The sequence below is a fragment of the Methylibium sp. Pch-M genome (genome assembly GCF_004136295.1).
GTDB lineage: Bacteria > Pseudomonadota > Gammaproteobacteria > Burkholderiales > Burkholderiaceae_C > Methylibium > Methylibium petroleiphilum.
In genome coordinates this window covers 3738450-3850475 of sequence record NZ_CP029606.1, presented here as the reverse complement: position 1 = coordinate 3850475, position 112026 = coordinate 3738450, and the positions used below count along the sequence as shown (strand labels likewise).

109 protein-coding genes and 3 tRNA genes (2 of these 112 running past the window's edge) are annotated in these 112026 nt (G+C 68.5%); 59 read left to right on the top strand and 53 right to left on the bottom strand.

Annotated elements, in window-relative coordinates:
- From C1M51_RS18510 to C1M51_RS19030, 10 genes are all read left to right on the top strand, one after another.
- Window positions 1–219, top strand: partial view of a hypothetical protein gene (locus C1M51_RS18510; protein WP_129451967.1) — the 3' portion only. Its footprint begins 150 nt before the window's first position; the window shows 219 of its 369 coding nt (coding positions 151–369); its start codon lies off the left edge, out of view; the stop codon is at window positions 217–219.
- A 127-nt stretch (window positions 220–346) separates the two neighbouring features.
- Window positions 347–583 (top strand): hypothetical protein, encoded by a 237-nt coding sequence (locus C1M51_RS18505; RefSeq protein ID WP_129451966.1) that lies wholly within the window; start codon window positions 347–349, stop codon window positions 581–583.
- A gap of 1 nt (window position 584) precedes the next feature.
- Window positions 585–968 (top strand): hypothetical protein, encoded by a 384-nt coding sequence (locus C1M51_RS18500; protein ID WP_129451965.1) that lies wholly within the window; start codon window positions 585–587, stop codon window positions 966–968.
- Window positions 958–1446 (top strand): hypothetical protein, encoded by a 489-nt coding sequence (locus C1M51_RS18495; protein ID WP_129451964.1) that lies wholly within the window; start codon window positions 958–960, stop codon window positions 1444–1446. Before C1M51_RS18500 ends, C1M51_RS18495 begins: the two co-directional genes overlap by 11 nt.
- A gap of 3 nt (window positions 1447–1449) precedes the next feature.
- Window positions 1450–2205: a hypothetical protein gene (locus C1M51_RS18490; protein ID WP_129451963.1), complete on the top strand. Its 756-nt coding sequence runs from the start codon at window positions 1450–1452 to the stop codon at window positions 2203–2205.
- Window positions 2202–2867 carry a glycoside hydrolase family 104 protein gene (locus C1M51_RS18485; RefSeq protein ID WP_242499823.1) on the top strand — a complete coding sequence of 222 codons (666 nt, stop codon included), beginning with the start codon at window positions 2202–2204 and terminating at the stop codon, window positions 2865–2867. Before C1M51_RS18490 ends, C1M51_RS18485 begins: the two co-directional genes overlap by 4 nt.
- On the top strand, window positions 2864–3382 hold the full coding sequence (locus C1M51_RS18480; protein WP_129451962.1) for a hypothetical protein: 519 nt from the start codon (window positions 2864–2866) through the stop codon (window positions 3380–3382). The genes C1M51_RS18485 and C1M51_RS18480 overlap by 4 nt, the downstream gene beginning before the upstream one ends.
- Window positions 3379–3798: a holin family protein gene (locus tag C1M51_RS18475; RefSeq protein WP_129451961.1), complete on the top strand. Its 420-nt coding sequence runs from the start codon at window positions 3379–3381 to the stop codon at window positions 3796–3798. Before C1M51_RS18480 ends, C1M51_RS18475 begins: the two co-directional genes overlap by 4 nt.
- Window positions 3795–3947, top strand: coding sequence for a hypothetical protein (locus C1M51_RS19035; RefSeq protein ID WP_165349720.1), 153 nt, complete (start codon window positions 3795–3797; stop codon window positions 3945–3947). The genes C1M51_RS18475 and C1M51_RS19035 overlap by 4 nt, the downstream gene beginning before the upstream one ends.
- A gap of 73 nt (window positions 3948–4020) precedes the next feature.
- Window positions 4021–4191, top strand: a complete 171-nt coding sequence (locus tag C1M51_RS19030) for a hypothetical protein (RefSeq protein ID WP_165349719.1) — start codon at window positions 4021–4023, stop codon at window positions 4189–4191.
- Window positions 4192–4265: 74 nt separating this feature from the next.
- Here the strand turns inward: C1M51_RS19030 and C1M51_RS18470 are convergent, their stop codons facing one another.
- The 8 genes from C1M51_RS18470 to mltG all read right to left on the bottom strand — a co-directional run bounded on the left by C1M51_RS18470 (window position 4266) and on the right by mltG (window position 10002).
- Window positions 4266–4757 carry a hypothetical protein gene (locus C1M51_RS18470; RefSeq protein WP_129451960.1) on the bottom strand — a complete coding sequence of 164 codons (492 nt, stop codon included), beginning with the start codon at window positions 4755–4757 and terminating at the stop codon, window positions 4266–4268.
- Window positions 4758–4969: 212 nt separating this feature from the next.
- The gene (locus C1M51_RS18465) at window positions 4970–5218 is read right to left on the bottom strand and encodes a hypothetical protein (RefSeq protein ID WP_129451959.1); all 249 of its coding nucleotides are present in this window, start codon (window positions 5216–5218) and stop codon (window positions 4970–4972) included.
- A gap of 135 nt (window positions 5219–5353) precedes the next feature.
- Entirely contained in the window at window positions 5354–5980 is a 627-nt protein-coding gene (locus tag C1M51_RS18460) for an ankyrin repeat domain-containing protein (RefSeq protein ID WP_129451958.1), read from the bottom strand.
- Between the two features lie 8 nt (window positions 5981–5988).
- Window positions 5989–6801 (bottom strand): TatD family hydrolase, encoded by an 813-nt coding sequence (locus C1M51_RS18455; protein ID WP_129451957.1) that lies wholly within the window; start codon window positions 6799–6801, stop codon window positions 5989–5991.
- Between the two features lie 90 nt (window positions 6802–6891).
- Window positions 6892–7278 (bottom strand): PilZ domain-containing protein, encoded by a 387-nt coding sequence (locus C1M51_RS18450; RefSeq protein ID WP_207207778.1) that lies wholly within the window; start codon window positions 7276–7278, stop codon window positions 6892–6894.
- The gene (gene holB / locus C1M51_RS18445) at window positions 7278–8357 is read right to left on the bottom strand and encodes a DNA polymerase III subunit delta' (protein ID WP_310733936.1); all 1080 of its coding nucleotides are present in this window, start codon (window positions 8355–8357) and stop codon (window positions 7278–7280) included. The genes C1M51_RS18450 and holB overlap by 1 nt, the downstream gene beginning before the upstream one ends.
- The gene (gene tmk, locus C1M51_RS18440; RefSeq protein WP_129451954.1) at window positions 8348–8992 is read right to left on the bottom strand and encodes a dTMP kinase; all 645 of its coding nucleotides are present in this window, start codon (window positions 8990–8992) and stop codon (window positions 8348–8350) included. Before tmk ends, holB begins: the two co-directional genes overlap by 10 nt.
- The gene (gene mltG, locus C1M51_RS18435; RefSeq protein ID WP_207207777.1) at window positions 8989–10002 is read right to left on the bottom strand and encodes an endolytic transglycosylase MltG; all 1014 of its coding nucleotides are present in this window, start codon (window positions 10000–10002) and stop codon (window positions 8989–8991) included. Before mltG ends, tmk begins: the two co-directional genes overlap by 4 nt.
- Window positions 10003–10046: 44 nt before the next feature.
- On the opposite strand from mltG, the gene C1M51_RS18430 reads away from it, so the two are divergent.
- The 3 genes from C1M51_RS18430 to C1M51_RS18420 are packed head-to-tail and all read left to right on the top strand — an operon-like array spanning window position 10047 to window position 12287.
- On the top strand, window positions 10047–11018 hold the full coding sequence (locus C1M51_RS18430) for a folate-binding protein YgfZ (protein WP_129451953.1): 972 nt from the start codon (window positions 10047–10049) through the stop codon (window positions 11016–11018).
- A 7-nt stretch (window positions 11019–11025) separates the two neighbouring features.
- Window positions 11026–11343: a DUF4936 family protein gene (locus C1M51_RS18425; protein WP_242499822.1), complete on the top strand. Its 318-nt coding sequence runs from the start codon at window positions 11026–11028 to the stop codon at window positions 11341–11343.
- The gene (locus C1M51_RS18420) at window positions 11331–12287 is read left to right on the top strand and encodes an NRDE family protein (protein WP_129451952.1); all 957 of its coding nucleotides are present in this window, start codon (window positions 11331–11333) and stop codon (window positions 12285–12287) included. Before C1M51_RS18425 ends, C1M51_RS18420 begins: the two co-directional genes overlap by 13 nt.
- A 12-nt stretch (window positions 12288–12299) precedes the next feature.
- On the opposite strand, the gene C1M51_RS18415 is transcribed toward C1M51_RS18420, so the two are convergent.
- On the bottom strand, window positions 12300–13250 hold the full coding sequence (locus tag C1M51_RS18415) for an asparaginase (RefSeq protein ID WP_129451951.1): 951 nt from the start codon (window positions 13248–13250) through the stop codon (window positions 12300–12302).
- Between the two features lie 95 nt (window positions 13251–13345).
- Between C1M51_RS18415 and lexA the strand changes: the two genes are divergently transcribed.
- Window positions 13346–14023 (top strand): transcriptional repressor LexA, encoded by a 678-nt coding sequence (gene lexA, locus C1M51_RS18410; protein WP_011829461.1) that lies wholly within the window; start codon window positions 13346–13348, stop codon window positions 14021–14023.
- A 123-nt stretch (window positions 14024–14146) separates the two neighbouring features.
- Window positions 14147–14476: a hypothetical protein gene (locus C1M51_RS18405; protein ID WP_129451950.1), complete on the top strand. Its 330-nt coding sequence runs from the start codon at window positions 14147–14149 to the stop codon at window positions 14474–14476.
- A 56-nt stretch (window positions 14477–14532) separates the two neighbouring features.
- Here the strand turns inward: C1M51_RS18405 and phbB are convergent, their stop codons facing one another.
- The 3 genes from phbB to C1M51_RS18390 form a co-directional block, all read right to left on the bottom strand.
- Complete coding sequence (gene phbB / locus C1M51_RS18400; protein ID WP_129451949.1) at window positions 14533–15270, bottom strand: acetoacetyl-CoA reductase; 738 nt, start codon at window positions 15268–15270, stop codon at window positions 14533–14535.
- Window positions 15271–15383: 113 nt separating this feature from the next.
- Window positions 15384–16565 (bottom strand): acetyl-CoA C-acetyltransferase, encoded by a 1182-nt coding sequence (locus C1M51_RS18395; protein WP_129451948.1) that lies wholly within the window; start codon window positions 16563–16565, stop codon window positions 15384–15386.
- 77 nt (window positions 16566–16642) lie between these two features.
- On the bottom strand, window positions 16643–18325 hold the full coding sequence (locus tag C1M51_RS18390; protein WP_129451947.1) for an alpha/beta hydrolase: 1683 nt from the start codon (window positions 18323–18325) through the stop codon (window positions 16643–16645).
- 72 nt (window positions 18326–18397) lie between these two features.
- On the opposite strand from C1M51_RS18390, the gene C1M51_RS18385 reads away from it, so the two are divergent.
- Window positions 18398–18736 carry a hypothetical protein gene (locus C1M51_RS18385; RefSeq protein ID WP_409072615.1) on the top strand — a complete coding sequence of 113 codons (339 nt, stop codon included), beginning with the start codon at window positions 18398–18400 and terminating at the stop codon, window positions 18734–18736.
- Here C1M51_RS18385 and pgeF read toward each other — a convergent pair.
- The 3 genes from pgeF to C1M51_RS18370 are packed head-to-tail and all read right to left on the bottom strand — an operon-like array spanning window position 18650 to window position 20780.
- On the bottom strand, window positions 18650–19360 hold the full coding sequence (gene pgeF / locus C1M51_RS18380) for a peptidoglycan editing factor PgeF (RefSeq protein WP_129452272.1): 711 nt from the start codon (window positions 19358–19360) through the stop codon (window positions 18650–18652). The genes C1M51_RS18385 and pgeF overlap by 87 nt on opposite strands.
- Window positions 19361–19419: 59 nt before the next feature.
- Window positions 19420–20061, bottom strand: coding sequence for a maleylacetoacetate isomerase (maiA, locus tag C1M51_RS18375; RefSeq protein WP_129451946.1), 642 nt, complete (start codon window positions 20059–20061; stop codon window positions 19420–19422).
- 11 nt (window positions 20062–20072) lie between these two features.
- On the bottom strand, window positions 20073–20780 hold the full coding sequence (locus C1M51_RS18370) for a fumarylacetoacetate hydrolase family protein (RefSeq protein ID WP_129452271.1): 708 nt from the start codon (window positions 20778–20780) through the stop codon (window positions 20073–20075).
- 104 nt (window positions 20781–20884) lie between these two features.
- Here C1M51_RS18370 and C1M51_RS18365 point away from each other — a divergent pair, with 104 nt between their 5' ends.
- The 4 genes from C1M51_RS18365 (at window position 20885) to C1M51_RS18350 (ending at window position 31710) form a co-directional block, all read left to right on the top strand.
- A complete protein-coding gene (locus tag C1M51_RS18365; RefSeq protein WP_129451945.1) occupies window positions 20885–21430 on the top strand; it encodes an NUDIX hydrolase in 546 nt (181 codons plus the stop codon).
- 16 nt (window positions 21431–21446) lie between these two features.
- Window positions 21447–23612 (top strand): type I secretion system permease/ATPase, encoded by a 2166-nt coding sequence (locus C1M51_RS18360; protein ID WP_129451944.1) that lies wholly within the window; start codon window positions 21447–21449, stop codon window positions 23610–23612.
- A gap of 1 nt (window position 23613) precedes the next feature.
- Complete coding sequence (locus C1M51_RS18355) at window positions 23614–25041, top strand: HlyD family type I secretion periplasmic adaptor subunit (protein ID WP_129451943.1); 1428 nt, start codon at window positions 23614–23616, stop codon at window positions 25039–25041.
- A 213-nt stretch (window positions 25042–25254) separates the two neighbouring features.
- Entirely contained in the window at window positions 25255–31710 is a 6456-nt protein-coding gene (locus tag C1M51_RS18350) for a tandem-95 repeat protein (RefSeq protein WP_129451942.1), read from the top strand.
- A gap of 60 nt (window positions 31711–31770) precedes the next feature.
- Here C1M51_RS18350 and C1M51_RS18345 read toward each other — a convergent pair whose 3' ends face one another.
- Window positions 31771–33687 (bottom strand): LapD/MoxY N-terminal periplasmic domain-containing protein, encoded by a 1917-nt coding sequence (locus C1M51_RS18345; protein WP_129451941.1) that lies wholly within the window; start codon window positions 33685–33687, stop codon window positions 31771–31773.
- A 31-nt stretch (window positions 33688–33718) separates the two neighbouring features.
- Entirely contained in the window at window positions 33719–34558 is an 840-nt protein-coding gene (locus C1M51_RS18340; RefSeq protein ID WP_242499821.1) for a transglutaminase-like cysteine peptidase, read from the bottom strand.
- A 135-nt stretch (window positions 34559–34693) separates the two neighbouring features.
- Between C1M51_RS18340 and C1M51_RS18335 the strand changes: the two genes are divergently transcribed.
- Together C1M51_RS18335 and C1M51_RS18330 are read left to right on the top strand one after the other, a co-directional pair.
- Entirely contained in the window at window positions 34694–36172 is a 1479-nt protein-coding gene (locus C1M51_RS18335) for a TolC family outer membrane protein (RefSeq protein ID WP_129451940.1), read from the top strand.
- A gap of 56 nt (window positions 36173–36228) precedes the next feature.
- A tRNA-Pro gene (locus C1M51_RS18330) sits at window positions 36229–36305 on the top strand.
- Window positions 36306–36395: 90 nt separating this feature from the next.
- On the opposite strand, the gene C1M51_RS18325 is transcribed toward C1M51_RS18330, so the two are convergent.
- The 9 genes from C1M51_RS18325 to aceA all read right to left on the bottom strand — a co-directional run bounded on the left by C1M51_RS18325 (window position 36396) and on the right by aceA (window position 45657).
- On the bottom strand, window positions 36396–36869 hold the full coding sequence (locus C1M51_RS18325) for a MerR family transcriptional regulator (protein ID WP_129451939.1): 474 nt from the start codon (window positions 36867–36869) through the stop codon (window positions 36396–36398).
- 36 nt (window positions 36870–36905) lie between these two features.
- Window positions 36906–37247: an integration host factor subunit alpha gene (locus tag C1M51_RS18320; RefSeq protein ID WP_011829477.1), complete on the bottom strand. Its 342-nt coding sequence runs from the start codon at window positions 37245–37247 to the stop codon at window positions 36906–36908.
- A 27-nt stretch (window positions 37248–37274) separates the two neighbouring features.
- The gene (gene pheT, locus C1M51_RS18315) at window positions 37275–39695 is read right to left on the bottom strand and encodes a phenylalanine--tRNA ligase subunit beta (RefSeq protein ID WP_129451938.1); all 2421 of its coding nucleotides are present in this window, start codon (window positions 39693–39695) and stop codon (window positions 37275–37277) included.
- A gap of 27 nt (window positions 39696–39722) precedes the next feature.
- Entirely contained in the window at window positions 39723–40760 is a 1038-nt protein-coding gene (gene pheS, locus C1M51_RS18310) for a phenylalanine--tRNA ligase subunit alpha (protein ID WP_129451937.1), read from the bottom strand.
- Between the two features lie 107 nt (window positions 40761–40867).
- Entirely contained in the window at window positions 40868–41224 is a 357-nt protein-coding gene (rplT, locus tag C1M51_RS18305; RefSeq protein ID WP_011829480.1) for a 50S ribosomal protein L20, read from the bottom strand.
- A 45-nt stretch (window positions 41225–41269) separates the two neighbouring features.
- On the bottom strand, window positions 41270–41473 hold the full coding sequence (gene rpmI / locus C1M51_RS18300) for a 50S ribosomal protein L35 (RefSeq protein ID WP_011829481.1): 204 nt from the start codon (window positions 41471–41473) through the stop codon (window positions 41270–41272).
- A 110-nt stretch (window positions 41474–41583) separates the two neighbouring features.
- Entirely contained in the window at window positions 41584–42141 is a 558-nt protein-coding gene (gene infC / locus C1M51_RS18295) for a translation initiation factor IF-3 (RefSeq protein WP_081771180.1), read from the bottom strand.
- Window positions 42142–42240: 99 nt separating this feature from the next.
- Window positions 42241–44148, bottom strand: coding sequence for a threonine--tRNA ligase (thrS, locus tag C1M51_RS18290; RefSeq protein WP_129451936.1), 1908 nt, complete (start codon window positions 44146–44148; stop codon window positions 42241–42243).
- 192 nt (window positions 44149–44340) lie between these two features.
- Entirely contained in the window at window positions 44341–45657 is a 1317-nt protein-coding gene (gene aceA, locus C1M51_RS18285; protein ID WP_011829484.1) for an isocitrate lyase, read from the bottom strand.
- Between the two features lie 297 nt (window positions 45658–45954).
- On the opposite strand from aceA, the gene speB reads away from it, so the two are divergent.
- The gene (gene speB, locus C1M51_RS18280; protein ID WP_242499820.1) at window positions 45955–46890 is read left to right on the top strand and encodes an agmatinase; all 936 of its coding nucleotides are present in this window, start codon (window positions 45955–45957) and stop codon (window positions 46888–46890) included.
- Here the strand turns inward: speB and C1M51_RS18275 are convergent.
- The 7 genes from C1M51_RS18275 to C1M51_RS18245 all read right to left on the bottom strand — a co-directional run bounded on the left by C1M51_RS18275 (window position 46808) and on the right by C1M51_RS18245 (window position 52925).
- Window positions 46808–47887, bottom strand: coding sequence for a vWA domain-containing protein (locus tag C1M51_RS18275; protein ID WP_129451934.1), 1080 nt, complete (start codon window positions 47885–47887; stop codon window positions 46808–46810). The genes speB and C1M51_RS18275 overlap by 83 nt on opposite strands.
- A complete protein-coding gene (locus C1M51_RS18270; RefSeq protein ID WP_129451933.1) occupies window positions 47884–48423 on the bottom strand; it encodes an MxaK protein in 540 nt (179 codons plus the stop codon). Before C1M51_RS18270 ends, C1M51_RS18275 begins: the two co-directional genes overlap by 4 nt.
- Complete coding sequence (locus C1M51_RS18265; RefSeq protein ID WP_207207776.1) at window positions 48423–49478, bottom strand: vWA domain-containing protein; 1056 nt, start codon at window positions 49476–49478, stop codon at window positions 48423–48425. The genes C1M51_RS18270 and C1M51_RS18265 overlap by 1 nt, the downstream gene beginning before the upstream one ends.
- Before the next feature lie 7 nt (window positions 49479–49485).
- Complete coding sequence (locus C1M51_RS18260; protein WP_129451931.1) at window positions 49486–50391, bottom strand: hypothetical protein; 906 nt, start codon at window positions 50389–50391, stop codon at window positions 49486–49488.
- 62 nt (window positions 50392–50453) lie between these two features.
- Window positions 50454–51308, bottom strand: a complete 855-nt coding sequence (locus C1M51_RS18255; RefSeq protein WP_129451930.1) for a DUF58 domain-containing protein — start codon at window positions 51306–51308, stop codon at window positions 50454–50456.
- Window positions 51305–52327, bottom strand: a complete 1023-nt coding sequence (locus tag C1M51_RS18250) for a MoxR family ATPase (RefSeq protein ID WP_129451929.1) — start codon at window positions 52325–52327, stop codon at window positions 51305–51307. Before C1M51_RS18250 ends, C1M51_RS18255 begins: the two co-directional genes overlap by 4 nt.
- 106 nt (window positions 52328–52433) lie before the next feature.
- Complete coding sequence (locus C1M51_RS18245; RefSeq protein ID WP_129451928.1) at window positions 52434–52925, bottom strand: Lrp/AsnC family transcriptional regulator; 492 nt, start codon at window positions 52923–52925, stop codon at window positions 52434–52436.
- 159 nt (window positions 52926–53084) lie between these two features.
- On the opposite strand from C1M51_RS18245, the gene C1M51_RS18240 reads away from it, so the two are divergent.
- The 15 genes from C1M51_RS18240 to C1M51_RS18170 all read left to right on the top strand — a co-directional run bounded on the left by C1M51_RS18240 (window position 53085) and on the right by C1M51_RS18170 (window position 70876).
- Entirely contained in the window at window positions 53085–54392 is a 1308-nt protein-coding gene (locus tag C1M51_RS18240; protein WP_129451927.1) for an aspartate aminotransferase family protein, read from the top strand.
- A 71-nt stretch (window positions 54393–54463) separates the two neighbouring features.
- Window positions 54464–55813: an FAD-binding oxidoreductase gene (locus tag C1M51_RS18235; RefSeq protein ID WP_129451926.1), complete on the top strand. Its 1350-nt coding sequence runs from the start codon at window positions 54464–54466 to the stop codon at window positions 55811–55813.
- Between the two features lie 124 nt (window positions 55814–55937).
- Entirely contained in the window at window positions 55938–56741 is an 804-nt protein-coding gene (locus C1M51_RS18230) for a gamma-glutamyl-gamma-aminobutyrate hydrolase family protein (RefSeq protein ID WP_129451925.1), read from the top strand.
- A 91-nt stretch (window positions 56742–56832) separates the two neighbouring features.
- Window positions 56833–58200, top strand: coding sequence for a glutamine synthetase family protein (locus tag C1M51_RS18225; protein ID WP_129451924.1), 1368 nt, complete (start codon window positions 56833–56835; stop codon window positions 58198–58200).
- An 18-nt stretch (window positions 58201–58218) separates the two neighbouring features.
- Complete coding sequence (locus C1M51_RS18220) at window positions 58219–59598, top strand: aspartate aminotransferase family protein (RefSeq protein ID WP_129451923.1); 1380 nt, start codon at window positions 58219–58221, stop codon at window positions 59596–59598.
- 91 nt (window positions 59599–59689) lie between these two features.
- Complete coding sequence (locus C1M51_RS18215) at window positions 59690–60820, top strand: polyamine ABC transporter substrate-binding protein (protein ID WP_129451922.1); 1131 nt, start codon at window positions 59690–59692, stop codon at window positions 60818–60820.
- A 28-nt stretch (window positions 60821–60848) separates the two neighbouring features.
- Window positions 60849–61964, top strand: coding sequence for an ABC transporter ATP-binding protein (locus tag C1M51_RS18210; protein WP_129451921.1), 1116 nt, complete (start codon window positions 60849–60851; stop codon window positions 61962–61964).
- Window positions 61965–61981: 17 nt separating this feature from the next.
- A complete protein-coding gene (locus C1M51_RS18205; RefSeq protein ID WP_129452269.1) occupies window positions 61982–62929 on the top strand; it encodes an ABC transporter permease subunit in 948 nt (315 codons plus the stop codon).
- Window positions 62926–63792, top strand: a complete 867-nt coding sequence (locus tag C1M51_RS18200; protein WP_011829501.1) for an ABC transporter permease — start codon at window positions 62926–62928, stop codon at window positions 63790–63792. Before C1M51_RS18205 ends, C1M51_RS18200 begins: the two co-directional genes overlap by 4 nt.
- Before the next feature lie 55 nt (window positions 63793–63847).
- Window positions 63848–65236, top strand: coding sequence for a DUF3138 family protein (locus tag C1M51_RS18195; protein ID WP_129451920.1), 1389 nt, complete (start codon window positions 63848–63850; stop codon window positions 65234–65236).
- Between the two features lie 120 nt (window positions 65237–65356).
- Window positions 65357–65653 carry a cupin domain-containing protein gene (locus C1M51_RS18190; RefSeq protein WP_242499819.1) on the top strand — a complete coding sequence of 99 codons (297 nt, stop codon included), beginning with the start codon at window positions 65357–65359 and terminating at the stop codon, window positions 65651–65653.
- On the top strand, window positions 65650–67149 hold the full coding sequence (locus tag C1M51_RS18185; RefSeq protein WP_129451918.1) for an aldehyde dehydrogenase: 1500 nt from the start codon (window positions 65650–65652) through the stop codon (window positions 67147–67149). Before C1M51_RS18190 ends, C1M51_RS18185 begins: the two co-directional genes overlap by 4 nt.
- 46 nt (window positions 67150–67195) lie before the next feature.
- Window positions 67196–68476, top strand: a complete 1281-nt coding sequence (gene gabT, locus C1M51_RS18180; RefSeq protein ID WP_129451917.1) for a 4-aminobutyrate--2-oxoglutarate transaminase — start codon at window positions 67196–67198, stop codon at window positions 68474–68476.
- The gene (gene glnT / locus C1M51_RS18175) at window positions 68469–69824 is read left to right on the top strand and encodes a type III glutamate--ammonia ligase (protein ID WP_129451916.1); all 1356 of its coding nucleotides are present in this window, start codon (window positions 68469–68471) and stop codon (window positions 69822–69824) included. The genes gabT and glnT overlap by 8 nt, the downstream gene beginning before the upstream one ends.
- A gap of 170 nt (window positions 69825–69994) precedes the next feature.
- Window positions 69995–70876 carry an HDOD domain-containing protein gene (locus tag C1M51_RS18170; RefSeq protein ID WP_165349718.1) on the top strand — a complete coding sequence of 294 codons (882 nt, stop codon included), beginning with the start codon at window positions 69995–69997 and terminating at the stop codon, window positions 70874–70876.
- A gap of 31 nt (window positions 70877–70907) precedes the next feature.
- Here the strand turns inward: C1M51_RS18170 and C1M51_RS18165 are convergent, their stop codons facing one another.
- On the bottom strand, window positions 70908–71999 hold the full coding sequence (locus C1M51_RS18165; protein ID WP_129451914.1) for a type II asparaginase: 1092 nt from the start codon (window positions 71997–71999) through the stop codon (window positions 70908–70910).
- A gap of 184 nt (window positions 72000–72183) precedes the next feature.
- On the opposite strand from C1M51_RS18165, the gene galE reads away from it, so the two are divergent.
- Together galE and C1M51_RS18155 are read left to right on the top strand one after the other, a co-directional pair.
- Window positions 72184–73191, top strand: a complete 1008-nt coding sequence (gene galE / locus C1M51_RS18160; protein WP_129451913.1) for a UDP-glucose 4-epimerase GalE — start codon at window positions 72184–72186, stop codon at window positions 73189–73191.
- Window positions 73192–73297: 106 nt separating this feature from the next.
- Window positions 73298–74152, top strand: a complete 855-nt coding sequence (locus C1M51_RS18155; protein WP_129452268.1) for a DMT family transporter — start codon at window positions 73298–73300, stop codon at window positions 74150–74152.
- A 21-nt stretch (window positions 74153–74173) separates the two neighbouring features.
- Here C1M51_RS18155 and dusA read toward each other — a convergent pair whose 3' ends face one another.
- On the bottom strand, window positions 74174–75130 hold the full coding sequence (gene dusA / locus C1M51_RS18150) for a tRNA dihydrouridine(20/20a) synthase DusA (RefSeq protein ID WP_242500062.1): 957 nt from the start codon (window positions 75128–75130) through the stop codon (window positions 74174–74176).
- Between the two features lie 341 nt (window positions 75131–75471).
- On the opposite strand from dusA, the gene C1M51_RS18145 reads away from it, so the two are divergent.
- On the top strand, window positions 75472–76266 hold the full coding sequence (locus tag C1M51_RS18145) for a cyclopropane-fatty-acyl-phospholipid synthase family protein (protein WP_129451911.1): 795 nt from the start codon (window positions 75472–75474) through the stop codon (window positions 76264–76266).
- A 49-nt stretch (window positions 76267–76315) separates the two neighbouring features.
- Here the strand turns inward: C1M51_RS18145 and C1M51_RS18140 are convergent, their stop codons facing one another.
- The 8 genes from C1M51_RS18140 to rimP all read right to left on the bottom strand — a co-directional run bounded on the left by C1M51_RS18140 (window position 76316) and on the right by rimP (window position 85778).
- Window positions 76316–76552: a hypothetical protein gene (locus tag C1M51_RS18140; RefSeq protein WP_129451910.1), complete on the bottom strand. Its 237-nt coding sequence runs from the start codon at window positions 76550–76552 to the stop codon at window positions 76316–76318.
- Window positions 76553–76625: 73 nt separating this feature from the next.
- Window positions 76626–77519: a DMT family transporter gene (locus C1M51_RS18135; RefSeq protein ID WP_129451909.1), complete on the bottom strand. Its 894-nt coding sequence runs from the start codon at window positions 77517–77519 to the stop codon at window positions 76626–76628.
- Between the two features lie 16 nt (window positions 77520–77535).
- A complete protein-coding gene (gene typA / locus C1M51_RS18130) occupies window positions 77536–79368 on the bottom strand; it encodes a translational GTPase TypA (protein ID WP_129451908.1) in 1833 nt (610 codons plus the stop codon).
- Window positions 79365–80390, bottom strand: a complete 1026-nt coding sequence (truB, locus tag C1M51_RS18125; RefSeq protein WP_409072614.1) for a tRNA pseudouridine(55) synthase TruB — start codon at window positions 80388–80390, stop codon at window positions 79365–79367. Before truB ends, typA begins: the two co-directional genes overlap by 4 nt.
- A gap of 1 nt (window position 80391) precedes the next feature.
- Window positions 80392–80784, bottom strand: a complete 393-nt coding sequence (gene rbfA, locus C1M51_RS18120) for a 30S ribosome-binding factor RbfA (RefSeq protein ID WP_129451907.1) — start codon at window positions 80782–80784, stop codon at window positions 80392–80394.
- Between the two features lie 80 nt (window positions 80785–80864).
- Window positions 80865–83708 (bottom strand): translation initiation factor IF-2, encoded by a 2844-nt coding sequence (gene infB, locus C1M51_RS18115; RefSeq protein ID WP_129451906.1) that lies wholly within the window; start codon window positions 83706–83708, stop codon window positions 80865–80867.
- Between the two features lie 61 nt (window positions 83709–83769).
- Entirely contained in the window at window positions 83770–85248 is a 1479-nt protein-coding gene (gene nusA / locus C1M51_RS18110; protein WP_129451905.1) for a transcription termination factor NusA, read from the bottom strand.
- Complete coding sequence (rimP, locus tag C1M51_RS18105) at window positions 85245–85778, bottom strand: ribosome maturation factor RimP (RefSeq protein WP_129451904.1); 534 nt, start codon at window positions 85776–85778, stop codon at window positions 85245–85247. Before rimP ends, nusA begins: the two co-directional genes overlap by 4 nt.
- A 249-nt stretch (window positions 85779–86027) precedes the next feature.
- On the opposite strand from rimP, the gene fabI reads away from it, so the two are divergent.
- Window positions 86028–86813 carry an enoyl-ACP reductase FabI gene (gene fabI, locus C1M51_RS18100; protein ID WP_129451903.1) on the top strand — a complete coding sequence of 262 codons (786 nt, stop codon included), beginning with the start codon at window positions 86028–86030 and terminating at the stop codon, window positions 86811–86813.
- A gap of 42 nt (window positions 86814–86855) precedes the next feature.
- Here the strand turns inward: fabI and C1M51_RS18095 are convergent, their stop codons facing one another.
- Window positions 86856–89117, bottom strand: a complete 2262-nt coding sequence (locus C1M51_RS18095) for an arginine/lysine/ornithine decarboxylase (RefSeq protein WP_129451902.1) — start codon at window positions 89115–89117, stop codon at window positions 86856–86858.
- Window positions 89118–89280: 163 nt separating this feature from the next.
- Between C1M51_RS18095 and C1M51_RS18090 the strand changes: the two genes are divergently transcribed.
- From C1M51_RS18090 to C1M51_RS18070, 5 genes are all read left to right on the top strand, one after another.
- Complete coding sequence (locus tag C1M51_RS18090; RefSeq protein WP_129451901.1) at window positions 89281–89709, top strand: NfeD family protein; 429 nt, start codon at window positions 89281–89283, stop codon at window positions 89707–89709.
- Between the two features lie 27 nt (window positions 89710–89736).
- On the top strand, window positions 89737–90654 hold the full coding sequence (locus C1M51_RS18085; RefSeq protein WP_036232483.1) for an SPFH domain-containing protein: 918 nt from the start codon (window positions 89737–89739) through the stop codon (window positions 90652–90654).
- 7 nt (window positions 90655–90661) lie between these two features.
- Entirely contained in the window at window positions 90662–91018 is a 357-nt protein-coding gene (locus C1M51_RS18080) for a DUF2237 family protein (protein WP_129451900.1), read from the top strand.
- Window positions 91019–91176: 158 nt separating this feature from the next.
- The gene (locus C1M51_RS18075) at window positions 91177–91578 is read left to right on the top strand and encodes a hypothetical protein (protein ID WP_129451899.1); all 402 of its coding nucleotides are present in this window, start codon (window positions 91177–91179) and stop codon (window positions 91576–91578) included.
- Window positions 91579–91682: 104 nt separating this feature from the next.
- On the top strand, window positions 91683–91973 hold the full coding sequence (locus C1M51_RS18070) for a hypothetical protein (RefSeq protein ID WP_129451898.1): 291 nt from the start codon (window positions 91683–91685) through the stop codon (window positions 91971–91973).
- 46 nt (window positions 91974–92019) lie between these two features.
- On the opposite strand, the gene C1M51_RS18065 is transcribed toward C1M51_RS18070, so the two are convergent.
- A complete protein-coding gene (locus C1M51_RS18065) occupies window positions 92020–92250 on the bottom strand; it encodes a hypothetical protein (protein WP_129451897.1) in 231 nt (76 codons plus the stop codon).
- 295 nt (window positions 92251–92545) lie between these two features.
- Here C1M51_RS18065 and C1M51_RS18060 point away from each other — a divergent pair, with 295 nt between their 5' ends.
- Complete coding sequence (locus C1M51_RS18060) at window positions 92546–93529, top strand: MDR family oxidoreductase (protein WP_129451896.1); 984 nt, start codon at window positions 92546–92548, stop codon at window positions 93527–93529.
- 92 nt (window positions 93530–93621) lie between these two features.
- On the opposite strand, the gene C1M51_RS18055 is transcribed toward C1M51_RS18060, so the two are convergent.
- From C1M51_RS18055 to C1M51_RS18040, 4 genes are all read right to left on the bottom strand, one after another.
- Window positions 93622–93712 (bottom strand) — tRNA-Ser (locus tag C1M51_RS18055).
- A gap of 84 nt (window positions 93713–93796) precedes the next feature.
- A complete protein-coding gene (locus tag C1M51_RS18050; RefSeq protein ID WP_011829535.1) occupies window positions 93797–94924 on the bottom strand; it encodes a branched-chain amino acid ABC transporter substrate-binding protein in 1128 nt (375 codons plus the stop codon).
- A gap of 192 nt (window positions 94925–95116) precedes the next feature.
- The gene (locus tag C1M51_RS18045; protein ID WP_129451895.1) at window positions 95117–95551 is read right to left on the bottom strand and encodes a DNA polymerase III subunit chi; all 435 of its coding nucleotides are present in this window, start codon (window positions 95549–95551) and stop codon (window positions 95117–95119) included.
- 22 nt (window positions 95552–95573) lie between these two features.
- Window positions 95574–97028 (bottom strand): leucyl aminopeptidase, encoded by a 1455-nt coding sequence (locus tag C1M51_RS18040; RefSeq protein WP_129451894.1) that lies wholly within the window; start codon window positions 97026–97028, stop codon window positions 95574–95576.
- Between the two features lie 26 nt (window positions 97029–97054).
- Between C1M51_RS18040 and lptF the strand changes: the two genes are divergently transcribed.
- The 5 genes from lptF (at window position 97055) to C1M51_RS18015 (ending at window position 101908) form a co-directional block, all read left to right on the top strand.
- Window positions 97055–98146, top strand: coding sequence for an LPS export ABC transporter permease LptF (lptF, locus tag C1M51_RS18035; protein WP_129451893.1), 1092 nt, complete (start codon window positions 97055–97057; stop codon window positions 98144–98146).
- Window positions 98147–98155: 9 nt separating this feature from the next.
- Window positions 98156–99277 carry an LPS export ABC transporter permease LptG gene (lptG, locus tag C1M51_RS18030; RefSeq protein WP_129451892.1) on the top strand — a complete coding sequence of 374 codons (1122 nt, stop codon included), beginning with the start codon at window positions 98156–98158 and terminating at the stop codon, window positions 99275–99277.
- Window positions 99278–99288: 11 nt separating this feature from the next.
- Window positions 99289–99672, top strand: coding sequence for a sirohydrochlorin chelatase (locus C1M51_RS18025; RefSeq protein ID WP_129452266.1), 384 nt, complete (start codon window positions 99289–99291; stop codon window positions 99670–99672).
- Window positions 99673–99740: 68 nt separating this feature from the next.
- Window positions 99741–100694, top strand: a complete 954-nt coding sequence (locus tag C1M51_RS18020) for a CysB family HTH-type transcriptional regulator (protein WP_129451891.1) — start codon at window positions 99741–99743, stop codon at window positions 100692–100694.
- A gap of 11 nt (window positions 100695–100705) precedes the next feature.
- Window positions 100706–101908 (top strand): pyridoxal phosphate-dependent aminotransferase, encoded by a 1203-nt coding sequence (locus tag C1M51_RS18015; protein ID WP_129451890.1) that lies wholly within the window; start codon window positions 100706–100708, stop codon window positions 101906–101908.
- A gap of 21 nt (window positions 101909–101929) precedes the next feature.
- On the opposite strand, the gene C1M51_RS18010 is transcribed toward C1M51_RS18015, so the two are convergent.
- Window positions 101930–103867 (bottom strand): FimV family protein, encoded by a 1938-nt coding sequence (locus C1M51_RS18010; protein WP_165349717.1) that lies wholly within the window; start codon window positions 103865–103867, stop codon window positions 101930–101932.
- A gap of 160 nt (window positions 103868–104027) precedes the next feature.
- Here C1M51_RS18010 and C1M51_RS18005 point away from each other — a divergent pair, with 160 nt between their 5' ends.
- The 5 genes from C1M51_RS18005 to C1M51_RS17985 all read left to right on the top strand — a co-directional run bounded on the left by C1M51_RS18005 (window position 104028) and on the right by C1M51_RS17985 (window position 108752).
- Complete coding sequence (locus C1M51_RS18005; RefSeq protein WP_129451888.1) at window positions 104028–104801, top strand: enoyl-CoA hydratase-related protein; 774 nt, start codon at window positions 104028–104030, stop codon at window positions 104799–104801.
- 12 nt (window positions 104802–104813) lie between these two features.
- Window positions 104814–105530 (top strand): histidine phosphatase family protein, encoded by a 717-nt coding sequence (locus C1M51_RS18000; protein WP_129451887.1) that lies wholly within the window; start codon window positions 104814–104816, stop codon window positions 105528–105530.
- Window positions 105531–105622: 92 nt separating this feature from the next.
- Window positions 105623–106327, top strand: a complete 705-nt coding sequence (locus C1M51_RS17995; RefSeq protein WP_129451886.1) for a Crp/Fnr family transcriptional regulator — start codon at window positions 105623–105625, stop codon at window positions 106325–106327.
- A 17-nt stretch (window positions 106328–106344) separates the two neighbouring features.
- Window positions 106345–107436: a phosphotransferase gene (locus C1M51_RS17990; RefSeq protein WP_129451885.1), complete on the top strand. Its 1092-nt coding sequence runs from the start codon at window positions 106345–106347 to the stop codon at window positions 107434–107436.
- A 68-nt stretch (window positions 107437–107504) separates the two neighbouring features.
- Window positions 107505–108752, top strand: a complete 1248-nt coding sequence (locus C1M51_RS17985) for an acyl-CoA dehydrogenase family protein (RefSeq protein WP_129451884.1) — start codon at window positions 107505–107507, stop codon at window positions 108750–108752.
- A gap of 24 nt (window positions 108753–108776) precedes the next feature.
- Here the strand turns inward: C1M51_RS17985 and C1M51_RS17980 are convergent, their stop codons facing one another.
- Complete coding sequence (locus C1M51_RS17980; protein ID WP_129451883.1) at window positions 108777–109535, bottom strand: hypothetical protein; 759 nt, start codon at window positions 109533–109535, stop codon at window positions 108777–108779.
- 73 nt (window positions 109536–109608) lie between these two features.
- On the opposite strand from C1M51_RS17980, the gene C1M51_RS17975 reads away from it, so the two are divergent.
- Window positions 109609–110301, top strand: coding sequence for a glutathione binding-like protein (locus tag C1M51_RS17975; RefSeq protein WP_129451882.1), 693 nt, complete (start codon window positions 109609–109611; stop codon window positions 110299–110301).
- A gap of 71 nt (window positions 110302–110372) precedes the next feature.
- On the opposite strand, the gene C1M51_RS17970 is transcribed toward C1M51_RS17975, so the two are convergent.
- Together C1M51_RS17970 and C1M51_RS17965 are read right to left on the bottom strand one after the other, a co-directional pair.
- Window positions 110373–110448 (bottom strand) — tRNA-His (locus C1M51_RS17970).
- A gap of 29 nt (window positions 110449–110477) precedes the next feature.
- Window positions 110478–112026, bottom strand: partial view of a SurA N-terminal domain-containing protein gene (locus C1M51_RS17965; protein ID WP_129451881.1) — the 3' portion only. 374 nt of this gene lie beyond the right edge of the window; 1549 of the gene's 1923 nt are visible here — the last part of the coding sequence; its start codon lies beyond the right edge, outside the window; the stop codon is at window positions 110478–110480.

Sequence of the window (112026 nt, the reverse complement as noted above, 5' to 3'; positions counted from 1 at the left end):
GGGCTGGTGCGCGCGATCGACAACGCGACCGCGCCGCGCACGCTGGCCGGCAACGGCCAGCCGGGCACCTTCGCGGGTGCCAACGGCCGCACCTACGCGCAGGCCCCCAACGCCACCGGACAGACCGTGCTCGGCGCGAGCCCGGGCGGCGGCGGTTGGGGAACCCTGCTGCTGCTGGCCGGCGTCGGCGTCGCGGCCTTCGCGCTGCTGAAGCGCTGACGCCATGGCCGGCGGAAGCGGTATCGCGGCCGGCGCTGCCGCTGGCTCCGCGTTAGGTCCCTGGGGTGCTGCCATCGGTGGCGCCCTGGGTGCCTTCACGGACATCGGCGGCGGCGGTGGTGGACCCATGGGCCCGCTGATCGGCGGCGCCTCGGGCGCCTACGGGAACCGGCTCGACGGCTCGGGCTGGTCCGTCAACTTCAGCGGCACCCAGGTGGCGACGCCGAGCAAGACCGAAGTGACAAGCGACGGTCTGCCGACGCCGGCCGGTCTCGTCACGAGCGGCGGCCTGTCGCCTGTCATGGTCGGCGGCGTCGCGCTGCTGATCGTCGGCGCGCTGCTGCTGCGGCGCCGAAAGGGCTGACGTGCTGATGATCGAAGTGGCACCCACCAGCGACCGCGCCGCGGCGCTGCAGCGGCTCGCGCCGGTCGCGCGTCATGCGGTCGGCGGCGCCTCGGTCGAAGACATGGCCGAGGGCGCCGAGCTGCTAGACGTGATCGAGGCCGGGCACGTCGTTGGCGCGGTCGCGCTCGACTTCACGGGCAACGTCGCCACGATCAAGGCCGCGGCCTCACGGGGCCGCGCAACCGCGGCCGAGCTCGAGCTGATCGAGCGCGCGGCCGAGAAGGCCGGCGCCGTGATGCTGGGCATGTTCACGCGCCGCGGCGCACTGGTGCGCGCGCTCGCCCGGCGCGGCTACCGCATTCGCTCAGTCGAGCTGGAAAAGGACCTGACCCATGGGCGGTAAGTCGAAGAGCAGCAGCGCCAGCAGCAGCACCAGCACCCAACAGGACAACCGCATTGCGGCCGAGGGCTCGCTGATCGCGGGCACGGGCGCGACGCTCACGTCGAGCACCGACAGCAGCACGCGATTCGAGGTGCGCGACAGCAGCACCAAGAACACCACCACCAGCACGACCACGAACTACACCGGCACCGACGCCGCGAAGATCGTGGAGCTGAACGCGCAGCTACAGGGCGCGCTTGCCGAGTCGCAGGCCGACTCCATCAAGTTCATCGCGGGCCTGGGTGCCGACACGATCAAGAGCCTGGGCGAGTCGGTCACCAACCTCTACAGCCAAGCCGGCAGCAACACCACGCGCGCCTATGGCGAGGCCATCGCGGCCAGTGCGCCCAGCGACGGGAAGCTGGCCGACGGCTTCAAGTATTCGGCGATCGCGGCGGCTGCGGTCGCGGCGCTGTTCATCCTCTCTCGGGGCAAGTGACCCATGGACATTGAACTGCTGACCATCACGCTTTCGGCCAACGAATCGAAGCGGTTCGAGCGCGCGGGCCGCCGCATCGACGTGATCGATGCGGCCTACCCAATCGCCGAGCTCGCGCTGACCGACACCAACGGCGGCGCCGCGGGCTTCCTGCGCAACGTCGATGTGGGCATATTCGCGCGCCTGGGCTACGCGTCGTTCAGCATCACGAACGGCGCGACCGCGCAGACTGTGCGCGTGCTCGTCACCGACGGCGACGGCGGTTCGAACAAGCAGCCGGGCGTGGTGCGCGTGGTCGATCAAGGGTCGGAAAAGACCATCGCAGGCGCGCAGTATTTCGGCAGCTCGACGCGGCCGGCGGCCGGCGGCGTTGTCGGCCTTGCGGGCTTGCTGGCCGGCACGCGGCCTCTGGCGCTCAAGCGCGTGCAGCTCGGCAGCGCGACGGCGGGAGAACTGACGCTGTGGGCGGGCACCGCCGCGCCCGCATCGGGCCCGGTGAGTCTGAGCTTGCGAAACAAGCTGCTGGCGGCCGTCGCAACGGTGCCCCAGCGTGCCACCGGCACCGCAACGACGATCACGCCCAGCGGCGCCGAGCTGCCGGGCGGCATCAGCTATGCCGGTCTCTACGTGCCGGCGAACGGCATCGCCGAGCTGCCGCTGACAACGCCGATCGTGATCCCTGCGGGAACGTGGTTCGGTGCCGTCGGGTCGGCCGTGAACACGGACGTGAAGTTCATTTTCGACGTGGAAGAGCTGTGACCCGAATTGCCGTCGCCGCTGCCGCCGCGCTCGCCTTCGTCGGCGCGGCCATCGTCACGCGCCGCGCGGCCGACGTGCAGGCGCAGGACGACGGCGCGACCGCGCTCGACTACATCAACCCGCTGGGCGCGATCGAGCGCCAGGTGGAGCAGTTCCAGACCGAGGCAGCCATGCACGACAACAACACCGCCGCGTTCCTCTCGATGCTTCGCAGTGCCGAGGGCACCGACCGACGCGCCGACCCCTATCGCGTGTGCTACGGCTACGCCCACACCATCGAAGACATGAGCGACCACCCGGCTGTCACGGGCGAGTGGCGCGGCGCGAAGCTGCCGGACGCGATCTGCAGCGGCGCGGGCCTGGGCCCGGGCTGCGTGAGTACCGCGGCCGGCGCCTACCAGCTCATCCGGCCGACGTGGCTGGAGTGCAAGCGCAAGCTCGGCCTCACCGACTTCTCGCCGGCCAGCCAGGACGCCGCGGCGGTCTACCTGATCCGCCGCCGCGGCGCGCTGGAGGATGTGCAGGCGGGCCGCCTGTCCGATGCGATCGCGAAGGTAGCGAAGGAATGGGCCAGCCTGCCGGGCGCCGGCTACGGTCAGCCCGAACGCCGGCTGGCCGGCCTGTCCGATGCATTCGCCCGGGCCGGCGGGGTGATGGCGTGAGCGGCTTCCCGAAGGTCGAAACCGTCGTCATCGGCGGCGTGCTCGGCGCGGGCGTGCTGATCGCCATGTGGGTGCTCAAGCGCGGCGGCGTGCAGAACGCGGCCGAGGTGCTCACCAGCGGCGCGATCCGCGTCGCCGACAGCGCCGCGGCCGGCGTGGTCGGCGGCGTCGGCGCAACCGTCGGCCTGCCGACCCCGGCGCAGACCGTCACCGACCCGAAGCAAGCGCGCTACATGATCGACGTGGCGGGCTACTTCTTCGCATCGCGCTGGGCCAGCGCCTACGCGCTCGCGCGCGGCGCGCTGCTGCCGGCGTGGAGCGGCACGCCACCGCCGACAGGATCGCCCGCGCACACCGCGCTGCTGTCAGTGCAGCAGCCCAGCAGCACGGGAGACTTCGCGCGCCTGGACCGTGAGAGCTACTACGAGACGAGCGGCCGGGCCGGATCGAACGGCGAAGCGGACCTGGGGCAGGGCACCGGCTACTACGATGCCATGGGGAACTACTACCCATGAACCCGCTCCTGATCGCCGGCGTGCTCGACGGCGCCCGCGCCGTGCTCGACCGCATGTTCCCGGACCCGGCCGAGCGTGCGCGCGCCGAGCTGGAGCTGTTGAAAGCCCAGGCAGAAGGAACCTTCGAACAGAAGGCCGCCCAGGCGCTCGCGCTGGCCCAGATCGGCGTCAACAACACCGAGGCGGCATCGGCCGGCGTCTTCAAGGGCGGCTGGCGGCCGGCGGCCGGCTGGGTCTGCGTCAGCGCACTCGCGTGGCAGTTCGTCGCGCGGCCCATGGTCGCCTTCGGCTTCGCTGTGGCCGGGCACCAGGTGCCCGAGCTGCCGACGATCGACGGCGCGCTGTGGGAGCTGCTGTTCGGCCTGCTGGGCCTGGGCACGCTGCGCAGCGTCGAGCGCATCAAGGGCAAGTCATGACGATCGAACAGGCCACGTTCCTGCTGGCCCTCCTCAATTGCACCGCTGTGCCGATGCTGCTGGCGGCCCACAAGTTCATGCGCCGGGTCGAGCGGCGTCTAGACCGGCTGGAGCGGGTTCTCGGCCTCGACCCGCTGCACACCACGTGAGGAAACCCACCATGGCGAAGCGACTCCCCCCGCGCAAGAAGAACGGCCAATTCCGCCGTCGCAAGAAGTGAGCATGGCAAAGCAGGTGCTTGTGGGCATCGCCGCGGCCGTCGGCGCCGCGCTGCTGCTGCGCGCCTTCGATCGCACGCGACAGGCGACGATGCCAGCTCGAGCTGGAACGGGCGCCCAGGTCGGCGGCTACACCGACGAGCGCGGGCAGTTCCGCATGGTCACGATCCTGTGAAGATCGCACCGGACAAGCTCAAGCATGCGGCCGTCGGCGCGGTCGTGTTCCTGCTCGCCTGGGCGCTGCTGGGCTCAGGCCCGGCTGCGCTCGGTGTCGTGCTGGCGATCGCGGCGGGGAAGGAACTCTATGACCTTGCCCACCGCGACCGGCACCGGCCCGAGTGGCTCGACTTCGGCGCCACCGTCGCGCCGGCCGTCGTCCTGTGGTTCCTGCTGGCCCCCATGCTCGATGCTGGGGCTGTTGGCACACCCGAACTCGCCCAGGCTCACCACGCGGGCCAGCTCGCGGCGTAGGGCTGCGATTTCGCGCTGCAGGCAGCCGACCATGCCGGCGTGCATCACGGCGCTGTTGTGCGACTCGCAGGACGCCTCCGATTGACCCCAGCGGGTCACCCAGAACAGCGCCAGCAGCACCGGCCGCGGCGCGTGCCCGTCGGCCAGCCAGCGCCGCACGGTTCGGTCGGTCACGCCCAGGGCGCGGCCAAGCGCGGCCGAGCCTGGGTTGCCCAGGTCGGCCAGCAAGTCAGGGAACGCGGGGAGCTGCCGCGGCAGCCGGTTCAGCATGGCGTGTCATCGTCACGCGAACGCCGGTTCTGTATCCCTAGGACGGGATCGGCGCAGGGCGCGCCGCAGGGCCAGAACGCCCATGACAGTTGACATAATATACATTGGCGCGGTTTATCAGGCCGCCTGAAGGGCTGACTCTCCCATGAAGTTCAGCCCCTTCTTGGACCTCCTCAACGCCGCCCATGCGGCGTTCGAGCGTGCTCGAACGCTCAGATCAACCCGGCCGCGCCCGACGACGTGGCGATGAACGGCTCCGAGTCCGCTTCCGGCTCGGCCTCGACCGCGCGATCGAAGGATGCCGCTTCGGCCTCGCCGGGCGTCAGCGTCTGCTTGTCCAGCGGGCGGCAGATGCGACGCTGCAGGCGGTTCAGGCGATCGGAGTGCTCCATCGCCTGGACCACCGCTTCCGGCTCCATCAGCAAAGCGAACGGGTTCGACGTGATCTGGATCGGAAGCATGCGGTCCCTCTCGAAGGTGGCGTGACGATGATCCCAATGTAGGCAGGCCGTGCGGCCTGCCGTAGTCGTCCCGGCGCCAAACGGCGTGTCGGAATTTGGATGACACGCTGTCGGATCGAGGCCGCGCCGCAGCCCTCAGCGCGCCGGCAAGGCCGCGAGCCGCAGCGCGAGCCGTTCACGCCCGGCGCGCTGCGCCAGGTCGGCCGCGGTGAGTTCGTTGCGCTCGCGCGCCTGCGGGTCCGCGCCGGCGGCCAGCAAGGCCTCGATCAGGTCTTCGCTGGCGTGCAGCACGGCCAGCATCAAGGGGGTGCGCCCGTTCGGCGCCCGGGCGTCGACGACGGCGCCCCGCTTCAGCAGCAGTTCGAGCACGGGCTGCGAATTGCCTGCGGCGGCATAGTGCAGCGGCGTCCACCCCGGCGGGTCGACGATCGCGCCGCGCTCGATGAGTGCCAAGGCCACCTCGGGCTGCCCCTTGAGAGCGGCCACCATCAGCGGCGTCTCGCCCGCGGTGTTGCGCGCGTTGGGGTCGGTGCCGGGCAGGCGCGCGAGCGTCAGCGCGGCACCGGCGGACTCGGCGAACAGCGCACGGGTGATGGCGGGCTGGCCCTTGGGATCGGGCGAATTGGGGTCGAAACCGAGCGCGACGAGCTTGCGGATCGCCGCGCTGTCGTCGCTGACGACGGCCCGGAAGAAGTCGTCGTAGGAGCCGGCGTTGGCTGATGAAAATGACAGGGCGACAAGCAGATAGATCAGCTTTTTCATGTCATTTATCAAGTTTCGGCGGACTCCTGCAGCCGCACGGTCGGGCCGAACAAGTGTTCGAAGTTGCGGCTCGTCGCCGCAGCGACGGCCTCGACCGAGCAGCCCTTGAGCTGCGCCAGTTGTGCGGCAACCAGCGGCACGTAGGAGGGATTGTTGGTCTTGCCGCGGTGCGGGGCCGGCGCGAGGTAGGGGCTGTCAGTCTCGATCAGGCAGCGATCGAGCGGTACCTCGCGTGCCACCTCGCGCAGTTCGGCAGCGTTCTTGAAGGTCAGGATGCCGGAGAACGAGATCATGAACCCAAGGTCCAGCGCCTGACGCGCGACCGCGCGGGTCTCGGTGAAGCAGTGGAAGACGCCGGTCACGCCACCGTCGGTGCCGGCGCCCTCCTCGCGCAGGATCGCCAGCGTGTCGTCGCTGGCGCTGCGGGTGTGGATGATCAGCGGCAGGCGGCTTTCGCGCGCGGCCCGGATGTGCACGCGAAAGCGCTCGCGCTGCCATGCCATGTCATCCACGCTGCGCTCACCGAGGCGGTAATAGTCGAGCCCTGTCTCGCCGATGGCGACGACGCGCGGGCGCGCCGCCAGCGCCAGCAGGTCCGCGACGCTCGGCTCCTGCACGCCCTCGTTGTCGGGGTGCACGCCGGCACTGCACCAGAAGTTGTCGTGGCCGGTGGCGAGTGCGTGCACGGCGTCGAACTCCTCGAGCGTGGTGCAGATGCACAGGGCGCGATCGACCCGCTCACGCGCCATCGCCGCGCGGATGGACGGCAGGTCGGCCTGCAGTTCGGGGAAGCTCAGGTGGCAATGGGAGTCGACGAACATCGCGGGCAGATTCGCCAGAGGGAAGGCAGGGGAACGATCGGCGTTGCGCAGGCAGGCCGCCCTCTTCGGGTCGGCCGATCCAGCCGCGGATCAGATGGTCTGCGTCGGCTTGGCCGAGGAGATCGAGGTGCCGAGGATTTCCTCGATCTTGACCTTCAGCAGACGGGTCTTCTCGTCGGTCGGAAAGCGGACACCGACGCCTTGTGTGCGGCCCCCGGAGGCATTGGCCGGCGTGACCCAGCCGATCTTGCCGGCCACCGGGTAGCGCTGCGGATCGTCGGGCAGCGAGAGCAGCAGGTAGATGTCCTCGCCGAGCCGGTATTCGCGCGTGGTGGGCACGAACAGGCCACCTTCGGCGAACAGCGGGATGTAGGCGGCGTACAGCGCGCCCTTCTCGCGGAACACGAGTTGGATCACGCTCGGGCGCGCGCTGTTTGCAGCAGCGCTCGCAGGGCTCCGGGCGTTCGGTTCGTTCATCACTTCAGTGTAGCCAATGACGGGCCGCGAGGGTGTTGCGCATCGCCCTCGTTGCCTCCCCGCACGGCCCCGCGCACACGCAGCACCAGGGCCTCGGCGCCGAGTCCGGCGTTCCACGGGTGTTCGGCGTGTCGCGCGGCGCGACGCAGGTCCGCGGCACAGTCGGTCAGGCGGGCCAGGTCGCCGCCCGCCGGCAGACCATCGGCCGGGAAATAGCGCGGCAGCGCATCGACCGCGACGGCCAGCAGGTCGTGGCAGAGCTTCTGCAGTGCGTCGATCGCAATCGGCAGCGGCCAGGCCGCCAGGGTAGTGGCCTGGCCGGCCAGCACCTCGCGCGGCAGGCGCAGCCAGGCTGCCGAATCCACGCCGAGCGCGAGCCGCGCCTGGGCCTCCAGCGGCTGGCCGCCGGCCGCGGCCAGCAGCACCTCGGGTTGCGCGATCTGCCGCGTCGCCAGCCAGGCGGCGGCGACATCGGGCGCCGGCAGGGGCAGGCGCAGCGTCTGGCAGCGGCTGCGCACCGTCGGCAGCAGCCGCTGCGGCGCGGCACTGGCCAGCACGAAGCGCGCCCTCCCCGGCGGCTCCTCCAGGGTCTTCAGCAAGGTGTTGGCGCTCGCGGGGTTCATGCGTTCGGCCGGATAGATCACCGTCACCTTGGCGCCACCGCGCGACGAGGTCTGCTGGGCAAAGGCCACCGCCGCGCGGACCGCCTCGACCTTGATCTCGCGGCTGGGCTTGGCCTTGCCCTTGCCACCCTCGCCGTCGGTGGCCTCATCGCCGCCCGACCACCCGAGGGCTTCCTGCAGCGCCTCGGGGATCAGCACCATCAGGTCAGGATGGGTGCGGGCCGCGATCAGCCGGCAGGCCGAACACGACAGACAGGCGCGGCCACCGGGGCGCGCCACCGGGTCATCGCCCTCGCACAGCCAGGCCGCCGCCACCGCGAGTGCCAGCTCGAACTGCCCTACCCCTTGCATGCCGTGCAGCAACAGGGCATGACCGCGCGTGCCGTGCAGCGCCTGCGCGAGCGGGGCCTCGAGCCAGGGCAGCAGTCCGTCGTCGAGACAGGCGCTCACCAGCATCGCTCCGCCAGCACGGCCGCGATCTGCACCGCCACCTGGTCGCGCGATTGAGAGGCATCGATGCGCACGAAGCGCTCCGGCTGGGCCTCGAAACGCGCCCGATAGCCGTCGCGCACGCGATGGAAGAAGGCCTCGTCCTGCCGCTCGAAGCGGTCGGGTGCGCGCGCAGCCGCCACGCGCTGCGCGGCCACGGCCGGATCCAGGTCGAACCACAGCGTCAGGTCGGGTTGGCGCAGCCCGTCGGGGCCGCGCTGCACCCAGCTCTCCAGCGTGGTCAGCACCGCAAGGTCGAAGCCGCGGCCAGCCCCCTGGTAGGCGAAGGTTGCATCGGTGAACCGGTCGCACAGCACCACGGCGCCGCGCTCGAGTGCAGGCGCGATGCACTGCTGCAGATGGTTGCGTCGCGCCGCAAAGATCAGCAGCGCCTCGGTCAGTGCATCCATGCCCTGGTGCAGCACCAGTTCCCTCAGGGTCTCGGCGAGGGGTGTGCCGCCCGGCTCGCGGGTGCGCACGACCTCCAGGCCGCGACGCTGCCAGCGCTCGGCCACGGCATCGAGGTGGCTCGACTTGCCGGCGCCGTCGATGCCCTCGAAGCTGATGAAGCGCCCGGCCGGCGGCGCGAGGGGAGCGCTCATGGCGTGGGGCCGCGACCGCCGCCGCGCTGGTATCGGTTCACCGCCCGATTATGGTCGGCGAGGTTGTCGCTGAACTGGCTGCTGCCGTCGCCGCGGGCGACGAAGTACAGCGCCCGGCTCGTCTCCGGCCGCACGGCCGCGAGCAGCGAGGCTTTCCCCGGCATCGAGATCGGCGTCGGCGTGAGGCCCACGCGCAGGTAGGTGTTGTAGGGCGTGTCGGCCTGCAGGTCGCGCCGCCGCAGATTGCCGTCGAAGGCCTCGCCGAGCCCGTAGATCACCGTGGGGTCGGTCTGCAGCGGCATGCCGATGCGCAGCCGGTTCACGAACACGCTGGCGACCTTGCCGCGGTCGGCCGCCTGGCCGGTCTCCTTCTCGATGATCGACGCCAGCGTCAAGGCCTCCTCGGGGCTCTTCAACGGCGTGTCGGGCACCCGCTCGAGCCAGGCCGCCTCGAGGCGGCGCTGCATCGCGCGGTGGGCGCGCTGCAGCACGGCGAGGTCGCTCGCCCCCTTGCTGTAGGCATAGGTGTCGGGGAAGAACCAGCCTTCCGGCGATCGGCCCGGTGAGCCCAGCGCCGCCATCACTTCGGCATCGTTCATCTGGGCGGTGTCCGGCTTCAGCGCCTCGGCCTTTGCGAGTTCGGCGCGGAACTGCCGGAAGGTCCAGCCTTCGATCAGCCGCACGGTGGCCTGGGCTTCGTCGCCGCGCACCATCTTGTTCAGCAGCGCGAGCGGCGTGGTGCCGGGCCCGATCTCGTAGCTGCCCGCGCGGATCTTGCGCGCCTGGCCGGACCAGCGGAACCACTCGTAGAGCAGCAGCGGCGGCGCACGGACCCCCGCGTCGACCCACCCCTGGGCGATCTCGCGCGGCGACGTGCCCGGCTCCACCGACAGCTCGACGCTGGGCGAGGCCAGTGCCAGCGGCTGCGTCAGCCACCAGGCGCCCAGGCCAACGCCGGCGAACGCCAGCACCAGCAGCAGGAACAGCCCTCGCTTCAGTGCGCGCTTCATCGTCGGGAGAGAACTTTCATGTCGACGCTGATGATAATCAGGCCATGTCGACCCTCCTCCCCTCCAGCGCCTCCGTGGCCGACGGCGCCGTGCGTCTGCTGCACAGCGGCGTGATCCGCGCGGCCGGTGCCGACGCCGCGAGCTTCCTGCACGGCCAGCTCACCAACGACATGACCGGGCTGGGCCTGGGCGAGGCGCGGTTCGCCGCCTACTGCTCGCCGAAGGGCCGCATGCTCGCGAGCTTCGTGGCCTTCAAGCGCAGCCACGACGAGATCTGGCTGGCCTGCCGCAGCGATGTGCTGCCCGCGACCCTCAAGCGCCTGCGCATGTTCGTGCTGCGTGCCAAGGCACAACTGAGCGAAGGGGGCGACGACGCCGTGCTGCTGGGGTTGACCGGCCGCAGCGCCGCGGCCTGGCTGACGCAGGTACTGCCCGCGGCGGTGAGCGGTGCGGTCTGGTCGCGGCATGCGCTGGACGAGGCGCTGCTGGTCCGGCTGCCCGACGGCGCTGGCCAGGCGCGCTGGCTGTGGGCCGGCCCCGCGGCGGACGCCGATGCGGTGCTGAATGCCCTGCCCGCGCTCGCACTGGACCGCTGGGACTGGCTCGAGGTGCACAGCGGCGTCGCGCCCATCGTGGCGAACACCGTCGAGGCCTTCGTGCCCCAGATGCTGAACTACGAGCTGGTGGGGGGCGTGAACTTCCAGAAGGGCTGCTACCCCGGCCAGGAGATCGTGGCCCGCAGCCAGTACCGCGGCACGATCAAGCGCCGCGCCGCGCTGGTTCATGGCGACGATGCGGCCCTGCCCGGCCAGGAGGTCTTCTGGAGCGGCGACGACGCTCAGCCCAGCGGCCAGATCGCGCTGGCGGCACCGGCGCCCGGCGGTGGGTGGGACGCGCTGGTCGAGCTGAAGCTCGCGGCGCTCGACGACGGCAGCCTGCACCTCGGCCGCGTCGGCGGCGCCAGGCTGCAGCCGATGGCGCTGCCCTACGTGGTGCCGCGCGAGAACGCGGCCTGAAGCAGCGATGCAAGCTGTCTCACCGATGGGGCAGCACGCGCTGTTCATCTATTACCGCGTTCGCGACGTGCACGCCGACAAGTTGGTGGCGGCTGCAACGGCGATGCAGATCGCCCTTCAGGCAGCCCATCCGGGGCTGGATGCGCGTCTGCTGCGCCGGCCCGTAGCGCAGGAGGGCCTGCACACCTGGATGGAGACCTACGGCCTGCCGCCCGACTCCGATCCGGCCGCGCTGGCGGCCGATGTCGAACGGGCCGCTCGGGGGCTTGCGCCCTGGCTGGTCGGCGCTCGCCACGTCGAGCATTTCGTCGCATGTGCCTCGTAGCGTTGGCGCTCGACCAGGACCGGCGCTTCCCGCTGGTGCTGGCGTCCAACCGCGACGAGTTCTTCGATCGTCCGACCGCGCGATTGGCCTGGTGGACGCCCCAGGGCGGCGGTCCCGACATCCTGGGCGGTCGCGACCTGCAGGCCGGTGGCACCTGGCTGGGCCTGACCGCCGCCGGTCGCCTGGCGCTGGTCACGAACGTCCGGGCGCCGGGCAGGCAGGACGCCCAGGCGCCCTCGCGCGGCAGCCTGGTGCCGCACTGGCTGCATGGCGAGCAGCCGCTCGACCGCTTCTGGACCCGTGTGGCCGTGTCGGGCTACAACGGCTTCAATCTCGTCGCGGCCGATTTCGCGCGCGGCGAATGCTTCTGGGCCAGCAGTGCGACGGCGCTGCCGCGCCGCATCGAGCGTGGCCTCTACGGGCTGTCGAACGCAGCGCTCGACACACCGTGGCCCAAGGTCGAGCACCTGAAGGCACACGTGAAAGGCGCCCTCGCTGAAACGGCTGCGGAAGAGCCGGTCGATGCGCTCGCCAGTCGATTGTTCGAAGCGCTGGTGGACCGCAGCATGGCGGCCGATGCCGAGCTGCCGTCGACCGGCATTCCGCGCGAGCTGGAGGCGCAACTCTCTGCCGCCTTCATACGCACGGCGGATGGACGCTACGGCACGCGCTGCTCCACGCTGGTGATCACCGAGCGCGTGAAGCGCCAGCTCGTCACGCACGTGTTCGAGCGCAGCTATGCCGTCGGCGCGGGCGTCGCCCTGTTGCGGCGCTCGCGCTTGGTGGACTGGCCGCCGCGCTACAGCGGCGTGGGACAGGTGCCGCACGCGGCGGCCGAATCGGTGTCGGAAAGCACCGTGGAGGAGCCCGGCGCGCTGCCGGCGAAGGCCAGCACGCCTCCGCGGCGCACCCGCGCGCGCGGGGTCCTCAAGCCGGCGCGCTGAGCCGCCGAGGCGTCAGGCGCCGCGCGCCATCAGCGCGAGCATCAGTTCGATGCGGGCCTGGGCCGGCGTTCGGGCTTCGCTGATCGGCAATGCGTCGTGGTGACCGGTCGGCAGCACGGCGCCGTCGGCGACGCGCGTGCAGCGCTGCACCACGACCCCAGCCGCCTGGGCACTCCGCAACGCCGCTTCCAGCGCGTGGTGCAGGCTGCCGTTGCCGGTGCCGGCCACCACCAGGCCATCGACGCCCTGCGCCCGCAAGGCCTCGACCACCGCGCCCGACGCACCGGCGTGGCTGACGACGATCTCGACGCGCGGCTCGGGCCGATCCAGGACACCGATGCCGAGCGGCAGGCCCGCCGGCCAGGCGCGCAGGTGCCGCACCCTGCTCCCTTCGATCAGCGCGATGGCCCCGTCATCGCCAGCGCCGAACGCGTCGAGCCGGTGCGTATGGCGCTTGCGCACATCGAAGGCACCGAACACCGAGCCGGCGAACACGGCGCAGACGCCTGCCGCGCCGGGCTCGCGCGCCAACGCAACCGCATCGAGCAGGTTCTGCGGGCCGTCGGCCTGCACGGCGGTGGCGGGCCGCATGGCACCGGTCAGGATCACCGGCTTGCACGGTGCCAGCACGCGCTGCAGCAGGTAGGCGGTTTCCTCCAGCGTGTCGGTGCCGTGGGTGACCACCAGACCACTCACCTCCGGACGGGCGAGATGGTGTGCGACGCGGCGGGCCAGTGCGCGCCACACCGCCATGCCCATGTCCTTGCTGTCGATCTGGGCCACCTGCTCCGCCTCGATGGGCAGGCCGGCCAAGGCCGGCACGGCGGCCAGCAGCTGCGCGATGCCCAGTTGCGCTGCGGTGTAGCCGAGGCTGTCGGTGGCTGTGGCCGCGGTACCGGCGATGGTGCCGCCGGTGGCCAGAATCACGACGCGCGCCACGGGTTGGGGTTCAGGGCTTTGCATTTTCTGGAAAGCTGGATAAAAATACAGTCACTGGATAAAAATTCAGTGCGCCGGTCTGGTGACAGCCCGACTCCCGACACCGCAGGAGCACCCGCATGGACGACGCCCCCAAGCTCACCGCCAGGCAGCAGCAGATCCTCGATCTGGTGCAGACCTCGATCGAGCGCACCGGATCACCGCCCACGCGCGCCGAAATCGCCGCAGAACTCGGCTTCCGTTCTGCCAACGCGGCGGAGGAGCATCTGCAGGCCCTGGCACGCAAGGGCGTGATCGAACTGGTGGGCGGCACCTCGCGGGGCATCCGTCTGAAGTCTGACACATTGCGTTCGCTGAACCAGTTGCGCAACAAGCAGTTCTCGCTGCCGCTGCCCAGCCTGTCGCAGCTGATGCTGCCGCTGGTCGGGCGTGTGGCCGCGGGCAGCCCCATCCTGGCGCAGGAGCACATCGACCAGAGCTATGCGATCGAGGCCAGCATGTTCCCGCGACGGCCTGACTACCTGCTCAAGGTGCGGGGCATGAGCATGCGCGACGCCGGCATCCTCGATGGCGACCTGCTCGCAGTGCAGAAGGCCCGGGAAGCCAAGAACGGGCAGATCGTCGTCGCCCGCCTGGGCGATGAGGTCACGGTCAAGCGCTTCCGGCGCGTGCGCGGCACGATCGAACTGCTGCCCGAAAACCCGGATTTCGAGCCCATCGTCGTCACGCCGGAGAGCGGTGAGTTCGAGATCGAGGGTCTGGCCGTCGGGCTCATCCGCAACACCCTGCTCATGTAAGACCGGCTGGCGCCTGAATTCATGGCCCCCGCGGGTGGTGGGCATGCGCGCCGAACGGCGTGTTATCCCGCGGACCAGGCCCATCGACATCAATCCTGCTGAACTTCCGATTGGAGATTCACCATGGTCACGGTCTTTTGGAACCCCTTGCGGCGCTGGTGGCAGACCGCCTTCCAGGCCCCCGCGCCTGCTGCGGTACCGGCGCTGGTGTTCAGGTCACCGGCATTTCGCACCCGCCCCGTCGCAGCCACCACGCCGCGACCCCGGCCGGTCACTCCCTTCAGGGCCGCGCTGCCCCGCGTTGCCGGCATCGAGAACGCGCGGCGCGCCGCGAGGCGCTTCTGGATGACCATGGACCCCGAGGACCAGCGGCGCGCTGCGATCGGCGGGTCGTTCGCCGAGGTGTGCGCAGCGCTCGAGAGCCTGGCAGCGATCGAAGACCGGCGGGCCTGAGTTTCCAGGCGCCCGCCGCCGGATACGAGCCGGGCCTTGCGCCCGGCTCTTTGCCGTCAGCCCATGTGCAGGCCGCCGTTCACCGAGAAGTCGGCGCCGGTCGCGAAGCCGGACTCCTCGGAGGCCACCCACGACACCATCGAGGCGATGTCCTCGGGCGTGCCGAGCCGCTTGACGGGGATGGTCGCCACGATCTTGTCGAGCACGTCCTGGCGGATCGCACGGACCATCTCGGTGCCGATGTAGCCCGGGCTCACGGTATTGACCGTCACGCCCTTGCTGGCCACTTCCTGGGCCAGCGCCATCGTGAAGCCGTGCATGCCGGCCTTGGCCGCCGAGTAGTTGGTCTGGCCGAACTGGCCCTTCTCGCCGTTGACCGAGCTGATGTTGATGATGCGGCCCCAGCCGGCATCGGTCATCTCGTCGATCACCTGCTTGGTCACGTTGAACAGGCTGTCGAGGTTGGTGCTGATCACCGCACTCCAGTCGTCGCGGGTCATCTTGCGGAACATGCCGTCGCGCGTGATGCCGGCGTTGTTCACCAGCACGCTCACCGGACCGTGCTGCGCCTTGACTTCCTTGAAGGCCTCGACGGTCGACTCCCATTCGGCCACGTTGCCCACCGAAGCGTGGAAGCCGTAGCCGAGCGCGGCCTGCTCGTCGAGCCACTTCTTGAAGTTGCGGCTCGGGCCGCAGCCGGCCACGACGGTGAATCCGTCCTTGTGCAGACGCTGGCAGATCGCGGTACCGATGCCGCCCATGCCCCCCGTGACGTATGCGACCTTCTTGCTCATTGTTCTGCTCCTCTGTGGTTTGTCATGGCCGCTCTAGCGTCGCGTGCCGATATGCGTGGGTCAAGGGTATTCGCCCGATCCGGGCTCACCCTTAATGAATGCGCCGTTGCTCCTCAGCGCTCCACGGTCAATGCAACACCCATGCCGCCGCCTATGCACAGCGACGCGATGCCCCGCTTGCTGCCGCGGCGCTGCATCTCGTGCAGCAGCGTGACCAGCACGCGGCAGCCCGACGCACCGATCGGGTGGCCGATGGCGATCGCGCCCCCATTGACATTGACCTTGCTGGTGTCCCAGCCCATCTCGTTGTTGACCGCGCAGGCCTGGGCCGCGAAGGCCTCGTTGATCTCCAGCAGGTCCAGGTCGGCCGGCTTCCAGCCTGCCCGCTCCAGGGCACGCTTGCTGGCAGGCACCGGGCCCATGCCCATCAGCGACGGGTCGAGGCCGGCGCTCGCGTAGGAAGCGATGCGTGCGAGCGGCTTCAGGCCGAGCTGATCGGCCTTCTTCGCGCTCATGACCAGCACCGCGGCCGCGCCGTCGTTCAGGCCCGAGGCGTTGCCGGCGGTCACGCCGCCCGCCTTGTCGAAGGCCGGGCGCAGGCCGGCCAGCACGTCGGCGTTGGTCTTGCGGTTGATGAACTCGTCGGCCGCGAACACGATCGGGTCGCCCTTCTTCTGGGCGATGCTGAACGGCACGATCTCGTCCTTGAACTTGCCGGCATCCTGGGCGGCGGCCGCCTTCTGCTGCGAGGCCAGTGCCAGCGCGTCCTGCTGCTCGCGCGTGATACCGTACTTCTTTGCCACGTTCTCGGCGGTGATGCCCATGTGGTACTGGTTGTACACGTCCCACAGGCCGTCGACGATCATCGTGTCGACCAGCTTCCAGTCCCCCATGCGCTGGCCGTCGCGCGAACCCGGCAGCACGTGCGGCGCCAGGCTCATGTTCTCCTGGCCGCCGGCGATCACGATCTCGGCATCGCCGTCGCGGATGGCCTGGGCTGCCAGCATCACGGCCTTCAGGCCGGAGCCGCAGACCTTGTTGATGGTCATGGCCGGCACGCCCTGCGGCAGGCCGGCCTTGATGACCGATTGGCGCGCCGGGTTCTGGCCGCTGCCTGCAGTGAGCACCTGACCGAGGATCACCTCGCTGATCTGCTCGCCGGACAGGCCGCTGCGCGCCAGCAGGGCCTGGATCACGGCGGCGCCGAGTTCCGGCGCCGGAGTCTTGGCGAGCGTGCCGCCGAACTTGCCCACGGCGGTGCGGGCGGCGCTGACGATCACGATGTCGGTGGTCATGGCAATTCTCCTTGCTGAATGAAGTGACCGGGATGGGCGATTCCGCGGTGGAATGAAAAGGGACGGTGCGGGAGGGGTCAGGCCTTGGCCTTGACGAAGCGGCCGGGTGCCGGCTCGATGATCTTGTGGTTGCGGTCCCCGGGGGCCTTCGGTGCCGGCACCAGCTTGCCGCCCAGCGGCTTGAGCCAGTCGGTCCAGGCGGGCCACCAGCTGCCGGGATGCTCGGTGGCGCCTTCGAACCAGGCGTCGGCGGTCTTCGGCAGCCGGCTGTTGATCCAGTGGCTGCGCTTGTTCTTCGTCGGCGGGTTGATGACGCCGGCGATATGGCCCGAGGCGCCCAGCACGAACTGCTTCTTGCCCGGCAGCACCTCGACGGTCGCGTAGGCGCTCTGCCACGGCACGATGTGGTCCTCGCGCGAGGCGTAGATGAAGGTCGGCAGGTTGACCTTGCGCAGGTCGAGCGGCTGGCCGCACACCGTCACCTTGCCGGGCTTGATGAGGTTGTTCTCGAGGTAGGTGTGGCGGAGGTACCAGCAGTACATCGGCCCCGGCAGGTTGGTGCTGTCGGAGTTCCAGTACAGCAGGTCGAAGGGCGGCGGCGTCTCGCCCTTCAGGTAGTTGCCGACCACGTAGTTCCACACCAGGTCGTTGGGGCGCAGGAAGCTGAAGGTCGCCGCCAGTTCCTTGCCCTTGAGCAGGCCGCCCTGCCCGAGCGCCATCTCGCGCATCGCCACCATCTGCTCGTCGACGAACAGATCGAGCACGCCGGTGTCGGAGAAATCGAGGAAGCTGGTCAGCATCGTGAGGCTCGCCGACGGCTGCTCACCGCGAGCGGCCAGCACGGCCAGTGCGGTCGCCAGCAGCGTGCCGCCGATGCAGAAGCCCAGCGTGTTGATCTGTCCCTGCTTCGAGATCGCCTGCACCTCGCGGATCGCGCGGATCACGGCGTGCTCGATGTAGTCGTCCCAGGTCTTGTCGCCGAGGCTCTCGTCGGCGTTCACCCAGCTCAGCATGAACACGCGATGCCCCTGGCTCACGGCATAACGCACCAGCGAGTTCTCGGGCTGCAAGTCCATGATGTAGAACTTGTTGATGCACGGCGGCACGATCAGCAGCGGCCGCTCGTGCACCTTGGCCGTCAGCGGCTTGTACTCGATCAGCTGGAACAGCGCGTTCTCGAACACCACCGAACCTTCGGTCGTCGCCACGTTGCGGCCGACTTCGAACAGGCTCTCGTCGGTTTGCGACAGGTGGCCCTGACGCACGTCGTGCCACAGGTGCTGCAGCCCCTGGGTGATGCTTTCGCCCTGGGTCTCGATTGCCTTGCGCTGGGCCTCGGGGTTGAGCGCCAGGTAATTGGCCGGCGACGACGCGTCGATCCACTGCTGGACCGCGAAGCGGATGCGCTGCCGGGTCTTTTCGTCGGCCTGCACCTGGTCGGCGAGCTGCAGCAAGGTGCGGGCGTTGAGCATGTACATGCCCGCCGTGAAAGCCGCCGCCGGGTTGGACATCCAGTCCTTGGCCGCAAATCGCCGGTCGGCGGGCGGTGGAGCCCCATCGGCACCCTGCGTCGCCTGGTTCCAGAGTGCGGCCGCTTCGCTCAGGTAGGTCGATTGCAGCGCGGGCAATGCGTCGGCCGGAAGCTGCACGCCCGTCATGCCCTTGAGGGCCTCGGTCCAGCCCTGGGCCAACTGCTGCGCGGATTGGGCGAAGTCCATCCCCGGGGCAACGCCACCCCAACCGGTTGCGCCTGTGTTCATGTGTCTCCTCGCCTGTCGGCCACTCGCCTACGATGGTCGGCTGCACACGAAGTTTCGCTGAACCCCTTGCCGTTGCTTGCAGCCCTGATTCATTATGCGACTCACCCTTGCGCAGAACTGAATCCAATGTACTTGGTTGCAATCGCCTGGCTGTACGTGGCACTGCTGATGGCCGCCGCCGAAGCCACCCACAGCCAGGGCAGCGTGCTCGGCGCGTTCTTCACCTTCCTGCTGTACGGCTTGGGCCCGGTGGCGCTGATGATCTATCTGCTGGGGACGCCGGCGCGTCGTGCCGCGCGGCGTCGCGCCGAAGCATCGCAGGCCTCACCGCCGCTCGATCCAGATGGCAGCAGCCATGCGCCCGCTGTTGCCATGGCGCGGACGGTCGCGACGGAACGAAAAGAACCGTGAGGTCTCCTCGACGGTGCACCAGGTTCCGCCCTCGACGCGCCCGAGGCCGAGCGCCGCCAGGCGGTCACGCGCCAGGCCCGCCAGGTCGGCCAGCCACTTCCCCGCCGCGTGGGGCTTGAAACGCGCATGAGGCGTTGCCGGCGACACGCCGAAGCCGGCCAGCACGTCGGCCCCCACCTCGAACTGCCGCGGCCCGATGCAGGGACCCAGCCAGGCCTCCAACTCGGCCGTGGTGCAGCCGACTGCCTGGCACAGGGCCGACGCGGTCGTTTCCAGCACCCCGGCCGATAGACCTCGCCAGCCGGCGTGAGCGGCAGCGACGCCGAGGCCTCCCGGCGCAGCGAACAGCACCGGCAGGCAGTCGGCGACCTGGATCACGCAGGCCACGCCAGGGTCGGTGGTCCAGCAGGCGTCGGCTTCGGGCACGGAGTCCGAGGGTTCGGTCAGCGGCAGACGCAGCGCATGCACGCCGTGAACCTGGCGCAGGAAGACCGGCGTGCCGCCCAGTGCGGCCGCGTAGCGACGCCGGTTCTCCGCCACGGCGAGCGGATCGTCGCCGACCGCACTGCCGAGATTGAGCGACTCGAACACGCCCCTGCTCACGCCGCCGGCGCGCGTGCTCATCAGCGCACCGACCCGGGCCGTCGCGAAGCGAGGCCGGAGCGCCTCGGAGAGAGGGTCGGTCACGGCTCGAAATCCGGGCAGGCCGAAGGCTGCGCGCGCTGGAAGGCCGGCTCGGCCATGCAGGTCTCGAACACCCGCATCACCGTAGGCACGTGATCCAACCGGCAATCGAAGCGCTGCGCATTGAAGATCTGCGGCACCAGCACGCAGTCCGCCAGCGTGGGCGCATCGCCGTGGCAGTACCGCCCGGAGCCGGTCTCCTGCACGAGCCGTCGCTCGACCACGCCCAGGCCCTGCTCCACCCAATGCCGGTACCAGGCGTTCTTGGCGTCCTCGCCCACCTGCAGTTCGCGCACCAGGTAGCGCAGCACCCGGAGGTTGTTCAGCGGGTGGATCTCGCAGGCGATGTCGAGCGCCAGCGAGCGGATGCGCCCCCGATCGAGTGCCGTGCCCGGCAGCAGCGGCGGCTGCGGGTGCACTTCGTCGAGGTATTCGATGATCGCCAGCGACTGGCTGATCGACGCCTCACCGTCGATCAGCTGCGGGACGAGCCGGGCGCTCGACACCGCGCCATAGGCCGCGGCGAGGTGCTCGTTGCGCGCCAGGTGCACCGCACGGTAATCGTGGGCCAGCCCCTTGAGCGCCAGTGCGATCCGCACACGGAAGGCGGCCGAGGAGCGGAAGTAGCTGTACAGCTCCACGGCGCGCCCGCTCAGCCGGTGATGCGCACGCGCAGCGGCTCCAGGCCTTCGACGCGCGCCTCGAGCAGGTCACCGGCCACGACCGCCGCCACGCCCTCGGGCGTTCCGGTGTAGATCAGGTCGCCCGGCGCCAGCGTCCATGCGGCCGACAGGTGCTCGATGATCTCGGCCACGCTCCAGATCATGCGGTCGATGTGGCTGACCTGTCGCACCGTGCCATTGACGTCGAGCACGATCGGCGCCGTGTGGATATCAGGCACTTGCGCAGCCGGCGTCAGCGGTCCGATGGGTGCGGAAGCCTCGAAGCCCTTGCCGATCTCCCAGGGCCGGCCGGCCTTCTTCATGTCGTTCTGCAGGTCGCGCCGGGTCATGTCCAGGCCCACGGCGTAGCCCCACACATGGTCGAGGGCGGCCGCTGCGGGAATGTCGCGCCCGCCCTTGCCGAGGGCCACCACGAGCTCGACCTCGTGATGCAGGTTCTTCGTCAGGCCCGGATAGGGCATCTCGCCGATCGCTCCGGCGTCCACCGCCAGCACCGCGTCGGCCGGCTTCATGAAAAAGAACGGTGCCTCGCGGCCGGTGTGGCCCATCTCGATGGCATGCTCGGCGTAGTTGCGCCCGACGCAGTAGATGCGACGCACCGGAAAGCGCTCGCTGCGGCCTTGCACCGGCACGCCCGGCGCGGCGGGAAGATCGAACACGTGGCGTAAGGTCGGCATGGTCATCGCGAGAACATCGACAGGTCGCCGACGATGATGCCACGCGACCTGAGGCGTGGGGCATCGAGGCGTTCACCGCCAGGGCCCCGGTACACTCGCTCGCCATGTTCTCCGCGCGCAGTTTCCGGCATTGCAAGACCTGCGGAGGTGCTGTCGCTTACCGCATTCCGGCCGACGACAGCCGTGAACGCGCGGTCTGCACGGTCTGCGAGGCGATCCACTACGAGAACCCGCTGAACGTGGTCGGCACGCTGCCGACCTGGGACGACCAGGTGCTGCTGTGCCGGCGGGCCATCGAACCGCGCCACGGTCTGTGGACGCTGCCGGCCGGCTTCATGGAACTCGGCGAGACGCTGGAGCAAGGCGCGCTGCGCGAGACCGACGAGGAGGCCGGCGCGCGCGTGCAGTTGCAGGGGCTGTTCTCGGTCCTGAACGTGGTGCGGGTCGGCCAGGTCCATTTCTTCTACCGCGCCGCGCTGCAGGACCTCGATTTCGCCCCCGGCGTCGAATCGCTGGAGGTGGCGTTGTTCCGCGAAGCGGAGATTCCGTGGGAGCACTTGGCCTTCCGCACGACGGCCGAGACGCTGCGCCGTTACTTCGCCGACCGGGCCGGGGGTCAATTCGGGCTGCACTGTGCCGATATCGCGTGAGCACACCCCAGTCCCGATGACGCTACCGCCCTCTTCCACCGCCACGACCCGCCTGCGCGAAGACCTGATCCACCCCGACCCGCTGCTGGACTGCCTGCTGGAAGTCTGCCGCGTGCACGGCGTGGCCGCATCGCGCGCATCGCTGTCGGCGGGCCTGCCGCTGGTCGACGGCCGCCTGACGCTGGCCTTGGCCGAACGTGCCGCAGACCGGGCGGCGATGACCGCGCGCCTGCAGCGCATGGCGCTCGATGCGGTCGATGCCGCCACGCTCCCCGCCATCGCCGTGCTGCACGACGAGCGCGCCTGCGTGCTCCTTGGCCGCGATGCCTCCGGCGCCTGGCAGGTGCTGATGCCCGAGACCGGCGCCGGTGCCGTGACGCTGGGCGCCGACCAGCTGGCCGAGCGCTACAGCGGCGTGATGCTGTTCGTGCGGCCGCAATTCCGCTTCGACGAACGCGCGCCCGAGGTACGCACCACCCGCGCCGGCCACTGGTTCTGGGGCACCGTGCTGGCGCAGCGGAACGTGTACCGCGACGTGCTGTGGGCGGCGTTGCTGATCAACCTGTTCGCGATCGCCTTCCCGCTGTTCTCGATGAACGTCTACGACCGCGTGGTGCCCAACCATGCGGAGGAGACGCTGTGGGCGCTGGCGATCGGGGTGCTGATCGTCATCAGCGCCGATCTGTTCATGCGCACGCTGCGCAGCCACTTCGTCGACGAGGCCAGCGCCCGCATCGATGTGCAGATCTCGGCCACGCTGATGGAGCGCGTGCTAGGCATGCAGCTGGCGCACCGGCCGGCCGCTGTCGGCTCTTTCGCCTCCAACCTGCGCGGTTTCGAGCAGGTGCGCGATTTCATCGCCTCGAGCACCGTCACGGCGCTGATCGACCTGCCCTTCGCCCTGCTCTTCATCGGCGTGATGTTCTGGCTGTCGCCCTGGCTCGCCGCGCCCGTGGTGATCGCCTTCGTGCTGGTGGTGGTGGTCGGCTACATCCTGCAGCACCGGCTGCACGAGCTGTCGCAGGCCACCTGGCAGGCCGGCGCCCAGCGCAACGCGACGCTGATCGAGAGCCTGACCGCGATCGAGACCGTCAAGACGCAGGGTGCCGAAAGCGTGATCCAGGCCCGCTGGGAGCAGACCAATGCCTACCTGGCCGGCATCAACATGCGCATGCGCGGCCTGTCCTCCACCGCGCTGTCGGCCACGGCCTGGCTGACGCAGCTGGTGAGCGTGTCGCTGATCGTCATCGGCGTCTACCTGATCGGCGACCGGCAGCTGACGATGGGGGCGCTGATCGCCGCCACCATGCTCAGCGGCCGTGCGCTGGCGCCGGCCGGGCAGATCGTCGGCCTGCTGCTGCAATACCAGGGGGCCGTGACGGCGCTCGAATCGCTGGAAAAGATCATGGCCCAGCCTGTCGAGCGGCCGGCCGGCAATGCCTTCATCCACCGCCGCGAGCTGCGCGGCGAGATCGAGTTCCGGGACGTCCATTTCGCCTACCCGGGACGTTCCGACAGTGCGCTCGACGGCGTGAGCTTCAAGATCGCCGCCGGCGAACGGGTGGCCCTGATCGGCAAGGTCGGCTCCGGCAAGAGCACGATCGAGAAGCTGATGCTGGGCCTGTACGCCCCCACCGCGGGCGCCGTGCTGCTCGACGGCATCGATCTGCGCCAGCTCGACCCGGCCGACGTGCGACGCAATCTCGGCTACGTGTCGCAGGACGTGACGCTGTTCTTCGGCAACCTGCGCGAGAACATCGCCTTCGGCCTGCCCTACGCCGACGACGAGGCCATCGTCGCGGCGGCCGAGGTGGCCGGACTCAGCGAGTTCGTCAACCGCCATCCCCGCGGCTTCGACATGCCGGTGGGCGAACGCGGCGAATCGCTGTCGGGCGGCCAGCGCCAGAGCGTCGGACTGGCCCGCGCGGTGCTGCACAACGCGCCGATCCTGTTGCTCGACGAGCCGACCAGCGCCATGGACTTCGCCACCGAAGCCCACGTCACGTCGCGCCTCGCTTCGATCGCCAGCAACAAGACGGTGGTGCTGGTCACGCACCGCACCTCGCTGCTGCCGATGGCCACGCGGCTGATCGTCGTCGACCAGGGGCGTGTCGTCGCCGACGGGCCGCGCGAGCAGATCATGCAGGCGCTCGCCGCCGGCCGCATCACGAGGGCGGCCTAGCATGGCCAGCCCCGCCCTCCGCCTGATGGGCTTCGGCCGCGCGCTGCTGGCCGGGCTGGAACGCATCCGCCTCTGGCTCGAACCGCTGACGAAGCGGGTGTTCGGCCCGCTGGCGCCGTCCGCCCCGGCCGGCAGCACCGGCTACGAAGCAGAGCCCGAGGCCCTGCTGGCCCGCGCCCGCACGCAGCGGGCACAGGTGATCGTGCGTGCCGCGGTCTGCGTGGTCGCGGTGCTGCTGGTCTGGGCTGCGCTCGCCCGGATCGACGAGGTGACACGCGGTGACGGCAAGGTGATCCCGTCGCGGCAGTTGCAGGTGATCCAGTCGCTCGATGGCGGGGTGGTGTCTGAGATCCTGGTCAAGGAGGGCCAGGTGGTCGAGGCCGGCCAGTTGCTGTTGCGCATCGACGAGACGCGTGCCACGTCGGGGGTGCGCGAGAACGCTGCGCAGAGCTTCGCGCTGCTGGCCCGGCAGGCCCGGCTGCGGGCGCTCGCAGAGGGCAACCCGTTCCAGCCGCCTCCGCCGAGCAAGGACCCGGAAGAGCGCCGCATCATCGAAGAGGAACGCCGACTCTACGAATCGCGCCAGTCCGAACTCTCGACCATCGTGTCGATCAGCCGTCAGCAACTGATGCAGCGCGAGCAGGAGCTCAACGAGGCCCGCTCGCGCCGCGCCTCGGCCGAACGGGGTCTGGACCTGTCGCAGCAGGAGCTGGCGAAAACGCGGCCGCTGCTGGCCTCCGGCGCGGTGTCGGAGGTCGACATCCTGCGGCTCGAGCGCGACCTGAGCAAGTACCGCGGCGATGTCGAGCAGGCCGGCGCGCAGATCGCCCGGGTGTCGGCGGCTGTCGGCGAGGCGCAGCGCAAGATCCAGGAGACCGAGATCGCCTTTCGCAACGAGGCGCGCAAGGAACTGGCCGACGTGATGGGGCGGATGAACGCGCTGACCGAGGGGCGCGTCGCGCTGAGCGACAAGGTCGACAAGGCCCAGGTCAAGTCGCCGGTCCGCGGGCGGGTGCAGCGCCTGCTGGCCAACACCGTCGGCGGCGTGGTGCAACCGGGCCGCGACATCGTCGAGGTCGTTCCGCTCGACGACGCGCTGGTGCTGGAGGCCCGGGTGTTCCCGCGCGACATCGGCTTCATCCATCCCGGCCAGCAGGCGACGGTGAAGTTCACCGCCTACGACTTCTCGATCTACGGCGGCCTCGATGCGACCGTCGAGAACATCAGCCCCGACACCGTGATCGACGAGAAGGGCAATGCCTTCTACGTCGTGCGCGTGCGCACGCGCCTCGCTCAGCTCGGCGACAAGCTGCCGATCATTCCCGGCATGACGGCCGAGGTCGACATCCTGACCGGCAAGAAAACGGTGATGTCCTACTTGCTCAAACCGGTGCTGCGGGGCAAGGCCTACGCCCTGTCGGAGCGCTGATCAGCCGGTCGATGGCCCGAACACCCCGACTCGGCGGGTCACACAGACGCGGGCTCCGAGACGACGACCCCTGAAGCACTAAGTCTCGTAACAAAGATGATTTCGTGCGCCGGATCACATTCCAGCGCCAGAAGCGCCACTTAAGGCGTCGCGTTGCCCGATATGCTCCACCTCACGATTCGCGGCCTCGCCGCTCGCCCCTGAAGGATTGCCGTGCCCATCGTCGCCACCGTTCAACTTGGAAAAGTCACTGCCGTCTGGGGCAACGCCCGCATCCGTCTGGCCGACGGCAGCACCCGTGAACTCAAGATCGGTGACCTGGTGAACAAGGGAGATCTGATCCTGACGGCGCAGGACAGCATCGTGGAGATCCGCAATGATCGTGGCCAGACCTGGAGCACCGCGGCCGACGGGCAGTTGCCGACCGACCTGCCGCCCGGCACCGCGGCGGCGGTACCCGAGGACATCGATCGCGTGATCCAGGCCCTCGAAGAGGGTGACCCCGATGCGGCCACGGCGGCCGGCGGCCCCGCCAGCGGCGGTGAAGCCTCGCCCGCGCTGCGGGTCGGCCGCATCGTCGAAGGCGTGGGGAGCGGTTCCCTGACGGTGGAGACCCCCGCCGCCGCCCGCGACGTGCCGCCCTTCTTCGACGCCCAGATCCAGGACGCCGGTCAACGCGGAGCGGCTGCGCCGGCGCCGGCTCCCGCCCCGGCACCCAACCAGGCGCCGGTGCCGGTGATCTCCCCGGCCGGCGGCGCTGAAGACGCGGGGCCGATCCCGCTGAACCTCTCCGGCACCGATGCCGAGGACGGCACGGCACCGATCGTCACCGTGACCACCTTGCCGCCGGCGTCCCAGGGCCAGTTGTTCCTGGCCGACGGCACCACCCCGGTCGTCGCAGGCAGCCCGCTGACCGCGGCGCAGGCCGGCTCGCTGGTGTTCGTTCCCGCGCCGAACTTCAACGGCACCGCCAACGTCGGCTTCACGGTCACCGATTCGGCGGGCGTGACCACCGGCCCGGCGATCGCCAGCATCGTCGTCACGCCTGTCAACGATGCGCCGATCGCCCGCGACGACGCGGCCTCGACGCCGATCAACACCGCCGTCGACGTGGCGGTGCTGGGCAACGACAGCGACCCCGACGGCGACATCCTCACGGTGTCGAACGCCAGCCTGGCGGACCCGACGCAGGGCGTCGTGACCCTCAACCCGGACGGCAGCCTGCGCTTCACGCCGGCCGCCAATTTCACCGGCAGCGCGACGATCAGCTACACCATCACCGACCCCAGCGGGGCCACCGCGATCGCGACCGTGTCGGTGGCCGTCGGCGGCAACACGCCGCCCGACAGCGCCGATCGCCGCATTGCCGGCACCGAGGACCAGCCGGTGGTGCTGGCGACGGGTGACTTCGCCTTCATCGATGCCGACGCCGGACAGAGCCTTGTCGCTGTGCGCATCGACAGCCTGCCGCAGGCCGGTCAATTGCTGCTGAACGGCCAGCCGCTCGCCAGCGGCAGCGTGGTCGCCATCGCCGACATCGCCGCCGGCCGCCTGGTCTTCGTGCCCGGCGCCAACGGCAACGGCATCGGCTACGCCGGGTTCGACTTCAGTGTCCAGGACAGCGCGGGCAGTTTCGACACAACGCCCAACCGGATCAGCTTCGACCTCGCGCCGGTCAACGACGCGCCGGTGGCCACCCCCGCGGCAGTCGGCGGCACAGAAGACACGCCGATCGCATTGAGCCTTGTCGGCACCGACACGGAAGACGGTGCCGCCCCGATCGTCACAGTCACGGCATTGCCGCCGGTCTCGCAGGGCGTCCTCTATCTGGCCGACGGCACGACGCCGGTCGTCGCCGGCACGCCGCTGACCGCGGCCCAGGCGGCCTCGCTGGTCTTCGTGCCCGCGGCCGATTTCAACGGCACGGTGAACCTCCTGTTCACCGTCACCGACTCCGAAGGCCTCAGCTCGGCGCCCGCGAACGCGGTCATCACCGTCGGTGCGGTCAACGACGCGCCCGTCGCGGTGCCTGCGACGAGCAGCGGGCTCGAGGATGCCGCGGCCATCCCGGTCGCACTCGGCGGCACCGACACCGAAGATGGCGTGGCCCCTATCGTCACCGTCACGACACTGCCGCCGGTCTCCCAGGGTGTGCTGTACCTGGCCGACGGCACGACCCCGGTCGTCGCCGGCACGCCGCTGACCGCGGCCCAGGCCGCCTCGCTGGTCTTCGTGCCCGCGGCCGATTTCAATGGCACGGTGAACCTCCCGTTCACCGTCACCGACTCCGAGGGCGCCGTGTCGGCTCCGGCGGCGGCGGTGATCACGATTGCGCCGGTCAACGATACCCCGACGCAGGGACTGCCCGCCGCGCAATCCACGCCCGAGGACACCGCCCATCTGTTCTCCGGAGCGACCGGCAACGCCATCAGCGTGGCCGATGTCGACGGCGGACAACTCACGACCACCCTCTCGGTCGCTCACGGCAGCCTGACGGCCTCGCTGGCCGGGGGCGCGGTCGTCACCGGCAACGGCAGTGGCGTGCTGACGCTGTCGGGCACGGCCGCCGAGATCAATGCCGCACTCGACGGGCTGAGCTACCAGCCCGCCGCGAACTACAGCGGTCCGGACAGCCTGACGGTCAGCACCAGCGACGGCGATGCCGCGCCGACCGTCTCCGTCGTCGGCATCGCCGTGGTGCCGGTGGCCGATGCTCCGTTGATCGAGGTGGGCGCCGCCGGCGGCCCGTTGTTCGACCAGATTCCGGGCGCGGTCGAAGGGGCCACGTTCCGGCGCTATGACAACGTCGCGACCATCGACCCCGACTCCGCGCGGGATCCTGCCTCGCTCGCGGCCTCGCTGGCCGGCGTGACCCCGACGGCCACGACGGTGGAGTCCAGCTACACCGCGGCGACCATCGACCAGGACCAGGCCTACCGCATGACCGGGCTGGTGTTCCTGGAGGCCGGCCACGTCTACACCTTCACCGGCGAGCGCGACGACACCGCCTCCATGGTGCTCGGCGGACAGACCGTCTTCCAGCAGGGCTTCAACGCCTGGGGCGCCTACCAGGCTGCGCCCTTCGCGCCCACGACGTCCGGCTACTACACCGTCGACTTCATCTTTTACAACGGCGACGGTCCCGGCAACGCCCTGCTGTCCGTCAGTACCGATGGCGCGGCACCGGTTCGCTTCGACGCCAGCAACTTCACGCTGGTGCCGAGCATCGAGGCCCTCGACGCCGTGAATGCGCCGCACGGTGCCCTGGTCGGCAGCAACGGCGCGGGCTACTACCCGCTGGCCGGTACCGGCCCGGAAGACGGCCCGATCGGCCTGCCGCCGGTCGGCGTGGCGCTGACCGACACCGACGGCTCGGAACTCATCTCCGTCATCACCATCGGGCAGATCCCGGCCGGCGCCACGCTGTCGGACGGCACGCACAGCTTCACCGCGTCGGCCGGGAGCACGGTTGCGATCGTCACCGATTGGGCGCTTGACCGCCTGGTCTTCACGCCGCCGCCCCAGTTCAGCGGCCAGATCGACCTCAGCGTGACCGCGACCAGCCGCGAAACCGCCAACGGCGACACCGCGTCCAGCAGCGCGACGATTCCAGTCACCGTGCTGCCCGTGAACGATGCCCCGGTGAACACCGTCCCGGCGGCGGCGCAATCGGGCAGCGAGGACACCGCGCTGGTGTTCTCGACCGCCAATGGCAACGCGCTGAGCGTCGCCGATGTCGACAGCCCCTCGCTCACCACGACCATCAGCGTCACCCAAGGCAGCTTCTCGCTGGGATCGACGGCAGGAGTCGTCGTGGTCGGGAACGGCAGCGGAACGGTCAGTGTCACCGGCTCGCCCGCCGCCATCAACGCCGCGCTCGAAGCTGCGAGCTACACCGGCACGGCCGACTACAACGGACCTGCCACGCTGACGCTCAGCAGCAGCGACGGGCAGGCGCCTGCGGCCGTGTCGACGGTGTCGCTCACGCTGGCACCGGTCACCGACATCGCCAACGACACGGCCACCACCAACGAGGACACACCGGTCACGATCACGGTGCTGGGCAACGACAGCTTCGAGAATCCGGCTCGCGCCATCACCGCGGTCGACGGCATCGGCCTCGTCAGCGGTGGACCAGCCGTGGCCGTCACCCACGGCACGGTGGCGCTCAATGCCGCGGGCCAACTGGTCTTCACGCCGACCGCCCAGTACAACGGATCGACGTCGTTCAGCTACACGGTCTCGGTCAATGGCATCACCGAGACGGCAACGGTCAATGTCACCGTCACTTCGGTGAATGACGCACCGGCCGGCGCCGACAGGACCATCGCCACCGGCGAGGACACGGCCTATACGTTCACCGTCGCCGATTTCGGCTTCAGCGATCCGAACGACAGCCCGGCGAACGCCTTCGCGCAGGTGACGGTCGCGGCACCGAACACCGGCAGCCTCGCGCTGAACGGCGTCGCGATCACCACCTCGACGGTGGTTACCGTGGCCCAGTTGTCGGCCGGCCAACTCGTCTACACGCCGCCGGCCAACGCCAGCGGCAACGGCCTCGCGAGCTTCACCTTCCAGGTGCAGGACAGCGGCGGCACTGCCAACGGCGGCGCCAACACGGACCCGACCGCCAACCGCATCACCTTCAACGTGTCCGCGGTCAACGACGCACCGGTCGCCGCGAACGATGCACCGCTGCGGGCCGTGGTCGCGGGTTCAGCCACCGCCAACACGGTGAGCGGCAATGCCGTGACGGGCGACGCCGGACCCACCGGCAACCAGGCCGACAGCGACATCGAGAACGACACGCTGCGCGTGACCGGCCTCGTGGCCGGCACTGGCACGCCATCAGGCAGCACGCCGGGTTCGTTCGCCGCCACCGGCCGCTACGGCAGCCTGTCGATCGCCGCCGATGGCAGCTACACCTACACGCTGAACAACGCGGACCCCGACACCCTCGCGCTGCGCCAGGGCGACGCCGTCAGCGACGTCTTCACCTACCGCATCGCCGACGGCAACGGCGGCTTCAGCACGGCGACGATCACGCTGCAGGTCGGTGGCCCCGGGCAGCTGACCGCGACGACCAGCGCCATCGCGCCCAGCGGCATGGGCCTCAACGGCGAGTACTACGGCTACAACGACGACCGCACCGGATCGAGCAGCGGTCCGGCCTTCTCCGGCACGACCCGACTGCACTCCGACGATGGCCGTGCCACGTCGGCCAACGGCGGGAGCGGTGGCGCGAACATCGAGTCGATTGCCGACGCGACGATGGTCATCAACGGCCGCAACATCGCCGCGGGCGGCAGCGCGGTGGTCGGCACCGGCACTTCGGCACGCACGGCCGCGATCGATGCCCGCTGGATCGCCACCGATCTGGACTACGGCTTCTCGCCGGCAGTCGACGGCAGCCTCGGCAGCAACCCGGTGATCACGGCCGGCAACACGCCGACCAGCGGCGCGCTGCGCGACTTCGTCGGCAACGATGCCGCGACGCTGCGTGCCGCCAGCGGCCTGGGCCGCACGACGGACGCCATCGTGCGCAATGTCGGGCACGTCTATCTACAGGGCGGCAGCTATGACCTGCGCGTGACCGGTGATGACGGCTTCGTCGTCAACATCAACGGCCAGACGGTGGCGCAGTACGACGGCATCCAGTCGCCCACGACACGCGAGTTCATCGGCGTCAGCTTCACAGAAGGCATGAACCAGATCGAACTCCTGTACTGGGAACAAGGCGGGAATGCCCGGCTGCGTTTCGAGGTCAAGCCCTCGGGCAGCAGCGCTTCGGAGTACGCCAACCTGTTCTCGCTCGACAACTACGCCCTCTTCCAGGCAGGCTTGCAGCCGACGCTGACCGCATCGCAGGACATCGTCGAGAGCTCGACCAATCGCGAGTACCTGGTGCGGACAGGCGGCAGCTTCAACGGCAATGGCAGCGACGAGACGGTGCGCGGCAGCGAGGCCCGCGACGTCATCAACGGCGGCGGCGGTGACGACACCCTCTACGGGGGCGGCGGTGCCGACACGATGGCCGGCGGCGCTGGCAACGACCAGCTGCTCGGCGAGGCCGGAGCCGACGTGCTGAACGGCAACGCCGGAAACGATCGACTCGACGGCGGCCTCGGTGCCGACCGGCTCGAAGGCGGCACCGGCAACGATGTGCTGATCGGCGGCAAGGGATGGGATGTGCTGACCGGCGGCGCCGGATCGGACGTGTTCAAGTGGAGCTTCGGCGACGGCGGCGTGGCCGCGGGCCGGGCCGAGAACCCCGCCGCGGGAACCACGGCCCAGTTCAACGGTACGGCGTCGAACGGTTCGCGCGCCCAGGACGTCATCACGGACTTCAACACCGCGCCTGCCGCCTCGGGGGGCGACGTGCTCGACCTGCGCGAGCTGCTGGTCGGTGACCTCCACGGGGCGGGCAACGCGCCGGGCAACCTGCAGAACTACCTGGACTTCAACGTCAGCGGCGGCAACACCGAGATCCGCATCAGCACCTCCGGCCAATTCGCCAGCGGCACCTACAACAGCGCCGTCGAGGACCAGCGCATCGTGCTGCAGGGGGTCGACATCCGGAGCTCGCTCGGCCTGGCGGGGACCGCCACCGACAACCAGATCATCCAGGAGCTTCTGACGCGCGGGAAGCTGATCACCGACGGGCCCTGATCCGGGCCAAGCGGCGCGACGCGCTGCTCCCGCGGAGTGTCGTGCGCCGCGGGTCGGCCCTCAGCGCAGTGGCTGCGCGCTCGCCCAGGGACCGGTGATGCCGTCCAGCCCGCAGGCCCACAGCGAACGCGCGTCGGCCGCGTCGGCCACGCCCTCGGCCAGCACCCGAATCTCCAGGCCGTGCAACGTCCAGACCAGGCCGCGCACGAAGTCCGCACGCGCGCCGTCCAGGGCAACGCCGCTCACCAGGGCGCCATCGAGCTTCACGTAGTCGAGTCCGGCTTCGTACAGCCGCTCGATGCGCGCCAGGCGTTCGCCCGCGTGCTCCAGCCCGAGCTGCACGCCGAGCGGGCGCAGGTGCTGCCCCAGATCGCGCAGCACCGGTAGCTGTTCGATGGCCGCACGCTCACCCACCTCCAGCCACAGCGCGCGAGCCGCCTCGCCGTGGGCGGCGACGAGGCTGCGCAAGCCCACCAGAAAGCCACTGTCCCCGAGGGAATCGGCGGCCAGGTTCACCCCTCGAGGCTGTTCGTCGACTGCGATCTGCTCCAGCGCCAGGCGCACTGCCAAGAGATCGGTGCGGGCACTGAACTGGCTGCGCAGCGCCCAGGGCAGCCAACGTGCGGCAGGCTCGAAGGCTCCGCCCTCGTGCAGCCGCAGCCGCAGCGGGCTCTCCAGATGCAGCAACCGGCCATCGCGCCCGATGACCGGGTAGCTGCCGAGTTGGGCATCGCCGCGCTCCAGCGAGCGCCAGAGCAACTGGCGCCAACCGCTTTCGCCGATGGCCGACTCGGGGCTCGCGGCAGGCGGATCGTCGACTGCCAGGCCATAACCATCCTGTGTCTCTGCCCGCACCAGCGCTGCGTCGGCGGCCAGCATCAGCGCGGCGACGCTCGCCCCGGACCGCCACGGCACGGCGCCGATGGCGACACGAACATCGACCCAAGGCTTCAAGGCCGTCCTGAGGGTCGCCTGCAGCGCCGTTGCGACCCGGGCGGCATCGGCATCGGCCGCCTGCACCGCGAAGTCCGCGCCATTGAGGCGTCCCGCCATCAGGGGAGCGCCCGCTGCAGCGGCGGTGCGCAGGCTCAGGGCCAGTGTCTGCAGCAAGGCATCAGTGGCGGCATGGCCGGCATCGCGGTTGCGGCCGGCAAGATCATGCACTCGCACCAGCAGCAAGGCTCCCGAGCGGGGCGTGTCCTCGCGGGCCAGCATCGAACCCAGCTGCGCCAGGAAGTGGCCGCGATTGGACAGGCCCGTGAGCGGATCGGTCTGCGCCTGCTGGCGAAGGGCCTCCAGCTGTGCGCCCTGCTCGCCCAGCATGGCCTGCAGCCTCTGCACCATGGCATTCATCGCGCGGCTGAGCTGGCTCAGCTCGGGGACGCGGGGCTCGGGCACGGTCACGAAGCGCCGCTCGACGATGGCGCGGGCCTGGTCGACTGTCGCCTGCAGCGGCGCACGGATCCGCCGGAGCACCAGCGAACCGAGCGCACCTGCCAGCAGCCCGATCAGGATCAGCCAGCCGGCCGACCGCAGGCTGCCCCGCCAAAGATCGTCGAGCGCAAAACTCGACGCACTCACCACCTCGAGCGTGCCCAGCGATCGCCAACCGTTGGAGACCTGCGCGACACCGGGGAGCGATTCGATCGGCACCAGCCCCTCGAACCAGGTCGGCACCTGTGTCGACTCGGCCGTGCCACGGCGTTCGAACAGCATCTGCCCGTCCGGTCCTCGCAGGCTGATGCGCTCGTAGAAGCCGGTGTCGAACTGCGCGCTGATGGCGAGCTCGGCCAGCGCGAGATCCCCGTTCTGCTGCGACAGCGTGAGTGCCAGCGCCTGGGCGTTGTCGCTGTTCTTCAGCCGCAGCTGCGTTTCGAGGTAGCCGCGTGCCGAACCCACGGTGACCAGCGCGCTGCCCAGCACGCCGACCATCACGGTCGCGAGCAGCAGCAACCAGAGTTGTCGGATCAGCGACATTGCCCGCCCCCCGATGTGCACAGTGCCATGTTCATACGAAACCTTCCGCTCGTGCCTTGCCGAGCACCTCTCGCCAGCGAGACAGCCTCGCCGCCGGGTCGCCGGCCTTCTGCGCACCGGTGCCCTGCCACAGTCCCTCGGCGTTGAAGCTGAACACCGGGCTCAGGTCGCGCCGCAACGAGGCGGGCCGGATCTCTGCGATCAGGTTGTCGAGGATCAGGGGTTCGGCAGCGGGCTGGGCGTAGTAGGCCAACACCATGTGGGCCCGCACATGGCCGCCCAGATCGGCACGCACGTAGACCATTCTCAGCTTGGCAGGCGGCAGCCCCGCTGCGATCAGCGAAAAGTACTTGGCGATCGCGAAATCCTCGCAGTCGCCGGCCCCGCGCGCCAACAGCTCGAGCGGACTGGCCCACTGATCCACCTGCCCCACGGTGTCGATGTCCTCGGCGAACACGATGTGCTCGTTGAACAGCCGGTTGAATGCCTGGAGACGAGCCTCCTCCGACGTCGACTGGGAAGCCACGATCGTCGATTGCAACAGGCGGACGCCCCGCTCCGCCTCAGGCCCCTGACGCTGCGCAGCGGCGAGCATCCGGTCGCGATCCCAGGCCCGCGGCAGCACCCCCGGCGCGAGCAGCGCCAGCACCAGCAGCCACAGCGTCAGTGCCCACGATCGCGAACAGACGACGCGGGGAAGCGCGGGGATTCGTGGAGCAGGAAGGGACGCGATCGCGCTCGGAGCCATCGGGGTGTCTTCGGCCTTTTTGCCGGCGGACTTGAACCGCCTGTCTCCGATCGTGTGCCCACCGCCCTGTCTACGAGGCCATGCGAAGCGCGGTGTTGCGAATTTCACGGCGTTCGCCGGCATCTCGCGTCATCCGGTCAGCGGCCCCGTGGATCAGGGAACGAGCGCTTCGGGGGTGCATGAGAAACTCGGAGTCCACTCAATAGTGCTTCATGAAGCGCGAGTGCCCGCCTCGTTTCAAACACTGGATCTTCTGCAATGACTGTTTCGCGCGCCCTGACTTTCACCTTGCTGATCGCCACATCGACCGCAGCCCTCACCCAGACCGACGACCCGCTCAAGGCCGCTGCGCAGAAAGCCATCCAGACCAATCCAGAAGTCACGGCCCGTTTCAACGCCTTTCGCGCCGCCAGCAACGAGGTCGATGTCGCGCGCGGCGCCTACTATCCCCGGGTGGACCTGAACGCCGACGTCGGCCGCTCGCGCGACAGCATCGACACGCGAAGCCCGAAAGACCAGAGCCTGTCGCGCACCGGCGTCGGAGTCAGCCTGACCCAGCTACTGTGGGACGGCCAGCTGACCCAAGCCGAAGTCAGCCGCTTCGGCCACGCCCGCAGCAGCCGTTATTTCGAGTTCATCGAGGCCACCGAGCAGACGGCCCTGGAAGCCAGCCGTGCGTACTACGACGTGCTGCGTTTCCGCAGGCTCGTGCTGCTGGCAGAAGACAATTACGTGCAGCACAAGGTCTCGCACGACCAGATCCAGAACCGCTTCAAGGCCGGGGTCGGGCGTGGCGTCGATGTCGAGCAGGCGGCAGCGCGGCTGGCCTTGGCCGAGACGAACCTGTCCACCGAGACTGCCAACCTCCACGACGTGGTGGCGCGCTACCAGCGCGTGGTCGGGGAAGCGCCGCCCGCGCAGCTGACACTGGGCGCCGGACTGACCCAGGGCCTGCCGGCCAGCGCCAGCGAGGTGCAGACCCAGGCCACGCTGCGCAACGCGGGCATCTCGGCGGCCGTGGAAAACCTGCGGGCCCTGCGATCGCAATCCGAGGGGCAGCGCAGCGCCTTCCAGCCACGCATCGAGGCACGCGCCCGCGGCAGCGAGGGACACAATCTCAACGGCCTGCAGGACCAGCGACGCGAGGCTGCCGCCGAGGTGGTGCTGAGTTGGAATCTCTTCAATGGCGGCTCCGATCAGGCGCGCGTGCGCCAGTTCGCCGATCTCGTCACCCAGGCGGCCGACCTGCGCGACCGCACCTGCCGCGACACTCGCCAGACCGCCTCGATCGCCTTCAACGACACGCTCAAGCTCGTCGAGCAGCTGCGTTATCTCGAACGCAACGTCGTCGCGATCGAGCGGGCGCGCGATGCCTACCGTCAGCAGTTCGAGATCGGTCAGCGCAGCCTGCTCGATCTGCTGAATGCGGAGAACGAGGTCTACACCGCGCGGCGCGCCTATGCCAACGCGGAGCACGAACTGCGCATTGCCTACGTGCGCACGCACGCGGCGACCAACACCCTGACCGCTGCGCTCGGCCTGTCGCGGATCGACACCGGCGCTCTGCCGGACGACAACTGGAACGCTGGCGAGGATGCCGCGGCACGCTGCCCGATCACGGCCGCTCCGCTGGCGACCACGTCTCGCGAGGAACTCGACGCTCGCGCGAAGGCGCTGTCCGAGGCACGCCCCGGCGTCGCGCCGACCCCGGCCACCAAGCCCCCGGTGGCACGCTGAGCGACGCCCTTCATGGCCTGGAGGGCCCATTCTCTGGGCTATACTGCGCGGCTTGTCGGGGCGTAGCGCAGCCTGGTAGCGCACTTGCATGGGGTGCAAGGGGTCGCGAGTTCGAATCCCGCCGTCCCGACCAAAGAAAAGACGAGGCCTAGCCGGTGATCACCACGGGCTAGGCCTTTTGTCTTTGCTCCTGCATCGCGCGCCCGGACGCCGCGTTGCGTACCTAGGGCAGCAGCAATTGCCGGATCGACACGAGCTCGTCGCGCATCGTCGCCAGCGTCGGTGGGGCGGCGTTGACGCGGACGCGCGCCACGGCGGCGGTCGGAGCGACTGCCGCTGCCTCCATGGCCTCGGTCTCCGGTAGCACGTCGTCGGCCGACGGCAGGCCTCCATCTTCCTGCGTTGGCACCTGGGTCGCCTCGGCCGCGAGGGCGGCGCGCACACCAGCCTCAGAAAGACGGTTGCGCGCACCACTGATGGTGAAGCCCTGCTCGTACAGCAGTTCCCGGATGCGCCGGATCAGCAAGACCTCGTGGTGCTGGTAGTAGCGACGGTTGCCACGCCGCTTCATGGGCTTGAGTTGCGAGAACTCCTGCTCCCAATACCGCAGCACATAGGGCTTGACGCCGCACAGTTCGCTGACTTCACCGATCGTGAAATACCGCTTGGCGGGGATCGGCGGCAGCGATTTTTCCATTGGAAATCAAGGGCCTGTGGCGTATGACCTCAGACTTTACTCGAACTCCTCCGCGCTCGGTATGTCACCTTGCACGACGCCCTTGAGTTTGTGGCTTGCGTGGAACGTCACCACATTGCGCGCCTTGATCGGTATCGCCTCCCCGGTGCGTGGGTTGCGCCCGGGTCGGGGGGCCTTGCGCCGGATCTGGAAGTTGCCGAAGCCGGACAGCTTGACGTCCTGGCCCTCGACCAGCTGGCCGTGGATCAGCTCGAAGAAGGCCTCGACCATGTCCTTGGACTCGCGCTTGTTCAGGCCAAGCCGCTCGAACAGCAGTTCGGCGAGTTCGGCCTTGGTCAGCGTTGGAGTCTCGAGGGTCGGCAACAGCACTCTGTCCATGGTCGGATTCTTCCGTATCGGAGCCGCTCAGGCACGCAGGCGGGCGCCCAGTTGCACAGAAAGTGTGTCCAGCACGGAGCGAACTGCGGCGTCGATGCGCTCGTCGGTCAGCGTGCCCTGCTCGTCCAACAGTTCAAGCCGTATGGCCAGGCTGCGCTCACCGGCGGCCACCTCGGCACTTGGGTTCTTGGGGCGGTAGACATCGAACAGGCGTGCGCTGCGTACGACGCCGCCGCTGGGCGCTGCGGCGATCGATTGCATCAGCGCATCGTGGGCGACTTGATCGCCGACGATCAGGGCGATGTCCCGAACCGCCGCCTGCTGCTTCGGGATGGCGGCATAGACCGGCACGCCGCCCTCCGACAGCGCCTGCGCGTCGAGTTCGAACACGACCGGCGCCTGCGGCAGTTCGTAGGCCTGTCGCCAGCGCGGGTGCAGTTCGCCGATCCAGCCGACGGCTCGGCCGTCGAGCTCGATCCGGGCACTGCGCCCCGGATGCAGCGCCGGGTGCTCCGCAGCGACGAAGCGCGGCCGACGCGGCACCAGCAGCGCCTCCACGTCGCCCTTCACGTCGAAGAAGTCGACGCCGCGTTCGGCGCTGCCCCATTGCGGTTCATCGCAGCCCCCATAGGCCAGGCCCCCCAGGCGCAGCGGCTGGTCGACCCCGGCCACGCCGACGTCGCTGTCGACGGCGGAGGGATTGCGCAGGAACACGCGGCCGATCTCGAACACGCGCACCCGCGCCGCCTTGCGCGCGAGGTTGAAGCGCAACACGTTGATCAGGCTGCCGATCAGGCTGGATCGCATCACGGCCAGTGGCGCAGCGATCGGATTGAGCAATCGGATCGGGGCCTCGTTGCCGGCAAAGTCGCGCTCCCAGCGTGCCTCGACGAAGCTGAAATTCACGGTTTCCTGGTAATCCAGGCCGGCCATCGCGTGCCGTAGCGTGTGCAGTCCACGACGCGACTCCGACATCACGCGTGGCGTCACGGGGGCCAGCGGCGGCGTGTCAGGCAGCATCGAGTAGCCGAGGACACGGATGATCTCCTCGATCAGGTCTTCCTCGATCTGCAGATCGAAACGCCAGCTCGGTGGCGTGACGACGATGCGTCCGTCCTCCTCGCGGCACACCAATCCCAGCCGCCGGAACACGCCGACGCACTGGGCCTGCGAGACCGGCATGCCGATCACGCGGCTGGCGCGATCGACGCGCATCGCGACCGGCGTGCGCTCGGGCAGCCCGAGCGTTTGGTCGTCCATCGGGCCGGCTTCGCCGCCGCAGACCTCGAGGATCAGTTGCGTGATGCGCTCGATGTGCTCGACCGTCTGCGCCGGATCGACGCCGCGCTCGAAGCGGTGCCCGGCGTCGGTGCTGAAGTTGTAGCGGCGCGAGCGCCCGGCGACCGACTGCGGCCACCAGAATGCGGCCTCGACGTACACGTTGCGGGTGTCGTCGGTCACCGCGGTGGCCTGGCCGCCCATGATCCCGGCCAGCGATTCGACCTGCCGATCGTCGGCGATCACGCCCACGGCAGCGTCGACCTCGATGGTGCTGCCGTTCAGCAGTTCCAGGGACTCACCGGGCCGACCCCAGCGCACTTCAAGCCCGCCATGGATCTTGTCGAGATCGAAGATGTGCGAGGGACGGCCGAACTCGAACATCACGTAGTTCGAGATGTCGACCAGTGCACTCACCGAGCGCTGGCCGCAGCGCGCGAGGCGCTCCACCATCCAGGGCGGCGTCGCCGCCCGCGGGTTCACGCCGCGGACGATGCGCCCCGAGAAGCGGCCGCACAGGTCGGGTGCCGTGACGCGAATCGGCAGCGTGGCGCCGTGCACCGGCGGCACCGGCGCGAAGACCGGCTGCGCGAGCGGCGCGCCCGTCAGCGCCGACACCTCGCGGGCGATGCCATAGACGCTCAGGCAGTGGGCCAGATTGGGCGTGAGCTTCAGCGTGAACAGCGTGTCGTCGAGCTGGAGGTGGCTGCGGATGCTCGCGCCCACCGGAGCATCCTCGGCGAGGATCAACAAGCCGCCATGGTCTTCCGACAGCTTGAGCTCGCGCGCCGAGCACAGCATGCCCTGGCTCTCGACGCCCCGCAGCTTGCCGAGCTTGATCTGGAACGGCGCACCGCCCGCCTCGGCCGGCGGCAGCTCCGCGCCCACCAACGCGCACGGCACCTTGATCCCGGCTCGCACGTTCGGCGCGCCGCAGACGATGGACAGCGGCGCCTCGGCGCCGACATCGACCCGGCAGACATGGAGCCGGTCGGCATTGGGATGCTTCTCGACGGCGATCACTTCGGCCACCACCACCTTGTCGAACGGCGGCGCGACCGGGCGCAGTTCCTCGACCTCGAGGCCGGCCATGGTCAGCGTCTCGGCCAGCGCGGCGGTCGATAGCGGCGGGTTGCAGAACTCGCGCAACCAGGATTCAGGAAATTGCATGTGACCTGTGTCGTTGAGGAGGCCGGATCACTTGAACTGCGACAGGAAGCGCAGGTCGCCATCGAAGAAGAGGCGCAGGTCGCTGACGCCATAGCGAAGCATCGCCAGCCGGTCGATGCCCGAGCCGAAGGCGAAACCGATGTAGCGCTCCGGGTCCAGGCCCATGTTGCGGATCACCTGCGGGTGCACCTGACCCGAGCCCGACACCTCGAGCCAACGACCCTTCAGGGGCCCGCTGCCGAACATCATGTCGATCTCGGCACTCGGCTCGGTGAACGGAAAATAGCTGGGCCGGAAGCGGATCTGCAGGTCGCTGGTCTCGAAGAAGGCTCGAATAAAGCTCACATAGACCGACTTCAAGTCCTTGAAGCTGATGTTCTCTCCCACCCACAGCCCCTCGACCTGGTGGAACATCGGCGAGTGCGTCGCATCGCTGTCGACGCGGTAGGTGCGCCCCGGAGCGATGACGCGGATCTCCGGCATCGGCAGCCCGGCATCGAGCGCGGCGCGGTGCGCCTTCACGTGCCGTACCGCGTGGCGGATCTGCATCGGGCTGGTGTGGGTGCGGAGCACCTGCCCGCCCTCGACATAGAAGGTGTCGTGCATCGAGCGCGCCGGATGGTCGGCCGGCGTGTTCAGTGCAGTGAAATTGAACCAGTCGGTCTCGATCTCCGGGCCGTCGGCCACCTCGAAGCCCATCGAGCCGAAGATCGCCTCGATGCGCTCCATCGCCCGGGTGATCGGATGCAGGCCACCGCTGCCGCGGCGCCGGCCCGGCAGCGTCACATCGAGCGACTCGGCGCGCAACTGCTGCGCCAGTTCGGCATCGGCCATGGCCTGGCGGCGCGCCGTCAACGCCGCCTCGACCTGCTGCTTGGCCGCGTTGATCTCGGCGCCGCGCGCCTTCTTCTCGTCAACCGGCAGGCTCGCCAGCTGCTTCATTCGCGCCGTGAGCTCCCCGCTCTTGCCGAGGAACGTGGCCTTCGCATCCTCGAGCTCGGCCGGGGTGCGGGCCTTCTCGAAGGCCTGCGCCGCCTGTTGCACCAGTTGACTGAAGGCTTCCATCAGATCTGTGTCTTGCGGATGAAGGGAGTGACGCTGAAAAAGCAAGGGGCCGACGCTTGCGCCTCGGCCCCTGCAGTGCACATCGGGCCTGCAAGGCCCGACATCGATCAGGCGAGCTGGGCCTTCACCTTCTCGACGATGCTGCCGAACGCGGCCGGATCGTTGACCGCCAGTTCCGCGAGCATCTTGCGATCGATGTCGATCGCGGCCTTCTTGATGCCGGCGATGAAGCGGCTGTAGGTGATGCCGTGGCTGCGCGAAGCCGCATTGATGCGGGCGATCCACAGGCGACGGAAGACGCGCTTGCGGTTGCGGCGGTCGCGGTAGGCGTACTGGCCTGCCTTCATCACCGCCTGCTTGGCGATGCGATAGACGTTCTTGCGGCGGCCGCGGAAGCCCTTGGCGAGCTCCAGGACCTTCTTGTGACGAGCGCGTGCGGTAACACCGCGTTTGACGCGAGGCATGTTTCTACTCCTTCAAGAATTGATCTGAGACCTGGACGTCGCGGCTCAAAGGCCGGCGAACGGCAGCATCTGGGCCATGTGGCCCATGTTGGTCTCATGCACCGTCGCCGTACCCCGCAGGTGGCGCTTGTTCTTGGTGCTCTTCTTGGTGAGGATGTGGCGCTTGAACGCCTGACCTCGCTTGACGGTGCCGCCCGGGCGGACACGGAAACGCTTGGCAGCGCTCTTCTTGGTCTTCATCTTGGGCATGACTGCTCCTTCTAGTTTGTTCCCGCAGGCGCCGCGAACCACTCGCGGACTTGGGGCCTGTCGGTCACTTGTGCCTTCGTTGCGGCGACCAGACCGCAACGACGGTGAACTCACTTCTTTCGCTTCGGCCCGAGCACCATGATCATCTGGCGCCCTTCGAGCTTGGGCATGTTCTCCACCACCGAAACATCGGCAAGTTCGTCGCGGATGCGCTCGAGCAGCCGCATGCCGATGTCCTGGTGCGTGATCTCGCGGCCGCGGTACCGCAAGGTCACCTTGCCCTTGTCGCCCTCTTCGAGGAAGCGACGCAGGTTGCGCATCTTGATCGCGTAATCGCCTTCGTCGGTACCGGGCCGGAACTTCACTTCCTTGATGTCGATGACGTGCTGCTTGGCCTTGGCTTCCGCGGCCTTCTTCTGCTCCGCGTACTTGAACTTGCCGTAGTCCATCAGCCGGCAGACCGGGGGGTCTGCCGTCGCCGAAATTTCCACCAGATCGACGTCCGCCTCACCTGCCAGGCGCAAGGCCTCCTGGATGCTGACGATGCCCAACGGCTCGTTCTCGGGCCCGTTCAGGCGCACTTCCGGCGCCATGATTTCCCGGTTCAGCCGGTGCTTGCGTTCGTCGTTACGGGTGCGACGGTCAAAGAAATTAGCGATGGTCAGAATCCTTTCGAGCCCTGTGCGTTCCTGCGCTCAGGCTCCACATCGAACACACGCGCGCCTGGACAACCAAGGCGTGAGACGGAAAACGAACTCCCTCCCGCATCACACCTTGTGGGCGATGTCGCTAGCCATCCTCTGGGAAAAGGCATCTAGAGGCATCACGCCGAGGTCCTGGTTGCCTCGGGCGCGCACCGCAACGGCCCCCGCAGCCTTTTCCTTGTCGCCGACGACAAGGATGTACGGAAGCTTTTGCATGGAATGCTCGCGGATTTTATACGTGATTTTCTCGTTGCGCAAATCGACGCCGGCTCTAACTCCTTGTTTTTGCAGCGTTTTCGCAATCTCTGCGGCGTAGTCGGCTTGCCCGTCGGTGATGTTGAGCACCATCACCTGCACCGGGGCGAGCCACGCCGGTAGCGCGCCGGCATGCTGCTCGATGAGGATGCCGATGAAACGCTCGAGGCTGCCAACGATCGCCCGGTGCAGCATCACCGGGAACAGGCGCTCGCCGCTTTCGGCCACATAGACCGCGTCGAGCCGCTCCGGCAGCGAGAAATCGACCTGCATCGTGCCGCACTGCCACTGGCGACCCAGGGCGTCCTTCAGCGTGTATTCGATCTTCGGGCCGTAGAACGCGCCGTCGCCGGGCGACACCACGAATTCGCAGCCCGACGCCCGCAGGCTCTCCATCAGCGCGTGCTCGGCCTTGTCCCAGACCGCATCGGAGCCGATCCGCTTCTCGGGCCGGGTGGCGACCTTGTAGATGATGTCGTTGAAGCCGAAGTCCCTGTAGACCTTCTGCAGCAAGGCCGTGTAGGCCACGCACTCCGCCAGGATGTGCTCCTCGGTGCAGAAGATGTGCCCGTCGTCCTGCGTGAAGCCGCGCACCCGCATGATGCCGTGCAGGCCGCCGGTAGGCTCATTGCGGTGGCACTGGCCGAACTCGCCGTAGCGCAACGGCAGGTCGCGGTAGCTCTTGATGCCCTGCTTGTAGATCAGGATGTGGCCGGGGCAGTTCATCGGCTTGAGCGCGTAATCACGCTTCTCCGACTCCGTGACGAACATGTTCTCGCGGTACTTGTCCCAGTGGCCGGTCTTCTCCCACAGGCCCTGGTCGAGGATCTGCGGCCCCTTGACCTCGAGATAGCCGTTGTCGCGGTAGACCTGCCGCATGTACTGCTCGACCTGCTGCCACACCGTCCAGCCCTTCGGGTGCCAGAACACCAGGCCGGGCGCATGTTCGTCGAGGTGGAACAGGTCGAGTTCGCGGCCGAGCTTGCGGTGGTCGCGCTTCTCGGCCTCCTCGAGCATGTGCAGGTACTGCTGCAACTCGTCCTTGCTGGCCCAGGCCGTGCCGTAGATGCGCTGCAGCATCTCGTTGCGGTGGTCGCCGCGCCAGTAGGCGCCGGCCACCTTCATCAGCTTGAAGTGCCGGAGCTTGCCTGTGCTCGGCACGTGCGGGCCGCGGCACAGGTCCTCGAAACGGCCTTCGCGGTAGAGCGACACCTCCTGGCCGGCCGGGATGCTGGCGATGATCTCGGCCTTGTAGGCCTCGCCGATCGACTTGAAGTGCGCCACCGCCTCGTCGCGCGGCAGCACGCGGCGCTCGACCTTCTCGTCCTTCTTCGCCAGTTCGGTCATCTTGGCCTCGATCGCCGCCAGATCCTCCGGCGTGAACGGGCGCTTGTACGAGAAGTCGTAGTAGAAGCCGTTCTCGATGACCGGACCGATGGTCACCTGCGCATCGGGAAACAACTCCTTGACCGCATAGGCCAGCAGGTGGGCGGTGGAGTGGCGGATCAGTTCCAGCCCGTCGGCGTCCTTGTCGGTCACGATCGCGAGCGGCGTGTCGTGTTCGATGCGGTAGCCGGTGTCGACCAACCTGCCGTCGACCCGCCCGCCCAGTGCCGCCTTCGCGAGCCCGGTGCCGATCGATGCCGCGACCTCGGCCACGGTGACCGGGCCGGGGAACTCGCGTTGCGAGCCGTCGGGAAGCGTGATCACGATCATGGAAGAGCCTCTGGAATGAAAAAAGCGCGGTGGAGACCGCGCTTCGAGACGAAAAGAACAGACGTGCTCAGACTGCGGTCGGACAACCCTGGTGCATGGTGGTCGACGTTCGCGGTGTCATAACCCGGCGTGCCTTTCTCGTCCTTGTTCGTGGTTGCGAGCGCGCATTGTAGGCGCGCCCGCGGTCCCCGATCAGTGGAACTGCTCTTCCTCGGTCGAGCCGGTCAGCGCCTTCACGCTCGACGAACCGCCCTGGATCACGGTGGTCACGTCGTCGAAGTAGCCTGCGCCGACTTCCTGCTGGTGCGACACGAAGGTGTAGCCCTGCTCGCGCGCCTTGAACTCGGGCTCCTGCACCATCTCGACGTAGTGCTTCATGCCCTCGCCCTTCGCGTAGGCCTGGGCGAACTGGAAAGTGTTGTACCAGTTGATGTGGATGCCCGCGAGGGTGATGAACTGGTACTTGTAGCCCAGCTCCGAGAGCTTCTCCTGGAACACGGCGATCGTCTTGTCGTCCAGGTTCTTCTTCCAGTTGAACGATGGCGAGCAGTTGTAGCTCAGCAGCTTGCCCGGGTGCTTGGCGTGCACCGCCTGCGCGAACTCGCGGGCGAAGCCCAGATCCGGCGTGCCGGTCTCGCACCACACGAGGTCGGCGTAGGCGGCGTAGGCCACGCCGCGGCTGATGGCCTGCTCAAGGCCGTTCTTCACGCGGTAGAAGCCTTCCTGGGTGCGCTCACCGGTGAGGAAGGGCTTGTCGTTGGCGTCGTGGTCGCTGGTGATCAGGTTGGCGGCCTCGGCATCGGTGCGGGCCAGCACGATGGTCGACACGCCCATCACGTCGGCGGCGAAGCGCGCGGCGATCAGCTTCTCGCAGGCTTCCTGGGTCGGCACCAGCACCTTGCCACCCATGTGGCCGCACTTCTTCACTGCGGCGAGCTGGTCCTCGAAGTGCACGCCGGCGGCGCCCGCGGCGATCATGTTCTTCATCAGTTCGAAGGCGTTCAGCACGCCACCGAAGCCGGCTTCCGCATCGGCCACGATCGGCAGGAAGTAGTCGATGAAGTCCTTGTCGCCGGGGCCCGTGCCGCGCGACCACTGGATCTCATCGGCGCGCTTGAAGGTGTTGTTGATGCGGCGGACCATGGTCGGCACCGAGTCGTAGGCGTACAGCGACTGGTCGGGATACATGGTCTCGGAGGTGTTGCCGTCGGCGGCCACTTGCCAGCCCGACAGATACACGGCCTCGACGCCGGCCTTGGCCTGCTGCATCGCCTGACCGGCGGTGATCGCGCCGAAAGCGTTGACGTAGCCCTTCTTCGACGCGCCGTTGCACTGTGCCCACAGCTTTTCGGCGCCGCGCTTGGCGATCGTGTACTCGGGCTGCAGGCTGCCGCGCAGGCGCACCACGTCGGCGGCGCTGTAGCCGCGCTTCAGGCCCTTCCAGCGCGGGTTTTCCGCCCAGTCTTTCTCGAGGGCGGCGATCTGTTGTTCACGGGTCGGTTGGCTCATGTCGGGCTCCGGAAGTGGTGAATGAAGTGGTGGGGAAACGGTGACTCAGCGTAAGGCCAAACGCCGCGCCGAAGAAGACTTCTATCTTATATAAGACTTCTCAAGAAATCCAATGAAAACAAAGACTTGAAAAGCAGATTTCCGCATGTGAAATTGATTCTTCCGCCATGAAAAAATCTGCGGCACTGCAGCATCGTAGCGTTTTGCATTGCAGGATGATCATTTCTCATCGTGGGATATCGCGGTGGAGCACGCTTCGCTCACCGCGCCGGGCCGCGACCGACGATGATGGCGGCCATGACGTCCTTCGCTTTCCTCTCCGGCACCAGCTTCCTGAAGCTTCCCCCGCAGGCCGATCGGCCGTATGCCGTCGCCGGCCTCGCGTGGGATGGCTCGGTCACCAACCGGCCGGGCGCGCGCTTCGGCCCGCGCGCCATCCGCGAGGCGAGCCACATGCTGTGCGACGGCATCCATCCGCACTTCGACATCGACCCCGCGCCCTACCTGACCGACCTGGGCGACCTGCCGCTGCCCAACACCAGCCTCGAAGCCATGCGCGCGGCCATGGCGCCGAGCGTGAACGCGATGATCCGTGCCCACCACATGGCCTGGATCGGCGGCGATCACTCGATCACGCTGCCGCTGCTGCGGGCCTACAAGGCCTGGCTGGGCCGACCGCTGGCCGTGATCCATTTCGACGCCCACTGCGACACCTGGGAAGACCATTTCGGCGAGCCCAGCGGCCATGGCACCTGGGTCTACGAGGCTCTCCAGGAGGGCCTGGTGCTGCCCGAGTGCTTCACCCAGATCGGCATCCGCTCGGCGGGCGCGCGCGAGGCGCGCGAGTACGTGCGGACCCAGGGCGGACAGATCTTCGATGCCCGTCAATTGCGCGGCCTCGAGAGTCCGGCGCAACTGGCGCCTGTGACCGCCGCCATCCGGGAGCGGCTCGCCGCCCACGGCCACCCGCCGCTCTACCTCAGCCTCGACATCGACTGCCTGGATCCGGCATTCGCGCCGGGCACCGGCACGCCCGAACCCGGTGGCATGACAACGAACCAGGTGCTGTCGCTGCTGGAGGAACTGGCCGATCTCGACTTCGTCGGCATGGATTGCGTAGAAGTGGCCCCGCCGTACGACCACGCCGAGCTCACGAGCTACGCCGCGGCAAGTTTCGTGTGGACCTACCTGTGCGGGCAGCTGGCGCGCCGCGGCGCCATCCGGGAAGCCTGAATCCGCCAGCGCGCTGGCGCGGCAGGTAGACCGCCAGCAGCGCCAGCAGGCCGAGCACGCCGAACGGCCAGCGCAGATCCACGCGCGACGCGACCGGATGCGCCAGTTGCTCGCTGGTCAGCGCCGCATACAGCGCCTGGGGTGTGGTGAGTCGCTGGTAGGCCAGGCCCGTTTCGCTGGCCAGCAGTTGCAGGTAGGGCTCGCGCAGCGACGACAAGTGCTCGCTGCCCGGCGTGGAACCCAGCATCACGCCGGGGCGGTCGCTGCCGTCCTCGACCATCTGTTCTCCCGCGACGCTGCCGCCCCGGCCGTAGCTGCGCGGGTCGAGCTGCATGACTTCATCGGCTTCCCAATAGCTGTAGGCGCGGCCCTCGAGGTCGTGCTTCGGGATGCGCGCCGGCAACAGGCCGCCCACACCCACCACCAGGCCCGGCGCGACACGCACGGCGCCTTCATCGCTGGGACGGTACTGCGGGTTGACCGGCGGTGCCTCCTGCCCGTCGGTCACGAACACCAGTGCCGGTCGCGACGGCAGGGCCTTGACGATCTTCAACCCGCTGTACAGCCCCTTGGCGACCTCACTGTTGCCGGTCCAGGCCATGCGGCCATCGATGTTCGACAGCAGGGACAGCAACTCCCGCTGGTTCTCGCACACCTCCACCGGATCCATCAGAAGGAAGGAGCGGTATTCGGTGAACAGGCCCCAGCCGATACGGCTTCCGCACGGCAGCTTGCGCAGCGCTTCACCGATCACACGCTTGGCCTGCGCCAGGCGCGTGATCGAACGGCCTTCATGCTGCTGGTCGGCCACCTCCATGCTCTGCGTCACGTCGAGCACGATCACCATGTCGCTCTGGGGCCGTGCCCAGGTGAGGTACGGGGACGCGAAGGTGATGCTCAGCGCCAGCGCGGCGAGCGCCAGGCAGGCGCGTGCCGTCCCCGCGAGCAGCGCTGCCCCGCCCTGCCGCAGCAGTGCCCGCAGGCCGGGGTCCTTCACGGCAGCCCCCGCGACACGCCGCGCATCGTCGTTGCGGCGCGCTCGGCGTTCTCCGGCGGCCCACCAGCATCCGGCTCCGCGTCGTCGGGGTCGGGTTGCAGCCGCTGGGCGCGCTCGAGGTTGTAGCGCGCCTCCCAATGCTCCGGGTCCTGCCGCAGCACTTCGCGGTAGCTCGCCTTCGCCAGCTCGATCAACGGCAGCGCCTGGCCCGGCAGGGCCGAGCCACGCAGCACCAGCGCCTGCAGCAGCAGCTGGTTCGCGGCGTTGTAGCGGGCGGCGCGCCCGAGCGCGCTGTCGTCCTGCAGCACCCGGTAGGCATCGATCGCCGCCTCGTGCTCGCCACGTCGGGCCAGCTCAGTGGCATGCGCGAAGCGCAGTTCGGCGCGCGCCGTCGGGTCGGGCCGCTCGGCGATGCCGGCACGGATCATCGCGTTGTCGCGCTGCTTGTCATGCCAGCGCCAGCCGTCGATGACGGCAGCCAACGCGAGGAGCGCCAGGCCCCCCCAGGCCAGCCTCAACCGGGTCTGCGGCGTCATCAGCGCCACGATCGCCCCTCGGCCCAGCGGCTGGCGAACAGCAGCAGCACCGCCGCCAGCGCCAGCGCATAGGCGTGCGCCGTCAGGTCGCGGCGCGGCACCAGGTCCTGGTAGGTGATGGGCAGGTTCTCCAGCCGGCCCACGTCGGCGATCGCGCGCTTCAGCGCCTCGGGGTTCTCGGCCTCGTAGGCGCGGTAGGGCACGCCGGCCGACTGGAAGAATCGATCGAGGAAGATCTCCGGTACCGTGTCCGCGGTGCCGGGCGCATCGCCCGCGTTCGCGTGCAGCCCCGGACTGCGCGCCGAGCGGATGTAGATCCAGTACAGCGACACGCGTTGCGCCTGCAACCGGTCGACGATGAGCTGACGCACGCCCGGTTCGATGTGGTCTCCGCCGTCCGAGACCAGCAGCACGATGCGCGAGCCGGTGTAGGGCCGGTCGTCGAAGAAGCGCAGGCCCTCGAGCAGGGCCGCGGCGATGTCGGTCTCACCCAGGCCACGCCCGACCTCGCCGGCGGCGATGGCCGCCTGCACCACGTCGGTCTTCTGGGTGAAGTCGAGCACCCGGATCGGCAAGGTGCTGAACACCGCCATCGCGAAGCGGTCCTGCTGCCGGCTGGCCGCGAACTCGCCCAGCAACTGGCGCGCCGCCTGCCCCTTGCTGACGCGCACGCTCTGGTCCTGCTGGTTGTAGGCATACCAGGCGGCCGAGCCGGGGGTCGGGCCATTGACGGACGCCGAGCTGCTGACGAAGCGCTCGTCCATGCTGCGGCTGCGATCGAGCAGCAGCGCGATCTCGGCGCCCTGCCCCACCCGCTCGACCGCGTACTCGGCGCGGTACATCCCGGCCAGCGCCACCACGATGCTCGCAATGGCGAAGGCTCCCAGCACGCGCAACAGCCACTTGAGCAGCACCGAAGGGCGGTCCGCCGGCAGCAGCGCGAGCCACGAATGGCGCTGGGTCGCGCGGCCGTCGCGCCACAACGGCAGCAGTGCCAGCGGCAGCAGGCAGAGCCAGGCCGGGTGCGCCCAGCCGATCGAGTCGAGCAGGTTCATCGCCATCTCACGCCCGTCCCCGCTCGATGTCGAAGCAGCGCCGGCAGAAGTCACGCAACCACAGGCGATCGGCCTCGAGCGGTGCCTGCCCGCCGAAGAAGAAGCGCTCCGAACGCTCGAAGAACTGCAGCAGCTCGCCACGTACCGCCGCGTAGGCCGGCTGCTCGGCCACGAAGCGATCGACCGCGCCGGCATGGAGCACGCGGCGGGCCGTGGCATCGAGCGCGGCATGCAGGGTGCGCCACGCATCCAGCCATTCGTCGGTCGGGGCGGCCAGCGGCACGCCCTGGAGCTGCCGACGCGCCCGCGCGAACGGTCGCTGCCGACGTCGCCACCACGGCCAGCCCAGGTAGACCATCGCCAGATGGGCCAGCGGCAGCAGCGCCAGTGCGGCATACAGGCTCAGGCGTTGCCGCTCCGGCAGGGTGTCGACCCGCAGCGCCGGCGTATCGGGGCGCAGGGTACCCAGGCCGGCCCGCAACGGCGCCTCGACCGGGGCCAGAGGTGCGAGGCCGACAGGCGCGAAATCGATGCGCAGCTCTTCGCCACGCGGTTGGCCGTCGAAGCGCAGCGTGAAGGACGGCAGGTCCAGCACCACCGGTTCGCTGGGCGCGCGGAACACCTGGTAGTCGAACACCAGGGTGTGGCGCCGGCCCCGCAGCGTGGGCCGCCCACCCTGCGTGACCCGTCGCAGCTCGAAGGAGTGCCCGATCCGCCCAGGCGTCGGGATCGACGCCTCGTCCAGTGTCAGGCGGCCCGGCACGTCGAGCACGATGGTTCGCGTGAGCACGTCGCCCACCCGATGACCGTAGGCCCGTGGATCGGTGACCTGCGCGACGATCGGCTCGGTGTCTTCGGCATCGGCCGCAGCGAGGCCGCTCGCCGTCAGCAGGCCGCAGGCGACGGCGAGCACGGCCGCCCGTGCAGCGTGAGCGGGCCGGGACGTGCAGCGCGGAAGGCGCCGGATGGCCACGCTCAGCCCTGCACGAAATGGGCGCTCACCGCATCGGCCCGGTAGCCGTCGTCGAGGACGAGCGGATCGAGGCGATGCCGGTGGAACAACGCCTGCAACGCGGCGCGCCGCCCGGCCTGGACGGCGCGCCAGCGCTCGCGCAGCGCCGGCCGCATCCAGACCAATGTCTGCTCGCCGCTTTCGGGGTCAGCCAGCTGGGTCAGGCCATTGCGGGGCGGGTCGAACTCCTGCCGATCCCACACCATCACCGGCACCACCTCGTGGTGGGCCAGTCCCCCCAGCACGGCCTCGAGATCGGCGATCGGCAGGTGGAAATCGGACACCAGGAAGACCAGCGCACGCCGGTGCGGCAGCGCACGCGCCGCCTCCGCCAGCCCGAGCGCCGAGCCCCGCGGATCGAGCCGGCGCAGGCGTTGCGCCAGCAGGCTGCCGAGGCCGCGCCGGCGCGTCGGCGGCAGCAGCCAGTCGCGTCGCATCTGCCCGTCGCAACCGATGAAGCCGAAGGAGTCGCCGGCGCGCCACGCCGACTCGGCCGCCGCCTGCGTGAAGTCGGCCAGCACGTCGAGCTTGCGGCGCACCCCGCGATAGCCCATCGAGGCAGACAGGTCCGCGATCACGACGACCGCCACCGCCTTGCGTTCGCTGAACACGCGCACCTGCCATTGACCGAAGGCGTCGCGCAGGCTGGCGTGCACGTCGATGCGCCGCGTGTCGGGAGCCTGTGTCAGCGGCACGTGGCCGCGGAACTCGAGGCCCGCCTCGCCGCGCCGGCTGCGGTGCGCACCCGGCACATGGCCGGCGGCGCCGTGCCGCACACGGTAGTGGAACTCGCGCACCGCAGGAGCCGCCGGCTTCACGGCGCGGCCACCTTCGAGACGATGCCCTCCATGAGGGCGGCAATGATCTCGGTGCGCCGCAGTTCGTAGACCGGTTGCAGGCACAGACGGTGGGCGATGGTCTCGTAGAACACCGAGCGCAGGTCCTCCGGCGTGGCGTAGCTGCGGCCGTCCAGCCAGGCCGCAGTACGCGCGGCCCGCAGCATCAGGCTCATGCCGCGCGGGCTGGCGCCGGCGAGCATCAGGTCCGCGGTGTCGGCCTCGTCCAGCACCACGCCGTAGTCGGCCGGCGCGGCGGTCGCGCGCCACAGGTGCAGCGCGTAGTCGCGCAGCACCTCGGACGCCTGCACGCCGCGCTGCACCGCCGCCGCCACGGCCGGCAGCTCGCGGTAGGGCAGCATGCCGGCCGGCAACTCGTCGATCAGCGCATCGGTATCGTGGAAGCGCGGGTCGAACATCAGCGCACGGCGATCCTCGTCGCTGGCCGGCGCGTCGATGCTGATCTCCATCATGAAGCGGTCGCGCGCCGCGGAGGAGATCTCGAAGGTCTCCTCGCGCTCGACACGGTTGCGGTCGGCGAACACCAGCAGGTGCGGGAACCGGAACTCGCGGTTGAACGCCGTCAGGCTGCGTTCGGCCATCACGCGCAGCAGCAGCGCATGCACCTGGGGGCGTGCACGGTTGATCTCGTTGAAGAAAAAGATGGCCAGCTCGTCACCGTGCTGTGTCAACGGCCCTGGGTCGACCTGCGGTCGCCCCTCGCTGCTGATGTGCGTGTGGTAGACGAGGTCGTTGGGCATCAGGTCGATCGTGCCCTCGGTGCGCCCGAAAGCGCCGCCGATCAGGTGTGCCACGCTGCGCAGCAGCGTCGTCTTGCCGACCCCCACATCGCCCTGCAGCAGCACGTGACCGCGGGCGAACACCGCCATCGTGATCAACCGCAGGGCGCGCCGCTGCCCGATCACTGCGCGCGCCGCCAGCGACTCCAACTGCAGCGCCCGCTCGCGCCAGTCGCTCAGCTGCGCGTCATTCAACTCCATGGGGCTCCTTCGCGGGTCTGGACGGACCCGATGAAAACGAGCATGTCAAAGCCGTGAGACGAACACAAGCTGCGGGCTTCCCCGTGGTGCTCCGCAAAGGAGCAAATCAGACCTGCAGAGCTGTCGTCTTCTTGACCGTGCGCAGCACGAGCATCGAGTTCGACCGCAGTACACCCGGCAGGCGCATCAGCACCTGGGTGTGGAAGCGCTCCAGATCGTCCGCATCCTTGTAGGTGAAGCGGATCAGGTAGTCGTTGGTGCCGGCGACGTAGAAGCAGTCGAGGATGCTCGGCACGTCGAGCACGGCCCGCTCGAAGGCCTCGATCGCCACCGTGGTCAGCCGCTCCAGGTTGACGATCGTGTAGCTGGTGCCCGGCTGGCCGACGGCGCGCGGGTTGATCAGCGCCACGTAGCCGGCGATCACCCCGCCGTCCTCGAGCTGCTTGACCCGCCGCAGGCAGGCCGAGGGCGACAGATGGACGCGCTGCGCGAGGTCCTGGTTCGAGACCCGGCCATCGGTCTGGAGCTCGCGCAGGATGCTCCGGTCGACGGCATCGAGTTGCGCATCCGATTGCTTGCCATCCTGCTTGTTTGCCATCGTATTTCGTGGTTCGTCTATCTATTCGAATTTTATGCGAATCACACGGGTTCATCCCGGCCGTTTGCGCAAGCACATTGCGTCACGCGACGACTAGACTGAAGTTCAGTGACACACCGCCGCGGCAGCATGCGTCGCGCGCTTGCAAGGACCGGTTCCATGACCACAGACCTCGATGCCTACTGGATGCCCTTCACCGCCAACCGGCAGTTCAAGAAAGCGCCGCGGCTGTTGTCGAAGGCCTCGGGCATGCATTTCTGGACGCCCGAGGGTCGCGAGGTGCTGGACGGCATCGCCGGGTTGTGGTGCGTCAATGCGGGCCACGCCCGCCCGAAGATCGTCGAGGCCATCCGGGCCCAGGCGCTGGAGCTCGACTTCGCTCCGCCCTTCAACATGGCTCACCCCAAGGCCTTCGAGCTGGCGGAGCGGCTGGTCCAGCTGACGCCGGCCGGACTGAACAAGGTGTTCTACACGAACTCGGGCTCGGAGTCGGTCGAGACCGCGCTGAAGATGGCGATCGCCTACCACCGCGCCCGCGGCGAAGGCTCGCGCACCCGGCTGATCGGTCGCGAGCGCGGCTACCACGGCGTCAACTTCGGCGGTATTTCGGTGGGTGGCATGGTCGCCAACCGCAAGATGTTCGGATCGATGCTGACCGGCGTCGATCACATCCGCCACACCCACGATCCGGCGCGCAACGCCTTCTCGATCGGCCAGCCGCAGCATGGTGCCGAACTGGCCGACGACCTGGAGCGTCTGGTGGCTCTGCACGACGCCAGCACGATCGCCGCGGTGATCGTCGAGCCGGTGGCCGGTTCCACCGGCGTGCTGCTGCCGCCGCAGGGCTACCTGGAGCGCTTGCGCGCGATCTGCGACAAGCACGGCATCCTGCTGATCTTCGACGAGGTGATCACCGGTTTCGGTCGCACCGGCGCGCCGTTCGCGGCACAGCGTTTCGGCGTCACGCCCGATCTGATGACGGTCGCCAAGGGGCTGACCAACGGCTGCGTGCCGATGGGTGCGGTGTTCGCGAAGCAGCACATCCACGACGTGTTCATGAACGGTCCGGAGCACCTGATCGAGTTCTTCCACGGCTACACCTACTCCGGCCATCCACTGGCCTGCGCCGCGGCGCTCGGCACGCTCGACACCTACGCCGAGGAAGGCCTGCTGACGCGCGCAGCGGAGATGGAAGCCTATTTCGCCGACGCACTGCACAGCCTGAAGGGCCTGCCGCACGTGATCGACATCCGCAACATCGGGCTGGTCGGCGGCATCGAGCTGGCGCCGATCGACGGCTCACCGGGCAAGCGCGCGTTCGACATCTTCCTCGAGTGCTGGGAACGCGGCGTGCTGATCCGCACCACAGGCGACACCGTGGCGCTGTCACCGCCGCTGATCATCGCGAAGACGCACGTCGACCAGATCGTCGGCACGCTGGCCGACGCGTTGAAACGCGCCGGCTGAGCCCGTCCCGGCAGACCCTCCCTCGCCTCGCGCAACCCCTTTCACCGAGAGCACTGCCTAGCGCCTACCGTATGAGCCTCCTTCGCGCCGATCAGGACCTCACGCGAGACTCGTATTACGCCGCCACCGCGCCGCGTGAGGCGGACCTGCCGGCGTTGCAGGAGGACCTGACGGCCGATGTCGCGGTGGTCGGCGGCGGCCTGGCCGGCCTGTCGGCGGCCATCGAACTGGCCGATCGCGGCTTCAACGTGGTGCTGCTCGAGGCGCGGCAGATCGGCTGGGGGGCTTCTGGCCGCAACGGCGGTCAGGCGATCCACGGGCTGGCCTGTGACCAGTCGGAGATCGAGGCGCAACTCGGGCTCGCCGAGGCACAGCGCATCTGGAACATGTCGATCGAGGCGCTCGACCTGATCCGCGCGCGCTGCCGCCGCTTCGCCATCGATTGCGACTGGCAGGACGGCTACCTGGGCCTGGCCGTCAATGCCCGCAAGGCGCGCGAACTGCAGACCTGGCACGAGCGCATGGCCAGCGTCTACGGCTACCCAATGCAGTGGATCGCCCATGACGAACTGCCCCGCTGGATCGCCAGCCCGCGTTTCCACAGCGGCTTGCACGATGCCCGCTCCGGTCACCTGCACCCACTGAAGTACAGCCTGGGGCTGGCCCACGCGGCGCGCTCACTCGGGGTGCGCCTCTTCGAGCACTCCGCGGTCACCGCGCTCGAACAGGCCACAGCCCCCGGCACCTCCAGCACCGTGCGCACCGCGCGCGGCAGCGTGCGGGCACGGCAGGTGCTGCTGGCCGGCAATGTCTACCTGCAGGAGCTCGCACCGCAGATCGCACCGTCTCTCAACGCCCGCATCATGCCGGTCGGCACCTACATCGTTTGTTCCGAGCCACTCGATCCGGCTCGCTGCGACGCCCTGATCCCCTCGCGCTCGGCGGTGTGCGACACCAACTTCGTGCTCGACTACTTCCGGCCGACCGCCGATGCCCGCCTGCTGTACGGCGGCCGCGTGAGCTACAGCACGGTGACACCGGCGAACCTCGCGGCCGGCATGCAGCAGCGCATGGTCGCCACCTTCCCTCAACTCGCCGGCACGCGCATCGACCACGCCTGGGGCGGCTTCGTCGACATCTCGATGAATCGAGCACCCGATTTCGGGCGCCTGCCCGCACGCGGTGCGGGCGGCGGCGTGACCACCGCGTCGAACATCTATTACCTGCAAGGCTTCTCCGGTCACGGGCTGGCGCTCACCGGGCTGGCCGGCCAGCTGGTGGCCGAGGCGATGGCCGGCGACGCCTCGCGCTTCGACACCTTCGCGCGCCTGAAGCACCACGCCTTTCCCGGCGGCCGTCTGCTGCGCACGCCCGCGCTGGTGCTCGGCATGGCGTACTACCGACTGAAGGACGCCCTGTGAGGCCCTGCCGCACCCTCCTCCGTCGTGGCGCGCCAGTCTGCTGCTGCCGTGGCATGCTGCTTGCACGCCGTGGCTGCATCCGGCATGCCTCGCACCCCGACTGTGCTCTTGTGCGACTCGCCTCATGAACCGCCCTGACCTCCCTCGCGCTCCGGCCCGCGCCGTCGTGCTGGTGCCGGCCTGCAACCGCGTCATCGGCCTGCACCCCTTCCACGTGGCCGGGCAGAAGTACATCGACGCGGTCCGCCTGGCCGGCTGCCTGCCGCTCGTGGTGCCGTCGGCCCAGGCGCATGAGATCGACGAGTTGCTCGACCTCGCCGACGGCGTGTTCCTGACCGGCTCGCCGAGCAACGTGCACCCGCGCCACTTCGACGAGGTGGTGCACGACCCCAGCCTGCCGCTCGACCCGGTGCGCGACGACTGGACGCTGCCGCTGATCCCGCGTGCGCTCGAGCGCGGCATCCCGCTGTTCGCCATCTGCCGCGGCTTCCAGGAAGCCAACGTGGCCCTGGGCGGCACGCTGCACCAGGCGGTGCAGGAGCGGCCAGGCCTGATGGACCATCGCTCTGACGACACCCAGGCGGTGGACGTGCAGTACGGCCCGGCCCACGCCGTGAGCGTGGTCCCCGGCGGCCTGCTCGACACCCTGCTCGGCGGCGCCGACTTCAAGGTCAACAGCCTGCACGGGCAAGGCGTGAACCGCCTGGCCCCGGGGCTGCGCGCCGAGGCGACAGCCCCGGACGGCATCATCGAGGCCTTCAGCCTGCCCACCGCTCCGGCCTTCAACCTCGGGGTGCAGTGGCACCCCGAATGGCAGGCGCGCGACAACCCGGTGTCGATGAAGCTGCTGCGCGCCTTCGGCGACGCCTGCCGCAGCTTCCGTGAACTCAACCGTGAATCCGTCCGCGAGCGTCCTCGCGTGCCCTAGATCCCTGCCAGGCTCCGCCCAGTGCGCGGAGCTCGATGCGACGGCGCGCCGCTCCCCTCCCAAAGCGCGCAGCGAATGAAACAGGTGACTTATGGTAGTCCGCGACAACTTCACATTCAGCGAACTCGAACAGTGGCTCAACGAACGCCGCGTGACGGAGATCGAGTGCCTCGTGCCCGACCTCACCGGCGTGGCGCGCGGCAAGATCCTGCCGCGCGAGAAATTCACCGAAGACCGCGGCATGCGGCTGCCCGAGGCGGTGGTCGCGATGGGCGTGACCGGCGAATTCCCGGAGGAAGGGCCGTACTACGACGTCATCAGCCCGACCGACCAGGACATGCACCTGCGTCCCGACCCGACCACGGTGCGGATCGTGCCCTGGGCCACCGACCCCACCGCGCAGGTGATCCACGACTGCTTCGACCGCAACGGCAAGCTGGTGCCGTTCGCGCCGCGTTCGGTGCTGCGCCGGGTCTGCGAGCTCTTCGAGGCCGAGGGCTGGAACCCGGTGGTCGCGCCCGAGCTCGAGTTCTACCTGGTCGCGCGCAACACCGACCCCGACGTGCCGCTGAAGGCTCCGGTCGGCCGCAGCGGCCGCTCCGAGACCTCGCGCCAGGCCTACTCGATCGATGCGGTCAACGAGTTCGATCCGCTGTTCGAGGACGTCTACGACTACTGCGAGAAGATGGAGCTCAACGTCGACACGCTGATCCACGAGGTGGGCGCGGGCCAGATGGAGATCAACTTCTTCCACGCCCACCCGCTGGGGCTGGCCGACGAGGTGTTCTTCTTCAAGCGCACGGTGCGCGAGGCGGCGATGCGCCACAACATGTTCGCTACCTTCATGGCCAAGCCGATCGCCGGCGAGCCGGGTAGCGCGATGCACATCCACCAGAGCCTCGTCAGCAAGGCCACCGGCCGCAACATCTTCAGCAATGCCGACGGCACGCCGAGCCAGGAGTTCTACTGGTACATCGGTGGCCTGCAGAAGTACGTGCCGGCGGCGATGGCGCTGTTCGCCCCCTACGTGAACAGCTACCGCCGCCTGGTGCGCTCGAACGCCGCGCCGATCAACATCCAGTGGGGCACCGACAACCGCACCGTCGGCATCCGCTCGCCGGTCGCGACCGCGGCCGCACGGCGCATCGAGAACCGTGTCATCGGCGCCGACGCCAACCCCTACGCCGCGCTGGCCGCCACGCTGGCCTGCGGTTACCTGGGCATCAAGAACCGCATCGAGCCCACGCCGGAATGCAAGGGCGACGCCTACCTGGGCGACTTCCAGCTGCCGCGCAGCCTGGGCGAGGCGCTGGAGCTGCTGCGTGCCGAAAAGGACCTGGCCGAGGTGCTGGGCGAGTCCTTCGTCACCGTCTACACCGAGGTCAAGGAGATCGAGTACGCCGAGTTCATGAAGGTGATCTCACCGTGGGAGCGTGAACACCTCCTCCTGCACGTCTGACCGAGCGGAGCGAACGACATGAGCCGAACCACCCAAGACTGGCAGGCCGCCGACGCGGCGCACTTCCTGCACCCCTTCACCGACTTCGACGCCCTGGCGAAGAAGGGCTCGCGCATCATCGAGCGGGCCGAGAACATCTACCTGTGGGACAGCGAGGGCCACAAGATCCTCGACGCGATGAGCGGGCTGTGGTGCGTCAACGTCGGCTACGGCCGGCAGGAGCTGATCGACGCCGCCACCGCGCAGCTCAAGCAGCTGCCCTTCTACAACGCCTTCTTCCAGACCGCCACCCCGCCGGCGATCGAGCTGGCGGAGCTGCTGAGCGAGGTGACGCCGCCGCAGTTCAGGCACGTGTTCTTCTCGGGCTCCGGCTCCGAGGGGAACGACACCGTGGTGCGCATGGTGCGTCGCTACTGGGACGTGCTCGGGCAGCCCGAGCGCAAGGTGATCATCAGCCGCAACAATGCCTACCACGGCTCGACGATGGCCGGCGCCTCGCTCGGCGGCATGAGCGGCATGCACGCCCAGGGCGGCCTGCCGATCCCCGACATCAGCCACATCGAGCAGCCCTACTGGTACGAGCTGGGCCGCCCGCAGGGCCTGGGCCGCGACGACTTCGGCCGCCTTGCCGCAAGCTGGCTGGAGAAGAAGATCCTCGAGATCGGGCCGGAGCGCGTGGCGGCCTTCATCGGCGAGCCGGTCCAGGGCGCCGGCGGCGTGATCATCCCGCCGGCCACCTACTGGCCTGCCATCCAGGCGATCTGCGACAAGTACGGCATCCTGCTGGTGTCCGACGAGGTGATCTGCGGCTTCGGCCGCACCGGCCGCTGGTGGGGCTGCGAGACCATGGGCACCCGCCCCGACCTGATGACCTTCGCCAAGGGTGTGACCTCGGGCTACATCCCGCTGGGCGGCGTGATGGTCGGCGAGCGCGTCGCCCGGGTGCTGATCGAACAGGGCGGCGAGTTCAACCACGGCTACACCTACAGCGGCCACCCGGTCGCCTGTGCGGTGGCCCTGGCGAACATCCGCCTGATCCAGCGCGAGCGGCTGGTGGACCGGGTGCGCGACGACCTCGGTCCCTACCTGGCCCAGCACTTCGAGGCGCTGAAGGCCCATCCGCTGGTGGGCGACGCCGAGACCTGCGGCCTGATGGGCGCGGTGGTGCTGGCCAGGGACAAGGCCAGCGGCACGCCATTTGCATCCGATCTGGAGGTCGGCATGGTCTGCCGCGGACACTGCTTCGGCAACGGGCTGATCATGCGCGCGGTTGGCGACAGAATGATCATCGCGCCACCGCTGGTGATGACCCGCGACCAGATCGACGAGATGATGGTGCTGATCAAGCGTTGTCTGGACCTGACATGGGCGGACGTCAAGGCCCGGGGCTGGGTCTGACCGAATTGCCTGGGGGTCATCGTCTCGGGGAAGCTGTGCGTTAGCGCGTTGCGTTCTTACTTTGTCTTTGTCTCAACCCGGAGGATTCCATATGAAGCTGTTGTCGTCGCGCCGTGCGGTCGGTGCCCTGGGCCTGGTCGCCAGCGTCGCTGCCGCGTGCGGCCTGCTGAGCAGCCCGGTGCATGCCCAGGAGGAGAAGGTCCTCAACGTCTACAACTGGTCCGACTACATCGCCGAGGACACGCTGGCCAACTTCGAGAAGGAAACCGGCATCAAGGTCCGCTACGACAACTTCGACAACAACGAGATCGTCCATGCCAAGCTGGTGGCCGGCAAGACCGGCTACGACGTGGTGGTGCCCTCCTCCTACTGGGCCAAGCTGCAGGCCGACGGCGGTCTCCTGCAGAAACTGGACAAGGCGCAGCTGCCGAACCTGAAGAACCTCGACCCGGCGCTGCAGGAGCAGCTCGCCAAGCTCGACCCGGGCAACCAGTACCAGGTCAACTGGCTGTGGGGATACACCACCGTCGGCATCAACGTCGACAAGGTCAAGGCCGCCCTGGGCAACCTGCCGATGCCCGACAACGCCTGGGACCTGGTGTTCAAGCCGGAGTACATCTCCAAGCTCAAGAGCTGCGGCGTGAGCATGCTGGACTCCGCCACCGAGGTGGTCCCTGCCGCCCTGCACTACCTGGGCAAGCCCGCGTACAGCAAGAACCAGGCTGACTACGCCGGCGTCGCACCGCTGCTCAAGAGCGTGCGGCCCTACGTGACGCTGTTCAGCTCGTCCGGCTACATCAACGACATGGCCAACGGCTCGATCTGCCTTGCACTGGGTTGGTCGGGCGACATCAACATCGCGAGGCAGCGCGCCATCGACGGCAAGACCGGCCAGAAGATCGAAGCGCTGATCCCCAAGACCGGCGGCGTGCTGTTCTTCGATGTGATGGTGATCCCGGCCGATGCCCCGCACCCCGGCAACGCCCACAAGTTCATCAACTACATCCTGCGGCCCGAGGTGGCGGCCAGCCTGACCAACAAGGTGTTCTACGCCAACCCGAACAAGGAATCGAAGAAGTTCGTCAAGCCCGAGATCGCCGGCAATGCCACCGTGTTCCTGAACGAGGCCGACCTGAAGAAGATGGCCGCGCCCGACAGCATCGGCAGCGACATCCGGCGGACCATGACGAGGCTTTACACGTCGTTCAAGACCGGCATCTGACCGTTCGGCCATAACGAGGGAGGGCGTGATGGCGAACGACAACGGCGGCGCAAAGGCCGCCAGCGGCTACCTGCAGATCCAGGACGTGGTGAAGGACTTCGGCGGCGGTGCCGTCGCGGTCAACCACGTCAGCATCGACATCGCCCAGGGTGAGATCTTCGCGCTGCTGGGCTCGTCGGGCTGCGGCAAGACCACGCTGCTGCGGATGCTGGCGGGCTTCGAGACGCCGACGTCCGGGCGCATCGTGCTCAACGGTCAGGACCTGGCCGGCATGCCGCCCTACGAGCGGCCGATCAACATGATGTTCCAGTCGTACGCGCTGTTCCCGCACCTCACGGTGTGGGACAACATCGCGTTCGGCCTGCGTCGCGACGGCATGCCCAAGGATGAGGTCGCGCAGCGGGTCGACGCGATGCTCAAGCTGGTGCAGCTCGGCAAGTACGGCAAACGCAAGCCGCACCAGCTCTCGGGTGGTCAGCAGCAGCGCGTTGCGCTGGCGCGCAGCCTGGCCAAGCGGCCCAAGCTGCTGCTGCTCGACGAGCCGCTCGGCGCGCTCGACAAGAAGCTGCGCGAGGAAACGCAGATCGAGCTGGTCAACATCATCGAGGAGGTCGGCGTGACCTGCGTGATGGTGACGCACGACCAGGAGGAAGCCATGACCATGGCCTCGCGCATTGCGATCATGAGCGAGGGCAAGGTGCTGCAGGTGGGCGCGCCGGCCGACGTCTACGAGACGCCGGCCACGCGCTTCGTGGCCGACTTCATCGGCAACGTGAACCTGATGGAAGGGACACTGAGCGAGGACCATCCCGATCACGTGGTGATCTCCTGCAAGGACTGCAGCCACTTCGTCGGTCACGGCATCACCGGCACCGAGGGCATGACGGTCAGCGTCGCGGTGCGACCCGAGAAGATCGGCCTCGGCCCCGACGAGCCACCAGGCCCGCACAACCGCGCACGCGGCACGATCAAGGACCTGTCCTACTTCGGCAGCTTCACCGTCTACCACCTGCAGCTCGACAGCGGCGCGGTGCTGAAGATCAGCCAGAGCAACGTCGAGCGGCATCGCGAGGTCGAGCTGACCTGGGGCGACACCGCCTGGGCCTCTTGGTCGCCTTCGTCGCAAGTGGTGCTCACGCAATGAGCGCCGGCCCCGACCTGATGGCGCGGGTGCGGCAGGTGCCGGTGCTGGGGCGGCTGGCCGGCCTGCTGAGCGGCCGGCGCTCCGTCATCGGCATTCCCTACGTCTGGCTGCTGGTGTTCTTCCTGTTCCCGTTCCTGATCGTCATGAAGATCAGCGTCTCCGAGATGGAGAACGTGCACTTCAAGGACCTGATCACGGTCAGCGACGGCGTGATGAACCTGTCGCTGAAGTTCAGCAACTACATCTACATCACGCAGGACGACCTCTATTTCTCCACTTACCTGTCGAGCCTGAAGTACGCCGCCGTCACCACGGTGCTGTGCCTGGCGATCGGCTATCCCTTCGCCTACTTCATGGCGCGCGCCAAGGCGACGCTGCAGCCGGCGCTGCTGATGCTGGTGATGCTGCCGTTCTGGACCTCGTTCCTGCTGCGCGTGTACGCCTGGAAGGGTCTGCTGGGCGAGAACGGCTGGGTCGCCGACGTGCTGATCGCGCTGCGCATCGACCACCTGCTGCTGGCCGGCGGCCTGATTCCCTCGCTCGGCAAGTTCATGAACTCGCCGTTCTCGCTGGTGATCGGCATGGTCTACACCTACCTGCCCTTCATGATCCTGCCGCTGTACGCGAACCTGTCCAAGATGGACCTGCGGCTGCTGGAGGCGGCCACCGACCTGGGCGCCACGCCGGCCACGGCCTTCTGGAAGATCACCGTGCCGCTGTCCAAGGCCGGCATCATCGCCGGCTCGATGCTGGTGTTCATCCCCTGCGTCGGCGAGTTCGTGATTCCCGAACTGCTGGGCGGGCCGCAGACGCTGATGATCGGCCGTGTGCTGTGGGACGAGTTCTTCAGCAACAACGACTGGCCGATGGCATCGACCGTCGCGGTGGTGATGATCCTGCTGATCATCGTGCCGCTGGCGATCTTCAACCGCTACCAGGCCCAGACGCAGGAGGCCCGGCGATGAGCAGCGGACGCCGTACCCTGTTCGGCGCCGGCTTCGCGCGGCTGTTCGCCCGCGGCTGGCTGGGCGCCGGCTACCTGTTCCTGTACCTGCCGATCGTCGCGCTGGTCATCTACTCGTTCAACGATTCGCCGCTGCCCAGCGTCTGGGCCGGCTTCACGCTGAAGTGGTACGCCAAGCTCGCCACCGACAACGAGATGCTCTCGGGCCTGTGGCTGAGCCTGAAGATCGCCTTCTTCACGGCCTGCGGCTCGGTGGTGCTCGGCACGCTGGCGGCCTTCGCGCTGGTGAAGTACACGCGCTTTCGCGGCCGCACGCTGTTCGGCGGCATGGTGAGCGCGCCGCTGGTGATGCCCGAAGTGATCGTCGGCCTGTCGCTGCTGCTGATGCTGGTGTCGGTGCAGCGTGCGCTGGGCTTCCCGGAGCGCGGCACGCTGACCATCTGGCTCGGCCACCTGCTGCTCGGGATGGCCTACGCCACCGTCGTCGTGCAGGCACGGTTGCAGGAACTCAACCCGCAGCTCGAGGAAGCAGCGATGGACCTGGGCGCGCGGCCGGCGCAGGTGTTCACGCTGGTCACGCTGCCGATGATCGCGCAGTCGCTGGTCTCGGCGTGGCTGCTCACCTTCACCATCTCGCTCGACGACGTGGTGCTGTCGGCCTTCCTGTCCGGGCCGGGCTCGACCACGATGCCGCTGGTGATCTTCTCGCGCGCGCGCCTGGGCGTGAACCCCAGCGTCAACGCGATGGCGACCGTGATCATCACCATCGTGTTCATCGGTGTGATCACGGCGAGCTACCTGATCGCACGCGCAGAGCGCGAACGCAGCCGCGCCATGGCGCAGGCGCAACGCGACGGCGGCTGACGAATCCCTGCCACCCCGAAGAAAACCGAACAACCGTCAACAGGAGTCCCGACCGATGAAGAACCTGCAATCCACGGCGCTCGTGCTCGCGCTGGCCGCGGCCTTCCCCGCCGCCCGGGCGCAGAGCAATGCCGACCTCCTCAAGGAACTGCAGTCGCTGAAGGACCGCGTGACCGAACTCGAGAGCAAGCTCAAGTCGGCCGAGAGCAAGACCGCCGCACCGGCAGCGGCGCCTGCCGCGGCGCAATGGGGCATGACGCCGGAGCAGGCGCAGGAATTTGCGCGCGTTCAGGTCAAGACCGAGTCGATCGAGGACAACCTCGAGGCCTGGGGTTTCAAGGGCCTGACGATCACCGGTTACGTGGAGCCGGTCTTCATCTACAACCAGCGTCAGGATCGCGCAGGCTTCCAGTTCCTCAACCAGCAGGGTGATGGCTATTTCTACGACACGTCCTACATGGGCGCGGCGTCGATCGACTTCACCAAGGAAACCGACAGCGGTACGCGCTGGAAGCTCACGTTGACGCCGAACCGCGGCGTCGGTGCCGCGATCGACGGCTCGAGCATCGTGCAGGAAGCGTCCGTCTCGGTACCGCTAGGCGACCTGCAGACGCGGCTGATCGCCGGCCAGATACCCGACTGGTCGGGCTACGAGTACCAGCAGCCCACGCTCAACCCGTTCACGACCCACAACCTGCTCTACGACTTCACGCTGCCACTCGGCTACACCGGTGTCGGCCTCGACGTGACCAGCGGCAAGTGGTGGATGCGCGGGATGATCGCCAACGTCAACGCCACCCAGCGCGGCCCGGGAGAAAAGTCGCCGTCGCTGGTCTACCGTGTCGACTACTCCAAGGGCGAGTTCAACGGCTTCGGCTTCGCCGGCCTGCACGGCAAGTCGCCGAACTTCAACACCGGCTACAACACCATGGCCCACCTGTTCGAGGTGGACGGCTACTTCATCCGCGGCGACTGGACAGTCCAGGGCCAGCTCAGCTACGGTCAGCAGAAGGAAGGCGCGGTCACGCCCGACGCCTCGGGACGCTACCGTGATGCGCGCTGGTACGGCGTCTCGGGCCTCGCGGGCTACGCGATCACGCCGCGACTGCAGGGCTTGGTGCGCGCCGACTATCTCAAGAACGAGAAGAACGGCGGTGGCCTGTACACCTACAACGGCTACTCGTTCGTCGACGAGAACGGCTTGCTGGTCTTCGGCAACGACGGCCGCAACGGCATCGGCCCGGATCTCGCCGGCGACCTGGACCGCGGCGCGAACCGCTACGCGCTGACGGTGGGCCTGAAGTACGCGCTCAACCAGAACACCACGCTGAAGGCGGAGTACCGCTTCGACGGCGCGGATCGCGCCGTGTTCGAGGATGTCGACAGCGGCGGTTTCAAGAAGACCAACCAGTTGCTCGGGGCCTCGATCGTCGTGTTCTTCTGACCCGTGCCCTGCCGCGGCCCCGGCTGCGGCAGGCACCTCCCACCCATGATCCGGCGCCCGCTCCCCTTTCATACCGCCGACACCGTCGCCGAGCCGGGAGGCCCGGCCCCGGAGCGGCGGGTGAGTGGCGATCCGCGCTTCGAGACGCTGAACCACTACACCGATCCGAGCGGGCAGTTCTTCTCGGGCACCTGGTCGGGCGGCGTCGGCGCCTGGCGTGTGGCGTACGCAGACCACGAGGAAGAGTTCTGCCAACTGCTCGAAGGCGAGGTGCTGCTCACCGACGCCGACGGGGCGCAGACCCGCCTGAAGGCCGGCGACGCCTTCGTGGTGCCCGGCGGCTACGAGGGCGTGTGGGAGAACCTCACGCCGGTGAAGAAGCTGTACGCGATCATGATCCTGAAGGAGACCCCATGACCACCGCCACGATCGACTGGCATGCCCGTTCCGCCGCCCTGACGTTGGATGGGCGCGCTGTGATCGGCGGCGAGCGCCATCCGGCACGCGCCGGCGAATCCTTCGACTGCATATCGCCGATCGACGGCCGCGTGCTCGGCCGCGTGGCGCGTGGCCAGTCGGCCGACATCGACGCCGCGGTCGCCTCGGCCCGCGCCGCCTTCGACGACGGCCGCTGGTCGCGGCGCCCGCCCGCCGCGCGCAAGCGCGTGCTGCAGGCCTTCGCCGAGAAGATCCTCGCGGCGAAGGAGGAACTCGCGCTGCTCGAGACGCTGGACATGGGCAAGCCCATCCAGTATTCGCTCGGCGTCGACGTGCCCTCCACCGCGCGCTGCATCGCCTGGTACGCCGAGGCGATCGACAAGGTGTACGACGAGATTGCGCCCACCGGGCCCGACGCGCTGGCGCTGATCCGTCGCGAGGCGATGGGCGTGATCGGCGCCATCGTGCCCTGGAACTACCCGATGATCATGGCCGCCTGGAAGCTCGGCCCCGCGCTGGCGGCCGGCAACTCGGTGGTGCTCAAGCCCAGCGAGAAGAGCCCGCTGACCGCGCTGCGCCTGGCCGAGCTGGCGCTGGCCGCAGGCCTGCCGCCCGGCGTGTTCAACGTGGTGCCCGGCTATGGCCACGAGGCCGGCGAGGCGCTGGCGCTGCACCCGCAGGTCGACGCGATCGGCTTCACCGGCTCCACCCGCGTGGGCCGCAAGATGCTGGAGTACGCAGGGCGCAGCAACCTCAAGCGCGTCTACAACGAGCTCGGCGGCAAGAGCGCCTTCCTGGTCTTCCCCGACTTCGACGACCTGGACCGCTGCGCCGCCACCGTGGCCGGCAGCATGTTCTTCAACCAGGGCGAGAGCTGCAACGCGCCCTCGCGGCTGCTGGTGCACGAGAGCATCGCCGACGACTTCGCGAGGCGCGTCGCCGCCGAGGCGCCGCAGTACCGCCCTGCCGACCCGCTGGACGCGAAGACCGTGATGGGCGCGCTGGTCGACGACGGCCAACTGCGCACGGTCATGGGCTACATCGACGCCGGCCGCTCCGAAGGGGCCACCGTGCTGGCCGGCGGCACGCAGGCACGTGCCGACAGCGGCGGCTACTACGTCGAGCCCACGGTCTTCGACGGCGTGCGCAACGACATGAAGATCGCCCGCGAGGAGATCTTCGGGCCGGTGCTGTCGATCATCCGCTTCAAGGACGAGGCCGAGGCGATCCGCCTCGCCAACGATTCGCCGTACGGCCTGCAGGCCAGCGTGTGGAGCTCGCACATCGATCGTGCGCACCGGGTCGCCGCGGCGCTGCGAGCCGGTACGGTGCACGTGAACCAGTACGACGAGGACGACATCACCGTGCCCTTCGGTGGTTTCAAGCAGAGCGGCAACGGCCGCGACAAGTCGCTGCACGCCTTCGACAAGTACACGGAGCTGAAGACGACCTGGCTGCGCATCAACGCGGCCTGAGGGCCGCGGGGCCGCGCCGTGCGGCGAACAGGCAGAGGAGACAGGCATGAAGATCTCGCGCAACGAACAGCTGATGGCCCGCAAGGCCGCCGCCACGCCGCGCGGCGTGGGCGTGATGGCCGGTTTCTTCGCCGACCGCGCCGAGAACGCGCTGCTGTGGGACGTGCAGGGCCAGCGCTACATCGATTTCGCCGGCGGCATCGCGGTGCTCAACACCGGCCACCGCCACCCGAAGGTGGTGGCCGCCATCGAGGCCCAGCTGCAGCGCTTCACGCACAGCTGCTACCAGGTGGTGCCCTACGAGAGCTACGTCGCGCTGGCCGAGAAGCTCAACGCCATGACGCCTGGCAAGCACGCCAAGAAGACCGCCTTCTTCTCGACCGGCGCCGAGGCGGTGGAGAACGCCGTCAAGATCGCCCGCGCCCACACCCGGCGCGGCGGCGTGATCGCCTTCGGCGGCGCCTTCCACGGCCGCTCGCTGTTCGCGGTGGCGCTGACCGGCAAGGTGCAGCCCTACAAGGCCGGCTTCGGCCCCTTCCCGCCGGAGATCTACCACGCCCCCTTCCCATGTCACGGTGCCTCGCTCGATGCGACGAAGAAGGCGGTCGAGCAACTCTTCAAGGCCGACATCGAGCCCAGCCGCGTCGCGGCCATCGTGTTCGAGCCGGTGCAGGGCGAAGGCGGCTTCAACGTGATCCAGGCCGAAGCCGTGAAGTGGCTGCGCAAGCTGTGCGACGAGCACGGCATCGTGATGATCGCCGACGAGGTGCAGACCGGCTTCGGTCGCACCGGCAAGATGTTCGCGATGCAGCACTTCAACGTCGTGCCCGACCTGCTCGTCAGCGCCAAGAGCCTGGCCGCCGGCCTGCCGCTGTCGGCGGTGACCGGCAGCGCCGAGATCATGGACGCTCCGGCCCCGGGCGGCCTGGGCGGCACCTATGCCGGCAACCCGCTGGCCATCGCCGCGGCCCACGCCGTGATCGAGGTGATGGCCGAGGAGAAGCTGCCCGAGCGCGGGCAACAGCTCGGCAGCGAACTCAAGACCCTGCTCAACGGCCTGCGGGCCGAGGTCCCGCAGATCGCCGACGTGCGGGGGCTGGGTGCGATGGTCGCGGTCGAGTTCCAGCACCCCAAGACCCAGGCGCCCGACGCCGACATGACCAAGCGCGTACAGGCCGAGGCGCTGCGCCGACACCTCATCCTGCTGAGCTGCGGCGTCGACGGCAACGTGCTGCGCTTCCTGTTCCCGCTGACCATCGAGCATGCGGTGTTCGGCGAAGCCCTGGGCATCCTCAGCGATGCGCTGAAGGCAGCCTCGCGTGGCTGACGCGCCCAGTTCGCTCGCCGAGTTCGCACGGTCGGCGGGCGCATCGCTCGCCGCCGAGGGCGTGCACACGCTGCTGGTGCAGTTCACCGACCTGCACGGCGTCGCCAAGGGCAAGCTGGTGCCACTGCACCAGCTGGAGACCGTGCTGACCGAGGGCGCCGGATTCGCCGGCCCGTCGATCTGGGGCACCGGCCTGCCGCGCACCGGCCCCAGGGCGGAGTACTACGCGCGCGGCGACGCCGCCACGCTGCAGACGTTGCCGTGGATGCCCGGCGTCGCACGCCTCGTCGGCGATGGCTACGTCGGCGGCAGCGCCTTCGACGCCTGCCCGCGCCAGGTGCTCAAGCGCGCCACCGCGCGTCTGGCCGCGCGCGGCTGGACGCTGCAGACCGGCATCGAGCCCGAGTTCTTCTTGCTCCGCCGCGAGGGTGCGCGCTACGTGCCGGCCGACGACGCCGACCGGCTCGACAAGCCGAGCTACGACCTCAAGAGCCTGCCGCGCCAGCAGGGCTTCCTTCAAGCGCTGCGCGTTGCACTCGAAGGTGCTGGCTTGCAGGTCCTGCAGATCGACCACGAGGACGCCCACGGCCAGTACGAACTCAACTTCCGCCACGACGAGGCGCTGCGCAGCGCCGACCACGTGATGCTGTTCAAGCTGGCCGCGCACGCCCTCGCCGAGCAGCAGGGCTGCGTGTTCTCGATGATGCCCAAGCCCTTCGCCAACCAGCCGGGCAGCGGCCTGCATTTCCATGTGTCGCTGTGGGACGGCGCGCACTGCCTGTTCGATGCCGCCGATGCGGCCGAGCCCTTGTCGCGGCTCGGCCGCCATTTCGTCGCCGGCGTGCTGGCCCACAGCGCAGCGCTGTGCGCGCTGGCGGCGCCCACGGTCAACAGCTACAAGCGCCTGGTGGTGGGCGAATCGCTGTCGGGCACCAGCTGGGCGCCCGCTTACGTGGCGCATGGCCCGAACAACCGCACGGCGCTGGTGCGCACGCTTGCCGGCCGCTTCGAGTGGCGCGTGCCGGATGCCTCGGCCAATCCTTACCTGGCGACCGCGGCGCTGATTGCGGCCGGGCTGGACGGCATCGACCGCGAGCTCGATCCCGGCCCGGCCTGCACCGACGACCTGTTCGCACTGAGCTTGGCCGAGACCCGGGCGCGCGGCATCGCGTTGCTGCCGCAGAGCCTGGGCGAGGCGGTCGACGCGTTCGAGGCCAGCGAGTTGCTGCACGGCGCGCTCGGCGACACGCTGCATCGCGAGTTCGTGCGGCTCAAGCGCGCCGAGTGGATCGATTACGCCCGCCACGTCAGCGACTGGGAGCACGCGCGCTACGGCGCAACGTTCTGAGCCTCGCCCCGCAGGCCGGGGCTCAAGTCCGGCGCGGCGGGGCCGATGACGCGGGAATACTCCGGACAGGACCCATGGCAGCGTGGTGGCATCGATTCGTGCGAGTTCGCGGCGGCCCGCCCCCGGCCCGCCCTGCTCCGCCGCCCGTCTCGCCGGCCGTCGCCGCCGCCGTGGCGGCTGCCGTGCCGCGGCTGGATCTCGATGACCCGCTCGACGAACTGGCGGCCCCACCGCTGCTGCCCTGGCTGCTGGCGCTCGAGTCGGTCGCGGAGCAGGCCGACCCGACCCTGCAGGAGCGGCGCGCGCTGCGCGTCGTCGACGCGCTGATCCAGCGCCCCGAGGCACCGCTCGAGCTGATCCCGCGCGCCCGCACCGTCATTCCCCACCTGCTGGCCCTGCTGCGCCGGCCCGATTGCGCGCTGCCGGCGCTGGCCGAGCAGGTCGGCCGCGACCTGGTGCTCACCGCCGAGGTGATGCGTGCGGCACGCAGTGCCGCGTTGGGCGCGTCCGGTGGCCCGCCGCCGGACCTGCAGCAGGCGCTGGCGCGGCTCGGCGTGGCCGGGCTAAACGCTGCGATCGCCCGCGTCGTGCTGCGACCGATGTTCGAGTCCGAAGGCGACGGTCTGTTCGCGCGCTCCGGCCCGCGGCTCTGGGAGCACGCCGAGGCCAAGGCCCAGCACTGCCGCGCTCTGGCCGCAGCCGGTGGCGTCGACGCCTTCGACGCCTACCTCGCGGGGCTGATGCACAACAGCGGCTGGACCGTCGCGCTCCGTGCGCTCGACCGCAGCGGTCTGTTCGACGAGCCGCCGCCGGCGGTCTCGCCGCGCCTGAGCGCCGCGTTCTCGCGCGCGCTGCAGCCGCGCTGCGACGCGTTATTCGGCCGCGTCGCCGCGAGCTGGCAAGTCACGCCCTCACTGACCGCGGTGGCCACGTCGGCTGCGGCGCCCGGCGGGCTGGCGGCCAGCGACCTGCCGCTCGCCGCCCTGCTCCGGCGCGCCGACGCTCTGGCCAGCCGCATGGTCGCCGGATCGCCAGCCGCCGGAGCGGCCTGAGCTGCGGTGCCGCAGCCCGTCGGCGGATTCCTCAGTACTCCCAGAAGATCCGCTGCAGCTCCTGCGAGCTCACGCCGCGCGTCAGCGCGACCGCGGCCAGGATCTTGGCCTTCTGCGGGTTCAGGTCGTGCGCGACGACCCAGTCGTACTTGTCGTCGGGCTGCTCGGCATTGCGGATCACGAAGCCGTCGGCCACGCGTGAGGAGCGGATGACCTGCACGCCCTGGGCGCGCACGCTCCTGAGCTTTTCGACCGCGTAGTTGGGCACCGAGCCGTTGCCGGTGCCGGCGTTGACCACCGCCCTGGCGCCCGAGCGCAGCGCCGCGTCGTACAGCTCCGTCGTCATGTTGCCGTAGCCGTAGACGATGGCCACCTCGGGCAGCGTCTCGATGCTTTCGATGTCGAACTCGCTGTTCACGGTGTGGCGCTTGGCCGGCAGGCGAAACCAGAAGGTCTTGCCCTCCACCGACATGCCGAGCGGCCCCCACTGGCTGCCGAAGGCGCTGGTCTTGATGTTGATGCGCTTGGCGACGTCACGGCCCGAATGGATCTCGTCACTCATCGCCACCAGCACACCCTTGCCGCGCGAGGCGGGGTCGGCCGCGACCACCACCGCGTTGTAGAGGTTGAGCATGCCGTCGGCCGACATCGCCGTGCCGGGCCGCATCGAGCCCACTACGACCACCGGCTTGTCGCTGCGGATCACCAGGTTGAGGAAGAAGGCCGTCTCCTCCAGCGTGTCGGTGCCGTGGGTGATGACGATGCCGTTCACCGCCGGGTCGCGCACCAGCTGCGAGACCCGCTTGCCGAGCTGCACCAGCTTCTCGTTGGTGAAGCTTTCCGAGGCGATCTGGAACACCTGCTCGCCGCGCACCTGGGCCACGTCGGCCAGTTCGGGCACGCCGGCGATGAGCTTGTCGACCGGCACCTTGGCCGCCTGGTAGGACGCGCTGTTGGTGGCGGCCGCGCCGGCGCCCGCGATCGTGCCGCCGGTGGCGAGCACCACCACCTGCGGCTTGGCCGCCGCGACCTGCGCGTGGGCGGCCGGCGCACCGAGACCGATCCATGCGACCACGGCCAGCGCGCGTAGCGCCGTGCCGAGCTGGAGGAATTGTTCGTTCATGAGGCTCCCCTGAGGCAACAAGACCACCCGGAATGGGTGTAGGCCGGACCCGGGAGCAAGTGCCATGCCCCAAGGCTGACTTTTGCCACATTGACACAATCGACGGCCCGGCACAATGCCCCGTTGCCTTTCGCAGCGGCGGGTCCGTCGCGATGGGCCCTCGACGTTCGACAGGGAGCAGCAATTGATACTCGTGACCGGCGGCACAGGCTTCATCGGCTCGCACACCAGCGTGGCGCTGGCGAATGCAGGCCATGACTTCGTCATCCTCGACAACCTCGTCAACAGCCAGCGCGACGTGCTCGACCGCCTGGCACCGCTGTGCGGCAAGCGGCCCGCTTTCGTGGAGGGCGACGTGCGCGACGCCGCCACCCTGGACCGCGTGTTCGCGCAGTACCCGATCCGCGCGGTGATCCACTTCGCCGCGCTGAAGGCGGTGGGCGAGTCGGTGCAGAAGCCGCTGGCCTACTACGAGAACAACATCACCGGCACCCTGCAGCTGCTCGAGGCGATGCGCCGCGCCGCAGTGCACACGCTGGTGTTCTCGTCCTCCGCCACCGTCTACGGCGACCCGGCCTCGGTGCCGATCCGCGAAGACTTCCCGCTGTCGGCCACCAACCCCTACGGCTGGACCAAGCTGATGGTCGAGCAGATCCTCGCCGACCTGTCGAAGTCCGAGCCGCACTGGCGCATCGCGCGGCTGCGCTACTTCAACCCGGTCGGCGCCCACGAGAGCGGCCAGATCGGGGAAGACCCGTCGGGCATCCCGAACAACCTGATGCCCTACGTCGCCCAGGTGGCCGTCGGCCAGAGGCCACAACTGCAGGTGTTCGGCGGCGACTACCCGACACCCGACGGCACCGGCGTGCGCGACTACATCCACGTGATGGACCTCGCCGAGGGCCACGTCGCCGCCCTCGACAGCCTGGCCCGCGAACCCGGCCTGCTCACGGTGAACCTGGGCACCGGCCTGGGCGTCTCGGTGCTGGACATGGTGGCCGCCTTCGAGAAGGCCAGCGGCCGCCCGGTGCCCTATCGCATCGTCGACCGCCGGCCCGGCGACGTGGCGGCCTGCTGGGCCGACCCGGCGCTCGCGCTGCAGCGGCTGGGCTGGCGCACCCGCCGCGACCTCGATCAGATGTGCGCCGACGCCTGGCGCTGGCAGAGCAACCGAGCGGCCTGGTCGGCCTGAGGCCGGCCGCGCACGCCTCCTGCTGCGTGTGAGCCTCGGGCTGCCGACCCCCACGAGTGCGGCCCACCGCGCGCCGTGGTGGGCGTACGCCAGCCTCGGCGCCAGCATGGCGTTGGTCGGCAGCTATGTCGGCCTGTCGAAGCTGCTGGTCGCGGTGTTCCCGGTTCTGCTGCTGGCCTGGCTGCGCTTCGGCATCGCGGCCATCGCGATGGTGCACTGGGTGCATCGGACCGCCGACGAGCCGCGGCTGGGCCGACGCGACCGTTGGCTGCTGTTCCTCGAAGCCTTCTTCGGCAACTTCCTGTTTTCGGTGTGCATGCTGTTCGGCGTGGCCCTGAGTTCGGCGCTGGCGGCCGGCGTGATCATGGCCGCGCTGCCGGCCGTGGTGGCCCTGCTGTCGTGGGTCGGACTGCGAGAGCGCATTGCGCCCCGCGTGCTGGGCGGCATCGGCTGCGCAGTGGCCGGGATCGCGCTGGTTTCGCTGGCCCAGGCCGGGCCCGACGGCGGCGGGAGTTCACTGCTCGGCAACGCGCTGCTGCTCGGTGCCGTGTTCTGCGAAGCACTCTACGTGGTGATCGGCAAGCAGCTCACCGGCCAGGTGAGCGCACGCCGCATCAGCGCACTGGTGAACCTGTGGGGCCTGGCACTGGTGACGCCGTTCGGCCTGTGGCAGGCGTGGCAATTCGACTTCTCGGCGGTGCGCGGCGGCGTCTGGGTGCTGCTGTTGTTCTACGCACTCGCAGCCAGCATGGCGACGGTGTGGCTGTGGATGACGGGCCTGAAACACGTGCCGGCGTCGTCGGCTGGGGTGTTCACGGTGCTGCTGCCGATCAGCGCCGCAGCCGTCGGCGTGCTGCTGCTGGGCGAGCACGTCAGCGGCATCCAGTTCGGCGCCTTTGCCCTGGCGCTGGCCGGGGTGGTGCTGGCCACCTGGCCGGCGCAGCGGAACGCCGCGTGCTGAACCGAAAGGCCGGCGGCGCCGTCAGGCCGCCGCCGTGGCCTCGCTCATCGCCGACCTCCGGCGCGCCAGCGCCGACACCACCTCCGGCGGCTCGTTCTTGAGCCGGTGATCCGACCAGACCTGGCGCCAGCGCCGGGCGCCGGGCGTGCCGTTCCACAGCCCCAGCATGTGGCGCGACACGCGCGACCAGGGCTCGCCCTGCAGCCGCTGACGCTCCATGTAGCGCACCATGGCCGCCTCGACGTCGGCGCGATCGCGCTCGAGCGGCGCCTCGCCGAAGTAGCGCGCATCCCAGTCGGCCATCAGCCAGGGGTGGTGGTAGGCCTCGCGCCCGAGCATCACGCCGTCGACCTGCGCCAGGTGCTGGTCGATTTCCTCGTGGCGCTTGACCCCGCCGTTCAGCACGATGGTCAGGGCCGGGAAATCGCGCTTGAGCCGGTAGACCCACTCGTAGCGCAAGGGCGGCAGCTCGCGGTTCTCCTTCGGGCTGAGGCCCTTGAGCCAGGCGTTGCGTGCGTGCACGATGAAGACCTCGCAGCCGGCCGCCGCCACGGTGCCGATGAAATCGCGCACGAACCCGTAGTTCTCGGTCCGGTCGATGCCGATGCGGTGCTTCACCGTCACCGGTATGCCCACCGCGTCACGCATCGCCTTCACGCCGTCGGCCACCAGGTCGGGCTCTGCCATCAGACAGGCGCCGAAGGCGCCGCGTTGCACGCGCTCGCTGGGGCAGCCGCAATTGAGGTTGATCTCGTCGTAACCCCAGCGCTCGCCGAGCTTCGCGCAGGCGGCCAGATCCTCGGGCTCGTTGCCGCCCAGCTGCAGCGCCACCGGATGCTCCTCCGGGCCGAAGTCCAGATGCCTCGGCACATCGCCGTGCAGCAGGGCTCCGGTGGTGACCATCTCGGTGTAGAGCCGGGTGTGGCGCGAGAGCAGGCGATGGAAGTGGCGGCAATGCCGATCGGTCCAGTCCATCATCGGCGCGACCGACAGGCGCCACGGATTCCACTGCTGATCCGAAGTGAGTTCTTGTTCCACTGAACTGCCAGAAGGGTTGGGTGCAGGGCGCTGGACCCACACGGGGCCTGCATTGTCCCAGTTGTGCAGGTGGCTGATGCGCGGCGCACGTGGTCGCCTGAAGGGCCAGGTCACGCCCTCGGCATCGGCATCGGCTGAGTGACAAAGCACTGACGAGCGTCTGACGCGCAACTGCACGTCAGCCGAAAACCCGGGAAGCTCGCTAGTCTGTATACCGTACTGAAACACGTTGCAAATACCGCGACAGGGATAACTGTTGCCCGGTATTTCAAGGAATATTCATGCAGATCATTCAACCATGGGCACTTCCGGCACGGCCGGGCGAAAGCGTCGCCGAATTGCAATCACGCCGCGATCACGCCTATTTTCAGCGGGAGACCGCAGCGAATGGGGCGTGGTTGGAGCGGCTCGGCGTGCAACTGTCGTTCGCCGGCAAGAGAGTGCTCGAAATCGGTTGCGGACATGGCGCGCTGTCGGTGCATGCGGCCCAGGCCGGCGCCTTGTCGGTGCTGGGAATCGACCTGGACGACGATCGCATCGCGTTCGCCGGCGCGAACCTCAAAGCCAATTTCGGAAAACTTCAGGACCGGGTTCGCTTCCAATCGATCGATATTGCCGAGCTGCAAGGCGAATTCGATCTGATCATCAGCAAAGATACTTTCGAGCATGTCGAACAGCTCGATGCGATGGTCGGCCACATATTTCGCCTGCTGGCCCCCGGCGGGGTGCTGGCAGCCGGGTTCTCGCCGTTCTATTTCAGCCCCTGGGGCGACCACGGTCGATTCAAGCTGAGGTTACCGTGGCTGCACGCCATACTGCCGGAAGAATGGCTCTGTCGCCGAATATCTGCGCATTGCGGCAAAACCATCCGATCGGCCATGGATCTAGGCCTCAACAAGCTCCGGCCCGAGCAGTTGCAGCGCTATCTGGGAGCGTACGACTGGGCCGCCACCGAGATTCGCTACAACCGCGGGCGCAGCCCCCTGCTTCCGGTCTTCAACCTCCTGAGGAAGATCACACCGCTCGAGCGGTTCTTCACCGTGGGGGTCTATCTGCGCGCCACCAAGAAATCCTAGCGTCTTCTGCCGGTCCCCGACGCGGGCATCAGGTCGGCGGCGCCGCAAGTCAGACGTCGAGCGTGTAAACCCTGGCGGCCTGTCGCTCGCCCTCGCTGTGGCCGGCGAGTGCCGCCTCCCACAACGCGCCGGCGGCATCCCTGGGCAGCAGCCCGCTGGACATCACCGCCACTTCCTCAGAGGAAGCATCGAACTCGGCGAGTTGCCGTCGCTCGGCATCGAACAACCGCGCCAGCATCGCACCGTCCGACTCGATCAGCACCAGGAAACGGGCAGGCTTCTGCATTTCGGTGACTCCTGCGAGTTCGTCGTATCGACAGACTAGCAGCTGGCTGCCACCGCGCCGAGGCTGGTCTTGCTCAGCGTCGCAGCCTCAAGGCCAGCACTTCGTTGACCACCAGCGCGCCGAGCACCAGCGCTCCGCCCGTCAGCGTGCTCGGCCCCGGTCGCTCACCGGCCCCGAGCCAGGCCCAGCTCACACCGAACAGCACCTCGAGCAGGCCCAGCAGCGCGATCTCCGGTGCCGGCAGTTCGCGCGTCAACCGCACCGCCAGCAGGCAGGGAATGGCCAGCTGCACGGCACCCAGCAGACCGAGCAGCCCGAGATCGTGGCCCGAGGCCTGCAGCGGCCAGGCGAGCGGCAGCGCGACGGCGGCCGACAGCAGCCCACCGATCAGCACGGCCGGCAGCATGTCCTGGGTGGCCACTGCGGCGTCGTCGGGATCGGCAGGCCCATGGCTGGTGTACTGCAACACCGTCCAGTTGGTGGCCGCCGCCAGTGGCACCGTCAGCGCGATCAGGGTGCCGGTGAGCGACATGCCCGCTCCTGCCTCCTGGCCGAACATCCAGGCGATGCCGATGCCGCCGACCGCGATCGCGATCCAGGTGCGCGCCGGCAGCCGGTGGTGCAGGAAGATGCGCGCGAACAGCGCGGTGATCAGCGGCCCGATCGCCATCGTGACCAGCACGTTGGCCACCGTCGTCAGGGTGATCGCCACCATGAAGGCGGTGAACATCGTCGCCCAGCACAGTCCCGATGCCCACACCGGCCAGGGCGCACGCAGCAGGCCGCTCCACAGCGCCGCGCCCCGCATCGCACTCAGCGCCACCGTGAGCGTCAGCGCGTTGAACAGGCTGCGCCAGAATGTCACCTCGAAGCTGCGCGCAGCGTCCAGGTGACGAGTGACGACGCCGGCGATGCTCCAGAGGAGCGTCACCACGATCATCAGCGTGACCGCGCGTCCGTGTGTCATCGGCCCCCGCAAAAACTCAGGCGGCTTCGCGCGACGCGCGCTTGCGCTCGTGTTCCTTCAGGTGGCGCTTGCGCAGCCGTATCGACTTCGGGGTGATCTCCACCAGCTCGTCGTCGGCGATGAACTCCACCGCGTACTCGAGCGACAGGATGATCGGCGGCGTGATCTTGATCGCGTCTTCCTTGCCGCTGACGCGGAAGTTGGTGAGCTGCTTGGCGCGCACCGCGTTGACCACCAGGTCGTTGTCGCGCGAGTGGATGCCGACCAGCATGCCTTCGTACACCGGGTCACCGGCCTTGACGAACATGCGTCCGCGGTCGTCGAGCTTGCCGAGCGCGTAGGTCACGATCTCGCCGTCGTCCTGGCTGATCAGCACGCCGTTCTTGCGGCCCTCGAGCTCGCCCTTGTAGGGCTCGTAGCCGTCGAAGATGTTGCTGATGAGCCCGGTGCCTCGGGTCAGGTTCATGAACTCGTTGGAAAAGCCGATCAGGCCGCGCGCCGGAATGCGGTACTCGAGGCGTACGCGCCCCATGCCATCGGGCTCCATGTTCACCAGATCGGCCTTGCGCAGCCCCAGCGCCTGCATCACCCCGCCCTGGTGCTGTTCCTCGACGTCGGCCGTCACCAGCTCCATCGGCTCGTGGCGCTCGCCGTTCACCTCGTGGAACACCACGCGCGGCTTGCTCACTGCGAGCTCGTAGCCCTCACGGCGCATGTTCTCCAGCAGGATGGTCAGGTGCAGTTCGCCGCGGCCCGAGACCTCGAAGATGCCGTCCTCGTCGGTGTCCTTGACGCGCAGCGCCACGTTGCTCTGCAGCTCGCGGTCCAGCCGGTCGCGCAGCTGGCGGCTCGTGACGAACTTGCCTTCGCGTCCAGCCAGCGGCGAGTTGTTGACGCAGAAGTTCATCGTCAGCGTCGGCTCGTCCACTTCCAGCATCGGCAGCGGCACCGGATCGTCGATGTCGGTCAGCGTGACGCCGATGCCGATGTCCTCGATGCCGTTGATCAGCACGATGTCGCCCGGGCCGGCCTCGGTGGCCTGCACGCGCTCCAGACCGTCGAACTTCAGCACCTGGTTCACGCGCGCCTTGAACGGGATGCTGTCCTCGCCGGAGAACACCGCCACGTCCTGCATCGGCTTGAGCGTGCCCTGGTTGATGCGACCGATGCCGATGCGGCCGACGAAGGTGGAGTAATCGAGCGAGCAGATCTGCAGCTGCAGCGGGCCTTCCGGATCGCCTTCGTGCGGCGGCACGTGCTGCAGGATGGCGTCGAACAGCGGCGCCATGTTCGTCCCTACCTCGCCGGGCGCCGTCGACGCCCAGCCGTTCAGACCGGAGGCGTAGATGATGGGAAAGTCGAGCTGCTCCTCGGTGGCGCCGAGCTTGTCGAACAGGTCGAAGGTGGCGTTGATCACGTAGTCGGGCCGCGCGCCGGGGCGGTCGACCTTGTTGACGACGACGATGGGCTTCAAGCCCAGCGCCAGCGCCTTCTTCGTCACGAAGCGGGTCTGCGGCATCGGGCCTTCCACCGCGTCGACCAGCAGCAGCACCGAATCGACCATCGACAGCACGCGCTCGACCTCGCCGCCGAAATCGGCGTGCCCGGGGGTGTCGACGATGTTGACGTGGGTGCCCTTCCACTCGACGGCGCAGTTCTTCGACAGGATCGTGATGCCGCGTTCCTTCTCGATGTCGTTGCTGTCCATCACGCGCTCGGCCACCTTCTCGTTCTCGCGGAAGGTGCCGCTCTGGCGCAGCAGCTGGTCCACGAGCGTGGTCTTGCCGTGGTCGACGTGCGCGATGATCGCCACGTTGCGGATCTGGCGGGCGTTGTTGCTGGTCGTCATGTCATGCTCACTTGCTTGGATTCGGTAACGGGTACGTCGGTCGCGGTGCCGGCGTCGATCAGCGCCTGCACCTCGGGCGGGCTCAGCAGCCGGCCGGGGATCAGCTCGCCGGCCTTCACGTGGGCACTGCCGAGGAAGGCGCGCGACTCGGGCCCGTAGACCCGCACGGCCGCGCAATCGCCGGCATCGATGCCGCGGCGCAGGCCGGACAGGAAGCGGCCGGCCTCATCGGCCGCCAGCCGCACGACCGGCCAGTCGGCCAGCAACACGTCGGGCGGCAGCAGGCGCTGCTCGCGCTGCGCGGGATCGAGCGCCTGCAGCGCTTCGATCGTGATCGCGCCGTCGAGCCGCACCGGCCCGCTGGCCACGCGGCGCAGCGCGCTCAGGTGCGCGCCGCAGCCGAGCGCGCGGCCCAGGTCCTCGGCGAGCGTGCGGATGTAGGTGCCCTTGCTGACGCAGACCTCGATGTCGAGCTCGTCAGCGTGCCAGCGCAGGATGTCCAGCCGATGAATCACGACTCGCCGCGGGGTGCGTTCGACCTCGACGCCGGCGCGCGCGTATTCGTAGAGCGCCTTGCCCTCGTGCTTGAGCGCCGAATGCATCGGTGGCAGCTGCATCGTCTCGCCGGTCAGGGCGGCGCAGCCGGCGCGCAGCGCCGCATCGTCGAAGGACACCGGGCGCGTCTCGATCACCTCGCCCTCGCCGTCGCCACCGATGCGCGTGACGCCGAGCTTGAGCGTCGCACGGTAGGTCTTGTCGGCGTCCAGGCTCGCCTGCGAAAACTTGGTGGCCGCGCCGAAGCACAGCGGCAGCAGACCTGTCGCCAGCGGATCGAGGGTGCCGGTGTGCCCCGCCTTCTCGGCGCGCAGCATGCCCTTGACCTTCTGCAGCGCGTCGTTGCTCGACCAGCCCAGCGGCTTGTCGAGCAGCAGCACGCCGTGCAGCGCACGGCGCGGTGCGCGCGGCTCGCGCACGGCTTGCGGGGCGCGGCGGGGCGGACGGTTCAGCGCGACCGGGTCCACGTCAGGCCTCGGGGGTGCCCGGTTGATCGTCCGCGTCCTTCGCCCGGGTGGCGTTGGCCTGGTGGATCAGCGCGTTGAGGTCGGCCGCGCGCTCGGTGGTGCGGTCGAACTGGAAATGCAGGGTGGGCACGGTGTGGATCTGCAGGCGCTTGAAGAGGCTGTTGCGCAGGTAGCCGGCGGCCTCGTTCAGTGCGGCGGCGCACTCGGCCGGATCACCGATCAGCACCGAGAAGAACACCTTCGCGTGCGCGTAGTCGGGCGTGACCTCGACCGCCTGGATCGTGACCATGCCGATGCGCGGATCCTTCAACTCGCGGATGAGCTCCGCCACGTCGCGCTGGATCTGGTCGGCCACGCGCAGGCTGCGGTTGGGAATGGCGCGCTTGTGCTTCATGATGGGCTCCTGGACGACCCCTCAAGCACGAACCCCGCCGACTTTCGAGGGCGGGGTCCGTGCACGAGGCCAACTCCGCCTTACAGCGTTCGGGCGACTTCCTTGATCTCGAAGACTTCCAGCTGGTCGCCCTCTTTGATGTCGTTGTAGTTCTTCAGCTTGATGCCGCACTCGAAGCCTTCCTTGACCTCGCGCACGTCGTCCTTCATGCGGCGCACCGACTCGATCTCGCCGCTGTAGACGACCACGTTCTCGCGCAGCAGGCGGAAGCGCGCGTTGCGGCGCACGATGCCGGAGGTGACCATCGAGCCTGCCACCGTGCCGATCTTCGAGGCCACGAACACCGTGCGGATCTCGGCGGTGCCGATGAGCTCTTCCTTCTGCTCCGGCGCCAGCATGCCGGTCATCGCCGACTTGATCTCGTCGACCGCGTCGTAAATGATGTTGTAGTAGCGCAGGTCGACGTTGTTGCCCTCGGCCAGCTTGCGTGCACCAGCGTCGGCCCGCACGTTGAAGCCGATGATGACGGCCTTCGACGCGATGGCCAGGTTGACGTCGCTCTCGCTGATGCCGCCCACCGCCGCGTGCACGATCTGCACCTTGACCTCGGCCGTGCTGAGCTTGAGCAGCGAGGCGCCCAGCGCCTCCTGCGAGCCCTGCACGTCGGCCTTGATGATGAGCGGCAGCGTCTGCACCTCGCCCTGACCCATGGTCTCGAACATGTTCTCGAGCTTGGCGGCCTGCTGCTTGGACAGCTTCACGTCGCGGTACTTGCCGGAACGGAAGGTGGCGATCTCGCGCGCACGCCGCTCGTCGGACAGCACCATGAACTCGTCGCCGGCCTGCGGCACCTCGGTCAGGCCCTGGATCTCGACCGGGATCGACGGGCCGGCCTCGGTGGCCGGCTTGCCGTTCTCGTCGAGCATGGCACGCACCCGGCCGTAGGTCGAACCGGCCAGAACCACGTCACCGCGCTTGAGCGTGCCCGACTGCACCAGCACCGTCGCGACCGGGCCGCGGCCCTTGTCGAGCTGCGCCTCGATCACCAGGCCCTTGGCGGGTGCGGCGACCTGCGCCTGCAGTTCCAGCACCTCGGCCTGCAGAAGCACCTGTTCCAGCAACTCGTCGATGCCCTGGCCGGTCTTGGCCGACACCTGCACGAACGGCGAATCGCCGCCGAAGTCTTCCGGGACCACCTGCTCGGCGATCAGTTCGCTGCGCACGCGCTCCAGGTTGGTACCCGGCTTGTCGATCTTGTTGATCGCCACGATCAGTGGCACCTCGGCCGCCTTGGCGTGGTGGATCGCTTCCTTGGTCTGCGGCATCACGCCGTCGTCGGCCGCCACGACCAGGATCACCAGATCGGTCGCCTTGGCGCCGCGCGCCCGCATCGCCGTGAAGGCTTCGTGGCCCGGGGTGTCGAGGAAGGTGATCATGCCGCGCGGCGTCTCGACGTGATAAGCGCCGATGTGCTGCGTGATGCCGCCGGCCTCACCTGCCGCCACGCGCGTGGTGCGGATGTAGTCGAGCAGCGAGGTCTTGCCGTGGTCGACGTGGCCCATCACCGTGACCACGGGAGCGCGAGGCTCCAGCGGCACATCGGTCACTTCCACGTCGTCCTCGAGGAAGGCATCCGGGTCGTCGAGCTTGGCCGTGAAGGCCTTGTGACCCATCTCTTCCACCAGGATCATGGCGGTTTCCTGGTCGAGCTGCTGGTTGATGGTGACCATCTGACCCAGCTTCATCAGTTGCTTGATGACCTCGGAGGCCTTGACCGACATCTTGTGCGCCAGATCGGCGACGCTGATGGTCTCGGGCACGTGCACCTCGTAGACCTGCGCCTCGGCCGGCGCGGTGAAGGTCGACGGGCTGTCGCCCCGGTCGCCGCCGCGACGCCCGCCGCGCGGCGCCTTCCAGCCGCCACGGCCGCCGGCGTCGGGGCGCGCACCGCCACGCAGCGCAGCGCGCTTCTTCGCAGCGTCGTCGGCCCAGCTTGACGACAGCTTCTCGGACTTGACCGACTTCTTGTCGCCCGGCTTGGCGGCACCCGCCGCACCAGCCGCAGCCGGTGCACCCGGCTTCGCGGTGGGCTTGTGGATCGTGCCCTTGATGCCTTCGGCCGGCTTCGGCTCCTCGGGCTTCTTCGCCACGAGCACCTTCTTCGGCGCGTTCATCATCGCGCGGATCGCGGACGCCTCATCTTCGGCCGCCTTGCGGCGCTTGGCGAGGTCGGCAGCCTTCTGCTTCTCCTCGGCTTCGATGTCGGCGGCCTTCACCACGCGCAGCGCGGGCTTGGGCAGTTCGGCCGGAGCGGCGACCGCCGGTGCCGTGTCCGGCGCGGCGGCCTTGACCCCGGTCGCTTCGACCTTGGCAGGCACCGGTTCGGCGGCGGCGGCCTCCAGCGCAGCGGCTGCAGCTTCCGCCGCGGCACGCTGGCGCGCCTCGGCGGCCTCCCGCTCGGCCTGCTCCTGGGCCTCGCGCGCACGACGCTTCTCGGCCAGATCCTCTTCCTGGCGGCGCAGCAGCTCGGCCTGACGGCTGGCTTCTTCTTCGCGCTTCTGCAGTTCGGCTTCGTCGATCACCGGCGCGGCGGCCGTCGCCTCTTCGACAGTCGCCGGCGCATCGTCGCGTCTGATGAACGTGCGCTTCTTGCGCACTTCGACCTGGATGGTGCGGGCCTTGCCGGAGGCATCGGCCTGCTTGATCTCGGTGGTCGACTTCTTCGTCAGCGTGATCTTCTTGCGCTCGGCGCTCCCGGTGCCGTGCGAGGAGCGCAGGAAGTCGAGCAGGCGCTCCTTGTCGGCTTCGGTCAGCGCATCGTCCGTGGACGCCTTCGCGACGCCAGCGGAGTGAAGCTGCTCGAGCAGCGCCGCAGCCGGGCGGTTTAGCTCGGCGGCAAACTGTGCGACGGTAGTCACAGCCATTGTGGAGTGTCCTTGGTGTATCGGTGCGAACGGTGATGCGGAGTGCGGTGCGTGCGGCGCTTCAGGCAGTGAACCAGTGCTCGCGCGCCTTCATGATCAGGGCCTTCGCCTGCTCGTCGGCCACGCCGGTCAGCTCGGTCAGTTCGTCGACCGCGAGATCGGCCAGATCGTCGCGCGTGTGGATGCCGCCTTCGGCCAGCCTGGCGATCAGATCGGCATCGAGCCCCTCGAGGTCGCGCAGATCCTGCGAAACGCTTTCGAGCTTCTCTTCCTGGGCGATCTCCATCGTCAGCAGCGCGTCCTTGGCCCGTGTGCGCAACTCGTGGACGGTGTCCTCATCGAAGGATTCCATCTCCAGCATTTCCTGCAGCGGCACGTAGGCCACTTCCTCGAGACTGGTGAAGCCCTCGGCGATCAGGATGTCGGCCACCTCGGCATCAACGTCGAGCTTCTCGACGAACAGCTTGCGGATCGACTCCGACTCGGTCGCCTGCTTGTCCTGCGACTCCTCGGCGCTCATGATGTTGATGCGCCAGCCGGTCAGCTCGGACGCGAGGCGCACGTTCTGGCCGCCGCGGCCGATGGCGATGGCGAGGTTCTCCTCGTCGACCACCACGTCCATCGCATGCTTTTCCTCGTCGACCACGATCGACTGCACATTGGCCGGCGCCAACGCGCCGATCACGAACTGCGCCGGATCGGCCGACCACAGCACGATGTCGACACGCTCGCCAGCCAGTTCGTTGGTGACGGCATTGACGCGCGAGCCGCGCACACCCACGCAGGTGCCGATCGGGTCGACCCGCTTGTCGTGCGACAGCACGGCGATCTTGGCGCGCGAGCCGGCATCGCGGGCGCAGCTCTTGATCTCGAGCAGGCCCTGCTCGATCTCCGGTACCTCGTGGCGGAACAGTTCCACCATGAAGCCAGGTGCGCTGCGCGACAGCATGATCTGCGGCCCGCGTTGCGTGGTGTCCACTTCCGTGATGTAGGCGCGCACACGGTCGCCGGTGCGGAGGTTTTCCTTGGCGATCAGCTCACTGCGCTTCAGACGCCCCTCGACCCGGCCGCTCTCGACGACGAGGTCGCCCTTGTCGAGGCGCTTGACGGTACCGACGAAGATCTTGTCGCCGCGTGACAGGAAATCATTGAGCAACTGCTCGCGCTCGGCGTCGCGCACTTTCTGCAGGATCACCTGCTTGGCGGCCTGCGCACCGATGCGCCCGATCGACACCGACTCGATGGCTTCCTCGATGTAGTCGCCTTCCTCGATGTCGTCGATGCGGTCGCGGGCATCGGTCAGCAATTCCTCGGCGTCGGCGTTCTGCAGGCCGGCGCTGTCAGGCACGACGAGCCAGCGGCGAAAGGTCTCGTACTCGCCGGTGTCGCGGTCGACCGACACGCGGATGTCGACCTCGCCGCCATGCAATTTCTTGCTCGCCGAGGCGAGCGCCGCCTCGACGGCCTCGAACACGACATCACGCTCGACGCTCTTCTCGCGAGCGATCGCATCCACAAAGTCCAACAGATCGCGGTTCATTGTTCGTAACCTCCGGGTACCTGCGCCGCGGGCTCGGCTTGCTCCTTGCCCTTGCGGCCCTTGAAGTCCACGACCGGCACGAGCCGGGCGTCGCGAACTTCCTCGAGCGTGAATCCCAAGACCTGATCCTGCTTGCCGTCGTTGAAATGCAGTTCCCAGGCCTCGCCGGCCGCCGCGAGCACGCCCTGGTACTTCTTGCGGCCCTGGAACGGCAGCTTCAGCGTGATGTCGATCCGCTCGCCGGCGAAGCGGGCGTAGTCGGCCGCCTTCTTCAGCGGACGGTCCAGCCCGGGCGAGGAGACCTCGAGCCGCGAGTAATCGCAGTTCTCGACCTCCAGCACATACTGCAACTGGCGGGTCACCTTCTCGCAGTCCTCGACTGTCACGAACTCGCCCGGACCGCTGTCGTAGACCTGCCCCGGCACCCGGTCGATGAACACGCGCAGCAACCCCTGCGAGCCCCGCTCGCATTCCACCAACTCATAACCGAAACCGGTCACGGTTTTCTCAACGGCTGCCTGCCAACTCATCGACTGAAGGTTCCCGGGCCGAAACCCGCTCCATGAACTGCAATAAAGAACGACCGCAAAAACAATCGAACAAAAAAAAAGGGCTGGAATCTCCGGCCCAATTTCTTGTCTGGCGAAATCTGGTCTAGCGAAGCAGGGATTGTAGCGTGGGCACGCACTACCGGCAAGCATCGGGGGTGTCAAGAGCGCGGCGGGACCACCCCGTCGTGCCAGAATTTCGGGTTGCAAACAGTGGGATGGAGACACGACATGGGCTTTCTCGCCGGCAAGCGGCTGCTGATCACCGGACTGCTGTCCAACCGCTCGATCGCCTACGGCATCGCCCGCGCCTGCCGGCGCGAAGGCGCCGAACTGGCTTTCAGCTATGTCGGCGAGCGCTTCAAGGAGCGGACCACCGAATTCGCCCGCGAATTCGACTCCAGCCTGATCTTCGACTGCGACGTCGCCGACGACGCCCAGATCGCCGCGATGTTCCAGCAACTCGCCCAGACCTGGCCCCAATTCGACGGTTTCGTCCACTCGATCGGCTTCGCGCCGCGTGAGGCGATCGCCGGCGACTTCCTCGACGGCCTGAGCCGCGAGGCCTTCCGCGTCGCCCACGACATCTCCTCGTACAGCTTCCCGGCGCTGGCCAAGGCGGCGGCGCCGCTGCTGACCCCGAAGGCCGCGTTGCTGACGCTGACCTACCTGGGCGCCGAGCGGGTGGTGCCGAACTACAACACCATGGGCCTGGCCAAGGCCTCGCTGGAGGCCAGCGTGCGCTACCTCGCCGGCAGCCTGGGCCCTAGAGGGGTGCGGGTCAACGGCATCTCGGCCGGCCCGATCAAGACGCTGGCAGCGTCGGGCATCAAGGGCTTCGGCAAGATCCTCGACGTGGTGGAGAACAACGCCCCGCTGCGCCGCAACGTGACGATCGACGACGTCGGCAACGTCGCGGCGTTTCTGCTCAGCGACCTGGCGGCCGGCGTCACGGCCGAGATCACCTACGTCGACGGCGGCTTCAGCCGGGTCGCCAGCGGCATGGCCGACGCCTGATCCCTGCTGCCGGAGGCGGTCGATCGCCTCGGGACGCCGACCTTACTGCTTCACGCAGTCCACGGCGTAGCGGCGCTCGCCGCTGTCGGTTTCCTCCTCGACCAGACCGTGCACATCGGTGTCGAAACCGGGGAACCGACGGTTGAAGTCGCGGGTGAAGCGCAGGTAGTCGACGATCTTCTTGTTGAAGCGCTCGCCCGGAATCAGCAGCGGGATGCCCGGCGGGTAGGGCGTCAGCAGCGAGGTCGTGATGCGCCCTTCCAGGCTCTCGATCTCCACCCGCTCGGTCTTGCGGTGCGCGATGTGGGCGTAGGCCTCGCTGGGCTTCATCGCCGGCTGCAGGTCCGACAGGTACATCTCGGTGGTCAGCCGGGCGATGTCGCCCTTGACATAGGCCTCGTGGATGCTCTGCGCCAGGTCGCGCAGCCCCATGCGCTCGTAGCGCGGGTGCGCGGCGCAGAACTCCGGCAGGATGCGCCACAGCGGCGCGTTCTTGTCGTAGTCGTCCTTGAACTGCTGCAGTGCGGTCAGCAGCGTGTTCCAGCGGCCCTTGGTGATGCCGATCGTGAACATGATGAAGAACGAGTACAGCCCGGTCTTCTCGACGATCACGCCATGCTCGGCCAGGAACTTCGTGACGATCGAGGCCGGGATGCCGGTCTTGGCGAACTTGCCGGCCACGTCGAGTCCCGGCGTCACGAGCGTCGACTTGATCGGGTCGAGCATGTTGAAGCCTTCGGCCAGCGGGCCGAAGCCGTGCCACTTGGCGTCGGCCTTGATCATCCAGTCCTCGGGCTTGCCGATGCCGTCCTCGGCCAGCTTGTCCGGGCCCCAGACCTTGAACCACCAGTCCTTGCCGAATTCCTTGTCGACCTTGCGCATCGCACGCCGGAAGTCGAGCGCTTCCTGGATGCTCTCTTCCACCAGCGCGGTGCCACCTGGCGGCTCCATCATCGCGGCCGCCACGTCGCAGCTCGCGATGATCGCGTACTGCGGCGAGGTCGAGGTGTGCATCAGATAGGCCTCGTTGAACAGGTGGCGGTCGAGCTTGGTGTTCTGAGCGTCCTGCACCAGCACCTGAGAAGCCTGGCTGATGCCGGCCAGGAGCTTGTGGGTCGACTGCGTGGCGTAGACCACCGCTTCCTTCGGCCGCGGACGGTTCTTGCCCATCGCGTGGTAGCTGCCGTAGAACTTGTGGAAGGCTGCGTGGGGCAGCCAGGCCTCGTCGAAATGCACCGTGTCGATCCAGCCGTCGAGCAGTCCCTTGATGGTCTCGGTGTTGTAGAGCACGCCGTCGTAGGTGCTTTGCGTCAACGTCAGGATGCGCGGCTTGACCGCGGCCGGGTCCACGTGCGCGAGCAGCGGGTTCGCCGCGATGCGCTTGCGGATCGCCGCGGGCTCGAACTCGGCCTTCGGGATCGGGCCGATGATGCCCAGGTGGTTGCGCGTCGGCGGCAGGAATACCGGCACCGCGCCGGTCATGATGATCGCGTGCAGGATGGACTTGTGGCAGTTGCGGTCCACCACCACCACGTCGTCTGGCGCCACGGTGTGGTGCCAGACCATCTTGTTGCTGGTGCTGGTGCCGTTGGTGACGAAGAAGCAGTGGTCGGCGTTGAAGATGCGGGCCGCATTGCGCTCGCTCTGAGCCACCGGGCCGGTGTGGTCGAGCAACTGGCCGAGCTCGTCGACCGAGTTGCAGACGTCGGCGCGCAGCATGTTCTCGCCGAAGAACTGGTGGAACATCTGCCCGACCGGGCTCTTCAGGAACGCCACGCCGCCGCTGTGGCCAGGGCAGTGCCAGGAATAGGAGCCATCCTGCGCGTAGTCGACCAATGCCTTGAAGAACGGCGGCGCCAGTCCGTCGAGATAGCTCCTGGCCTCGCGGATGATGTGGCGGGCCACGAACTCGGGCGTGTCCTCGAACATGTGGATGAAGCCATGCAGTTCGCGCAGCACGTCGTTGGGCAGGTGCTGCGAGGTGCGGGTCTCACCGTACAGGTAGATCGGGATCTCCAGGTTCTTGCGGCGGATCTCGCGGATGAACTGGCGCAGGTTCAGCACGGCCGGCGCGAGTTCGGGCCCCTCGTGAGTGAACTCGTTGTCGTCGATCGACAGGATGAAGGCACTGGCGCGGCTCTGCTGCTGAGCGAACTGGCTCAGGTCGCCGTAGCTGGTGACGCCCAGGATCTCGAAACCTTCCTTGACGATCGCGTCCGCCAGCGCACGGATGCCCAGTCCGGAGGTGTTCTCGGAGCGAAAGTCCTCGTCGATGATGACGATGGGGAAACGAAAGTGCTGCATCTGGAGGCCTCCGGCGGGCGCTGCTGGCGGGACCACCCCGCTCAAGGAAGCGCGGAGTTTAGGGCTACATCTGCAACGGCTCGATGAGCCGGGGCACGAAACGCTGCGTCGTACACTGAACGCAACATTGTTCGTCAGACGCAAGCACATCCGAGGAGGCCCGATGGACTGGAGTGCCGCCACCTGGTGGTGGATCGCGAGCGGCGCGCTGGTCGCGGCCGAGCTGACCACCGGCACCTTCTACCTCCTGATGCTCGCGCTGGGCTGCGTGGTGGCGGCCGTCGCCGCCCACACCGGCCTCAGCTTCAGTGTCCAGCTGCTCGTGGCGGCACTGGTCGGCGGCGGTGCGGTGATCGCCTGGCACCTGAAGCGCCTGCGTCGACCCGCGGCGGCTGCCGCTGGCGCCGACCGCAACGTCAATCTCGACATCGGCGAGCGCGTGCATGTCGGCGAATGGCTGCCCGACGGTTCGGCCACGGTCAGCTACCGCGGCGCGCAGTGGAGCGCGCGCTATGCCGGAGACGGCGCGCCCTCGCCCGGCGAGCACGTGATCCGCGCCATCGACGGCTCGCGCTTGCTGCTGGTTCGCTGATTGCCCTTCCTTCTTCCGGGATGCCCCATGGAAATCGTCGCCATCGTCTTCTTCGTCATCGCCATCATCTTCATCGCGCGCTCGATCAAGGTCGTGCCGCAGCAGAGCGCCTGGGTCGTGGAGCGGCTTGGCAAGTACCACGCGACGCTCGTCCCCGGCCTGAACTTCCTGGTGCCCTTCGTCGACCGCCTCGCCTATCGGCATTCGCTGAAGGAGATTCCGCTGGACGTGCCGAGCCAGGTCTGCATCACCAAGGACAACACCCAGCTCACTGTCGACGGCATCCTCTATTTCCAGGTCACCGACCCGATGCGCGCCAGCTACGGCGCATCCAACTACATCCTCGCGATCACCCAGCTGGCCCAGACCACGCTGCGCAGCGTGATCGGCAAGATGGAGCTCGACAAGACCTTCGAGGAGCGCAACGCGATCAACGCCGCCGTCGTCCACGCGCTCGACGAGGCGGCGCTGAACTGGGGCGTCAAGGTGCTGCGCTACGAGATCAAGGACCTGACGCCGCCGGCCGCCATCCTGCACGCGATGCAGGCCCAGATCACCGCCGAGCGCGAGAAGCGCGCGCTGATCGCGGCCTCCGAGGGCCGGCGCCAAGAGCAGATCAACATCGCCACCGGCGAGCGCGAAGCCTTCATCGCCCGCTCCGAGGGCGAGAAGCAGGCCGAGATCAACAACGCGCTGGGCGAGGCCGCTGCCATCACCGCGGTCGCCGAGGCGACCGCCGGCGCGATCCGCCAGATCGCCGCGGCCATCCGCGAGCCCGGCGGCGAACAGGCCGTGCAGCTGAAGGTGGCCGAGCGTGCGGTCGACGCCTACAGCCAGCTCGCCCAGAAGAACAACACCATGATCGTGCCGGGCAACATGAGCGAGGTCTCGGCGCTGATCGGCACGGCGATGACGCTGTTCAACAAGGGCGTGCCGGCGAAGTGAGCCACCCATGGCCCTGAACGTGCTCGGCGAGACGCTGCGCGCCTGCTCCTACGATCCGCTGACCGGCTACTTCCGCGACGGCTGCTGCAGCACCACGGCCGAGGATCTCGGCACACACGTGATCTGCACCCGGGTCACGGCCGCCTTCCTCGCCTTCTCGCGCGAGCGCGGCAACGACCTCGTCACACCCCGGCCGGAGTGGCGTTTTGCCGGCCTGAAGCCAGGCGACCGCTGGTGCCTGTGCGCCCTGCGCTGGAAGGAAGCGCTCGAAGCGGGTGCGGCACCGCCGGTCGTTCTGGAAAGCACGCACGAGCGGGCCCTGGCCTACGTCACGCTGGAGCAGTTGCAGTCCCACGCGTTGTGACCGGCCGGGGCACGGACCACCCGCGCACGTAGGCGCATTCCGACATGCGCCCTGCCCAAAGGCCGACGGCTGGCGCTGACCCGCGCCGGCAGGAAAGGCCGGGCACGCTGGTTACGCTTTCGCCCATGTCAACGACCGCGTGGGAAAGGACCCTGCGTATGCAAGAGGAAAACAATCTGCAGCCGCTCCAACTGCAAATCGCGGCCCTCCGGGCGGCGGAACCTGTCGCCGACGGCGCGGCCATCCTGTTGAAGGCGGATGCCCTGCTTGCCGGTGAGCGCCGCAGCCTGGCCATCGCCATCATGCGTGACCTTGCCCCGCTGGTCGCCGTGACCTTGCTGGCCAAGGCAGCCGAAGCCGGAACATTGCCTGGCGAAGCAAACGCCCCTCCCGTGCCGCCAGCACTCGAGTGCCTGGGCATCGGCGCGGTGGCCGCGCAGGACCCGTCGCGTGTGCGATTGCACTTGCAGTTCGACAACGGGCTGATGCTGCCGGCCGAAATCTCCAAGGAGGCAGCACGCGCTTTGATCCGTGGGCTCGAATCGGAACTGAAAAGCTGACGCCCCCCTCCCCCATCGGAGCCACCCCCCTATCGGGACGCGCCCGTGCCAAGGATCGCCGAAGCTTCGGCACCGCGGCGGTGTCCGCTTTCCCGGGAGCTTCGATGTCCCTGTCTCATGCCAAGTCGCGACCGTTCGGCGCGAGCGACCTGCTGCCTGCGAGCCCGACTGCCGGCAGCAGCGACAGCGAAACGGAGTCCTCGGGTTGGCTCGCTTCGTCGTTCGACCTGAAGTTGGGACTCGATGTCTTCGAGCGCCCCTTGGACAGCCTCCCCAGCGACCAGTTGGAAGCGCTGATCCAGCAGGCCGTCAATCGCGAGCAGGCGGCCTCTCGCGTGAACAGCGTGCACGCGGACCAGCGCCGCAACCAGCGGCGCCGCGAGGACCGCAGCTGAAGCACGCTACGGTCTCGCAAGCTCGCATGGACATCCGCCTTACGGCTCAGCGCGTCTGCTTCTTGAAGGCATCCTGCAACTCACCCGGCAGGGTGTCTATCGGGTGCTCGATCACGGTGAGGCCACTGCGCAACTCGAACGTCGAATCGATCCAATCGCCTTCGTCGCCCTGCCCGGGCTCGCTCAGATCGAGATCGACCGCCAGCGAATTCAGCGGCCGGATCGGCTTGGCAGGAGGCGGAGGCCGGCGTGGCGGCCCGGAACTGTACGCAGCCATCTGATTGCACCCATGGGGAGTGTGCGTAGCCCGAAGCTTAACGCCGTTGGGCCGGATCGCACAGCCGCTTGCGCCGCAGAGCCCGGAAGACGGGCAGCCCGGACGGGTCGAACGCAGCCATTCACCCTGCGTAGTAGCATCTTCCCAGGGAGTCCTCCACTCATCCGCGGATTAGGCGCACGGGGTGCTCAGCACCTCCGGTTCTGGCATGAGCGAAGATAGTTTGGCCCTGTCCCCGAGCCGTCGCTCTGTCGAGACGCGGCTTGATACATGCCATGACCGGAGGAGTTCCCCCATGTTCCGCGCCGTTTTCCTACAGAAGTCCGATACCACCGTCCTCTCCGACATCCGAGAACTCTCCGAGGACAGCTTGCCCGAGGGCGACGTGCTCGTCGCGGTCGACTACTCCACCATCAACTACAAGGACGGCCTGGCCATCACCGGCCGCTTTCCGGTGGTGCGCCAATGGCCGATGGTGCCGGGCATCGACCTGGCCGGCACCGTGGAGTCGAGTGCGAACCCCCGCTTCAAGCCGGGCGACAAGGTGCTGATCAACGGCTATGGCCTCGGCGACGCGCACTGGGGCGGCCTGGCCCAGAAGGCTCGCGTCAAGAGCGAGTGGTTGATCCCTGTGCCGGACCCGTTCTCGACCTTGAACGCCATGGCGATCGGGACGGCCGGCTACACCGCGATGCTGTGCGTGCTGGCGCTCGAGCAGCACGGCGTGCGCCCGGACCGCGGGCCGGTCCTCGTCACCGGCGCCGCCGGGGGCGTGGGCACGATCGCCATCGCGGTGCTGGCCAAACTGGGCTTCGATGTGACGGCCTCCACCGGCCGGCTGGAGGAGGCCGGCTTCCTGCGGGAGCTCGGGGCGAACCACGTCATCGACCGCGCCACGCTGGCCAGCGCCGGCGAGATGCTCGGCGAGGAGAAATGGGCCGGCGCGATCGACACGGTCGGCAGCGCGACGCTTGCCAACGTGTGCGCGGCCACCCAGTACCGCGGCACGGTCGCCGCCTGCGGGCTGGCCCAGGGCCTCGACTTCCCCACCTCCGTGCTGCCGTTCATCCTGCGCAACATCACGCTGTGCGGCATCGACTCGGTGATGGCGCCGTATGCGCTGCGCGTCGAGGCGTGGCAGCGCCTGGCACGCGACCTCGACGTGAAGAAGCTCGACGCCGTGACCCAGGTGCTCGGCCTCGACCAGGCCATTGCGACCGCGAGCGATGTGCTGTCGGGCAAAGTGCGAGGGCGCGCGGTGATCGACGTGAACCGGTGAATCCCGCGCCGGCGCGGCCTCAAGGAAGTAAGCCCCGGTTCACTGGGAAACCGGGGCTTCTCTGTCAGCCGGAACCGCACTGGATTGATCACTGGCGGAGAGAGCGGGATTCGAACCCGCGGAGGGCTGTTAACCCTCACACGCTTTCCAGGCGTGCGACTTAAACCGCTCATCCATCTCTCCGGAGCGACGGATTGTAGCCACGCGCCGACGCAAAAAAGGCGCCTCTCGCGAGGCGCCTTTTTCATCGCGGATGCGGAGGCGTCATCAGTTCAGCGGGACCTTCTTGCCGTCCTTGTAGACGTACAGGGTCATCGCCGGGTTCTTCAGTTCGCCATCGCTCTCGAAGGCCACCTTCGCGGTCACGCCGGTGTAGTTGGTTTCGAACAGCTTCGGACCATAGACCTTGGGGTCGGCCGAGTTGGCGCGCTTCATCGCGTCGACCAGCACAAACACCGCGTCGTAGACGTAGGGCGAGTAGACCTGGAACTGACCCGGATACTTCGCGTCGTACTTGGCCTTCCAGGCAGTGCCGCCGGGCATCTTCTCGAGCGAGGAGCCGCCTTCGGCACAGACCACGTTGCCCAGCGTCTTGGCGCCGGCCGACAGGTCGGCGAGCTTGGCGGTGCACACGCCGTCGCCGCCGAAGAACTTGACGTTCGACAGGCCGAGTTGCTCCATCTGGCGCAGCATCGGGCCGGCTTGCGGGTCCATGCCACCGTAGAACACGCCGTCCGGACCCTTCGACTTGATCGAGGTCAGGATCGCCATGAAGTCGGTGGCCTTGTCGGTGGTGTACTGCTCGTCGACGATCTGGATGCCCTTGGCCTGGGCAGTCTTCTTGAACACCTCGGCCACACCCTGCCCGTAGGCGGTGCGGTCATCGATGATCGCGACCTTCTTGAGCTTGAGGTTGTTGGCGGCGTGCAATGCCAGGCCGGCGCCGAGCGCGTTGTCGTTGGCCAGGATGCGGAAGGCGGTCTTGAAGCCCTGCTGCGTGTACTTGGGGTTCGTTGCCGACGGGGTGATCTCCGGAATGCCGCAGTCGTTGTAGATCTTCGACGCGGGAATGGTCGTGCCGGAGTTCAGGTGACCGACCACACCGTTGACCTTGGCGTCGCACAGCTTGGTGGCGGCGGCCGTACCCTGCTTCGGGTCGGCAGCGTCGTCTTCCGCAACCAGTTCGAACTTGACCTTCTTGCCGCCGATCGTGATGTTCTGGGTGTTGAGTTCCTCGATCGCCATCCGGGCGCCGTTCTCGTTGTCCTTGCCATAGTGGGCCTGGGCACCGGAGATGGGAGCGACGTGGCCGATCTTGATCACTTCCTGGGCCGAGACGGCGCCGGTCGCGAGCAGGGCCGTTGCAAGGGCGATGGCTTTGAGTTTGAGTTGCATGAAGAACCTCCGGGTTGGAAGAAAGATTGAAGAAAACGGGTCGTTCTCAACGGCCGAGACAATACTCCAAAACAGGCACCGCACCGCTCGGGAGACGCCCCGGGAAAACACCGTCGGCGCCGGTGCCAGCGGGCTGCACCTGAAGCTGGAACAGTAGCAAGCCGCAGACCACCTGTTTTTCAGGCGCCGCCTTCAGCCGCGCACCTCGTGCGGGCGGATCTCGTAGCCGCGGCTCTCGAAGTAGCGCCAGCGCTGGCGGCCGGCGCGCCGCTCGTCGTCGTCTTTGCCGACGATCTCGAACAAACGTTCGAAGCTCTCGAAACCGGCCGGCACCTCGGGCCCCAGGTTCACCAGCACCTCGTGGTGAGGTGCGTCGGCGGCCCGGTCCAGCAGCCAGATCGGGGTCGGCGCCAGGCGCTCGGCCGGAGCCGCTCCTGCGCGCAGCCGGGCATGGGGCACGAAGGCCAGCGGATCGAAAGTCCACAGCATCACGTCGAGCTGGGCGAGCCGCTCGCTCGACGACGCCGTGACGGCCACCCGGGCGCCTCGCTGGTAGGCCTTCGTCAGCAGGCGGCAGGCGTGCGCCAGCGGATCGGCCGCACCGTGATGGAAGTTGATCTCCGTCAAGCAGGCCCCCCGCGCGCCGACTTCAACGAGCGCGCGACAGCACGAAGTGCGTGAGCAGCGGCACCGGCCGACCGGTCGCTCCCTTGGCCGCGCCGGACTTCCAGGCCGTGCCGGCGATGTCGAGGTGGGCCCAGCGGTACTTGGCAGTGAACTTCTTGAGGAACATCGCCGCGGTGATGGCTCCGCCGGCGCGGCCGCCGACATTGCCCATGTCGGCGAAGTTGCTGCGCAGCGCTTCCTCGTACTCGTCGTCGAGCGGCATGCGCCAGGCCGGGTCGAGGCCGGCGCTGCCGGCGTCGAGCAGCGCATCGGCGAGCGCGTCGTCGGCGCTGAACAGGCCGCTGCGATGGTGACCCAACGCGATGACGCAGGCGCCGGTCAGCGTGGCGATGTCGATCACCACGGCCGGCTTGAACCGCTCGGCATAGGTCAGCGCGTCACACAGGATGAGGCGCCCCTCGGCGTCGGTGTTGAGTACCTCGATCGTCTGGCCCGACATCGAGGTCACCACGTCGCCCGGCTTGATGGCGCGCCCGCTGGGCATGTTCTCGCAGCTCGGGATGAGGCCCACCACGTTGACCTGCGGCTGAAGTTCCGCGAGCGCCCGGAAGCTGCCGAGCACGCTGGCTGCGCCGCCCATGTCGTACTTCATCTCGTCCATTTCGGCCGCCGGCTTGATGGAAATGCCGCCGGTGTCGAAGGTGATGCCCTTGCCTACCAGCACCACCGGCGCATCGCTTCGCGACGCGCCGTCATAGCGCAGCACGATGAACTTAGGCGGCTCATCGGAGCCCTGCGCCACGGCGAGGAAGGAACCCATGCCGAGCTTCTCGCAAGCCTTGCGGTCGAGCACGTCGACCTTGATCCGCGGCAGCTTGGCGAGCTTGCGCGCCTCGGCCGCCAGGAAGCCGGGCGTGCAGTGGTTGCCGGGCCGATTGGCGCACTCGCGCGCCAGCGCCACACCAAGGGCGATCGCCGCGCCGCGCGACAGCCCGGTCTGCGCCACCTTGGCTTCCGTCTTGTCGACCAGCAGGGTGATCTTCTGCAGCGCTGGCGCGGGGCTCGCGCTGGGCTTGGTGTGGCGGTAGCTGTAGGTGGCGTCGGACGCTGCCGCCGCGGCAGCCTCGGCGTGGGAGGCCTCGATCGCGCCGCTTGCGGCCACCGCCAGGTGCTTCACGCCCAGCGGCTTGATCAGGCCCAAGCCCGCGGCCATGGCCGCCTTGAAGGCCTTGGGCCCCGCATCGCCGGCCACGGCGAACACGACGCGCGCCGCCTTCACGCCCACCGGCCGGTGCAGATAAAGCGTGCGACCGGCCTTGAAGGCCAGGTCGCCGGCCGTGATCGCATCGGACAGCACGCGATCGAGCGGCTCGTCCAGGCCCTGCTGCTTCGGATCGCCGGCCACCACGATCAAGAGCGCATCGGCGCTGACCTTCGAAAGGCTGGAGGTCGACGTGGCGAGAATGCGAAAGTCCATAATGCGATCCGTTTGAAATCCAATTGATGTTATTCGATTCCACTCTGCGCCGAGACCTTGCCAGGAGCTTTGGCGCGACCCTCGTCGTGATCATGACCATCGTGATCACGATGTTCCTCATCCGCACGCTCGGCCAGGCGGCGGGCGGCTCGGTGGCCGCGCAGGACGTCGCGCTGCTGCTTGGCTATGTGGCTCTCGAGAACTTGCCTACCATCCTCAGCCTGTCGCTGTTCATCGCGGTGGTGACGACGCTCACGCGCATGTACCGCGACAGCGAGATGGTGATCTGGTTCGCCAGTGGCGTGGGCCTGCTGCGTTTCGTGCCGCCGGTGCTGCGGCTGACCGCGCCACTGCTGCTGCTGGTGGCTCTGCTGGCCTTGTTCGTCTGGCCCTGGGGCAACCGCCAGATCGCCGAGCTGAAGGATCGTTACCAGCGGCGCTCGGACGTGGCGCGCGTGGCACCCGGCCAGTTCCAGAGCTCGGCCGACGGCAAGCGCACCTTCTTCATCGAGCGCGACACCGGGGAAGGCAACATCGCGCGCAACGTGTTCGTCCTGGAGCGCAAGCCCGACAGCGAGAGCGTGACCTCGGCACGCACCGGGCGCATCGAGATGGACGGCGACCAGCGTTTCGTCGTGCTCGAAAGTGGACAGCGCAACGATATCAACCTCGCCACCGGCGAGCGCAAGCTCGCTCAGTTCGACAGCTACCGCGTGCTGGCCGGCGAAGCGGTCAGCAGCGGCGCCGACAACCTGCCGCCGAAGGCGCGCAGCACCTGGGATCTGCTCACGCAGCCGAGCAACCGGCACTTCGGCGAGCTCGCCTGGCGCATCGGACTGGCCGTCGGTGGCATCAACCTGGTGTTGCTGGGCATCGGCCTGGCGGGCGGCAACCCGCGGCGTGCCGGCAGCTGGAACCTGCTGTTTGCACTGCTCGCCTTCGTGGTCTATTTCAACCTGCTGAACCTCAGCCAGGCCTGGGTCGCCAGCGGCAAGCTCGAGATCGGCATCGTGCTGCTGCTCATCCACGGCGGCAGCTTCGTGCTGGCTGTTTCGTTGCTCTGGTGGCGCGAACGCGGCGCGTCGTTCGGACTGCGCCGTCGGCGCGCGGGCACCTGAGTCCTCCCCATGCGCACGGTCCGCCGTCTCCTGTATGCCGACGTCCTGGGCGCGGTGACCTTCGTCGCCGTGTCCTTCCTGTCGCTGTTCTTCTTCATCGACTTTGTGGAGGAGCTCGACGACATTGGCCGTGGCGCCTACCGCGTGCACCACGCGGCCCTGTACTGCCTGCTGGAGCTGCCGGGACGCCTGTACGAACTGCTGCCGATCGCGGTGCTGATCGGCACCATCTACGCGATGGCCAGGCTGGCACAGTCATCGGAGTTCACCATTCTGCGCACCGGCGGCCTGGGTCCGGGCCGGGCCCTGTCGCTGCTCGCCAAGCTCGGACTGGCGTTCGCGGTGCTGACCTTCGTGGTCGGCGACTACGTCGGCCCCTATTTCGACGCCAAGGCGCAGACGCTCCGTTCCACGCTGCGCGGCTCGGCCTCCGGCGGCGGCAACAACAGCGCCTGGCTGAAGGACCGGCGAGCCGCCGCGCCGGGGGAGCTGCCGGCCGGAGAACGCATCGATTCGATCAACGTCGGCAACGTCGGGCCCGACGGCCTGCTCGACGACGTGCGCATCTACGAGTTCAGCGAGGATGGCCAGCTGCTGGCGCGCGTGGCCGCGGAGCATGCCGTGGTCGAAGACGGTGCCTGGCGCCTGAAAAAGGTGCGTCTCACGCGCTGGCATGCAGCGAGCGGCGATGGCCTGCCGGTCGACGAGCGGCGCGACGAACTGCGCTGGCCGACCCGCCTGACGCCTTCGGTGGTCGGTGCGGCCGTCTCGCCGCTCAAGAGCATGTCGACCGTCGATCTCTACCGATACATGAGCCACCTGTCCCAGAACGAGCAGGCCGCGCAGCGCCAGGAAATCCAGTTCTGGAAGAAGGCGCTCTACCCGCTGGCCTGCTTGGTGATGGTGGGCCTGGCCCTGCCGTTCGCCTACCTGCACGCGCGCGCCGGCGGCGTCAGCGTCAAGGTGTTCGGCGGCATCCTGCTGGGCATCAGCTTCGTGCTGCTGAACAACGTGTCGACCCACCTCGGCCTGCTGCGCGATTGGACGCCCTGGATCGCGGCCGCAGCACCCGGCGCTTTCTACCTGCTGTTGTCGATGGCGGCCTTCAGCTGGCTCGTGCGCTACCGGTGAGCGGGAACCGCATGCAGCAGCACGGCATCCTCCTGTTCGCCCACGGCGCCCGTGACCCGCTGTGGGCCCGGCCCTTCGAGGCGGTGGCCCGGCGGTTGCAGGACCGCGCGCCGGACACGCCGGTCGTGCTGGCCTACCTGGAGTTCATGAGCCCGGACCTGCGCAGCGCGGCCCATGCCCTGGCGGCACAGGGTTGCACCGCCGTGAGCGTGCTGCCGTTGTTCCTGGGCGCAGGCGGGCATGTGCGCAAGGACCTGCCGGCGCTGCTGGACGGCGTGCGTGGCGAACTGCCGACGGTGCGCTGGGAGCTCGCCCCCGCGATCGGGGAGATCGACTCGGTGGTCGCCGCGATGGCCGATGCCGCCTGGGCGCTGCTGCAGCCGCCGGCCCGCTGAGAGCGCAGCCTCGGTGGCACTGAGATAATTTCGCGTCACCCGTCTCGCGCAGTCGCGCGCACCGCCCGATGAACCTGCATCAGTTCCGATTCGTCCAGGAAGCCGTGCGCCGCAATCTCAACCTGACCGAGACCGCAAAGGCCCTGCACACGTCCCAGCCCGGCATTTCCAAGGCCATCCTCGAACTCGAGGGCGAGCTCGGCATCGACATCTTCGCGCGCCATGGCAAGCGGCTCAAGCGCATCACCGAGCCGGGCCAGCAGGTTCTCTCGGCCATCGAGATCATCATGCGCGAGGTCGGCAACCTCAAGCGCATCGGCGAGGAGTACAGCCAGCAGGATGCCGGCACCCTGTCGATCGCCACCACCCACACCCAGGCTCGCTACGTGCTTCCGGGCCCGGTGGCTGCGCTGCGCAAGCGCCATCCCAAGGTGGCAATCAGCCTGCACCAGGGCACGCCCGAGCAGGTGGCACAGATGCTGATCGACGAGACCGCCGAGGTCGGGCTGGCGACCGAGTCGCTGAGCGATTTCGAGTCCCTGGTCACCCTGCCCTGCTACGACTGGCAGCACGTGGTGGTGCTGCCGCTGAACCATCCACTCGCGGCGCACGAACGGCTGAACCTGGAGCAACTGGCCCAGGAGCCGCTGATCTCCTACCACCCGTCCTTCACGGGCCGTACCCGCATCGACCAGGCCTTCGCCACGCGCGGACTCAAGCCGAACATCGTGCTGGAGGCGATCGACTCCGACGTCATCAAGACCTACGTCCGGCTCGGCCTGGGTGTGGGCATCGTGGCAGAGATGGCGGTGCGCGACGATCCTGCCTGCGCACCGGGCGGCGATCTCGTCACGCGTGCGGCCGGCCAGCTGTTCGGCAACAACGTTGCCCGGCTCGCCTTCAAGCGGGGGGCCTACCTGCGCAACTTCGTCTACGGTTTCGCCGAACTGCTATCCGACCGGCTGACCCGCGACCTGATCACCCGCGCATTGCAGGGCGACGCCGAGAACTACGAACTGTGAAGCCTGCGCCGATGACGAGCGCCGACCCTCTGGCCCGCACACCACTGCCGCCCAGCCGCCTGCCGCGGGTGGGCACGACGATCTTCACCGTGATGTCCGCGCTGGCCCAGGAGCACGGCGCGGTCAACCTGGGCCAGGGCTTCCCGGACTTCGAGTGCGATCCGCGCCTGGTCGATGCCGTCACGCAGGCCATGCAGGCGGGCCACAACCAGTATCCGCCGATGGCCGGCGTGGCGGCGCTGCGCGAGGCGGTCGCCGCGAAGATCGCCTCGCTCTACGGACACGGCTACGACCCCGGCAGCGAGATCACCATCACCGCTGGCGCGACCCAGGCCATCCTGACCGCGATCCTCGCGCTGGTGCACCCAGGCGACGAGGTGATCGTCCTCGAGCCCTGCTACGACAGCTATGCGCCGAACATCGAACTGGCCGGCGGCCGAGTACGGCGGGTGCCGCTGACGCCGGGCAGCTTCCGGCCGGACTTCGACCGTATCGCCGCGGCGCTCGGGCCGCGCACCCGCGCAATCCTCGTCAACACGCCGCACAACCCGAGTGCCACGGTGTGGACCGCCGGCGAGATGCAGCGCCTGGCCGATCTGCTGCGGCCCACCGACGTGATCGTCATCGCCGACGAGGTCTATGAGCACATGGTGTTCGACGGTCAGTCCCACCAGAGCGTGGCCCGTCATGCGGAGCTCGCCGCGCGCTCCGTCATCGTGTCGAGCTTCGGGAAGACCTTCCACGTGACCGGCTGGAAGGTGGGCTACGCCGCGGCCCCGGCCGAACTGATGGCGGAGTTCCGCAAGGTGCACCAGTTCAATGTGTTCACCGTCAACACGCCGGTGCAGCACGCGCTGGCCGCCTACCTGGGAGACCCTCGCCCCTACCTGGACCTGCCGGACTTCTATGCCCGCAAGCGCGACCGCTTCCGCGCCGGGCTCGCGGACACCGGCCTCGATCTGCTGCCCAGCGAAGGCAGCTACTTCCAGTGCGTGGGTTATGGCGGCCTGGCCGCGCACCGGGCGCGCAGCGAAGTCGAGTTCTGCCGCTGGTTGACCACCGAGGCCGGCGTCGCGGCGATTCCGCTGTCGGCGTTCTATGACGCCGGATTCGAACAGCGGGTCGTGCGCTTCTGCTTTGCCAAGCGCGAAGGAACGCTGGATGCCGCGTTGCAGCGGCTGCGCACGGCACTGTCCGCGCGATCTCCCGACTGAGGGCGCCCGCAGGCGCGCAACTCAGCCGCGCGAACCGCCGTCCGGGCCGGAGCCGCCTTCGCCCGGCTTGGGCTCGAGATCCTCAAGCGACAGATCGACCGCCAAGGGCTTCTGCACCTCCGGCTGGGCTTCCAGCGAGGTCGTCGCCAGCAAACGCTCGAAGACCGCACTGGCCGGTGCATCGTCCGTGGGTTCGCCCGCGCCGATCGGCAGGAGCAGGTCGACGGCCCCGCCGGCCTCGAGCTCCGATCGATCGCGCGCCACCGAATACAGCAGCATCAGCTCGCGATAGGCCGGCAGGTCGAAGCTGTCGCTGCCCTCGGGATCGGCATTGCCGTCGTCGGGGCGCAGCAGGCTGACCTGCAGCACGTCCATCGCTCGCGACGGCGTCGACCACAGCGCCTGGAGTTGCTCGATGACAGCCGGGTAGTCTTCCAGCGTGCGTCCGCCCAGAAGGTCTGTCTCCCAGGCCGGGGCGTAGGCATTGAAGCGGCTGTTGAAGCGCTCGCGCAGCCGTTCGTAGTCGCTACGGTCACCGCGGCGCTTGTAGATTTCCAGCAGCTTCAGATAGGGCAGCGGACTGGTACCCGAGGTGCTGCGCAGGTGCCCCATCAGCAGATCGATCGCCGCAGCGTCCTGACCCAGCACGATGAAGAACTCAGCCTGTTGCTCGAGGTCGATCAACTCCTCGACCGAAACCTCACGCTTCTGCGCAGCGCTGAGTGGCCGCACCGCATTCAGCGGAGCAGGCTCCGACAGCGCGCCGGTCACCGACATGCTGCCGGCCCGCGTAGCGGCCAGCGTGTCGTCGAAACCGTCGATCTCGTTGGGCTTGCTGACCCAGGCCTTGAGCGTCGGCACCGGCGCGAAGGCGGCCGCCTCCGCCGTTGCGGCCGGAGCCCCCACGCCACCGCTCCGTGGCGCTTCCGCCGGCGTGGCAGCCTGCACCAGCCAAGCGTGCGACTGGCGCTCCTGGTTGCGTTGCCGCCAGAGCCAGATCACCACGCCGAGCAGAACCGCGAGGGCCGCCGCCAGACCGTAGACCAGCGGGTTGCTGTAGCGATCGCTTTCAGCGCGCTGCAAACGGGCCTGCAGGCCGGCAATGGCCTGCTGCGTGGTTGCTGTCTCGAGGCGCAGCTTGTTCATCGCCGCCTCGAGTTCCTCGACTCTGACCCGGGCGGCCTCGGCCTGGGCCGCTGCACTGGCGGCGCTGGCCGCCTGCTCGGCGGCGGCCGCGCTGGCGGCCACCTCGGCTGGCGTTGGCGTCGCCGCAACCAGGGCGCCCGCCTCGAGAGGGGCGAGCTTCAAACGGGCGTTGTTGCCGGTCGCCGCGGGCCGGGCCGCACGCGGCGGCGCGGGGCGCGGCGCAGCGATCGGGGCAGCGGCGGTGGCGGGCGCGCGGCGTGGCGCGGCCGTGGTGGCACGGCTGCGCGTCGGCGTGCGCGGCGTGGCGGCACGCGGCATCGGTGCGGTGTCCTGGGGTGCCGCTTCGGGGCGGCTCGCTGCGGAGGCCGCAGGTGCGGGTGGTGCCAACGGTGCGACGGCCACGATCGGGGCGGCCACTTCGGCGGGCGCGATCAACGGTGGGTCCGCGAACAGCGTGAAGCGCCGTGTGACCTTGGAGGCACATCCGACCGTGATCTGCACCGTCACGACCGGCTCGTCGACGCGCGTGGTGGTGGCCAGCCGCAGCACGCGCTCTGACGCGCTGGGCTCGGCGGGGTCGAGCCGCAGCGAGGTGGTGCCGGGCTGCTGCAGATTGTCGGAGAAATGGACTTCGCCGTTGAGGCATTCGGGACGCAGGTCCTCGCCCGCGTCGACCCTCAGCGGAATCTTCAGTTCCAGCGGCTGCCCGAGCGTCGTGGAGTCCGGCAATTTTCCGAAACCGACCGCCACGACACCCTGTGCCAACGCGCACAGGCTCACACCGATCAGTAGTTTTCGCGTGCTGAGATGCATAGCTCTTCTTTTGCCGACCGCGATGGACTCTAGCATGGAGCCGACCGGCCCAATCCGCCGAGGAGCGCCCGAATACACCGACTCCGGTGCCCCACTGCCACGGTCTCGGCGACGGTGCGTGACACAATTCTCGCCTGCCCCGAGACCGCAGCAGCCGACGATGACCGCAGAACTGCGCACCGAGCGACGCGACAGCACCCTGGTGCTGACCTTCAGCGATCCGGCCAGCCGCAATGCCCTGGCGCCGCAGGCCCTGACCGCGGCCGTCGAGGCGCTGAACGTCGCCGAGGCCGACGCCACGGTTCGCGCGGTAGCGCTGGTCGGTGAAGGCGCGCACTTCAGCGCGGGCAGTGACCTCCAGCGCTTGGCGAACGACGCGGAGATCCCGCCCGGCGATGCGGCGGCGCACCAGTTGCATGCGCTGCGGTCCTTCGTCGAGGCCCTGCGTGCGCACCCCAAGCCGGTCATCGCCGCCGTCGAGGGGTCGGCGGCGGCGGCCGGCTTCTCTATGGCGCTGGCCTGCGATCTGATCGTCGCCGCGGAGGACGCACGCTTCACCATGTCTCAGGGCCATGCCGGCCTGTCGCCCGATGGCGGCGGCAGTTGGCTGCTGGCGCACGCACTGCCGCGCGCGCTGGCGCTGCAACTGCTTTGGCTCGGCGAGCCCGTGAGCGCACGGGAGCTGCAGGCCTGGGGGCTTGTCAATCGCGTGACAGACAGCGGCCAGGCCTTGGCAGAAGCTCTGCGGCTGGCCCGTCAGCTCGCGTCCTGCGCGCCGAACGTGCTGGCCGCCACCAAGGAACTCGTGAATCAGGCCCGCGGACTGGCTCTGAATGAACACCTCCATGCCGAAGGGCTTCACTTTGCCGACACCCTGTCCTACGCCCAAGGCGCCGAGGCGCTGCCCAAGAAGCGCGGGTCGCGCTTGCGCTGACCGAGCCTCCCGATGAAGCTGCCCCGGACGCGGCGCCGCCTCTACCTGATGCGGCATGGATCGGTCGACTATTTCCTCCCCGACGGCACGCCGGTGACGCCCGACTCGGTGCCGCTCAATGCCGAGGGGGAACACCAAGCCGACGCCGCGGGGCAGCTGTTCGCGCAGTGCGGCGTGCGCTTCGACCGGGTGCTGGTCAGCGGGCTGCCGCGCACGGTGCAGACGGCGCAACGCGTGCTGTCGGCCTCGGGCCAGGCACTGACGCTCGACCACGAGGCGGCGCTTCAGGAAATCCGCGGCGGGCGACTCGCCGACATCCCGCCCGACCAGGTCGAACAGGCCTTCCTGGGCGCGTTCCAGGGGCGGGGCGGAAGCGAGACCGAGCGGCAGCGTTTCCTCGGCGGCGAGTCGATCGGGGAACTGCTCGACCGCGTGCTGCCGGCCTTCGAAGCCTGGTGCGCGCGCGACGACTGGCAATGTCTGCTGCTGGTGTTGCACGGCGGGGTCAACCGCGCCCTCCTCTCGACGGCGCTGGCCGGACAGCGCGCCTTCTTCGGCCGCCTCGAGCAGCAGCCAGCCTGCATCAACGTGCTCGACATCGGCCTCGGCGACGAGGCTGTCGTGCGCGCGGTGAACCTCGCGCCGACGCAGTGGCTGCACGAGCAGGAGCGGTACACCACCATGGAAAAGGTGTTGGCGCAGTACCTGCGCCTGGCCCCTGGAGGCTGACACCGGAGCCGCGCGGTCCGCGGCGGCCATGGATTGCCATGTGGACAATCGGGCGTACAGCTTCCACGATGCTGTCACGTCAGGGACAAGCCATGCACAACCCCGTTCTTACACTCGACGAACAACAGCACATCGACGCCGGCCCGTGGTTCAGCAAACTGTCTCCTTCGCTCCGACAGGCCATCCTGGCGCGAGCGACGGTGCGCCGGGTCGCCGATGGCGCAATGCTGACCTCGAGGGGCGCAGCCGCAGACGAGTGGTGGGGTGTCGCGGCCGGTGCCGTGCGCATCAGTTCAGTCTCGCTTTCGGGCAAGCTGGTCACGCTGACCTACGCGGAGCCGGGTGTCTGGCTCGGCGATACCTCGCTGTTCGACGGGCTGCCTCGTACGCACGATGCGAACGCGCATGGCGACACCACGCTGCTGGTCGTGCGCCGGCCGGATTTCAAGGAGCTGCTCGCGCAGCACGTCGAGCTCTACGAGGCACTGCTGCGGCTCAATTGCCGCCGGCTGCGACTCGCCTACGACCTGGTCGAGGATCTCAACACGCGCCCCCTGTCGGCGCGACTCGCCAAGCAGATCCTGCTGCTGGCCCGCAGCTACGGCATCGCACAAGGCGACGAGATCCGCATCGGGCTGCAACTTGCGCAGGAGGACCTCGCGCAGCTGCTGGGCGCATCGCGCCAGCGCGTGAATCAGGAACTGAAGGGCTTCGAGCGCGAGGGCGCGGTGCGCATCGAGCCCACGCGCCTGGTGGTGCTGTCACGCGAGTTGCTGCTCGCGATCGCCGAACGATGAACTGAAGCCGAGTCCCCATGGAAGCCCAGTCCGGAACGAAACCCGTCACCTCGCAGCACGCCTTCGATGTCGGCGCGCTGCAGACCTACCTCGAGTCCGCTCTCGAGGGCTTCCGCGGCCCGCTCAGTGTCGAGCAGTTCAAGGGCGGCCAATCGAACCCGACCTTCAAGCTCGTCACTCCGCGGCGCAGCTATGTGATGCGCAGCAAGCCGGGTCCGGTCGCGAAGCTGCTGCCGTCGGCGCACGCGATCGAGCGCGAGTTCGCGGTGATGCGAGCCCTCGCCGGCAGCGAGGTGCCGGTGGCCCAGATGCACCTGCTGTGCGAGGACGAATCGGTGATCGGCCGGGCCTTCTACGTGATGGAGTACGTGGAGGGCCGCGTGCTGTGGAGTCAGGCGCTGCCCGACATGACGACCGTGCAGCGTGGCGAGATCTACGACGAAATGAATCGCGTGATTGCGGCGCTGCACCGTGTGGACTACGCAGCCTGCGGTCTGGCCGGCTACGGCAAGCCCGGCAACTACTTCGAGCGCCAGATCGGACGCTGGAGCCGCCAGTACCAGGCCTCTCTGGGCCCCGGCGGGCCGGAGCCGATCGACGCGATGGAGCGCCTGATCGACTGGCTGCCGGGCCACATCCCGGCCAGCGCACGCGATGAATCTCAGACCCGCATCGTCCACGGCGACTACCGGCTCGACAACCTGATCTTCCACCCGAGCGAGCCGCGCATCGTCGCGGTGCTCGACTGGGAACTGTCGACGCTGGGACATCCTCTGGCCGACTTCAGCTACCACTGCATGAGCTGGCACATCTCGCCCGGCACCTTCCGCGGCATCGGCGGGCTCGACGTCGCGGCGCTCGGCATCCCGACCGAGGCCGAGTACATGCAGCGCTATTGCGAACGCACCGGCCGCGGCGGCACCGACGCGCTGGTGACAGACTGGAACTTCTACCTGGCATACAACCTGTTCCGCATGGCCGGCATCCTGCAGGGCATCGCCAAGCGTGTGCTGGACGGCACCGCCGCGAGCGAGCAGGCCCGACAGGCCGCTGCCGGCGCTCGACCGCTAGCCGAACTGGGCTGGGCAATCGCACAACGGCAGCGCTGACGCCACGATCGCCGACACGGGCTGCCCGCGCTGCCTGCGTAACGGCACTGACCCTCAGGGAGACACGCATGGACTTCGACTACTCGCCGCGCACGCAGGACCTGCAGGCCCGCCTCACGGCCTTCATGGACCGGCACATCTACCCGGCCGAGGCCGCCTACTGGGCCGAGATCGAAGCCAACACGCGCGCCGGCAAGCGCTGGACGCCGCTGCAGGTGATCGAACAGCTCAAGCCGAAGGCGCGTGACGAGGGCCTCTGGAACCTGTTCCTGCCCGACAGTGCCGACGGGGCGAACCGCACCTCGGGTGACTACGGCGCCGGCCTGTCCAACCAGGAGTACGCGCCGCTGGCCGAGATCATGGGCCGCGTGCCCTGGGCCAGCGAGGTGTTCAACTGCTCGGCGCCCGACACCGGCAACATGGAGACGCTCGTGCGCTACGGCAGCGCCGAGCACAAGAAGCGTTGGCTCGAACCACTGCTGCGCGGCGAGATCCGCAGCGCCTTCGTGATGACCGAGCCGGACGTCGCCTCGTCGGATGCCACCAACATCGAGTCGCGCATCGAGCGCCAGGGCGACGACTATGTGATCAATGGTCGCAAGTGGTGGATCTCGGGCGCGGGTGACCCGCGCTGCGCGATCTACATCTTCATGGGCAAGACCGACCCGGACGCCCCGCGGCACAGCCAGCAGTCGATGATCCTGATCCCCAGCGACGCGCCGGGCATCAAGGTGCTGCGGCCGCTTTCCGTATTGGGTTACGACGATGCCCCGCACGGCCACTGCGAGATCACCTTCACCAACGTGCGCGTTCCGGCCGGCAACCTGATGCTCGGCGAAGGCCGCGGCTTCGAGATCGCCCAGGGCCGCCTGGGGCCGGGACGCATCCACCATTGCATGCGGCTGATCGGGCTGGCAGAGCGCTCTCTCGAGCTGATGTGCCGGCGCACCAGTGCGCGCGTGGCCTTCGGCCGCCCGGTGGCCGACCAGGGCGTGACGCGGGAGCGCATTGCCGAGGCGCGCTGCCGGATCGACATGGCGCGCCTGCTGACGCTCAAGGCGGCGTGGATGATGGATGTGGCGGGCAACAAGGCCGCCAAGGCCGAGATCGCGATGATCAAGGTCGTGGCGCCCAACCTCGCCTGTCAGGTGATCGACTGGGCCATGCAGGCACACGGCGCCGCGGGCATGTGCGAGGACTTTCCGCTCGCCTACTTCTACACCTTGGCGCGCACGCTGCGCTTTGCCGACGGCCCCGATGAAGTGCACCGCAACGCGATCGCCAAGCTCGAGCTCGGCAAGTACGCCGCTGCCTGAGGCCAGCCCCAGGGCGCGGCTGTCTCAGCGGCGGTTGTCGCCGAGCCCGGCATCCGCCGGGTAGTGCGAAGGCAGGTGGCTCTGCCAGGCCGTCGTGCTGGTGCTCGGCCACTGCGTCTGCGAAGACGCACCTTCGGCCGCCGCCAGAGCGCCGCGGGCGGCCGCCTCGAACAGCGCCATCACGCCATCGAGCAGCGCAGCGTCCGGCTGCACCGACTCGACGCGCAGGTAGAGCCTGCCCCGCAGCGTCATCAGAACGAGCGGGCCCTCTTCACCCAGCCAGCCTTGCCGGGCAGCCTCGAGTTGGCCGACCAGATCCTTGTCAAGCCACACCGCCAGCGGTGCCGCGGCATTCGATGCCGTCGTGTAGCGGTTGCGCAGCATCTTCAGCGCAGCCAACTGCGTCTTCGGGAACATCGCCAGCCAGCGCATTTCCTCCGGCATGCCGGAGTCGATCTGTGTCTGCATGTCCTGTGTGAACAGCGCGTAGGCGGCCTGCTCCAGTTCCTCGGCCAGCACGCGCGAGATGACCATCATCTGGAGGCTTGGCGGCAGGCCCAGGTCCATGCGCAGGCGCAGTTCACGGTCGAGCAAGTAGGCGCGCTGCGGCGTGCCCCATTCCATGCGCCATGGCGTCCCATGCATCTCGCCCTCGATCACCACGCCTTCACCGTTGCGCACGCGCTTGAAGACCGAGCCACGCTGCTTGGCCCAGGTCTGAAGGAGACGACCGTCCGGGCCGCCGCGCTTGCCGTCTATCCAGCGCTTGAAGGAGTCGAGCATGGGTCCTTGCGATCGAATAGAGTGCCCACAAGCCGTCCGTCGGAGCGGCTGCCACCCACCGAGGGCTCTGACGATGATCGAAGTGTATTCCTGGGCCACACCCAACGGGCACAAGGTCCACATCATGCTCGAGGAGTGCGAGCTGCCATACCGTGCATTTCCTGTCGATATTGGCGCCGGCGATCAATTCGAGCCCGCTTTCCTGGCGATCAGCCCGAACAACAAGATCCCCGCGATCGTCGATCCTGACGGCCCGGACGGGAAGCCCATCTCGCTGTTCGAATCCGGCGCCATCCTGCTCTATCTGGCCGGCAAGACCGGCAAGCTGCTGCCAGCCGACGTGCGGGGCAAGTACGACGTGCTGCAGTGGCTGATGTTCCAGATGGGTGGCGTCGGGCCGATGCTCGGCCAGACCCACCATTTCCGGGTCTACGCACCCGAGAAGATCGACTACGCGATCGACCGCTATACCAACGAGGCCAAGCGCCTCTACGGCGTGATGAATCGCCAGTTGGCCAAGTCAAAGTACATCGCGGGACCGGACTACAGCATCGCCGACATCGCGATCTTCCCGTGGCTGCGCTCCTGGAAAAACCAGGGCATCGACTGGAACGACTACCCGCACCTCAAGGGCTGGTTCGACGAGATCGCCGCACGCCCCGCGGTGCAGCGCGGCGTCGAGGTCTTGGCTCAGCAGCGCAAGCCGCTGGTCGACGAGCAGTCGCGCAAGATGCTGTTCGGTACCGAACAGTACAAACCGCGCTGAGCCGCACGGGCTCTTCTTCGCCACCAGAAAAACGAAAGGCCCGCGAGATGGGGCCTTCGTTTGTGATCAGGTGGGGTGGCTGATGGGACTCGAACCCACGACAACAGGAATCACAATCCTGGACTCTACCAACTGAGCTACAGCCACCGCAGAGCCTCGCATTATAGCGAAGAGCTTCAGCGCGAAGCGCCGGAGGGCTCGGCATCGGCGCTCTTCGCCACGCCGGTGATCTTCACCTTGTATCGTTCCTTCAGCGACGCGTAGTAGGCCTCGTCTTCGGCCGCGCCCCAGATCTGTCCGTATTGCTGGCGCAGCCGCTTGTCATCACCCGCCGCCGCGTCGCGCGGCAGCATCTTGTCGACGCGCACCACCGCGTAGCCCTCGTCGCCGAAATCGACGCCCGTCCACGACGGCAGCGGCGCTGGCGAGGCCTTCATCACCGCATCGATCAGAGCCGGCGGCAATTCCTGCTGCCGGCCGCGCGAGACCGTCATCGCAGGCTCCAGTCCCTCGGGTTCTGCACCGCCCTTCCAGGCGGCGAGCCGCGCCAGGGCTTCCTTGCGCGCCAATGCCGCCGATTGCTCGACCACCACACGCTCCCGCACCCGGTCCTTCACCTCGGCGAGCGGCAGCTTGCGCGACGGCGCGTAGTCGACGATGCGGCCGGCCACCAACTGGCTGCCCCCCAGATCGACCGCCTCGGTGTTGCGCTTGTTGCGCAGGGTCTCGGCGGCAAACAGAGCCTCCAGGAACTTCGGGCTGGCGAGCGCGCCGGTCGCCCCTTGGGCTGGCGTGCGCGCCACGCCGGACGCCGTGCGCACCGTGAGCTTGAGCTTCTCTGCCGCCGGTTTCAGGCTGTCGGCTTGTTCGTAGACGGTGTTGCTGAAAATCTCGGCGGCTTCAGCGTAGCGGCGCTGCGCCAGCTGCTGCTTCACCTCGTTCTCGATCTCCGCCTTGACGGACTCGAAGGCCTTCTTCTCGCCGCCCCGCACCGCGGTGAGCAAGATCACGTGGTAGCCGAAATCGCTTTCCACCACCTCGCTCAGATGCCCCGGCTTCAGCGCGAACGCCGCGTCCTCGAAGGGCTTGACCATCGCTCCGCGCGCAAAGAAGTCCAGGTCGCCGCCCTGCACCGCGGAGCCGGGGTCCTCCGAATTCTTCTTGGCCAGTTCGGCGAACTTCGACGGGTCCTTCCGCGCTTCGGCGAGCAAGGCGGCGGCCCTGGCCCTGGCCTTCTCGCGCTGCTCGGCCGGGGCGCCCTTCTCGGCCTTGATCAGGATGTGGCTGGCGCGGCGCTCTTCCGGCGCGACGTAGCGACTCTCGTTCTCCGCGTAGTACTTGCGGAGATCGTCGTCGCTGACCGTGAGGCCGGACTTGATGGCATCCAGGTCGAGCACGAGGTACTCGATCGAGGCCTGCTCCGGCGTCTCGAATTCGGCGGCGTGACGGCCATCCTTGTAATAGGCTTCGATGTCGGCGTCGGTCACGTTGACCTTCGTTACGAACTTCTGCGCCTCGAAGCGCGCGATGCGCACTTCGCGTTGCTGCAGCAGCGCATCCAGCGCCGTCGACGTAGGACGGCTCGGCGCCAGCACCGTACCACTCACGCCCTGCAGGACCTGACGCATCGCCAGGTCCTGACGCAGTTGCTGCTCGAACTGCCTGGCACTCATGCCCTGCGCCGCCAGCAGGTCGGCGTTCAGGCTGCCGTCGGGCTTGCGCAGG

Bases quoted from the DNA above. Each gene is read 5' to 3' on its own strand.
- C1M51_RS18230 (WP_129451925.1), top strand. From the start codon at position 55,938: ATGAACCGCCCTGACCTCCCTCGCGCTCCGGCCCGCGCCGTCGTGCTG.
- C1M51_RS18050 (WP_011829535.1), bottom strand. From the start codon at position 94,924: ATGCAACTCAAACTCAAAGCCATCGCCCTTGCAACGGCCCTGCTCGCG.
- C1M51_RS18490 (WP_129451963.1), top strand. From the start codon at position 1,450: ATGGACATTGAACTGCTGACCATCACGCTTTCGGCCAACGAATCGAAG.
- C1M51_RS18370 (WP_129452271.1), bottom strand. From the start codon at position 20,780: ATGCCGACCTTACGCCACGTGTTCGATCTTCCCGCCGCGCCGGGCGTG.
- C1M51_RS19035 (WP_165349720.1), top strand. From the start codon at position 3,795: ATGACGATCGAACAGGCCACGTTCCTGCTGGCCCTCCTCAATTGCACC.
- phbB (WP_129451949.1), bottom strand. From the start codon at position 15,270: ATGAGCAAGAAGGTCGCATACGTCACGGGGGGCATGGGCGGCATCGGT.
- pgeF (WP_129452272.1), bottom strand. From the start codon at position 19,360: ATGAGCACGCGCGCCGGCGGCGTGAGCAGGGGCGTGTTCGAGTCGCTC.
- C1M51_RS18195 (WP_129451920.1), top strand. From the start codon at position 63,848: ATGAAGAACCTGCAATCCACGGCGCTCGTGCTCGCGCTGGCCGCGGCC.
- C1M51_RS18245 (WP_129451928.1), bottom strand. From the start codon at position 52,925: ATGGCAAACAAGCAGGATGGCAAGCAATCGGATGCGCAACTCGATGCC.
- C1M51_RS18225 (WP_129451924.1), top strand. From the start codon at position 56,833: ATGGTAGTCCGCGACAACTTCACATTCAGCGAACTCGAACAGTGGCTC.
- C1M51_RS18155 (WP_129452268.1), top strand. From the start codon at position 73,298: ATGGCGTTGGTCGGCAGCTATGTCGGCCTGTCGAAGCTGCTGGTCGCG.
- C1M51_RS18395 (WP_129451948.1), bottom strand. From the start codon at position 16,565: ATGACCACCGACATCGTGATCGTCAGCGCCGCCCGCACCGCCGTGGGC.
- lexA (WP_011829461.1), top strand. From the start codon at position 13,346: ATGGACGACGCCCCCAAGCTCACCGCCAGGCAGCAGCAGATCCTCGAT.
- C1M51_RS18495 (WP_129451964.1), top strand. From the start codon at position 958: ATGGGCGGTAAGTCGAAGAGCAGCAGCGCCAGCAGCAGCACCAGCACC.
- C1M51_RS18020 (WP_129451891.1), top strand. From the start codon at position 99,741: ATGAACCTGCATCAGTTCCGATTCGTCCAGGAAGCCGTGCGCCGCAAT.
- C1M51_RS17985 (WP_129451884.1), top strand. From the start codon at position 107,505: ATGGACTTCGACTACTCGCCGCGCACGCAGGACCTGCAGGCCCGCCTC.
- C1M51_RS18000 (WP_129451887.1), top strand. From the start codon at position 104,814: ATGAAGCTGCCCCGGACGCGGCGCCGCCTCTACCTGATGCGGCATGGA.
- rplT (WP_011829480.1), bottom strand. From the start codon at position 41,224: ATGCCTCGCGTCAAACGCGGTGTTACCGCACGCGCTCGTCACAAGAAG.
- C1M51_RS18250 (WP_129451929.1), bottom strand. From the start codon at position 52,327: ATGGAGTTGAATGACGCGCAGCTGAGCGACTGGCGCGAGCGGGCGCTG.
- C1M51_RS18215 (WP_129451922.1), top strand. From the start codon at position 59,690: ATGAAGCTGTTGTCGTCGCGCCGTGCGGTCGGTGCCCTGGGCCTGGTC.
- C1M51_RS18430 (WP_129451953.1), top strand. From the start codon at position 10,047: ATGTCGACCCTCCTCCCCTCCAGCGCCTCCGTGGCCGACGGCGCCGTG.
- C1M51_RS18475 (WP_129451961.1), top strand. From the start codon at position 3,379: ATGAACCCGCTCCTGATCGCCGGCGTGCTCGACGGCGCCCGCGCCGTG.
- nusA (WP_129451905.1), bottom strand. From the start codon at position 85,248: ATGAACCGCGATCTGTTGGACTTTGTGGATGCGATCGCTCGCGAGAAG.
- C1M51_RS18240 (WP_129451927.1), top strand. From the start codon at position 53,085: ATGACCACAGACCTCGATGCCTACTGGATGCCCTTCACCGCCAACCGG.
- C1M51_RS18040 (WP_129451894.1), bottom strand. From the start codon at position 97,028: ATGGACTTTCGCATTCTCGCCACGTCGACCTCCAGCCTTTCGAAGGTC.
- C1M51_RS18470 (WP_129451960.1), bottom strand. From the start codon at position 4,757: ATGCTGAACCGGCTGCCGCGGCAGCTCCCCGCGTTCCCTGACTTGCTG.
- C1M51_RS18265 (WP_207207776.1), bottom strand. From the start codon at position 49,478: ATGAACCTGCTCGACTCGATCGGCTGGGCGCACCCGGCCTGGCTCTGC.
- C1M51_RS18015 (WP_129451890.1), top strand. From the start codon at position 100,706: ATGACGAGCGCCGACCCTCTGGCCCGCACACCACTGCCGCCCAGCCGC.
- dusA (WP_242500062.1), bottom strand. From the start codon at position 75,130: ATGATGGACTGGACCGATCGGCATTGCCGCCACTTCCATCGCCTGCTC.
- pheT (WP_129451938.1), bottom strand. From the start codon at position 39,695: ATGCAATTTCCTGAATCCTGGTTGCGCGAGTTCTGCAACCCGCCGCTA.
- C1M51_RS18390 (WP_129451947.1), bottom strand. From the start codon at position 18,325: ATGAACACAGGCGCAACCGGTTGGGGTGGCGTTGCCCCGGGGATGGAC.
- C1M51_RS18405 (WP_129451950.1), top strand. From the start codon at position 14,147: ATGGTCACGGTCTTTTGGAACCCCTTGCGGCGCTGGTGGCAGACCGCC.
- C1M51_RS18505 (WP_129451966.1), top strand. From the start codon at position 347: ATGGGCCCGCTGATCGGCGGCGCCTCGGGCGCCTACGGGAACCGGCTC.
- infB (WP_129451906.1), bottom strand. From the start codon at position 83,708: ATGGCTGTGACTACCGTCGCACAGTTTGCCGCCGAGCTAAACCGCCCG.
- C1M51_RS18025 (WP_129452266.1), top strand. From the start codon at position 99,289: ATGCAGCAGCACGGCATCCTCCTGTTCGCCCACGGCGCCCGTGACCCG.
- C1M51_RS18335 (WP_129451940.1), top strand. From the start codon at position 34,694: ATGACTGTTTCGCGCGCCCTGACTTTCACCTTGCTGATCGCCACATCG.
- C1M51_RS18010 (WP_165349717.1), bottom strand. From the start codon at position 103,867: ATGCATCTCAGCACGCGAAAACTACTGATCGGTGTGAGCCTGTGCGCG.
- tmk (WP_129451954.1), bottom strand. From the start codon at position 8,992: ATGAGCGCTCCCCTCGCGCCGCCGGCCGGGCGCTTCATCAGCTTCGAG.
- C1M51_RS18135 (WP_129451909.1), bottom strand. From the start codon at position 77,519: ATGACACACGGACGCGCGGTCACGCTGATGATCGTGGTGACGCTCCTC.
- lptG (WP_129451892.1), top strand. From the start codon at position 98,156: ATGCGCACGGTCCGCCGTCTCCTGTATGCCGACGTCCTGGGCGCGGTG.
- C1M51_RS17995 (WP_129451886.1), top strand. From the start codon at position 105,623: ATGCACAACCCCGTTCTTACACTCGACGAACAACAGCACATCGACGCC.
- C1M51_RS18365 (WP_129451945.1), top strand. From the start codon at position 20,885: ATGTTCTCCGCGCGCAGTTTCCGGCATTGCAAGACCTGCGGAGGTGCT.
- C1M51_RS18450 (WP_207207778.1), bottom strand. From the start codon at position 7,278: ATGAACGAACCGAACGCCCGGAGCCCTGCGAGCGCTGCTGCAAACAGC.
- C1M51_RS18070 (WP_129451898.1), top strand. From the start codon at position 91,683: ATGTCCCTGTCTCATGCCAAGTCGCGACCGTTCGGCGCGAGCGACCTG.
- C1M51_RS18185 (WP_129451918.1), top strand. From the start codon at position 65,650: ATGACCACCGCCACGATCGACTGGCATGCCCGTTCCGCCGCCCTGACG.
- C1M51_RS18090 (WP_129451901.1), top strand. From the start codon at position 89,281: ATGGACTGGAGTGCCGCCACCTGGTGGTGGATCGCGAGCGGCGCGCTG.
- rpmI (WP_011829481.1), bottom strand. From the start codon at position 41,473: ATGCCCAAGATGAAGACCAAGAAGAGCGCTGCCAAGCGTTTCCGTGTC.
- C1M51_RS18065 (WP_129451897.1), bottom strand. From the start codon at position 92,250: ATGGCTGCGTACAGTTCCGGGCCGCCACGCCGGCCTCCGCCTCCTGCC.
- fabI (WP_129451903.1), top strand. From the start codon at position 86,028: ATGGGCTTTCTCGCCGGCAAGCGGCTGCTGATCACCGGACTGCTGTCC.
- C1M51_RS18200 (WP_011829501.1), top strand. From the start codon at position 62,926: ATGAGCAGCGGACGCCGTACCCTGTTCGGCGCCGGCTTCGCGCGGCTG.
- C1M51_RS18075 (WP_129451899.1), top strand. From the start codon at position 91,177: ATGCAAGAGGAAAACAATCTGCAGCCGCTCCAACTGCAAATCGCGGCC.
- gabT (WP_129451917.1), top strand. From the start codon at position 67,196: ATGAAGATCTCGCGCAACGAACAGCTGATGGCCCGCAAGGCCGCCGCC.
- C1M51_RS18205 (WP_129452269.1), top strand. From the start codon at position 61,982: ATGGCGCGGGTGCGGCAGGTGCCGGTGCTGGGGCGGCTGGCCGGCCTG.
- typA (WP_129451908.1), bottom strand. From the start codon at position 79,368: ATGACGACCAGCAACAACGCCCGCCAGATCCGCAACGTGGCGATCATC.
- C1M51_RS18140 (WP_129451910.1), bottom strand. From the start codon at position 76,552: ATGCAGAAGCCTGCCCGTTTCCTGGTGCTGATCGAGTCGGACGGTGCG.
- C1M51_RS18415 (WP_129451951.1), bottom strand. From the start codon at position 13,250: ATGCAAAGCCCTGAACCCCAACCCGTGGCGCGCGTCGTGATTCTGGCC.
- pheS (WP_129451937.1), bottom strand. From the start codon at position 40,760: ATGGAAGCCTTCAGTCAACTGGTGCAACAGGCGGCGCAGGCCTTCGAG.
- C1M51_RS18080 (WP_129451900.1), top strand. From the start codon at position 90,662: ATGGCCCTGAACGTGCTCGGCGAGACGCTGCGCGCCTGCTCCTACGAT.
- C1M51_RS18460 (WP_129451958.1), bottom strand. From the start codon at position 5,980: ATGAAAAAGCTGATCTATCTGCTTGTCGCCCTGTCATTTTCATCAGCC.
- C1M51_RS18085 (WP_036232483.1), top strand. From the start codon at position 89,737: ATGGAAATCGTCGCCATCGTCTTCTTCGTCATCGCCATCATCTTCATC.
- C1M51_RS17990 (WP_129451885.1), top strand. From the start codon at position 106,345: ATGGAAGCCCAGTCCGGAACGAAACCCGTCACCTCGCAGCACGCCTTC.
- speB (WP_242499820.1), top strand. From the start codon at position 45,955: ATGACGTCCTTCGCTTTCCTCTCCGGCACCAGCTTCCTGAAGCTTCCC.
- C1M51_RS18465 (WP_129451959.1), bottom strand. From the start codon at position 5,218: ATGCTTCCGATCCAGATCACGTCGAACCCGTTCGCTTTGCTGATGGAG.
- C1M51_RS18210 (WP_129451921.1), top strand. From the start codon at position 60,849: ATGGCGAACGACAACGGCGGCGCAAAGGCCGCCAGCGGCTACCTGCAG.
- rbfA (WP_129451907.1), bottom strand. From the start codon at position 80,784: ATGAAGCACAAGCGCGCCATTCCCAACCGCAGCCTGCGCGTGGCCGAC.
- C1M51_RS18425 (WP_242499822.1), top strand. From the start codon at position 11,026: ATGCAAGCTGTCTCACCGATGGGGCAGCACGCGCTGTTCATCTATTAC.
- C1M51_RS17980 (WP_129451883.1), bottom strand. From the start codon at position 109,535: ATGCTCGACTCCTTCAAGCGCTGGATAGACGGCAAGCGCGGCGGCCCG.
- C1M51_RS18325 (WP_129451939.1), bottom strand. From the start codon at position 36,869: ATGGAAAAATCGCTGCCGCCGATCCCCGCCAAGCGGTATTTCACGATC.
- C1M51_RS18220 (WP_129451923.1), top strand. From the start codon at position 58,219: ATGAGCCGAACCACCCAAGACTGGCAGGCCGCCGACGCGGCGCACTTC.
- thrS (WP_129451936.1), bottom strand. From the start codon at position 44,148: ATGATCGTGATCACGCTTCCCGACGGCTCGCAACGCGAGTTCCCCGGC.
- C1M51_RS18145 (WP_129451911.1), top strand. From the start codon at position 75,472: ATGCAGATCATTCAACCATGGGCACTTCCGGCACGGCCGGGCGAAAGC.
- C1M51_RS18235 (WP_129451926.1), top strand. From the start codon at position 54,464: ATGAGCCTCCTTCGCGCCGATCAGGACCTCACGCGAGACTCGTATTAC.
- holB (WP_310733936.1), bottom strand. From the start codon at position 8,357: ATGCTGGTGAGCGCCTGTCTCGACGACGGACTGCTGCCCTGGCTCGAG.
- C1M51_RS17975 (WP_129451882.1), top strand. From the start codon at position 109,609: ATGATCGAAGTGTATTCCTGGGCCACACCCAACGGGCACAAGGTCCAC.
- C1M51_RS18455 (WP_129451957.1), bottom strand. From the start codon at position 6,801: ATGTTCGTCGACTCCCATTGCCACCTGAGCTTCCCCGAACTGCAGGCC.
- rimP (WP_129451904.1), bottom strand. From the start codon at position 85,778: ATGAGTTGGCAGGCAGCCGTTGAGAAAACCGTGACCGGTTTCGGTTAT.
- C1M51_RS18095 (WP_129451902.1), bottom strand. From the start codon at position 89,117: ATGCAGCACTTTCGTTTCCCCATCGTCATCATCGACGAGGACTTTCGC.
- lptF (WP_129451893.1), top strand. From the start codon at position 97,055: ATGTTATTCGATTCCACTCTGCGCCGAGACCTTGCCAGGAGCTTTGGC.
- C1M51_RS18345 (WP_129451941.1), bottom strand. From the start codon at position 33,687: ATGTCGCTGATCCGACAACTCTGGTTGCTGCTGCTCGCGACCGTGATG.
- C1M51_RS18165 (WP_129451914.1), bottom strand. From the start codon at position 71,999: ATGAACGAACAATTCCTCCAGCTCGGCACGGCGCTACGCGCGCTGGCC.
- C1M51_RS19030 (WP_165349719.1), top strand. From the start codon at position 4,021: ATGGCAAAGCAGGTGCTTGTGGGCATCGCCGCGGCCGTCGGCGCCGCG.
- aceA (WP_011829484.1), bottom strand. From the start codon at position 45,657: ATGAGCCAACCGACCCGTGAACAACAGATCGCCGCCCTCGAGAAAGAC.
- C1M51_RS18340 (WP_242499821.1), bottom strand. From the start codon at position 34,558: ATGCCGGCGAACGCCGTGAAATTCGCAACACCGCGCTTCGCATGGCCT.
- C1M51_RS18355 (WP_129451943.1), top strand. From the start codon at position 23,614: ATGGCCAGCCCCGCCCTCCGCCTGATGGGCTTCGGCCGCGCGCTGCTG.
- C1M51_RS18360 (WP_129451944.1), top strand. From the start codon at position 21,447: ATGACGCTACCGCCCTCTTCCACCGCCACGACCCGCCTGCGCGAAGAC.
- C1M51_RS18005 (WP_129451888.1), top strand. From the start codon at position 104,028: ATGACCGCAGAACTGCGCACCGAGCGACGCGACAGCACCCTGGTGCTG.
- C1M51_RS18270 (WP_129451933.1), bottom strand. From the start codon at position 48,423: ATGACGCCGCAGACCCGGTTGAGGCTGGCCTGGGGGGGCCTGGCGCTC.
- mltG (WP_207207777.1), bottom strand. From the start codon at position 10,002: ATGAAGCGCGCACTGAAGCGAGGGCTGTTCCTGCTGCTGGTGCTGGCG.
- C1M51_RS18060 (WP_129451896.1), top strand. From the start codon at position 92,546: ATGTTCCGCGCCGTTTTCCTACAGAAGTCCGATACCACCGTCCTCTCC.
- C1M51_RS18320 (WP_011829477.1), bottom strand. From the start codon at position 37,247: ATGGACAGAGTGCTGTTGCCGACCCTCGAGACTCCAACGCTGACCAAG.
- C1M51_RS18420 (WP_129451952.1), top strand. From the start codon at position 11,331: ATGTGCCTCGTAGCGTTGGCGCTCGACCAGGACCGGCGCTTCCCGCTG.